At 39.9% G+C, this 83,580-nt stretch carries 70 protein-coding genes, 22 tRNA genes, 7 rRNA genes and 2 riboswitches (2 of these 101 only partly in view); of the genes, 12 read left to right on the top strand and 87 right to left on the bottom strand.

Annotated features, from left to right (window positions below; all coding sequences use genetic code 11):
- From MKX72_RS01360 to groES, 8 genes are all read right to left on the bottom strand, one after another.
- Window positions 1–896 (bottom strand): 16S ribosomal RNA (locus MKX72_RS01360) (it extends 656 nt beyond the left edge of the window).
- Window positions 897–1,268: 372 nt separating this feature from the next.
- Window positions 1,269–2,594 (bottom strand): NCS2 family permease, encoded by a 1,326-nt coding sequence (locus MKX72_RS01355; RefSeq protein ID WP_013055032.1) that lies wholly within the window; start codon window positions 2,592–2,594, stop codon window positions 1,269–1,271.
- A gap of 132 nt (window positions 2,595–2,726) precedes the next feature.
- Window positions 2,727–2,828: riboswitch (purine riboswitch) on the bottom strand.
- A gap of 97 nt (window positions 2,829–2,925) precedes the next feature.
- A complete protein-coding gene (gene guaA, locus MKX72_RS01350; protein WP_028412703.1) occupies window positions 2,926–4,455 on the bottom strand; it encodes a glutamine-hydrolyzing GMP synthase in 1,530 nt (509 codons plus the stop codon).
- Window positions 4,456–4,578: 123 nt separating this feature from the next.
- A riboswitch (purine riboswitch) is annotated at window positions 4,579–4,680 on the bottom strand.
- Window positions 4,681–4,719: 39 nt separating this feature from the next.
- Complete coding sequence (locus tag MKX72_RS01345) at window positions 4,720–6,912, bottom strand: transglutaminase TgpA family protein (protein WP_155008814.1); 2,193 nt, start codon at window positions 6,910–6,912, stop codon at window positions 4,720–4,722.
- Window positions 6,905–8,098 carry a DUF58 domain-containing protein gene (locus MKX72_RS01340; protein WP_235918800.1) on the bottom strand — a complete coding sequence of 398 codons (1,194 nt, stop codon included), beginning with the start codon at window positions 8,096–8,098 and terminating at the stop codon, window positions 6,905–6,907. The genes MKX72_RS01345 and MKX72_RS01340 overlap by 8 nt, the downstream gene beginning before the upstream one ends.
- Before the next feature lie 10 nt (window positions 8,099–8,108).
- A complete protein-coding gene (locus MKX72_RS01335) occupies window positions 8,109–9,059 on the bottom strand; it encodes an AAA family ATPase (RefSeq protein WP_098112442.1) in 951 nt (316 codons plus the stop codon).
- 158 nt (window positions 9,060–9,217) lie between these two features.
- Entirely contained in the window at window positions 9,218–10,849 is a 1,632-nt protein-coding gene (gene groL / locus MKX72_RS01330; protein ID WP_028412700.1) for a chaperonin GroEL, read from the bottom strand.
- Window positions 10,850–10,916: 67 nt separating this feature from the next.
- The gene (gene groES / locus MKX72_RS01325; RefSeq protein ID WP_013055026.1) at window positions 10,917–11,201 is read right to left on the bottom strand and encodes a co-chaperone GroES; all 285 of its coding nucleotides are present in this window, start codon (window positions 11,199–11,201) and stop codon (window positions 10,917–10,919) included.
- Window positions 11,202–11,500: 299 nt separating this feature from the next.
- Between groES and MKX72_RS01320 the strand changes: the two genes are divergently transcribed.
- Together MKX72_RS01320 and MKX72_RS01315 are read left to right on the top strand one after the other, a co-directional pair.
- Window positions 11,501–12,229, top strand: coding sequence for a CPBP family intramembrane glutamic endopeptidase (locus MKX72_RS01320; RefSeq protein ID WP_028412699.1), 729 nt, complete (start codon window positions 11,501–11,503; stop codon window positions 12,227–12,229).
- Complete coding sequence (locus MKX72_RS01315; RefSeq protein ID WP_013055024.1) at window positions 12,226–12,453, top strand: YdiK family protein; 228 nt, start codon at window positions 12,226–12,228, stop codon at window positions 12,451–12,453. Before MKX72_RS01320 ends, MKX72_RS01315 begins: the two co-directional genes overlap by 4 nt.
- A gap of 26 nt (window positions 12,454–12,479) precedes the next feature.
- On the opposite strand, the gene tatC is transcribed toward MKX72_RS01315, so the two are convergent.
- Genes tatC through MKX72_RS01300 form a run of 3 tightly spaced genes read right to left on the bottom strand, consistent with a single transcriptional unit; the run spans window position 12,480 to window position 14,128 of the window.
- The gene (tatC, locus tag MKX72_RS01310) at window positions 12,480–13,235 is read right to left on the bottom strand and encodes a twin-arginine translocase subunit TatC (protein ID WP_013055023.1); all 756 of its coding nucleotides are present in this window, start codon (window positions 13,233–13,235) and stop codon (window positions 12,480–12,482) included.
- A 15-nt stretch (window positions 13,236–13,250) separates the two neighbouring features.
- Window positions 13,251–13,436 carry a twin-arginine translocase TatA/TatE family subunit gene (gene tatA / locus MKX72_RS01305; protein WP_013055022.1) on the bottom strand — a complete coding sequence of 62 codons (186 nt, stop codon included), beginning with the start codon at window positions 13,434–13,436 and terminating at the stop codon, window positions 13,251–13,253.
- A 53-nt stretch (window positions 13,437–13,489) separates the two neighbouring features.
- Entirely contained in the window at window positions 13,490–14,128 is a 639-nt protein-coding gene (locus tag MKX72_RS01300; RefSeq protein ID WP_155008815.1) for a redox-sensing transcriptional repressor Rex, read from the bottom strand.
- Between the two features lie 459 nt (window positions 14,129–14,587).
- Between MKX72_RS01300 and MKX72_RS01295 the strand changes: the two genes are divergently transcribed.
- Window positions 14,588–16,522, top strand: coding sequence for an ABC-F family ATP-binding cassette domain-containing protein (locus MKX72_RS01295; RefSeq protein ID WP_155008816.1), 1,935 nt, complete (start codon window positions 14,588–14,590; stop codon window positions 16,520–16,522).
- Window positions 16,523–16,777: 255 nt separating this feature from the next.
- On the opposite strand, the gene tsaD is transcribed toward MKX72_RS01295, so the two are convergent.
- The 21 genes from tsaD to MKX72_RS01190 all read right to left on the bottom strand — a co-directional run bounded on the left by tsaD (window position 16,778) and on the right by MKX72_RS01190 (window position 26,450).
- On the bottom strand, window positions 16,778–17,794 hold the full coding sequence (tsaD, locus tag MKX72_RS01290) for a tRNA (adenosine(37)-N6)-threonylcarbamoyltransferase complex transferase subunit TsaD (RefSeq protein ID WP_154990999.1): 1,017 nt from the start codon (window positions 17,792–17,794) through the stop codon (window positions 16,778–16,780).
- Complete coding sequence (gene rimI / locus MKX72_RS01285; protein WP_028412696.1) at window positions 17,791–18,240, bottom strand: ribosomal protein S18-alanine N-acetyltransferase; 450 nt, start codon at window positions 18,238–18,240, stop codon at window positions 17,791–17,793. Before rimI ends, tsaD begins: the two co-directional genes overlap by 4 nt.
- A gap of 13 nt (window positions 18,241–18,253) precedes the next feature.
- A complete protein-coding gene (gene tsaB / locus MKX72_RS01280) occupies window positions 18,254–18,952 on the bottom strand; it encodes a tRNA (adenosine(37)-N6)-threonylcarbamoyltransferase complex dimerization subunit type 1 TsaB (protein WP_028412695.1) in 699 nt (232 codons plus the stop codon).
- Window positions 18,949–19,419 carry a tRNA (adenosine(37)-N6)-threonylcarbamoyltransferase complex ATPase subunit type 1 TsaE gene (tsaE, locus tag MKX72_RS01275; RefSeq protein WP_013081426.1) on the bottom strand — a complete coding sequence of 157 codons (471 nt, stop codon included), beginning with the start codon at window positions 19,417–19,419 and terminating at the stop codon, window positions 18,949–18,951. The genes tsaB and tsaE overlap by 4 nt, the downstream gene beginning before the upstream one ends.
- 220 nt (window positions 19,420–19,639) lie before the next feature.
- Window positions 19,640–19,715, bottom strand: a tRNA-Asp gene (locus tag MKX72_RS01270).
- Window positions 19,716–19,719: 4 nt separating this feature from the next.
- Window positions 19,720–19,796: transfer RNA gene (locus MKX72_RS01265), tRNA-Met, on the bottom strand.
- Window positions 19,797–19,820: 24 nt separating this feature from the next.
- A 5S ribosomal RNA gene (rrf, locus tag MKX72_RS01260) occupies window positions 19,821–19,936 on the bottom strand.
- Between the two features lie 68 nt (window positions 19,937–20,004).
- A 23S ribosomal RNA gene (locus MKX72_RS01255) occupies window positions 20,005–22,940 on the bottom strand.
- Between the two features lie 225 nt (window positions 22,941–23,165).
- Window positions 23,166–24,717 (bottom strand): 16S ribosomal RNA (locus tag MKX72_RS01250).
- Together the 16S, 23S and 5S rRNA genes with 13 tRNA genes alongside form the textbook arrangement of a ribosomal RNA operon.
- Before the next feature lie 81 nt (window positions 24,718–24,798).
- A tRNA-Gly gene (locus tag MKX72_RS01245) sits at window positions 24,799–24,872 on the bottom strand.
- Between the two features lie 4 nt (window positions 24,873–24,876).
- Window positions 24,877–24,953 (bottom strand) — tRNA-Arg (locus tag MKX72_RS01240).
- Between the two features lie 90 nt (window positions 24,954–25,043).
- Window positions 25,044–25,129, bottom strand: a tRNA-Leu gene (locus MKX72_RS01235).
- Between the two features lie 22 nt (window positions 25,130–25,151).
- Window positions 25,152–25,234, bottom strand: a tRNA-Leu gene (locus MKX72_RS01230).
- Between the two features lie 12 nt (window positions 25,235–25,246).
- Window positions 25,247–25,319: transfer RNA gene (locus tag MKX72_RS01225), tRNA-Lys, on the bottom strand.
- A gap of 4 nt (window positions 25,320–25,323) precedes the next feature.
- Window positions 25,324–25,398: transfer RNA gene (locus MKX72_RS01220), tRNA-Gln, on the bottom strand.
- Between the two features lie 11 nt (window positions 25,399–25,409).
- Window positions 25,410–25,485, bottom strand: a tRNA-Asp gene (locus MKX72_RS01215).
- A gap of 28 nt (window positions 25,486–25,513) precedes the next feature.
- Window positions 25,514–25,589: transfer RNA gene (locus MKX72_RS01210), tRNA-Val, on the bottom strand.
- A gap of 24 nt (window positions 25,590–25,613) precedes the next feature.
- Window positions 25,614–25,688: transfer RNA gene (locus MKX72_RS01205), tRNA-Glu, on the bottom strand.
- A 9-nt stretch (window positions 25,689–25,697) separates the two neighbouring features.
- Window positions 25,698–25,788 (bottom strand) — tRNA-Ser (locus tag MKX72_RS01200).
- A gap of 3 nt (window positions 25,789–25,791) precedes the next feature.
- Window positions 25,792–25,866: transfer RNA gene (locus tag MKX72_RS01195), tRNA-Asn, on the bottom strand.
- A gap of 134 nt (window positions 25,867–26,000) precedes the next feature.
- Window positions 26,001–26,450, bottom strand: coding sequence for a SprT family protein (locus MKX72_RS01190; RefSeq protein WP_028411875.1), 450 nt, complete (start codon window positions 26,448–26,450; stop codon window positions 26,001–26,003).
- Between the two features lie 109 nt (window positions 26,451–26,559).
- Here MKX72_RS01190 and cmpA point away from each other — a divergent pair, with 109 nt between their 5' ends.
- Window positions 26,560–26,676 carry a cortex morphogenetic protein CmpA gene (gene cmpA / locus MKX72_RS01185; protein WP_013055014.1) on the top strand — a complete coding sequence of 39 codons (117 nt, stop codon included), beginning with the start codon at window positions 26,560–26,562 and terminating at the stop codon, window positions 26,674–26,676.
- A 57-nt stretch (window positions 26,677–26,733) separates the two neighbouring features.
- On the opposite strand, the gene MKX72_RS01180 is transcribed toward cmpA, so the two are convergent.
- The 14 genes from MKX72_RS01180 to acpS all read right to left on the bottom strand — a co-directional run bounded on the left by MKX72_RS01180 (window position 26,734) and on the right by acpS (window position 37,637).
- Entirely contained in the window at window positions 26,734–28,908 is a 2,175-nt protein-coding gene (locus tag MKX72_RS01180) for a Tex family protein (RefSeq protein WP_155008784.1), read from the bottom strand.
- A gap of 84 nt (window positions 28,909–28,992) precedes the next feature.
- Window positions 28,993–29,598, bottom strand: coding sequence for a PP2C family serine/threonine-protein phosphatase (locus MKX72_RS01175; protein ID WP_033580804.1), 606 nt, complete (start codon window positions 29,596–29,598; stop codon window positions 28,993–28,995).
- Window positions 29,598–30,392 (bottom strand): RNA polymerase sigma factor SigB, encoded by a 795-nt coding sequence (gene sigB, locus MKX72_RS01170; RefSeq protein WP_013055011.1) that lies wholly within the window; start codon window positions 30,390–30,392, stop codon window positions 29,598–29,600. Before sigB ends, MKX72_RS01175 begins: the two co-directional genes overlap by 1 nt.
- A complete protein-coding gene (rsbW, locus tag MKX72_RS01165; RefSeq protein ID WP_025753516.1) occupies window positions 30,358–30,843 on the bottom strand; it encodes an anti-sigma B factor RsbW in 486 nt (161 codons plus the stop codon). The genes sigB and rsbW overlap by 35 nt, the downstream gene beginning before the upstream one ends.
- On the bottom strand, window positions 30,840–31,172 hold the full coding sequence (locus tag MKX72_RS01160) for an anti-sigma factor antagonist (RefSeq protein ID WP_013055009.1): 333 nt from the start codon (window positions 31,170–31,172) through the stop codon (window positions 30,840–30,842). Before MKX72_RS01160 ends, rsbW begins: the two co-directional genes overlap by 4 nt.
- 59 nt (window positions 31,173–31,231) lie before the next feature.
- Entirely contained in the window at window positions 31,232–32,242 is a 1,011-nt protein-coding gene (locus MKX72_RS01155) for a PP2C family protein-serine/threonine phosphatase (protein ID WP_013055008.1), read from the bottom strand.
- Window positions 32,243–32,255: 13 nt separating this feature from the next.
- Window positions 32,256–32,657, bottom strand: a complete 402-nt coding sequence (locus MKX72_RS01150) for an anti-sigma regulatory factor (RefSeq protein WP_013055007.1) — start codon at window positions 32,655–32,657, stop codon at window positions 32,256–32,258.
- Window positions 32,658–32,660: 3 nt separating this feature from the next.
- Entirely contained in the window at window positions 32,661–33,017 is a 357-nt protein-coding gene (locus MKX72_RS01145; protein ID WP_013055006.1) for an STAS domain-containing protein, read from the bottom strand.
- A 2-nt stretch (window positions 33,018–33,019) separates the two neighbouring features.
- A complete protein-coding gene (locus MKX72_RS01140) occupies window positions 33,020–33,856 on the bottom strand; it encodes an RsbT co-antagonist protein RsbRA (RefSeq protein WP_013055005.1) in 837 nt (278 codons plus the stop codon).
- Between the two features lie 157 nt (window positions 33,857–34,013).
- A complete protein-coding gene (ndoA, locus tag MKX72_RS01135; protein ID WP_013055004.1) occupies window positions 34,014–34,364 on the bottom strand; it encodes a type II toxin-antitoxin system endoribonuclease NdoA in 351 nt (116 codons plus the stop codon).
- Between the two features lie 4 nt (window positions 34,365–34,368).
- Entirely contained in the window at window positions 34,369–34,650 is a 282-nt protein-coding gene (locus MKX72_RS01130; RefSeq protein WP_013055003.1) for a CopG family ribbon-helix-helix protein, read from the bottom strand.
- A 200-nt stretch (window positions 34,651–34,850) separates the two neighbouring features.
- Window positions 34,851–36,041, bottom strand: coding sequence for an alanine racemase (gene alr, locus MKX72_RS01125; protein WP_155008783.1), 1,191 nt, complete (start codon window positions 36,039–36,041; stop codon window positions 34,851–34,853).
- Between the two features lie 113 nt (window positions 36,042–36,154).
- Window positions 36,155–37,213 (bottom strand): LolA family protein, encoded by a 1,059-nt coding sequence (locus tag MKX72_RS01120; RefSeq protein WP_033580802.1) that lies wholly within the window; start codon window positions 37,211–37,213, stop codon window positions 36,155–36,157.
- Between the two features lie 58 nt (window positions 37,214–37,271).
- On the bottom strand, window positions 37,272–37,637 hold the full coding sequence (gene acpS, locus MKX72_RS01115) for a holo-ACP synthase (RefSeq protein WP_028411881.1): 366 nt from the start codon (window positions 37,635–37,637) through the stop codon (window positions 37,272–37,274).
- Window positions 37,638–37,701: 64 nt separating this feature from the next.
- On the opposite strand from acpS, the gene MKX72_RS01110 reads away from it, so the two are divergent.
- Window positions 37,702–38,304: a rhomboid family intramembrane serine protease gene (locus MKX72_RS01110; RefSeq protein WP_028411882.1), complete on the top strand. Its 603-nt coding sequence runs from the start codon at window positions 37,702–37,704 to the stop codon at window positions 38,302–38,304.
- Window positions 38,305–38,312: 8 nt separating this feature from the next.
- Here MKX72_RS01110 and uvsE read toward each other — a convergent pair whose 3' ends face one another.
- The 4 genes from uvsE to MKX72_RS01090 all read right to left on the bottom strand — a co-directional run bounded on the left by uvsE (window position 38,313) and on the right by MKX72_RS01090 (window position 43,649).
- Window positions 38,313–39,284: a UV DNA damage repair endonuclease UvsE gene (gene uvsE, locus MKX72_RS01105; RefSeq protein WP_028411883.1), complete on the bottom strand. Its 972-nt coding sequence runs from the start codon at window positions 39,282–39,284 to the stop codon at window positions 38,313–38,315.
- A 94-nt stretch (window positions 39,285–39,378) separates the two neighbouring features.
- Window positions 39,379–40,890, bottom strand: coding sequence for a DEAD/DEAH box helicase (locus MKX72_RS01100; RefSeq protein WP_028411884.1), 1,512 nt, complete (start codon window positions 40,888–40,890; stop codon window positions 39,379–39,381).
- Between the two features lie 196 nt (window positions 40,891–41,086).
- A complete protein-coding gene (locus MKX72_RS01095) occupies window positions 41,087–42,469 on the bottom strand; it encodes a UDP-N-acetylmuramoyl-tripeptide--D-alanyl-D-alanine ligase (protein ID WP_033580800.1) in 1,383 nt (460 codons plus the stop codon).
- Between the two features lie 97 nt (window positions 42,470–42,566).
- Window positions 42,567–43,649: a D-alanine--D-alanine ligase gene (locus MKX72_RS01090; RefSeq protein WP_155008782.1), complete on the bottom strand. Its 1,083-nt coding sequence runs from the start codon at window positions 43,647–43,649 to the stop codon at window positions 42,567–42,569.
- 293 nt (window positions 43,650–43,942) lie between these two features.
- On the opposite strand from MKX72_RS01090, the gene MKX72_RS01085 reads away from it, so the two are divergent.
- From MKX72_RS01085 to MKX72_RS01075, 3 genes are read left to right on the top strand one after another with little or no spacing between them, the layout of a single operon-like run.
- Complete coding sequence (locus tag MKX72_RS01085) at window positions 43,943–44,455, top strand: FMN-binding protein (protein ID WP_033580799.1); 513 nt, start codon at window positions 43,943–43,945, stop codon at window positions 44,453–44,455.
- A gap of 14 nt (window positions 44,456–44,469) precedes the next feature.
- Window positions 44,470–45,399 (top strand): FAD:protein FMN transferase, encoded by a 930-nt coding sequence (locus MKX72_RS01080; RefSeq protein WP_251440924.1) that lies wholly within the window; start codon window positions 44,470–44,472, stop codon window positions 45,397–45,399.
- Window positions 45,380–46,270 (top strand): RnfABCDGE type electron transport complex subunit D, encoded by an 891-nt coding sequence (locus MKX72_RS01075; protein WP_228123023.1) that lies wholly within the window; start codon window positions 45,380–45,382, stop codon window positions 46,268–46,270. The genes MKX72_RS01080 and MKX72_RS01075 overlap by 20 nt, the downstream gene beginning before the upstream one ends.
- 16 nt (window positions 46,271–46,286) lie before the next feature.
- Here the strand turns inward: MKX72_RS01075 and MKX72_RS01070 are convergent, their stop codons facing one another.
- The 10 genes from MKX72_RS01070 to mscL form a co-directional block, all read right to left on the bottom strand.
- Complete coding sequence (locus tag MKX72_RS01070; RefSeq protein WP_033580797.1) at window positions 46,287–47,522, bottom strand: sensor histidine kinase; 1,236 nt, start codon at window positions 47,520–47,522, stop codon at window positions 46,287–46,289.
- The gene (locus MKX72_RS01065; protein WP_028411890.1) at window positions 47,515–48,192 is read right to left on the bottom strand and encodes a response regulator transcription factor; all 678 of its coding nucleotides are present in this window, start codon (window positions 48,190–48,192) and stop codon (window positions 47,515–47,517) included. Before MKX72_RS01065 ends, MKX72_RS01070 begins: the two co-directional genes overlap by 8 nt.
- A 145-nt stretch (window positions 48,193–48,337) precedes the next feature.
- A complete protein-coding gene (locus MKX72_RS01060; RefSeq protein WP_028411891.1) occupies window positions 48,338–49,450 on the bottom strand; it encodes an acyltransferase in 1,113 nt (370 codons plus the stop codon).
- A gap of 218 nt (window positions 49,451–49,668) precedes the next feature.
- Complete coding sequence (locus MKX72_RS01055; protein WP_028411892.1) at window positions 49,669–50,742, bottom strand: ABC transporter substrate-binding protein; 1,074 nt, start codon at window positions 50,740–50,742, stop codon at window positions 49,669–49,671.
- Entirely contained in the window at window positions 50,739–51,545 is an 807-nt protein-coding gene (locus tag MKX72_RS01050) for an ABC transporter permease (protein WP_028411893.1), read from the bottom strand. Before MKX72_RS01050 ends, MKX72_RS01055 begins: the two co-directional genes overlap by 4 nt.
- Window position 51,546: 1 nt before the next feature.
- The gene (locus MKX72_RS01045) at window positions 51,547–52,347 is read right to left on the bottom strand and encodes an ABC transporter permease (protein ID WP_028411894.1); all 801 of its coding nucleotides are present in this window, start codon (window positions 52,345–52,347) and stop codon (window positions 51,547–51,549) included.
- A complete protein-coding gene (locus tag MKX72_RS01040) occupies window positions 52,337–53,446 on the bottom strand; it encodes an ABC transporter ATP-binding protein (RefSeq protein ID WP_028411895.1) in 1,110 nt (369 codons plus the stop codon). Before MKX72_RS01040 ends, MKX72_RS01045 begins: the two co-directional genes overlap by 11 nt.
- A 20-nt stretch (window positions 53,447–53,466) precedes the next feature.
- Entirely contained in the window at window positions 53,467–54,009 is a 543-nt protein-coding gene (locus tag MKX72_RS01035; RefSeq protein WP_028411896.1) for a helix-turn-helix domain-containing protein, read from the bottom strand.
- Window positions 54,010–54,204: 195 nt separating this feature from the next.
- Window positions 54,205–56,274 (bottom strand): LTA synthase family protein, encoded by a 2,070-nt coding sequence (locus tag MKX72_RS01030; RefSeq protein WP_155008781.1) that lies wholly within the window; start codon window positions 56,272–56,274, stop codon window positions 54,205–54,207.
- Window positions 56,275–56,469: 195 nt separating this feature from the next.
- Window positions 56,470–56,865, bottom strand: a complete 396-nt coding sequence (mscL, locus tag MKX72_RS01025; protein WP_028411898.1) for a large conductance mechanosensitive channel protein MscL — start codon at window positions 56,863–56,865, stop codon at window positions 56,470–56,472.
- A 277-nt stretch (window positions 56,866–57,142) separates the two neighbouring features.
- On the opposite strand from mscL, the gene MKX72_RS01020 reads away from it, so the two are divergent.
- Window positions 57,143–57,679, top strand: coding sequence for a L,D-transpeptidase (locus MKX72_RS01020; RefSeq protein ID WP_033580795.1), 537 nt, complete (start codon window positions 57,143–57,145; stop codon window positions 57,677–57,679).
- Window positions 57,680–57,715: 36 nt separating this feature from the next.
- Here the strand turns inward: MKX72_RS01020 and MKX72_RS01015 are convergent, their stop codons facing one another.
- From MKX72_RS01015 to sigW, 12 genes are all read right to left on the bottom strand, one after another.
- Window positions 57,716–58,201 (bottom strand): VOC family protein, encoded by a 486-nt coding sequence (locus tag MKX72_RS01015; RefSeq protein ID WP_155008780.1) that lies wholly within the window; start codon window positions 58,199–58,201, stop codon window positions 57,716–57,718.
- A gap of 89 nt (window positions 58,202–58,290) precedes the next feature.
- Window positions 58,291–59,433: a mannitol-1-phosphate 5-dehydrogenase gene (locus MKX72_RS01010; RefSeq protein ID WP_155008779.1), complete on the bottom strand. Its 1,143-nt coding sequence runs from the start codon at window positions 59,431–59,433 to the stop codon at window positions 58,291–58,293.
- Window positions 59,434–59,438: 5 nt separating this feature from the next.
- Window positions 59,439–61,529 (bottom strand): BglG family transcription antiterminator, encoded by a 2,091-nt coding sequence (locus tag MKX72_RS01005; RefSeq protein WP_155008778.1) that lies wholly within the window; start codon window positions 61,527–61,529, stop codon window positions 59,439–59,441.
- A gap of 60 nt (window positions 61,530–61,589) precedes the next feature.
- A complete protein-coding gene (locus MKX72_RS01000) occupies window positions 61,590–63,482 on the bottom strand; it encodes a PTS mannitol transporter subunit IICBA (RefSeq protein ID WP_028411903.1) in 1,893 nt (630 codons plus the stop codon).
- Window positions 63,483–63,642: 160 nt separating this feature from the next.
- Window positions 63,643–64,989, bottom strand: coding sequence for an SH3 domain-containing protein (locus tag MKX72_RS00995; RefSeq protein ID WP_155008777.1), 1,347 nt, complete (start codon window positions 64,987–64,989; stop codon window positions 63,643–63,645).
- 143 nt (window positions 64,990–65,132) lie between these two features.
- Window positions 65,133–65,849, bottom strand: a complete 717-nt coding sequence (locus MKX72_RS00990; RefSeq protein ID WP_013054976.1) for a YebC/PmpR family DNA-binding transcriptional regulator — start codon at window positions 65,847–65,849, stop codon at window positions 65,133–65,135.
- Window positions 65,850–66,710: 861 nt separating this feature from the next.
- Window positions 66,711–68,513 (bottom strand): glutamine--fructose-6-phosphate transaminase (isomerizing), encoded by a 1,803-nt coding sequence (gene glmS, locus MKX72_RS00985; protein WP_014461996.1) that lies wholly within the window; start codon window positions 68,511–68,513, stop codon window positions 66,711–66,713.
- Between the two features lie 430 nt (window positions 68,514–68,943).
- Window positions 68,944–70,290 carry a phosphoglucosamine mutase gene (glmM, locus tag MKX72_RS00980; RefSeq protein WP_028411905.1) on the bottom strand — a complete coding sequence of 449 codons (1,347 nt, stop codon included), beginning with the start codon at window positions 70,288–70,290 and terminating at the stop codon, window positions 68,944–68,946.
- Window positions 70,291–70,318: 28 nt separating this feature from the next.
- Window positions 70,319–71,875 (bottom strand): CdaR family protein, encoded by a 1,557-nt coding sequence (locus MKX72_RS00975; RefSeq protein ID WP_028411906.1) that lies wholly within the window; start codon window positions 71,873–71,875, stop codon window positions 70,319–70,321.
- Window positions 71,868–72,689: a diadenylate cyclase CdaA gene (gene cdaA, locus MKX72_RS00970; protein ID WP_013054971.1), complete on the bottom strand. Its 822-nt coding sequence runs from the start codon at window positions 72,687–72,689 to the stop codon at window positions 71,868–71,870. Before cdaA ends, MKX72_RS00975 begins: the two co-directional genes overlap by 8 nt.
- 191 nt (window positions 72,690–72,880) lie before the next feature.
- Window positions 72,881–73,486: an anti-sigma factor family protein gene (locus tag MKX72_RS00965; RefSeq protein WP_013081391.1), complete on the bottom strand. Its 606-nt coding sequence runs from the start codon at window positions 73,484–73,486 to the stop codon at window positions 72,881–72,883.
- A gap of 14 nt (window positions 73,487–73,500) precedes the next feature.
- Entirely contained in the window at window positions 73,501–74,064 is a 564-nt protein-coding gene (gene sigW, locus MKX72_RS00960) for an RNA polymerase sigma factor SigW (protein ID WP_013054969.1), read from the bottom strand.
- Window positions 74,065–74,228: 164 nt separating this feature from the next.
- Between sigW and MKX72_RS00955 the strand changes: the two genes are divergently transcribed.
- On the top strand, window positions 74,229–74,390 hold the full coding sequence (locus tag MKX72_RS00955; RefSeq protein WP_013054968.1) for an aspartyl-phosphate phosphatase Spo0E family protein: 162 nt from the start codon (window positions 74,229–74,231) through the stop codon (window positions 74,388–74,390).
- A gap of 83 nt (window positions 74,391–74,473) precedes the next feature.
- Here the strand turns inward: MKX72_RS00955 and rocF are convergent, their stop codons facing one another.
- From rocF to MKX72_RS00885, 14 genes are all read right to left on the bottom strand, one after another.
- The gene (rocF, locus tag MKX72_RS00950) at window positions 74,474–75,373 is read right to left on the bottom strand and encodes an arginase (protein ID WP_028411907.1); all 900 of its coding nucleotides are present in this window, start codon (window positions 75,371–75,373) and stop codon (window positions 74,474–74,476) included.
- A 163-nt stretch (window positions 75,374–75,536) separates the two neighbouring features.
- Window positions 75,537–75,612 (bottom strand) — tRNA-Ala (locus tag MKX72_RS00945).
- 22 nt (window positions 75,613–75,634) lie between these two features.
- Window positions 75,635–75,709 (bottom strand) — tRNA-Gly (locus tag MKX72_RS00940).
- Between the two features lie 9 nt (window positions 75,710–75,718).
- Window positions 75,719–75,791: transfer RNA gene (locus MKX72_RS00935), tRNA-Lys, on the bottom strand.
- Window positions 75,792–75,795: 4 nt separating this feature from the next.
- Window positions 75,796–75,870 (bottom strand) — tRNA-Gln (locus MKX72_RS00930).
- Window positions 75,871–75,877: 7 nt separating this feature from the next.
- Window positions 75,878–75,961, bottom strand: a tRNA-Tyr gene (locus MKX72_RS00925).
- An 8-nt stretch (window positions 75,962–75,969) separates the two neighbouring features.
- Window positions 75,970–76,045: transfer RNA gene (locus MKX72_RS00920), tRNA-Thr, on the bottom strand.
- Window positions 76,046–76,049: 4 nt separating this feature from the next.
- Window positions 76,050–76,125, bottom strand: a tRNA-Val gene (locus tag MKX72_RS00915).
- 23 nt (window positions 76,126–76,148) lie between these two features.
- Window positions 76,149–76,223, bottom strand: a tRNA-Glu gene (locus MKX72_RS00910).
- Between the two features lie 3 nt (window positions 76,224–76,226).
- A tRNA-Asn gene (locus tag MKX72_RS00905) sits at window positions 76,227–76,301 on the bottom strand.
- A gap of 9 nt (window positions 76,302–76,310) precedes the next feature.
- Window positions 76,311–76,426: ribosomal RNA gene (rrf, locus tag MKX72_RS00900) — 5S ribosomal RNA — on the bottom strand.
- Window positions 76,427–76,536: 110 nt separating this feature from the next.
- Window positions 76,537–79,472: ribosomal RNA gene (locus MKX72_RS00895) — 23S ribosomal RNA — on the bottom strand.
- Between the two features lie 225 nt (window positions 79,473–79,697).
- Window positions 79,698–81,249: ribosomal RNA gene (locus tag MKX72_RS00890) — 16S ribosomal RNA — on the bottom strand.
- Between the two features lie 254 nt (window positions 81,250–81,503).
- Window positions 81,504–81,728, bottom strand: a complete 225-nt coding sequence (locus MKX72_RS00885) for a hypothetical protein (protein WP_230683562.1) — start codon at window positions 81,726–81,728, stop codon at window positions 81,504–81,506.
- Window positions 81,729–81,839: 111 nt separating this feature from the next.
- Between MKX72_RS00885 and pdaB the strand changes: the two genes are divergently transcribed.
- Window positions 81,840–82,604 (top strand): polysaccharide deacetylase family sporulation protein PdaB, encoded by a 765-nt coding sequence (gene pdaB / locus MKX72_RS00880; RefSeq protein ID WP_098627195.1) that lies wholly within the window; start codon window positions 81,840–81,842, stop codon window positions 82,602–82,604.
- Between the two features lie 44 nt (window positions 82,605–82,648).
- On the opposite strand, the gene MKX72_RS00875 is transcribed toward pdaB, so the two are convergent.
- On the bottom strand, window positions 82,649–83,269 hold the full coding sequence (locus MKX72_RS00875) for a KinB-signaling pathway activation protein (protein WP_028412721.1): 621 nt from the start codon (window positions 83,267–83,269) through the stop codon (window positions 82,649–82,651).
- A 145-nt stretch (window positions 83,270–83,414) separates the two neighbouring features.
- Between MKX72_RS00875 and gerD the strand changes: the two genes are divergently transcribed.
- Window positions 83,415–83,580, top strand: partial view of a spore germination lipoprotein GerD gene (gene gerD / locus MKX72_RS00870; RefSeq protein WP_033580786.1) — the 5' portion only. It continues 464 nt past the right edge of the window; only the first 166 of its 630 coding nucleotides appear in the window; it begins with the start codon at window positions 83,415–83,417; its stop codon lies beyond the right edge, outside the window.

Raw genomic sequence — 83,580 nt, 5'->3', positions numbered from 1 at the left:
CCCAGGCGGAGTGCTTAATGCGTTAGCTGCAGCACTAAAGGGCGGAAACCCTCTAACACTTAGCACTCATCGTTTACGGCGTGGACTACCAGGGTATCTAATCCTGTTTGCTCCCCACGCTTTCGCGCCTCAGCGTCAGTTACAGACCAAAAAGCCGCCTTCGCCACTGGTGTTCCTCCACATCTCTACGCATTTCACCGCTACACGTGGAATTCCGCTTTTCTCTTCTGCACTCAAGTTCCCCAGTTTCCAATGACCCTCCACGGTTGAGCCGTGGGCTTTCACATCAGACTTAAGAAACCGCCTGCGCGCGCTTTACGCCCAATAATTCCGGATAACGCTTGCCACCTACGTATTACCGCGGCTGCTGGCACGTAGTTAGCCGTGGCTTTCTGGTTAGGTACCGTCAAGGTACGAGCAGTTACTCTCGTACTTGTTCTTCCCTAACAACAGAGTTTTACGACCCGAAAGCCTTCATCACTCACGCGGCGTTGCTCCGTCAGACTTTCGTCCATTGCGGAAGATTCCCTACTGCTGCCTCCCGTAGGAGTCTGGGCCGTGTCTCAGTCCCAGTGTGGCCGATCACCCTCTCAGGTCGGCTATGCATCGTTGCCTTGGTGAGCCGTTACCTCACCAACTAGCTAATGCACCGCGGGCCCATCTGTAAGTGATAGCCGAAACCATCTTTCAATCATCTCCCATGAAGGAGAAGATCCTATCCGGTATTAGCTTCGGTTTCCCGAAGTTATCCCAGTCTTACAGGCAGGTTGCCCACGTGTTACTCACCCGTCCGCCGCTAACGTCATAGAAGCAAGCTTCTAATCAGTTCGCTCGACTTGCATGTATTAGGCACGCCGCCAGCGTTCATCCTGAGCCAGGATCAAACTCTCCGAAGAAATGTTTGACTTGCTCATTTAAAAAATAAAAATTAACGTTGACGTTTGTCGCTTTGTTCAGTTTTCAAAGTTCAACCGTTGCTCTGAAGCAACTTTATTAGTATAACATTCTATTATTTTGATGTCAACATCTTTTTTAAGATGTTTCTCTCAACTGCGCTGTTCATCAGCGACATTTAATAATTTACCATATATAATATATAGAGTCAATCGTTTTTCTAAAAAACTTTATAAATAAAAAAGTTAATGAAGTAAACCTTCAGTAAAGTAACCAATTAACCTCTATTACAATAGCAATCTAGCCGCTGTGCAGTTTTCTTATCTTACCATAAAAAAAAAGCCCAGTCATTAAACTGAGCTTTTTTATTTAAACTATTCTGCTAAGAACGCGAAATAGAGTATGAAGATGATACAGAGAGCATACATAATGGGATGCACTTCTTTTCCACGCTTGCTGCATAACATTGTAATAGGATAAAAGATAAAGCCAACCGCAATGCCTGTTGCAATACTGTACGTTAATGGCATCATGATCACCGTGAAAAATGCCGGAACTGCCACTTCGAACTCTTTCCAATTGATTTCTCCTAAGTTTGACACCATCAGAGCTCCTACCGTAATTAAAGCTGGCGCAGTAACAGCTGGTGTTACGACCGCTAACAACGGAGAAAAGAACAGTGCAACTAAGAAAAACGCCGCCGTTACAATTGCAGTAAATCCTGAACGTCCGCCCGCTGCTACTCCAGCCGTAGACTCTACGTAAGCTGTTGTTGATGAGGTACCAAGAACAGCACCAACTACAATCGCACTAGAATCTGCCAATAACGCTCTGCCCGCTCGCGGAAGCTTATTATCTTTCATAAGCCCAGCTTGACTCGCTACAGCAACCATCGTACCTGCTGTATCGAAGAAATCAACGAATAAGAAAGTTAAAATGACGACTAGCATCTTTACAGTAAAGATATCACCGATATTTTGGAAAGCTGCCCCAAACGTCGGGTCAAGACTAGGAACCGATGAAACCACTGCTTTAGGTGTATCAATTAACCCAAAAGCCATACCTGCTACAGCCGTTACAATCATACCGATAAATACAGCTGCATTTACTCGAAGCACCATTAATACAATAGTAATGACAATACCAAAAACCGCAAGTAATGTTGTTGGGTTCGTCAAATCACCCAGTCCAACGAATGTGGCATCATCTTTGACGATGATTCCCGCACCTTTCATACCAATAAAACTAATAAATAAACCAATACCTGCTCCAACAGCCATTTTTAATTCAATAGGAATAGAATTAATAATTTTTTCTCGCAGGCTTGTTAATGTTAAAAGAATAAAAATAACACCTGATATCATAACACCCGTTAAAGCCGTCTGCCATGGAATTCCCATCGTCAGAACAACTGTATAAGCAAAAAATGCGTTTAATCCCATACCTGGAGCTAATGAAATTGGATATCTACCAAGCACTCCCATAACAATTGATCCCAAAGCTGCCGCTAAAGCAGTAGCTGTAAATACAGCCCCTTGGTCCATTCTCATACTGTCAGGTAGATCCTTTACATCACTTAGTGATAGCACAGATGGATTAACAAATAAAATGTAAGCCATAGATAGAAAAGTTGTAAGGCCAGCTATAAACTCTTTTCGGTAGCTAGTACCCAGCTCTTCAAAACGAAAATACTTCTTCACGTTTTTTCCTCCCTTTATAGAAGCCGCATGCACTTAGGCAAGCCATAAAAAATGCCTCTACACTATGGCGCGTAAAGGCATAAAATCGACTAAAAGAGAAATGTATGAGCAAAAAACAAAAGATTTTTATACATACATGTATTACTTTCTCGTAGTCAAGCCATTTACGGTAGCTCGGTAGAAACTTTTGGGCCTTATCCCCAAGATTATACGACATTAAAGCTATATCTCGCTGTTTTATGTTACTATCCTACCATTAACTTTTTAAAAAAGTCAACAAAAAACGAACATTCTTATAAAAGAATGTTCGTTTGTTCGGTTTTCTTACATATTATTCCCATTCAATTGTTGCAGGTGGCTTACTTGTAATATCATACACTACGCGGTTAATATGCTTAACTTCGTTTACAATACGCGTTGAGATAACTTCAAGCACATCCCAAGGAATACGCGCCCAGTCAGAAGTCATACCATCAATCGATGTAACAGCACGAATACCAATTGTGTAATCATACGTACGAGCATCTCCCATTACACCTACACTGCGGATGTCAGGAAGAACCGTAAAGTATTGCCAGATATCGCGCTCTAAGTCTGCTTTTGCAATCTCTTCACGTAAAATAGCATCCGACTCACGTACAATTTCTAACTTCTCTTCCGTAATTGCACCAAGTACACGAATACCTAGACCTGGTCCTGGGAAAGGCTGACGCCAAACGATGTTATCAGGAATACCTAATTCAGAACCTAATGCACGTACTTCATCTTTGAATAGCGTGTTTAACGGTTCGATTAGTTTGAACTGCATATCTTCCGGTAATCCACCTACATTATGGTGAGATTTAATCGTTTGAGCTGTAGCTGTCCCACTCTCGATAATATCTGTGTATAGCGTACCTTGAGCTAGGAAATCAAACCCTTTTAATTTAGCAGCTTCGTCATCGAATACATAAATAAATTCATTACCGATGATTTTACGCTTTTGTTCAGGATCTGATACACCGCTTAATTTTTCTAAGAAGCGATCTTTTGCATCGATTTTAATTACGTTCATATTAAAGCCTTCGCTAAATGTTTCCATTACGCTTTCAGCTTCACCTTTACGTAATAAACCGTGATCTACGAACATACATGTTAACTGATCACCAATTGCTTTGTGAATTAATACAGCTACTACCGAAGAGTCTACTCCGCCGCTAAGTGCGCAAAGTACTTTTCTATCTCCAACTGTTTCACGGATTTTATCCATTTCAACTTCAATGAAGTTCTCAATTGACCAGTTTGCTTCAGCATGACATACTTCAAACACGAAGTTCTTTAAGATATGGTTACCGTGCACTGAATGGCGAACTTCTGGATGGAACTGCACTCCGTACATATTCTTTTCTTTGTTACTCATTGCGGCAATTGGACAAGATGGGCTAGTTGCGTCCACTTCAAAACCAGCTGGTGTTTCTACAACTAAATCACCGTGACTCATCCAAACAACTTGTTCTTTTGGCAACTCATGGTACATTAATGAATCGTTTTGTACGTTAATCGCTGCTTTACCATATTCACGATGGCTAGCACCTTCTACCTTCCCGCCAAAATGATGAGTCATTAATTGCATTCCATAACAAATACCTAAAACAGGAATACCTAATTCAAAAATGTTTTCATCGCAGTGAAATGCGTTTTCACCGTACACACTGTTTGGGCCTCCAGAGAAAATAATTCCCTTTGGATTTAATGCTTTAATCTCTTCTGCTGTAATTGTGTGCGGATGCAATTCACTATATACTCCGAACTCGCGAATGCGACGCGTAATCAGTTGGTTATATTGACTACCAAAATCTAATACAACAATCATGCCTTCCATCTTGTTCACCTCTCCGAATGTGTAAATAATCACTTGTTATTATGCCCTAAAATATAAAAAAAACTAGACTTCTCCCTCAAAAAACAAAGGCAGAAGTCTAGTTGAGCACGACGTTTATCGTCAAATAGACTGTTCTGCCTTCATAGTCAGATCGTTTAAGGTGACCCGGTAGAGACTCTCGAACCATATTATCGAGGATATATGAAGGTATACGAAACATTTATAGTAAGTTCGAGAATATTCTATCAATCCGCGAAACAATGGTCAAGAACTCGTTTTTTTGATTAAATTTTCCCACAATTCAATCGACTCTTTCCATTCTTTTATGGAATCTGCATTTCGATATAAAACCCGCTCGTATTTTTCCGTTAATTTTAGCATATTTACCGTATTTAATTTTTCGTCTACTTCTCCTGCAAAGTCGCGCAGCGTTTGATTTTCTTGCCGTTTTAGTCCATTTGCAGCGAGTCTTTTAAGTAAAAAAGCATACGCTGATTCAAAGGTTTCCACACTCTCTTTCTTTTTATAAAAAGAGATATAAAAAGGTAAAAACCATTTAAATCGATTGAGATATATTACTATTAACATAACTACAATCAGTCCGTAGAAAAGCACTTTCCATTTCATAGACAACTTAGCATTTTGAAGAGAAGCTGTTTTTTCTTTCTCTCTTTTCTCTTGTGCCGGAAGCTCTTTCTTCTTAGGCTGCTCCTTGACTTGCGTTTCTTGTTTCTCTTCTTCCCTTTGACTATTTTCACTAGAGTTGTTAGGTTGGTTATCTACAAAATCATAAGGATTAGAAAAACTTTTTGTTGGTTCAAAAGGTACCCAGCCCGCTCCTGGAAAATAGACTTCGACCCAAGAATGAGCATTATTTTGTGTAATTTCATAGGTTGTCCACTTACTACTTCCTGAAATAACGGTGGCATCACCTTCTGTATAGCCCTTTACCCACCGAGCAGGAATATCTAATGAACGAAGCAGCACGACCATAGAAGTAGAGAAGTTATCACAGTATCCTCTTTTTGTATCAAATAAAAATTGATCCACATAATCTTTATTCTTCGTAGGAATTGGAACATTTTCAGTATCGTATATATATGGATTGGATCGGAAGTATTCTTCAACGGCTTTCGCTTTTTCATAGCGATTGTTTTTATTTTTTGTTATCGTACGAGCTAAATCCTTTACTCGTTTTGGCAAATTAGCAGGAAGCTGTGTATACCTTGCTATAAATTCATTATTATTCTCTAGACTCTCTGACTTTTTCTCCTCTGCTTGCTGAAGAAGCCCGGTATCAAACACAGGATATTTATACGTTAGCTCATACGATTGAACAGTAACAAGTTTATTATTTTGATAAGGATATAATTTTTCATTGGTCGGTGTAACATCGGCTTGAATGCCATTTTTTAAGGTTAGAGACAGCAGTTGAGGAACATGCATAAGATGAACAGAAGGCTGCGAATAGGTAACTTCTGCTTTTCTTACTTCTCCTGCAACACTTGAATCATATTGAGGGAGTAAGTTTTCATTTCCTTTGAAAGGCACTTTTTCTTCCTCTTTAGACAGCTCCCAGCCCTTACCTGTATACACATCCTTCGTTTCAATACGCCAATAGTGCTCATCCTCTACTTTAGCTGTAAACACAACCGTATCATCATTGACAAAGGATCCCCCCAATTTAGAATCGTCCATATCATAGCCAATTCGTTGACCGCTTGCAGATTCTCCCTGTCCTTGATTTGTTGTGTGAGCTGCAATAAAAGGGACCGGATCTGGCCACTGCGGACCTGGTTTAGGGGCGAGATAAGCAAGCACAATGACAATGGCTAAAAAACTGCCTAGAAAAAGAAACGATCGTTTTCTATTTTCTAAACGCTCGGTGCTAGCACCTTTTATACGTTCAGGATTGATGCGAAGCATGGCTACTAATAAAAATCCGATAATCGTCACGCGAATAATAGCAGCTCCGGCATCGTAAGTAGAAAAGGTATCCAATACGGTAATATACAAAATGGTTAAGAAGAAAAAGAAGAAAATTCTTTTTTGATAAAAGATCCAGTATCGAATTAAATAAGCCATAATCCAAAGCAGGATAAAAAATAAAGTGCTCCTCATTTCAAAGGATAAATTCGCTATATTCCACTCCATGATACTTTGTACATCTGACTGAAGAATTTCCAAAAGTCTTGGAAGCCATTCTGAAGAAAAGAAGGCACCTTGGAAATAGAGACTGTGAAGTGAAAACAAAATAAACAACATGCTCCCTAACGTCATCACAATAAACGGCAATCGAAACGTTAAGCTCAAAAAACAGTAAGCGACAAACAGGATAAAGTATTGAATTTGATTCGTATCAGTGACTTCATTTAAAGGGAGAAGCCATTCCACTAATAAAAAGAAAGCTCCCGCGTATAATAAGACGTTTTTTACATACCAAGCTGATTTATTCACTTATTTCCGCCCTCACTTCCTTTAGTGATAGAGGAAGATCAATATGAACGACTTCAATTGTTAAAGCAGAAGATTGTATGCCATTTACAATAACTGTCTCTTCCTCACTAAGCCCCGCTCCTTCATTTTTAACGACAATGAGTGAAGCCTTAGCATGAGGGCTCAGCTTGGATTGAATCTGGCCAATAAGAGTCCCTGTAACCTGACTGACAATTACCATAAAAGAATGCTGCTTTTGAATAGCAATATTCTGAAATTCTGTTTCGAATGCTCGATTGCTAATAGGCTGTGCACGTGCTAAGTGATGCAACAGGTTATCAGCCTCCCTTTGTTCAAAGGTTTTCTGCGAAAAAAGGGCATCTCCAGCTAAAAGAAAATCGACTTTTTTACGCTTGGTTTCTTCATGAATGAGCATGGATGCCAGAAAGCTCATTCGCTCTTCAAAGTATAGAGGGCCCATAACATCTGCAATGATAATTATACTCCGTTCATGATAATGACCAAACTCTTTAGAAATCAACGTAGCTTTACGAGCGGTCGCCTTCCAATCGATAGATCCTAATCGGTCACCCGGCTGATATTCTCTAATGCCTGTCACTAACGTAGTAGATTGATTTCCCGTAGAAACTTCATTTTTCCCTTCTTCTATTCCCGCTAAAAGAAACGGGATATCTATCTCATAGATTTGAGGATACACGACAAACCGCTGGTGCAGCGGATAATATGCCTTCTTTTTTACAATTCCTAATAAATCACTCATTTCAATCGAAATCGTAAAAAATTCATATTCTCCTCTTTCTACAAACGATCTTTCATATGGAATAACAGCGTTTCGTTGAAAAAGCGGATAAATTGTTCTTTCTTCTTGATCTAAAAGGTTACTCTCCTCTTTCACCGCTGCCATATAAACAGGAAAAGCCGAGGAGCGTGTAATGTGAATGTCATAAGAAAGATGATCTCCAGCGAATCGAGGCTGTAGCTTCACATCACGAGCAACATTCCACTTCTTCAACGGATAGAGCAACACGGCTACCGCATATAATCCAAAAGGTAAGAAGCTATAAAATAAAAACCAGCTGACAAAGCCTCCTTGAAACATGGCGTAAGAAAACGTAGCGGTAAAGATGCAGAATAAAACGAACCAGTCTCTACATTTATTCCATATCACTTTTATATACTGTTTCATAAAGTACCTCTTACCTTTTAACAGGTACTTTCGTATCAGCCATAATTTGCTTCATCACATCACTCGCTGTTAAGCCGCTGTACTGGGTATCGGGTCTTAGCGTTAATCGATGTTCACACACATACGAAGCAAGCTCTTGAACATCATCAGGAAGACAGTAATCTCTTCCCTTCACTAAAGCATATGCTTGAACGGCCTTCATAAAGGAAACCGTTCCACGAGGACTGATACCTAACGAAACATGTGGATGAGAGCGCGTTTTACGAATGATTTCGATGATATAGTGCTTGATCACATCATCTACATAAATACTGCTTACAGTTTTTTGAGCCTGTACTAATTCCGGAATGCTCATGACGGGTTTGACATCCTCAAGATTAACTTGAGTCGATACGCCGTTTAAAATTTGAAGCTCCTCTTCTTGCGTAGGATAACCCATGCTTAATTTGAATAAAAAACGATCCAGCTGCGCTTCTGGCAAATGATAGGTCCCATCAAAATCAACAGGATTTTGAGTAGCCATCACAAAAAAAGGCGCCGGAATTTCCCGGGTGATACCATCGGTTGTTACATGATGCTCAGCCATTGCTTCTAAAAGCGCCGATTGTGTTTTAGGAGAAGTCCTGTTAATCTCATCAGCGAGTACAATGTGGCTCATGATAGGACCTGGACGAAAATGAAATTCCATGTCTTTTGGACTGTAGATAGAAACGCCTGTTACGTCGGATGGCAGCAAATCAGGCGTGAATTGAATTCGTTTAAATTCTGCATCAATTGATTTGGCCAGTGCCTTCACGAGCATCGTTTTCCCCACACCCGGCACATCTTCAAGTAAAATATGCCCCTCTGCAAGCAAAGCAACCAAACTCAACGTAGATACGTGACGTTTTCCAATCACAATTTGATCGATGTTTTCTAATACTTGGTTTAATTTACTATTAATATGATCCAGCTGAATCAATAAAGCTCCCCCTTAAAACTCAGTTAAGCCTTGAGTTTAATAAGTTTTCCAATAAACATAGTACTATCTTAACAAATTTTAAAAAAATCTGAAAATATTAACGCACGCAAAAAAGCGACCAAGTGAGTACTTGGTCGCTTTTTTAGGTAGGGCACTGATTACATCATGCCGCCCATTCCACCCATGCCGCCCATATCAGGCATTGCAGGTGCTCCGCCTTCTTCTGGCTTGTCAGCAACAACTGCTTCAGTTGTTAAGAACATAGCCGCTACAGAAGAAGCATTTTGAAGAGCTGAACGCGTTACTTTTGTTGGGTCAACGATACCAGTGTCTAGCATATTTACCCACTCGCCAGTCGCAGCGTTAAATCCAGTTCCAACTGCTTCGCCTTTTAGACGCTCAACGATTACTGATCCTTCTAAACCAGCGTTGTGAGCGATTTGACGTACAGGCTCTTCAATCGCACGTAATACGATGTTGATACCTGTAGCAGTGTCACCGTCAGCTTCGATGCTTGCTACTTTATTATAGATATTTACTAATGCAGTACCACCACCAGCTACGATACCTTCTTCAACCGCAGCACGCGTAGAGTTTAATGCATCTTCAATACGTAATTTACGTTCTTTTAACTCAGTTTCAGTTGCCGCACCAACTTTGATTACAGCTACGCCACCAGCAAGTTTTGCTAAGCGCTCTTGTAATTTTTCACGGTCAAACTCTGAAGTTGTTTCTTCAAGCTGAGCTTTGATTTGGTTTACGCGTGCTAGGATATCTTCTGCGTTTCCTGCACCGTTTACAACTGTTGTATTTTCTTTTGTTACAACAATTTTAGAAGCGCGACCTAATTGATCGATGCCTGCTGTTTTTAAGTCAAGACCAAGCTCTTCAGTGATTACTTCTCCGCCTGTTAGGATCGCAACGTCTTGTAGCATTGCTTTACGACGATCACCGAAACCAGGAGCTTTAACAGCTACAGCTGTAAATGTACCGCGAAGTTTGTTCACAACTAATGTTGCTAAAGCTTCACCTTCTACGTCTTCAGCAATGATTAATAGAGGCTTGCCTTGTTGAACAACTTGCTCTAATACCGGTAAGATTTCTTGAATGTTACCGATTTTTTTGTCTGTGATTAAGATGTATGGATCATCTAATACAGCTTCCATTTTATCTGAATCAGTTACCATGTAAGGAGATGCATATCCACGGTCAAACTGCATACCTTCTACCACTTCTAATTCAGTTGTGAAACCTTTTGATTCTTCAAGTGTGATAACGCCGTCGTTACCAACGCGCTCCATTGCTTCAGCAATTAATTGACCTACTTCTTCGTCAGCTGCTGAGATAGCCGCTACTTGAGCAATTGAATCTTTACCTTGAATTGGTTTAGAGATTGCTTTTAGTTCTTCAACCGCTACAGCTACTGCTTTTTCCATACCTTTACGGATACCCATTGGGTTAGCACCAGCCGTTACGTTTTTAAGACCTTCTCTGATCATTGCTTGCGCTAAAACTGTTGCAGTAGTTGTACCGTCACCAGCAACGTCGTTTGTTTTGCTAGCAACTTCGGCTACTAATTTAGCACCCATATTTTCAAATGCGTCTTCTAATTCGATTTCTTTTGCAATTGTTACACCGTCATTTGTAATAAGCGGTGAACCGAATTTCTTTTCCAATACAACGTTACGACCTTTTGGTCCAAGCGTTACTTTTACAGCATTTGCTAATGTATCTACACCACGTAGCATTGCGCGACGTGCTTCTTCGCTAAATTTAATGTCTTTTGCCATGTTCTTTGACCTCCTCAAGATGTTCTTAATAATCTATTTTTTACGTATGATCAGTTTGTGGTTAAAATTAGCCGATTACAGCTAAAATATCGCTTTCGCGTAAAATTAAGTATTCAGTACCTTCGTATTTTACTTCAGTACCCGCATATTTTGAGAAGATGATACGATCGCCCGCAGCTACTTCTAAAGCTACACGCTCACCGCTTTCTAATACTCGGCCTGTACCTACAGCAACAATTTTACCCTCTTGTGGCTTTTCTTTTGCACTGTCCGGTAACACGATACCGCTTGCTGTTTTTTCCTCAGATTTTACAAGTTCAATCACTACGCGATCACCTAATGGCTTTAACAAGTGAAACAACCTCCTCAAATAATATGTTTGCATTTTTATTAGCACTCAACCTCAACGAGTGCTAACACAATTATTATATTAAAACAAAGTGGGTTTTTTTTGCAAGTATTAAACAAAAAAAATTTAAAATTTACGACAACTACATATAATAGTCTTAGATTTCGACGATTTTGAGAAATAAAGCATTCTTTTCTCTGTTCAATAATATGTATGTTACAATACGAGCAAGAAGAAATTACTAACTTTACAGTACTTCTTCGACATATATACATAAAAACCTTTTAAAGGAGTATAGAAGATTGGAAAAACGTTATTGGTATGTTATCCTCACCTACATCCTTATGCAGTTTTCAGGAGTTGTTGGTATACCGCTGTTAAAATTAACAGGAATGTTTGATGACTATCCAGTTCGAACAGCGAATGTCATGCTTTTGACTTATTGGACTATCATTAGCTTTATCCTTGGTTTACTTATTGTCTTACTGCTGCTGCGCCGTGACATGTCCATGCGTATAGAACATGCTGGAAAAACGATTGCTGTTGTCTGGTCAGTCCTTGGGGTGTTTCTCGCTATGGCTGGTCAAGCTGTAGCAGGTATGATTGAGCACGCTCTTGGCATTACCCAAGTATCTGAAAACACACAAAATATTGTTAATCTTGTTAAAGCAACGCCTTTCCTTATTGTCGTTACGTCTGTTATTGGACCAATACTAGAAGAGATTATTTTCCGAAAGATTATTTTTGGTTCTCTTCACAAACGATACAATTTCTTTATCTCTGCATTTATTAGTTCCCTTATTTTCGCTGCGGTACACTGGGATTTTAAACATTTACTTGTGTATACAGCTATGGGATTTGTATTTGCATTCCTTTATGCAAGGACGAGACTAATTGTTGTACCTATTATTGCTCATGTTTTGATGAATACAATCGTTATTTTATCTCAAACTATTTTTGCAGATAAAATTATAGAAATGCAAAAACAAGCAGAACAAATGCAGTTCATTTTTGGAGGCATGTTTTTATGAAGAATATCCCTTTAACACGAGGGTTTATTTATATTATTATGGGGATTTTATTCACCTACTTGGCAATTCAAAATGCCCAGGAAACCGTCTGGAATTTCCCCACAATCTTATTTGCACTCGTAGCCGCATTCGATTTCAGGTTTGCGGTTCGCATCTTTATCTTGCACTACAAAATTAAAAAATTGCAGCAGCAATATAAAAATCAAGATGATTCATCCAAATAAAAAAACCACTGTTTCAGTGGTTTTTTTTACATACTAACATCTTCTCTTTCTTGCTCTGCCCTTGCCTTTAACACTTTGCGATACGAAATGCGGGAAATAATGATGCTGATTTCATACAAAATTAAGAGCGGCACTGTCACCATCATGTGCGAGAGCAATTCCGGTGGTGTAATAAGTGCGGCAATAACTAGCAGTACGAAATAGGCATATTTTCGAATTTGAGATAAAAACATAGGCGTTATAATTCCTAAACGCGTCAAAAACATAACGACGACGGGAAGCTGAAACAACAAGCCAAAAGGCAGTGTGAGCTGCATTAAAAAAGAAAAGTATTCATTAATGCCAATCACTTGGTTTACATTCAGCTCATCAGAAACGCGCGTCATAAAATCAACGACAAACGGAAACAACACAAAATAAGAAAAAGAGACACCGCCGATAAAGAGAAAAATGGAAACAGGAATATATCCAAGCGTTACCTTACGCTCTTTTTCATATAAACCAGGACTAATAAATGCCCAAAGTTGATACAGTGCAACAGGAGCTGCAAGTACACAGCCGATAATAACAGCAAATTGCATATAAATCTTAACTGGATCTGTTAACCGAAATGCATTCATCGTTAAATTCTTTGCCTCATCAGCATGCTGTAAATAGACAATAACCTTATCCGCTATAAAAAAGCCGCCAATTGTGGCAATCACAAAGAAAAATAAAACAATTAAAATGCGTTTTCGCAGCTCTCCTATATGATCATATATTGACATTTCTTGTTCGGTCATACTATGATCACCCTTTTACTCTTTGTCATCTACTTGACGCTGTTTATCTTTTTCACGATCTTCTGATGCACCGCTAGCGGCATGCTTAAACTCTCTAAGCGTTTGGCCCACTGATCTTCCTAGCTCCGGTAACCGTTTCGGTCCAAAAATAAGCAGTGCTACAATCGCAATAATAATCCAACTGCCTGCTCCAATCCCCATATTCCCACTCTCCTTATTAATTTAGACTTAAGGAAATCGTAACACAGTCCGTCTTATTCAACAGGATAATTTTTCAAAAAGTAGACGAGCGACTGTAATTCTACAGCAAGATCAATATGATGGAGTCGAATCTCATCCGGTACGTTTAAGCGTGCAGGAGTAAAGTTTAAAATTCCTTTAATTCCGCAACTCACTAAACGATCAGTAATTTGCTGAGCAACAGTGGCAGGAACGGTTAAAATCGCTACTGAGATGTCATCACTCATATAATCTTCCAATTGGTCAAGATGATAGACCGGCACGTCGCCTACTTTCGTACCCACTTTTTCTTCTATCACATCAAAAGCGCACTCAATTTTGGTGTTATTATTTTTAATAAAATTATAATTTAGAAAGGCCGTTCCTAGATTCCCTACGCCAATCAGTGCTACTTTCGTTACTTCATCTTGGTCTAACGTTTTACGGAAAAATGTAAGTAAATAATTCACATTGTAGCCGTATCCCTTTTTTCCTAATGCACCAAAGTAAGAAAAGTCCCGACGAATAGTAGCAGAATCCACTTTCACTGCCTCACTTAACTCCGCTGACGACACACGCTGTTTACCAGAAGCATGCAAATTTTTCAAAAAACGATAATAAAGCGGCAATCGCTTAGCCGTTGCTTGTGGTATTTTTAATTGTTCAGTGTTCACGTTGTACCCCCTCAGTTCATGTATGTCATTACTAACATTTTCAAGTCATATTGCATTACCTTTCACAAAGCATCAACCGCTTTGAGGTAGCGCTTCCAATTCTCTCTCTTTTCTCTTGTTTTATATATACTCCGCTTCACACCTCGACGGCTTTTGTCTATTCAGCACTCCTTAAAGTCGGTATGTAGAACGAAGCAATTAGCCCTTCAAAGGATCGGTTTGTTAGTCATGACGGATTTTTTTACATCCATCATAGATAAGTTCAGAGATGCACTTATCTCTTATTTTAACATAGTATCCTGTATAAAATGTGCAGGTAAAATCATTTTATTTCATGAATCAAAACATTCGCTTCATCATTTGTCCTTGTCCCTCTACAAATTACAAACGCTTGTAGGAAGAACTTGTAGTTAAAAATATGTTAAAATACACTATGGATATACTACTAGAGGTGAAAAAATGATTATTCTACAATTGAACGGTATTACAAAATACTATGGGGCAGAACCCATTTTATCGAATATAAAGTTAGAAGTACAATCAAAAGACCGCATTGCCCTAGTGGGACGAAACGGTGCTGGTAAATCAACTTTATTAAAAATTATTGCTGAGCAGCTTTCCTATGACAGCGGAGAAATTATTAAACCTAAGGGTGTTTCCATTGATTATATGGGACAAGATACAGTTCTTGAGTCAACACTCTCCATATGGGAAGAAATGATGACTGTCTTTGCTCCATTAAAGAAGATGGAAAAAGAATTACGTACGCTTGAAACGAAGATGGGTGATCCAGACATTTTTAATGATTCAGTTCAATACGAAAAACTAACCAAAGAGTATGATCAGCTTCAAGTAACGTTTAAAGATTTAGGCGGCTATCAATATGAAGCGGATACACGATCTATTCTTCACGGTTTCCGTTTTTCAAACTTTGACTACAGCACCCCTATTTCCTCCTTAAGCGGTGGACAAAAAACGCGCCTGGCTCTTGCAAAACTGCTTTTAACAAAGCCTGATTTGCTTATTCTGGATGAGCCTACCAACCACTTAGATATTGAAACTTTAGCATGGCTGGAACAGTTTCTGCAAGGGTATGAAGGAGCTATTTTAATCGTTTCACATGATCGTTACTTCCTTGATAAAGTCGTAAATCAAGTGTATGAAGTCGTACAAAAAACAACGGTGAAGTACACGGGCAACTACTCTAAATACCTTGTACAAAAAGCAGAGCGATATGAAAAAGAGTTGCGTCAGTACGAAAAGCAGCAAGATGAAGTCGCAAAGCTGAATGATTTTATTCAGCGAAACATCGCCCGCGCATCGACTACAAAACGTGCGCAAAGCAGACGTAAACAGCTCGATCGAATGGAGTTAATAAATCGACCTAACGAAGGCGAAAAATCAGCTAGTTTTTCGTTTGAAATTGAACGTCAAAGCGGAAATGAAGTCTTAAATCTGGAAGATGTGTCTATCGGATATGATGAACACAACTATGTCGTCCAAGAGGCAAACCTTCGCATTAAAAAAGGGGAAAGCCTTGCGTTGGTTGGTCCTAATGGCGTGGGGAAATCAACTTTATTAAAAGGCATTGTGGATAAACTCAGCTTCAAGACTGGAACCATTTCCTTTGGCTCAAATGTAATGGTTGGTTATTACGACCAAGAGCAAGCCAATTTAACGTCTAATAAAACCGTTTTAAATGAACTTTGGGATGACTACCCAGCCAAACCTGAAAAAGAAATCCGTACAGCACTTGGAAATTTTCTGTTTTCAGGTGATGATGTACTGAAAATCGTTTCCACGCTCAGCGGTGGTGAAAAAGCACGTTTGGCTCTTGCGAAGCTTATGCTTCAAAAAGCTAACTTCTTAATTTTGGATGAACCTACTAACCATCTTGATTTAGATAGCAAACAAGTACTCGAGAATGCGTTAATTGATTACCCAGGGACTCTATTATTTGTTTCACATGACCGTTATTTTATTAATCGTACTGCCAATAAAATAGCAGAGCTATCTCCTGAAGGAGTAGAAGAATTTCTTGGAGATTATGACTATTATGTAGAAAAGAAAGCAGAAATAGAGGAAATCAAAGAATTAGAAAATATAAAAGCAAACGAAGAACGTACGGTAAAAGTAGATAAACAGTCCTATAAACAAGATAAAGAACAAAAGAAATTGATGAGACAGCGAACGCGCCGCATTGAAGAAATTGAAACTGAAGTAAACAAATTAGAAGCCGCCCAAGCGGCGAATGAAGAACTTCTTTGTGACCCTGAAATTTATCAAAATCACGAAGAAGTATCAAGATTAAACGGTGAAAATGAAAAAATTTCTTCACAGTTATCCACATTAATGGAAGAGTGGGAAGAATTACAGCTGCTTCTAGAAGAGTAGCCTATATTTTTGCGTATCTATTCATCCTATTTACTTGTTCATGCGCTTAAGAGCAAGCTTTATCCACTCTGTGAATAAATAGTGGATATCTGTCTGATTTTCATAATTAAAACTTGTTGATAACAGGTCCGTGTACTGAGTGCACGGACTTTTCCACATAATTATCCACAGTCAATTCTAAATTTATTGAATATTGTTGATAAATCATTTTTATCCACAAAAAAAGACGAATGAGAAATAAATCTCATTCGTCACTTACTCTTCCAAGTCCAAACCGGGGTTTGCATTTAATGACATATCTGAACGTTTTCCTTGAGCAAATCGTACGCTTGCTGCTGCTCCAATCATTGCGGCATTATCCGTACATAGAGATAGCGGCGGGATAATAAGCTCAATATTTGATAGGGGTTCAAATGCCTCTTCTAGCGCTGCTCTAAGCCCTTTATTAGCAGCAACTCCTCCTGCTAATAAAACTTGCTTAACGTTATATTCCTTTGCAGCTTTAATCGTTTTAGTTACTAACACATCAATGACACTCGCTTGAAAGCTAGCAGCAAGTGTTTGTGGAAGAATCTCTTCACCTTTTTGCTTCGCATTGTGGACAGTGTTAATAACTGCTGATTTTAATCCACTGAAACTAAAATCATAGGATCCTTCTTCTAGCCAAGCACGCGGCAAATCAATTAATGGCTCTCCTTCATGTGCAAGGCGGTCAATATGAGGTCCGCCTGGATATGGAAGGTTTAACGTGCGGGCTACTTTATCGTAGGCTTCTCCTGCTGCATCATCTCTTGTTTCACCGATCACTTTAAAATGACCGTGACTTTCCATGTATACAAGCTCCGTATGCCCGCCAGATACAACTAGCGATAAGAGCGGGAATTCTAGTTTTTTGATTAGCTGATTTGCATAAATATGTCCTGCAATATGATGAACACCAATTAATGGCTTTTGATGTGCAAATGCTAGCGCTTTGGCTGCATTTACGCCAATAAGAAGTGCTCCCACAAGCCCTGGTCCTTCCGTTACAGCTATTGCATCTATATCTGCAAACTTCAAGTTCGCTTGATTTAAAGTTTCTTCAACTACTACTGTAATTTGTTCTACATGATGACGAGATGCAATTTCCGGTACGACACCGCCAAATCGTTTATGGCTTTCTATTTGAGAGGCCACCACATTGGCTACAATTTCATGACCGTTTCGAATCACAGCTGCTGCTGTCTCATCACAGCTTGTTTCTAATGCTAAAATTAATTGATTTTCATTCATAAATTCACCCACATAACTAATGCATCCTCATTGTTATCAGAATAATAATTCTTACGAATACCTCCAGGTTTAAAACCTAGCTTTTGATACAATGATTGTGCAATATGATTAGATACCCTAACTTCTAATGTCATTGACGTAGCACCTAGTTTTCGAAGAACGTCCATCACGTTGCGCAGCAGCAATTCACCCAGTCCCTTGCCTCGGTAGTCTGGCAATAGCGCAATGTTGGTTACATGTGCTTCGTCAATAACAATCCACGTTCCGCAATAACCAATAATATTTTCCCCTTCTTCCATCACAATGTAAGTTGAAAATTGATTATTGGTTAACTCATTTTGAAATGCTTCTGCACTCCAAGGTGTCGTAAAAGACTTCTCTTCGATTTTCACTACTTGATCAATATCTTTAACTTCCATTAAACGAAACTTAATTGTTAGTTTCATGTTATACCTTCTTTTATCCTTTTTGCTGTGAAGCAAGCCAGTTGGCTTCTGCTTCAGCTAAACGAATGTAGTTCGGAACAAAAGTATGCACAGACTGCGGCTCTTTCTTCATTCCTAAGAAAGCCAATTCACTTGGTCTTGGGTTAAACTGCTGAACATGGGCAAATACAGCTTGTTCACTCAACACTTCTTTTAACGCCTCTTCATGCATGGAAAGATCATTGCCTATGAATAAAATAGGTTTGTTGTATGACTTTAAATGTTCCGCCCAGTCCTTATTAATAACAAGTCGATCACTTTCAACTTCTACAAGACCTCGTTCGTTATTCCATTCATATAGTCCTGTATAAAGCTGCTGACGGCGCGCATCAAATAACGGAGCAATATATCCATCAAAATAACGACCGTTTGCTGCTAGTGCCTCAAGACTAGATACACCTATTAAAGGAATATTTAAAGTCCAAGCAAGTGTCTTGGCAATGGTAACACCAATGCGTACACCGGTATAGGACCCGGGACCGTGTGCCACTACAATACGGTCTAGCTCGCTTGGCGCAATATCACAATCTTTTAACAAAGATTCCACAGCGTTCATCACGCGAACAGAGTGATTCTTTTTTAGATTCGTAATAATTTCTCCAATTACTTTGTTTTCTTCAACGACAGCAACACCCATGACAAAATTGGATGTATCAATGGCTAACATTTTCATCTTTTAAAAAGCTCCTTACATATTTCAACGTACCGACTGCCTATCGCTTTTACAAGGATTTTACGAGTCGTTTCGTTTTCATGGTAAATATTGATTTGAATATATTCATTAGGAAGCTGCTCTTCAATCAGGTGAGCCCACTCCACGACCGTCACGCCATCTCCTTCAAAATACTCATCGAACCCTAGGTCTTCAAATTCATCCCCTAGACGGTACACATCCATATGGTAAAGAGGAAGGCGACCGCTTTTGTATTCTTTAATGATAGTAAATGTCGGGCTATTCACATTGCGTTCAATTCCTAAGCCTTTAGCTAAACTTTTTGTGAATGTTGTCTTTCCAGCTCCCAAATCGCCTTCAAGCAGCAGCACGTCACCAGCTTCTAATAAAGTTGCTAGACGAGCAGCCAGCTGATTAGTTTCATCAGGAGACGTAGACATAAACGTAAATTCATTAATCTCTGTCATTCATTCAGAACCTCATTTCAATCTGTATATATATATTGTAAACGTTGTGGACTATACATATCCAGTAAGAAATCCAACAATCTTTAACATCGCAATTCTACAAAGAAATTTCTTTGTATATAAAAAATTCCTTAGGATTGCTCCTAAGGACGGTAAAGTTTTATATAAAAATGGTTCAAACAATAAAAAAGACGAAACACATTGTTTCGTTTCTAAAACATGGCGGTCCCGACGGGAATCGAACCCGCGATCTCCTGCGTGACAGGCAGGCATGTTAACCGCTACACCACGGGACCATGTTGGTTGCGGGGACAGGATTTGAACCTGCGACCTTCGGGTTATGAGCCCGACGAGCTACCGAACTGCTCCACCCCGCGATGATAAAAAAGCAAAATAAAAATGCCTAGCGATGTCCTACTCTCACAGGGACAAAGTCCCAACTACCATCGGCGCTAAAGAGCTTAACTTCCGTGTTCGGTATGGGAACGGGTGTGACCTCTTTGCCATTATCACTAGACATTTATATGAGATTATTCTCTCAAAACTAGGTAACAGATTGCTGAGTAAAGCTTACGCTTTTAAAGTTTGGTTAAGTCCTCGATCGATTAGTATCAGTCAGCTACACATGTCGCCACGCTTCCACCTCTGACCTATCAACCTGATCATCTTTCAGGGATCTTACTAGCTTGCGCTATGGGAAATCTCATCTTGAGGGGGGCTTCATGCTTAGATGCTTTCAGCACTTATCCCGTCCACACATAGCTACCCAGCGATGCCTTTGGCAAGACAACTGGTACACCAGCGGTGTGTCCATCCCGGTCCTCTCGTACTAAGGACAGCTCCTCTCAAATTTCCTACGCCCACGACGGATAGGGACCGAACTGTCTCACGACGTTCTGAACCCAGCTCGCGTACCGCTTTAATGGGCGAACAGCCCAACCCTTGGGACCGACTACAGCCCCAGGATGCGATGAGCCGACATCGAGGTGCCAAACCTCCCCGTCGATGTGGACTCTTGGGGGAGATAAGCCTGTTATCCCCGGGGTAGCTTTTATCCGTTGAGCGATGGCCCTTCCATGCGGAACCACCGGATCACTAAGCCCGACTTTCGTCCCTGCTCGACTTGTAGGTCTCGCAGTCAAGCTCCCTTGTGCCTTTACACTCTACGAATGATTTCCAACCATTCTGAGGGAACCTTTGGGCGCCTCCGTTACATTTTAGGAGGCGACCGCCCCAGTCAAACTGCCCACCTGACACTGTCTCCCGGCCCGATCAGGGCCGCGGGTTAGAATTTCAATACAGCCAGGGTAGTATCCCACCGACGCCTCCACCGAAGCTAGCGCTCCGGCTTCTCAGGCTCCTACCTATCCTGTACAAGCTGTACCAAAATTCAATATCAGGCTACAGTAAAGCTCCACGGGGTCTTTCCGTCCTGTCGCGGGTAACCTGCATCTTCACAGGTACTATAATTTCACCGAGTCTCTCGTTGAGACAGTGCCCAGATCGTTACGCCTTTCGTGCGGGTCGGAACTTACCCGACAAGGAATTTCGCTACCTTAGGACCGTTATAGTTACGGCCGCCGTTTACTGGGGCTTCGATTCAGAGCTTCTCCCAAAGGATAACCCCTCCTCTTAACCTTCCAGCACCGGGCAGGCGTCAGCCCCTATACTTCGCCTTGCGGCTTCGCAGAGACCTGTGTTTTTGCTAAACAGTCGCCTGGGCCTATTCACTGCGGCTCTCTCGGGCTATACACCCTACCAGAGCACCCCTTCTCCCGAAGTTACGGGGTCATTTTGCCGAGTTCCTTAACGAGAGTTCTCTCGATCACCTTAGGATTCTCTCCTCGCCTACCTGTGTCGGTTTGCGGTACGGGCACCTCCCGCCTCGCTAGAGGCTTTTCTTGGCAGTGTGGAATCAGGAACTTCGGTACTATAGTTCCCTCGTCATCACAGCTCAGCTTTCATGATGAGCGGATTTGCCTACTCATCAGCCTAACTGCTTGAACGCGCATATCCAGCAGCGCGCTTACCCTATCCTACTGCGTCCCCCCATTACTCAAACGGCGGGGAGGTGGTACAGGAATATCAACCTGTTGGCCATCGCCTACGCTTTTCAGCCTCGGCTTAGGTCCCGACTAACCCTGAGCGGACGAGCCTTCCTCAGGAAACCTTAGGCATTCGGTGGACAAGATTCTCACTTGTCTTTCGCTACTCATACCGGCATTCTCACTTCTAAGCGCTCCACCAGTCCTTACGGTCTGACTTCGCTGCACTTAGAACGCTCTCCTACCACTGACATCAAAGATGTCAATCCACAGCTTCGGTGATACGTTTAGCCCCGGTACATTTTCGGCGCAGAGTCACTCGACCAGTGAGCTATTACGCACTCTTTAAATGGTGGCTGCTTCTAAGCCAACATCCTGGTTGTCTAAGCAACTCCACATCCTTTTCCACTTAACGTATACTTGGGGACCTTAGCTGGTGGTCTGGGCTGTTTCCCTTTTGACTACGGATCTTATCACTCGCAGTCTGACTCCCATGGATAAGTCTTTGGCATTCGGAGTTTGACTGAATTCGGTAACCCGTTGGGGGCCCCTAGTCCAATCAGTGCTCTACCTCCAAGACTCTCACAACATGAGGCTAGCCCTAAAGCTATTTCGGAGAGAACCAGCTATCTCCAGGTTCGATTGGAATTTCTCCGCTACCCACACCTCATCCCCGCACTTTTCAACGTGCGTGGGTTCGGGCCTCCATTCAGTGTTACCTGAACTTCACCCTGGACATGGGTAGATCACCTGGTTTCGGGTCTACAACCACATACTAAACGCCCTATTCAGACTCGCTTTCGCTACGGCTCCGCCTTATCAGCTTAACCTTGCATGGGATCGTAACTCGCCGGTTCATTCTACAAAAGGCACGCCATCACCCGTTAACGGGCTCTGACTACTTGTAGGCACACGGTTTCAGGATCTCTTTCACTCCCCTTCCGGGGTGCTTTTCACCTTTCCCTCACGGTACTGGTTCACTATCGGTCACTAGGTAGTATTTAGCCTTGGGAGATGGTCCTCCCAGCTTCCGACGGAATTTCACGTGTTCCGCCGTACTCAGGATCCACTCAAGAGGGAACGAAGTTTCAACTACAGGGTTGTTACCTTCTTCGACGGACCTTTCCAGGTCGCTTCATTTACTTCGTTCCTTTGTAACTCCGTATAGAGTGTCCTACAACCCCAAGAGGCAAGCCTCTTGGTTTGGGCTAATTCCGTTTCGCTCGCCGCTACTCAGGAAATCGCATTTGCTTTCTCTTCCTCCGGGTACTTAGATGTTTCAGTTCCCCGGGTCTGCCTTCAATATCCTATGTATTCAGATAAAGATACTGTTCCATTACGAACAGTGGGTTTCCCCATTCGGAAATCTCCGGATCAAAGCTCACTTACAGCTCCCCGAAGCATATCGGTGTTAGTCCCGTCCTTCATCGGCTCCTAGTGCCAAGGCATTCACCGTGCGCCCTTTCTAACTTAACCATTAGCGAATAAATGGTACAACATAAAGTTGTGTTATTTATTGGTTTGATTAAAGAAAAGTTTCACTTTTCCTCAGCAATTACTGTTATCTAGTTTTCAAAGAACAATCGCAACCAAAATTCTTCTTATCTAATAAGAAGAAAGTAGTGTGCTTTCTATAATTGAGAGATTGAACTCTCAAAACTGAACAAAGTGTCAAAACGTACGTCATGTAAAAATCCTTAGAAAGGAGGTGATCCAGCCGCACCTTCCGATACGGCTACCTTGTTACGACTTCACCCCAATCATCTGTCCCACCTTAGGCGGCTAGCTCCTTACGGTTACTCCACCGACTTCGGGTGTTACAAACTCTCGTGGTGTGACGGGCGGTGTGTACAAGGCCCGGGAACGTATTCACCGCGGCATGCTGATCCGCGATTACTAGCGATTCCAGCTTCATGTAGGCGAGTTGCAGCCTACAATCCGAACTGAGAATGGTTTTATGGGATTGGCTTGACCTCGCGGTCTTGCAGCCCTTTGTACCATCCATTGTAGCACGTGTGTAGCCCAGGTCATAAGGGGCATGATGATTTGACGTCATCCCCACCTTCCTCCGGTTTGTCACCGGCAGTCACCTTAGAGTGCCCAACTAAATGCTGGCAACTAAGATCAAGGGTTGCGCTCGTTGCGGGACTTAACCCAACATCTCACGACACGAGCTGACGACAACCATGCACCACCTGTCACTCTGTCCCCCGAAGGGGAACGCTCTATCTCTAGAGTTGTCAGAGGATGTCAAGACCTGGTAAGGTTCTTCGCGTTGCTTCGAATTAAACCACATGCTCCACCGCTTGTGCGGGCCCCCGTCAATTCCTTTGAGTTTCAGTCTTGCGACCGTACTCCCCAGGCGGAGTGCTTAATGCGTTAGCTGCAGCACTAAAGGGCGGAAACCCTCTAACACTTAGCACTCATCGTTTACGGCGTGGACTACCAGGGTATCTAATCCTGTTTGCTCCCCACGCTTTCGCGCCTCAGCGTCAGTTACAGACCAAAAAGCCGCCTTCGCCACTGGTGTTCCTCCACATCTCTACGCATTTCACCGCTACACGTGGAATTCCGCTTTTCTCTTCTGCACTCAAGTTCCCCAGTTTCCAATGACCCTCCACGGTTGAGCCGTGGGCTTTCACATCAGACTTAAGAAACCGCCTGCGCGCGCTTTACGCCCAATAATTCCGGATAACGCTTGCCACCTACGTATTACCGCGGCTGCTGGCACGTAGTTAGCCGTGGCTTTCTGGTTAGGTACCGTCAAGGTACGAGCAGTTACTCTCGTACTTGTTCTTCCCTAACAACAGAGTTTTACGACCCGAAAGCCTTCATCACTCACGCGGCGTTGCTCCGTCAGACTTTCGTCCATTGCGGAAGATTCCCTACTGCTGCCTCCCGTAGGAGTCTGGGCCGTGTCTCAGTCCCAGTGTGGCCGATCACCCTCTCAGGTCGGCTATGCATCGTTGCCTTGGTGAGCCGTTACCTCACCAACTAGCTAATGCACCGCGGGCCCATCTGTAAGTGATAGCCGAAACCATCTTTCAATCATCTCCCATGAAGGAGAAGATCCTATCCGGTATTAGCTTCGGTTTCCCGAAGTTATCCCAGTCTTACAGGCAGGTTGCCCACGTGTTACTCACCCGTCCGCCGCTAACGTCATAGAAGCAAGCTTCTAATCAGTTCGCTCGACTTGCATGTATTAGGCACGCCGCCAGCGTTCATCCTGAGCCAGGATCAAACTCTCCGAAGAAATGTTTGACTTGCTCATTTAAAAAATAAAAATTAACGTTGACGTTTGTCGCTTTGTTCAGTTTTCAAAGTTCAATATATTTGGAGCGGGTGATGAGAATCGAACTCACGACATCAGCTTGGAAGGCTGAGGTTTTACCACTAAACTACACCCGCAATATGGCGCGCCCGAGAGGAGTCGAACCCCTAACCTTTTGATCCGTAGTCAAACGCTCTATCCAATTGAGCTACGGGCGCTTCTTATGATGTTTACCGCCGTTGTTTTGGCGACTTTATTATAATATCATTTCTATTTTCTTATGTCAACACTTTTTTAAAAAGTTTTTTTGGTGCGGCCGAGAGGACTTGAACCTCCACGGGGTCGCCCCCACTAGGCCCTCAACCTAGCGCGTCTGCCATTCCGCCACGACCGCTAAATACACAAAATGAATAAGATGCGGGTGAAGGGACTTGAACCCCCACGTCGTAAAGACACTAGATCCTAAGTCTAGCGCGTCTGCCAATTCCGCCACACCCGCAAGAAATGAAAATGAGCCATGAAGGACTCGAACCTTCGACCCTCTGATTAAAAGTCAGATGCTCTACCAACTGAGCTAATGGCTCTTTATGGCTGGGCTAGCTGGATTCGAACCAACGCATGACGGAATCAAAATCCGTTGCCTTACCGCTTGGCGATAGCCCAATAATTTAAAATGGCGGTCCCGACGGGAATCGAACCCGCGATCTCCTGCGTGACAGGCAGGCATGTTAACCGCTACACCACGGGACCATCCAAAATTATGTATAAAACAGTCAAATGGTGGAGGATGACGGGATCGAACCGCCGACCCCCTGCTTGTAAGGCAGGTGCTCTCCCAGCTGAGCTAATCCTCCACAGAATATGTAAATAAAAATCAATGGTGACCCGTACGGGATTCGAACCCGTGTTACCGCCGTGAAAGGGCGGTGTCTTAACCGCTTGACCAACGGGCCATTATAAAATGGCGGAGAAGGAGGGATTTGAACCCTCGCGCCGCTTACACGACCTACACCCTTAGCAGGGGCGCCTCTTCAGCCACTTGAGTACTTCTCCATATGGCTCCACAGGTAGGACTCGAACCTACGACCGATCGGTTAACAGCCGATAGCTCTACCACTGAGCTACTGTGGAATAATATTTATCAGACTTCTTACATTGTAATCGACATTATATGTAATGTCAATAAGTTTTTGTAATTTCTTTGCCGTTTATTTGAGACGGCTTTATTAATTTACCATAATGAATCTATTTTAGTCAAGCATCTTCTACATTTTTTTTAATTTACCTTTACACTTCCCACAAACATATTTAACTGTGTTCACTTTTCTTTTTCGAACATATTTTTGATCACACTGCATACATACATATATGTGCTCTTTTTTCTTTCCATCACTTTCTTTTTTCAATGCCTGACAAAATCGAGGTGCGTCTACTTCTTTCATTAACCTTTTAAAGTCTTGATCTCCATGCTTATACCCTTTCCCCTCAATATGCAAATGATAGTGACAGAGCTCATGTTTAATAATTTCTACTATTTCTTGTGTGCCATATTGTTCAAAGTATTTGTAGTTTACTTCTATATTAGATGTACGTAACAAATACCTTCCGCCTGTCGTACGTAACCGAGAATTAAAAGTGGCTTCATGACGAAATGGTTTGTGAAACAGCTTCAATGAAATTTCTTCTACAAGTATTTGTAAATCCTTATCATTCATCTTATATACTCCTCTACTGTATGAAATCACCTGACTAGCTCTTTGGGCATACACTTCATTACATACTCACTATTCACCTTATCATAAATGAAAAGGAGTGATTGCCCTTATGCCAATGTGGCTACAAAAACAAATGAGGCGCGCTTATTCTGAAAAAGACCGTGCACAAATAAAATTGCTCAACCAATGTTGGTTTTTTTATCAAAAAAATAATTCCGCTTCTTAAATCACTTCTTTTTACAAATAAAATTGCCTTTTCAGAAAATCTGAAAAGGCAATTTTATTATTGATGGGGCGGAATCATCGTCAGTGCAACTCTTCCTTTTTTCATATCTACGTCTTCTACCCACACATTCACCAAATCTCCTACTGAAACGACATCGAGGGGATGCTTAACGTACCGATTCGTTAATTTAGAAATATGGACTAGACCGTCTTGCTTAACTCCTATATCGATGAACGCTCCGAAGTCTACGACGTTTCGCACCGTTCCTTCAAGCTGAATACCTTTTGCTAGATCCTCTAGCTTCAAAATATCCTGACGGAGCAAAGGTTTTGGCAGTTCATCACGAGGATCTCTTTCCGGTCTTACGAGCGCTTCTATAATGTCTTTTAAAGTAAGCTCCCCTATACTTAGTTCTTCTGATATTTCGGGTAAAGAAATATGTTTTAATGCTTCTTTTACTTTCTCCGTTCCAAGTCCAGTCTCTTTCACTTCCGCTTTCTTTAAAAGCTTTTTAACGTCTCCATATGTTTCAGGATGGATACCCGTTCTGTCTAAAGGTTCTTCACCTTCTATAATACGTAAAAACCCAATACACTGCTCATATGTTTTAGCCCCTAGACGCGGAATTTTCTTCAACTGTTTTCGGTTAGAGAATTTTCCGTTTTCATCCCGATATTTTACAATGTTTTGAGCAACTGTCTTATTTAGACCAGCAACGTATTGTAGAAGCGAAGCAGAAGCCGTGTTTGCATTCACTCCTACTTGGTTTACTACTGTCTCTACAATAAAAGTCAGTGAATCATTTAATTGCTTTTGAGACACATCATGCTGATATTGCCCTACTCCTACCGACTTAGGATCGATTTTCACAAGCTCAGCCAGCGGATCTTGCAGCCTTCTGGCAATCGATACAGCGCTTCGCTCTTCTACTTGAAAATCAGGGAATTCTTCTCTAGCAACATCAGAAGCCGAATATACGCTTGCTCCCGCTTCATTCACAATCAAATAATAAACTGGGTTTTCAATTTCTTTAAGAACATCCGCTACAAATTGCTCCGTTTCGCGAGATGCCGTTCCATTTCCAATTGCCACTACTTCAATAGGGTATTCAGCGAACATTTTCTTTAATTTATTTTGTGCTTCAGCTGCTTTTCTCACAGGAGGATGTGGATAAATAACATCAATTTTTAATACCTTGCCTGTTTCATCTACTACAGCTAATTTGCAGCCTGTTCGAAAAGCTGGATCTACTCCTAATACCACTTTCCCTTTCAATGGAGGTTGGAGAAGAAGTTTTCGTAAGTTTTCAGAAAAGATGTGAATGGCTCTTTCTTCCGCTTTTTCTGATAGGTCTTTACGAATTTCGCGTTCAATAGATGGTTCTATTAAGCGTTTATAAGCATCTTCTATAGCTGAGATGATATAACCTTCAGCTGAAGAATCCCTTTTCTTGATTACTTCTTTATGTAAATATGAAAGAATACGATCTGTAGGCGCGTCAATACTCACTTTTAAAATACCGTCTTTTTCTCCTCTATTCATAGCTAAAATACGGTGAGGAACGATTCGCTTTACCGCTTCTGTATATTCATAGTACATTTCATAGATATTTTTTTCATCTTTTTCCGGATCTTTGACTGAAGTAACAATTATGCCATCTTTTACAGTGGTCGTACGAATCCATTGACGGTAAGATGCTTCGTCAGAAATTTGTTCCGCTACAATGTCTAGGGCTCCCTGAATAGCTTCGTCAGAAGATTGAACTCCTGCTTCTTCATTTATGTATGTTTGCGCTTCAATGTTCACGTCAGAATTCGGGAAACTTAGTAGCCACTGTGCTAATCGTTCAAGACCTTTTTCTTTTGCTACAGTTGCTTTTGTACGTCGTTTTTGCTTAAAAGGGCGGTATAAATCTTCTACTTGCTGCAATTTCTTCGCTTGATGAATTTGAGCAGACAGTTCCTCAGTTAATTTCCCTTGCTCTTCAATTAATCGGTGAACTTCCTCTTTACGCTCCTCTAAATTCATTAAGTAGTTCCAGGAATCTAAAATATTCCGGATTTGGACTTCATCCAAAGCACCAGTTTGTTCTTTTCTATATCGAGCAATAAAGGGAACTGTATTACCATCTTCTACTAAAGCAATTACGTTTTGTACTTGCTTGTGTGAAATCTCTACCTCTTTACTTACACGTTGAACAATTTGATTATCTAATTTCGTTGCAACAGACACAGCTTATCCTCCTACCTAAATGAAACTTTGTCTCTATTGTAACAAAACTCACATGCAATAACACATGTGAGCTAAAAAGAAAGGCTATGCAGTTGGAAGATGACCAGCGATATACGTAATATCGTCATTATGAGATCGAATTGCTGCCTGTAGGCGTGTCGACAATTGATCGACATTCATCGAGTTAGCAAAAACAGATTTAATCTCTTTTAATTCTAAGCCATCTGTATGAATCAAAAATTTAGAACCGGAGTCATATGGGAAGGTTTGTGTGCGGAACTTTTGAATTTTCCCTGATAAAAAACCTTGAATTGGCAGAGGGTACGTTAATTTCCCCTCCGGAGAATACAGATAAAAGCGGATATTACCTACATTTGTGTAATGAAATTCGTTATGTTTTTTATCAATTTTCAAAATAGCTACTGCTGCGCCTCTTGTATGTCGAGTAGCCTTGTTGCACTTAGAAATGATCTCATCTACATCTAGATGATGATGAGCTTTCGCTACATCCGTAACAGCTACAGAAGCGGCTCTGGCTTGTTCACCGCTTCCTAATCCATCTGCCACTGCACATAGAAAATAATCATCCGTTTCTTTGACATAGTAACTATCTCCACAACACACGTTCCCTTGCTTTGGCTCTTGATATATATGAGTTTGAATCGACTTTGTATTCGGGTCTACTGTCATCACGACATATACTCCGAATCGTTAGAATCTGAGCGAGCTGCAGTCCTTAGCTTATCAAGAGCTCTTCTTTGCAGTCGAGATACATGCATTTGAGAAATCCCTAATTTCTCACCGGCATCTTTTTGACTCAGATTTTCAATAAATGTATAGCGAATTACTTCTTTTTCTCTATCGCTTAATACATGAAGAATCTTTTCTAACACTAAGCGCTGATCAGTTTTCTCATAACCCGACTCTTGTTCACCTACTAAATCAAGGATTGTAACAGTACTTCCATCAGAGTCTGCTTCAATAGAATGATCAACAGACAACGCTTGATAACTTTGCCCCATCTCCATCGTTTCTAAAATTTCTTCCTCTGTCACTCCGATATGATCAGCAATTTCTTTTACTTGAGGAGATCGCTGTAAACGGGTTGTTAGCTCTTCGACAGCTGCTTTAATTTTAGGACCTAATTCTTTGATGCGGCGCGGTACGTGAACACTCCACGTTTTATCGCGTAAAAATCGCTTAATCTCTCCAATGATTGTAGGAACAGCAAACGATTCAAAACTTCTTCCAAATGAAGCATCATACCTTCTAATAGCTCCTAACAGTCCTAGCATCCCTACCTGCACAATATCTTCATGTAAGCTTCTGCCTTTTGAATAACGACGTGCAATAGATTCAACAAGGTTCTTGTAATGTACTACTAGATCACTTTGTGCTTCTTCATCCTGCGTTTTTTGAAAGCGCTCAATTCGTTCCTGAACCTGTTCTTTAGTTAATTTCATAGGTTGAGACTGTGTTTTCATCACTCTCCACCTGCTCTCTTTGCACATACTTAGTCATCATTAGCGTTACACCTTTTGAATTGACCATTTTCACTTCGTCCATTAGTGTTTCAATTAAATATAAACCAAGTCCACCTTCAGGAAGAAATTCAACTTCTTTTGATGTTTCATAAGGTCCTATATGTTCCTTAAGCTCTTCAAAATTAAAGCTTTCGCCTTTATCGACCACCATGATTTCTAAACGGTCATCAAATAAACCAAAACCTACTCTCACTTCACCATTTTCTTCACTCTTGTAAGCATGCTGTACGGCATTTGTACATGCCTCACTCACAGCAATTTTCATATCTTCAATTTCATCATAAGAAAAACCCATCCGGTTCGCTACACCAGACAGCGTCAGTCGAATAATCGCTACATAGTCTGGCTTAGCAGGAATCTTCATCTCAACAAAGTCATAAGGCTGTTTCATTTTACGCCACCTTCTACTTGTGAATTCACGTTTAAAATGTCTGTGAGGCCCGTAATATCAAATAAGCGCTTGATGCGCTCTGATACACCAACAAATTTCAAAGAGCCGTTATTTTTCTTATTGGCTTTTAACAATGCAATAAATACACCTAGTCCTGTACTATCCATGTATGATACATCGGTTAAATCGACTATAATTTCCGGTTCAGTATGTTCAGTAATTTCCATGAACTTTTCTTTTAGCTTAGGTGCTGTATATGCGTCAATCTCTCCAGCCAGCTTAATACGATATGCTTGACCGTCCTTTTGTATATCTATTTTTAAATTCATCGTATTAGTAGACCCCCTCTAATTTTGTGCTATCTTTTCTGTACCCTTATTTAGAATACTTAAACTAAACTCTTCAAAATAATCAATGTAAAGTCATCTCTCAATTGAAAATGCTGTAATTTTTCCAGCTCTTTATATACAGATTCTACAATTTCTTGAGGAGACAAATGCATGTATTTTCGAATTAATTTTATGATGTCCAATCTTTCGATAAATCCTTCTTCAGTTCTGCATTCTGTTACACCATCTGTTAACAGAACAATCATATCGCCTTTTGAAAGCTGCTGCTCGTACTGAAGATATTTCACATGGCGATCGACTCCTAGCACGAGTCCTTTTGCTTCCAAATCTTCAAATGAATCAGCTTTGGCATCATAATAAAAGCCTGGCTCATGCCCTGCAGATGCATAATCAAATAAGTTTGTCTCGGGATTATAACTTCCGTAGAACATCGTAATAAACATACTTGGATCTACGTTTCTCTCTACAATATTATTCAAGTTCTCCAATACGTAACTTGGATTTTTTCTTGAGTCCGGTAAGCTGTCCATTGCATACTTGATCATAGACATACACATTGCAGCTGGAATTCCTTTTCCGATCACATCGGCAATGGCAATACTTAACCCACCGTGCTCTTCTTCTACAAAGTGAAAATAATCTCCGTTCATCTGTTTAGCAGGTACGCTAATCGCGCCAATTTCTAAAGTTGAACTAGCCGGAACCTTTGTCCCTAACAGCGTCTGCTGGACGTTAGCGGCAACTTCGATTTCAGAACGAAGTTCCCGCTGCTTATTTTTTAATGTTTGATGCTCACGAAGAGCAAGACCGTAGCTAATCATTACCTCAAGTAAAAAGTCCAGAGAATGCAGCACTTTTTCTGGAATATCAGAATAAATTTCTTCAATCACTTCTTTATGAATGCTCACAATATCTTCTGGCGATATTTCATTCTCTAAAGATTTTCTACTTAGTTTTTGTCCTTGATACAAAATTTGTTCATTTTGTGTTTGGATATAGTTCCCCAAAATATCTTTGTATAAATCTCTCATCTCTTTATCAAAAGACATTATCTATTTCCTCCTACCGGAGCCACTTAACTGCTTTAATCTCAGTACCTTCTCCGACATTTGTTTCGATGTCAAACTCATCCATCAATCGTTTTACCCCAGGAAGCCCAGCTCCTAGTCCACCCGATGTTGAGTATCCATCTTCCATTACTTTGCGAACGTCGGGGATACCTGGCCCTTCATCTGTTGCTACGACAAGAAGACCGTTTTTTCCTCCACGATTTAATTTCTCAATATAGATTTGACCCTTACCCGCATATAGGTAAATATTACGAGCTAATTCAGAAATGGCGGTTGTAATACGAGCTTGGTCAACTGTTCCAAACCCTAGCTCTTTCGACACATTTCTACCTAATTGGCGTGCCGCTACGATGTCCCATTCTGTTACGATTTTTACGCTGGATTGGAATTCCATATACTAATCCCCCAATTCCGATTGGAGTTTCTCAAGACCTTTTTCTAAATCGAGTGCAGTAAGAACATCGTTTAGGCCAATCCCTAACTCAACAAGTGTAATAGCTACTGCAGGCTGGATACCTGTTAATACTACTCTGGCCCCCATCAAATTAGACATGCTAACCACGTCACCTAACACTTTTGCGATGAATGAATCGATCATATCAATTGAAGTTAAATCGATTACCACTCCTTTTGCTCCAGTTTGATGAATTTTACTTAGCAAATCTTCTTGGAATTGAATAGCCGTTTGATCATCCAGCTCCCATTGAATGGATACCAATAAGTAGTCGTACAATTTCAAAATGGGTATTCTCACGTTTATTCCTCCGATTCTATATCAACTATTTTCCGCTCAGTCATTTCTAACGCAAACTCTACACCTTTTTTTAATGAGTTTTTCGTAATAATTTCATTTAAGTTAATACCTAAGTTCACAATAGTCTGAGCAATTTCCGGACGAATTCCTACTAACAAACACTTGGCTCCAACCAAACGTACGGCTTCAGCAGCTTGAATGATATGATGGGCAACCATCGTATCCACTACTGGTACTCCGGTAATATCTATTAATACGACCTCTGATCGGTGCTTTACGACACCTTGCAGTAAGTTTTCCATAATTTTCTTTGCACGATCGGTGTCAATTGTTCCCACAAGCGGCATTACCGTAATTTTATCAAATACCGGTATTAATGGAGCAGACAATTCTTGAAGTGCAACTTTTTGCAACATAACTGTATTTTCCCACGAGTTGGAGTATTGTTCTACTATTTTGTTATAAATAGGGCTTAACCACTTGTCAAACCGATAGAATAATTCAGAATGAGTTTGATCAGCCTTTACATGTTCACTGTTTACATACCCTTCAACCACTACATGACCCAAGTTACGTACACCCTGTGTCAAATAAGCAAGAGGCCATCCTAAACTCACAACTCGTCCTACTACTTCCTCTAGTTCCTCTGCAAAATTTTCCTGATCACGGAATGCTTTTGCCAAAAGTAAATTTACAAAATCAGAGCTTACATTTACGTACACTTGCTCGGATACAATGTTTTTAATCCGCTCTGTTTCCACATCATTCATTAACACTAGCCATCGATCAAAAATTTCTGATTTATGATTTTGTATATAATTGAATAAATCTTGATTCATGAGGTCCTCCTTGTGAGTCAATACACTCATTTATATCTATATATATATTATCATTTTTAAAACGTTTCTTATTACAATATACGTTTACTGATTATTCCTAGTCAAATTAAAAAAGTTGCTCATAAAGGAGCAACTTAGCATAAATGGAAGTATAATTCTAAAAGTCGATAAGTCCTACACTGATTTGCAAGGCTTCATCCACTCTGTCCATCATTTCATCATCTAAATGGGTAATCTTGTCTGTTAGCCTCTGTTTATCAATAGTACGAATTTGTTCTAGTAAAATAACTGAATCTCGCTCAAATCCATAGCGCTTTGCATCAATTTCAACATGCGTAGGTAACTTTGCCTTTTGAATTTGAGCAGTGATCGCAGCTACAATAACAGTTGGGCTAAAACGATTGCCTATATCATTTTGAATGACAAGTACAGGGCGAACGCCTCCTTGTTCTGAGCCAACAACAGGAGATAGGTCAGCAAAATAAACGTCGCCACGTTTGACTACCAAGTCATTACCCCCCGCTTACTAAACGATCCACAGTATGATCAGCTTCATACTCTGCTAGAAAAGCCTCGGAAGCAATATTTAAGTTTATCTTTGCCATCTCCATATATCCACGTCTCATTGATTCGCGAATATGGCGTTTTTTTCGCTCACGAAGGTACAATTTTGTTGCTTGGTGAATAAAATCACTTCGGTTGCCATTTTCTTGTTTAACCATAAGATCGAGCTCCGATACTAAATTTTTCGGTAATCTTACTAGGATTTCTGTAGTTGCGCTCGCTTCAGACACAAACATACACCTCCAACATCAATACACACACCAATAGTCTCATCTTTCCTTATCATAACATTGATTAGCTTTAATGGAAAGTTAATTCTGTCAATTTCTACACTATTATCGTCAATTGATACCCTCTTTTATGCATGGAAGTTATTATTTTATTGTCTTTTGTTCGCAGGCTTTTTATGTTGACTCAGGAAGATGTATATTCAGCGCAAGATATAATTATTAACATGAATGTGCTGAGAATCTCTTGTATAAACCCTCGGAACCCTTGCTGCAATCATGCAAGGGATTTCATAATTAATTGTTTCAAGATGCTTTGCTACTTCATCAATTGTAATTTCAGCACCTTGTTGTTTTCCAATAAATGTTACTTTTGTACCCATTTTATACATTTTAGGCAATTTAATCATCAATTGATCCATGCATATCCTACCAACAATTGGCACTTTAACTCCATCTACTAACACTTCAAAATTACTTAATTTACGAATCCAGCCGTCTGCGTATCCTACTGGAATAGTAGCAATCCATTCATCTTCTTTAGCTTCATAAGTAGCTCCGTAACTGATATGACTCCCTTTTTTGACTTTTTTAACATGCACAATACGGCTGTGCAGCGAAAAAGCTTGTTTTAACGGAATTGGCAAGACTTCTTTTAATTCCTCTGAAGGACTCAGGCCATACATAGAGATACCTAAGCGTACGCCATTAAAGATATCGCTCGGACGACGAAGCAAAGCTGCGCTATTTGCACAGTGAATCATCGGAGGTGTAAAATTATGTTCTTTCACAATTCGAACCATTTCTTCAAAGAATGTGTACTGTTCTTCAAAATAAGACGAATTTAGCTCGTCTGCTGTTGCAAAGTGTGTAAACACTCCATCCAGCGCGAATCCTGAATGAGAAGTGATGATATTCATCGTTTCGTGTAATTCTTCTTTTGTTCTAATTCCTAAGCGACCCATGCCTGTATCTATTTTTAAATGCATATGCAACTGACTGTTTGCACCTAGAATGGACGCCGCTTCTTCAATCCAAGCTTTGCTATAAGCAGTGACCGTTACATCCCACTCCAATGCAGTTTGAATGTGTAAGGGAGACACGGCTCCTAATACTAAAATGGATTCCTTTATTCCTTTTTTTCGAAGAGCAATAGCTTCATCCAAAAAAGCTACAGCTAGCATATCAGCGCCAGCTTGAAGCGCAATCTCTGCTACTTCTTTATCTCCATGCCCGTACGCATTCGCTTTTACTACGGCCATTAACGTTTTATGCCCCGGTATCAGTTCTCTTACATGATTCACATTTTGAAAAATGGCTTCTACATCAATTTCTGCCCATGTTTCTCTATAAAATGCATCCATTACTACGACACTTCCTTTTTTCAGAACCATTCTAAACGTACTTTCCTCTGTTAGTATAATACATCTATAGCCAAACTTCATCTCGATCTTTATTCAAATTAAGCAAGAACAAGCCTACATATATGCAGGCTTGTAAGCTTCTCTTATTTTCCCATCTGACTTTGCACAGATCTAGCAACTGTACTCAATTCATCTGGTGTCAGCTGATCAGAAGCCAGCATAAAGTCTACTCCATTATATGTCCAAGATAGACTTTTATCCGTTAAAGCTCCCACAGTAAAACCTAAATCAAATGGCTCTCCGGCAGTAACTGTAGATGTTGCTGTTTTAGCTACTTGCGCTTTTTCTTGTACAAGCGTAAACGGCTTTTCTCCTTTGTACATTAAAACGACTCTCTCACCATTTTCCGTCTCGATTTTCTTTTCCTTGGACAGCTTTGTACCTTTTGGAACGTCCTTAGGATAAAGAACGCTAAATGATTTGTGCTGAGCTAATGTCGGAATGTCAATCTTTGCACTTGTCATGTTTCTTTTTGTATCAAAAGCCCCTTTATCAAACTTAGAATCGAATTTCACCTTAGAGAAATCAACTTTTATTAACACTTTATTATCCGTATCCATAATTTTAACCGACACAGGCGCTAAGTCACTTTTGTTCAGCGTAATTTCTTGTTTAGGAAGCATTGTGCTATTTTGATAGTTCGTTTTTGTTTCAAAAATATAATGTTTATCCGTTGATTTAAAACTTGCCTTTTCATCCTTCACAATATCTTGGACAAGGGATTCATACAAATAAGCTTGACTGCTATTTTGCGGCCAGTCACTTTGAAAACGAAAGCTTTTATTTAAGGCAGGCGTTAAAACAAAAACCCCTTCATCATTACGCAAAATCATTTGGCTTTGATCTTTCTTTGTATTTTTCAAATTCACTCGATAGTACATAGGCTTACTATGCCAAATCTCTACATCGTATACTTGAGCATCTTTCCCTGTATTCAATGTCATCTTAGCATCTGATTTATACCCCGCCATTTCTTGTACCTTGGCATCCAATGCATCTGTTACATCCTGCTGACTTTTTTCACCGCATGCTGATAAGGCTAAGAGAAAAAAGGCGCAAACAAATAAGCCAATCCATTTTTTATGCATTTCCCCAACTCCTTTATTTCGTATATTCACAGCTAAACGGAGAAGCAAGAACATATCTTGTCTCCCCTATCCACACTATGAATATATGAACAAGAAATAGTGAATATGCAGACTAGCTTGACAAGCGTTCAATAATTACTTGAGCAATCGCATAGTGTGCACTGTGGGAAATAGATACGTGTACAGACGCTTCCAGTGGTTGTTTTGTAACAATGTGGGGTTTCCCTCTTTCATCATTCACGATTTCGATATCTTGGAAGCTGAAATCTTTTCCTATTCCTGTTCCAAGAGCTTTCGAATATGCTTCCTTCACAGCAAATCTTCCTGCTAAAAATTCGACCTTACGTCGGCTTGATAGCTTTTCATAGCGTTCTCTTTCATTTTTTGTTAAAATCCGAGTAATAAAAGCGCTTTGACGCTGCACCATTTTTTCAATCCGCTCTAACTCTGTAATATCAATTCCAGTTCCTATAATCATTTTCATTTAATCCTCTCTTACAGAATAGTATATAAAAATGCCTTTATAAAAAGGAGTGACAAATATGTTCGTACGCACAGAAAATGCAGCTGAATTTAAACGTTTTTATCCTGTTACCTTCACGCTTATCTGCATCCACATTGCGCTATGGTTACTTGCCGCTCTTCCCTCACACCTTGCAGAATCTTTTATACATCAGCTTATTGGTGTGAATAGTTTAATTTCCCAAGGAGACTACTGGCGACTTTTTACACCTATCTTTTTACATCTAAGCTTTTCACATCTTCTTTTTAACTCATTTTCATTGTTCTTGTTAGGACCAGGCGCTGAGCGTATTCTTTCTTCTTATAAGTTTCTTCTATTCTACCTTACGTGTGGATTGCTTGGAAATATCGTTACATTTCTAATCCAATCTTCTTTTTACAGCCATGTGGGTGCATCCGGTGCCATTTTCGGACTGCTCGGATTTTACCTCTATCTTGTCATAAAACAAAAGCATATGCTTTCTAAAAGCAACCAGCAAATCATTGTCGTCTTTTTAATTATTGGATTACTTTCAGGTCTGCTAACGCCAGGAACCAACAATACAGCTCATTTCGCTGGAGGTATTGCTGGATTTCTTCTCGCTTTTCTTACGTTCAAACAGAAAAACAAGCCACAGATATGAGGCCTGCTTTAGGATTTAATATAAAAAGTGGATGAGTTAATAAATTCCACATCTTCATAAGTCTTCAAATCTCTTACTAACTGAAAGAGCGCTTCATCTTTTTTCTTAGCTTCAATCATGCAATCAATTTGCGGTATCGTTCCATTTACTTCTTTTAAAAAGCTGTAAAACCCATTAACATCGATATAATCTGCATGGGCTCTAAATTCTTTATCACTTTTAGGACTAGATATATGCATTTTTAGAGGGAGTGTTTCATGTTCCCATGTTCTAATGATACGGTCCCAATGCTCTTGCCATGAAGTTTCATCGTTGTTCGCCTGATGATGATGAAGATCAAAAATGATTGGGACATTTAGTTTTTCACATAAATACAAGACGTCTTTTATATGAAAGGTTGTATCGTCGTTTTCCAACATAATCATTTGCTGAAGGGATTGAGGTACAAGCCCCCAATTATGAATAAACTGCTCCAGTGCTTTTTCTTTATCATTATAAGCTCCTCCAACATGTAGAACACAGCGATTTTGAAGCGGAATATCCATTCCTTTCAGCAACTTTTGATGCATGCGAAGAGTTTGGATAGAATGCTTAAAAACCTCTTTATCCGTTGAATTTAAAACAACAAAATGATCCGGGTGAAAATCTACTCGCATTGGATGTTCCTTCAAAAATACAGAAATACGCTGAAGAGCATCTTTTAAAGGAGCTATGTAGTTCCACTCTTTTAGTACCTCATGGTTAGCTAATGGAATTAACTTAGAACTGAATCGAAAAAACTCAATTTCACTCCACGCATTATGTTTTAATAACCGTAAGCAGTTTTCTAAGTTGGATATTGCAATACGTTCGAGCTTGCGAATGGCCGCTTCATGGTCTTTCACACGCTGAAATTGTGCAAAAGTCATTGTTTGAGAAGGAGAACTATTTTCCAAATGAACGCTCATCGCCACATAACCTAACCGAACAATGGTCGACATCAGTGAACACCCCATTTTATTTTACTCATAGTGTGCACCAATAAAATAGCAATTAACACATAAAAAAACGAGCCTATTAAGGCTCGTTTTTATTTTACGCTTTGCTGCGAGAATCTTTACGATTACTGCTGCTATTGCGATTTCTATTATCACTGCCGTTGCTTCCACCGCGACGCTTGTCACCAAAACGCTTTGAGTTTCCACGACGATTTTGCTGTGAGTAGTTTTTAGAGTTAGAACGTGAACGACCTCCGCCATTTCCACGTTTGTTTTTATCACCTTTTGCAATTACCGGTGGTTCAGCAGTTAATTGAATTGGTGATTCATTTGGTTCTTTTGTAAATAATTTGATTGCCGCTGCCACTAATGAAACTGAATCGTGCTCTTCAAGTAACTCTTCTGCCAACTGTTTGTAGTAAGATAAGTTGCCTTGTGTCACAGATTCCGTTAATTTGTCAGCTGCAATACGCTGTTGACCTTCCATTGCTTCATCAAGCGTTGGAGCAGTCATACGCTCCATTTTACGTTTTGTTGTACGCTCAATATTGTGTAACTGTCCAGTTTCTCTTGGCGTTACAAATGTCATAGCAGCACCCATTTTACCAGCACGTCCTGTACGTCCGATACGGTGTACATAGCTCTCCGGATCTTGAGGGATATCAAAGTTGTATACATGAGTAACACCCGAAATATCAAGTCCGCGTGCAGCTACGTCTGTCGCAACTAATACATCAATAGAACCTTCTTTAAATTGACGTAGTACAGATAGACGTTTCGATTGTGTCAAGTCACCATGGATACCTTGTGCAGAATAACCACGCATATTTAATGCTTCTGATAACTCATCAACACGGCGCTTTGTACGACCAAAGATGATAGCTAATTCAGGTGATTGCATATCTAAAAGACGAGTAAGGATATCAAATTTACGCTTTTCTTGTACTTCTAAATAATACTGCGTAATGTTTGGCATCGTTACTTCTTTTGCTTTTACTTTTACCACTTTTGGTTCGTTCATGAATTTTTCAGCAATGCGACGGATTGGAGTAGGCATTGTTGCTGAGAATAAAAGTGTTTGGTGGTTCTCAGGTACGTTTGATAAGATTTTTTCAATGTCTTCGATGAATCCCATGTTTAACATTTCATCTGCTTCATCTAAAATAACTGTATGAACGTCTTGTAGACGAAGTGTACGACGATTAATATGATCTAGCATACGTCCTGGTGTCCCTACGATGATATGAGGGTGCTTTTTCAATGCACGAATTTGACGACTGATATCTTGACCACCATAAATTGATAGCACGCGTACGCGCTTTGTTTGACCAATTTTGTAAAGTTCTTCAGATACCTGTACAGCAAGTTCACGAGTAGGAGCAATAATTAACCCTTGAATTGCATCTACGTTTACATCAACTTTTTCAATAAGAGGAATACCAAATGCCGCTGTTTTCCCTGTTCCTGTTTGTGCTTGTCCGATCAAATCGTGACCTTCTAGTGCTAATGGGATAGTTTCTGATTGAATTGGTGTTGCTTCTTCAAAACCCATTTTACTCACAGCTTTGTTAAGCTGTTGACTTAATCCTAAATCTTGAAATAATGCCAAGTTTTTCAAACTCCTTTTATATTTAGACTATCTATATTTTACAAAAAAAAGCATTCTCCGAGGAAACGGAAAATGCTCTAAACGACTACTTCAATAAATTCAACGTTTAGAGTATAAGCGCCTCAAGACACTCAGACTACATCATAACACTATGGCTTTCCGTTTGCAATAGAGCTTACTTATACTCTTTTTAATATCACGGTAATTTATGCATCATTTTTGAGATAACTTCCTCAAGCTTCATCCCTCGAGATGCTTTCACTAAAACCACATCTTCTCTTGTTGTAATCGCTGTTAATTTTTCAACAAGCTCATCTTTCTCCTCAAAGTGTATTACCTTATCTTCTGCAAAATTATTTTTTGCTCCTTGCTCAATTTCAACAGATAAAGGACCGTATGTTAGAACATAATCAATTTTTTCTGCTTGAATAAACTCTCCCACTTCTTTGTGGAACTCTTTTTCCTGATCGCCTAATTCAAGCATATCCCCAAGAACAAGAATTTTTTGCTTATAGCCTTCTAAATCATGCATCAACGTGATAGCAGCTTTAACGGACGTTGGACTTGCGTTATATGCGTCGTTAATGAAGGTCAGGCCATCTGTTCGTTTTACAAGCTCCATACGCATATTTGTTAGCTTTAATTCTTTTAATCCCTTAGCGATTGTTTCGTTGTCTAGTCCAAAATAATGACCTACCGCAATAGCAGAAAGCGCATTGTGAACATTATGTTTACCTAATACCGGGATAAAGAATGAATATGTTGTTTCACGTGAAACAGTGAATGTTGTTCCTAACTCTTCGGCTGAAATAGCACTTGGATACAAATCGTTTTGTTCTGAGCTGCCAAATGTCACCGTTTCAAATGCTGGATTAACTACGCGCGACGTTAAAAGTGGCTCATCACCATTATAGACAAGCTGACCTGTTGGTGCTAAGCCGCTTGTAATTTCTAATTTTGCCTCCGCAATTCCATCACGACTTCCTAAGTCTTGAAGGTGCGATTCTCCGATATTTGTAATAATGGCCACATCAGGCTCCGCTAAATTAGAAAGAAACTCAATCTCTCCTCGGCTGCTCATGCCCATTTCTAAAACGGCAATATCATGAGTTTCATCTAAACGCAAAATAGTAAGCGGCATGCCAATATGATTATTAAAGTTTCCATCTGTTTTCAGAACACGGTAAGTTGTATCAAGCACAGCTTTCACCATGTCTTTTGCCGTTGTTTTTCCGTTACTTCCTGTAATGCCCACTACTTTAATATCTAACTCGTGACGATAGGATTTCGCTAATTGCTGAAGAGCTTCTAGCGTATCATCGACTAAAATAACGCTAATGTCTGTCGGTGGGTTTTCTTCATCTTTGTTCCACAGAGTAGCGACCGCTCCGTTTTCAATTGCTTTATCGACAAATACATGCCCGTTAAAACGTTCCCCTTTAATTGGGATATATAAATTGCCTTGCTGAATAGTTCTCGTATCAATTGAGACTCCCTCAATTACAGTTGCTTCGTTCCCGCTATGAAATACACTTCCTGGAATCATTGCAGCTAGCTGTTTAAGCGTACGTTTAATCATTGTTGGTTTGCTCCTCTCGATATAAAGTAAACTATGGATACTATTTAATTGAAACTAAACACAGAAACACTATTCATGATGAATAGTGTTGTGTGAGTTACATTGTGTGTTTAATTTGCTGCTTTTCGGTATGACGTTCAATTGCTAGTGATACAAGTTTTTCAATTAAATCTGGATATTCAACACCTGCGTGTTTCCACAATAACGGGAACATACTGAAAGGTGTAAAACCAGGCATCGTATTCACTTCATTAATAATGAATTTACCTTCTGATGTTAAGAAGAAATCTGCACGTACAAGACCAGATCCATCAATTGCTTTAAATGCTTTGATTGCTAGTGCTGACATTTCTTGATGCTGTTCTTCTGTAATTTCAGCTGGAATAATAAGACCTGTATCGCCGTCTTCATATTTTGCTTTGTAATCGTAAAACGCTTTTTTAGGTAAGATTTCTCCAACTACTGAACAAGCTGCTTCATCATTCCCTAACACACCAATTTCAACTTCACGACCAACTGCTGCTGCTTCTACAATGATTTTTCGATCAAATAAGAAGGCTTCAACAAATGCCGCTTCTAACTCTTCGCGGTTATCACATTTGCTGATCCCAACACTTGAACCTAAGTTTGCTGGTTTAACAAAGCAAGGGTATCCAAGTGTTTCTACTTTTTCATAAGCAGCCGTTCGATCTGCTTCCCACTCGCGGCGGATAAATGATACGTACTCCACTTGAGGCAGACCTGCCTGTGCAAACAGCTGCTTCATTACAACTTTATCCATACCAGCTGCTGAAGCTAATACGCCGTTTCCAACATAAGGAATATTCAATAATTCTAATAATCCTTGTACCGTACCATCTTCTCCATTTGGACCATGAAGAAGTGGGAAAATAACATCTAGTTGATCATCTGTTTTTGAATCTGTTAATGCAAACATTTCTGTATTCAATGAAACTGGTGAAATAGCTGTTCCGTTATCTTGAATTTCTAATTGAGCAGCTGTTTCAAGCGGACCAGTCAGCTGTGTGCCGCGAATCCATTTTCCTGTTTCTGTAATGTAAATTGGATGCACTTCATATTTATCGTGATTAATTGCTTTTGAAACTGCTAGAGCTGTTTGTAAAGATACTTTATGTTCAGCGGATTTTCCTCCGTATAAAAGGCCAAGCTTAATTTTCACTGATGTTCCTCCTAACACATATTCATCTTTTCTATTTTATCATGCACGTTTAGATAGTAAACAGAAATATTAACTATTATTACGTATGTCAAAATAGCTAGGCTTGTGAAAGAAATTCCAGCTTCTCCTTTCATTATTTAAAATGACCTTTTCACTTGAATCATTTATTTTTGAAAAAACTTTTTTGATTTTAAATCTTTTTTAAAAGTTTATTTATAAAGTTTATTTATGCTAAAGATCACCATCAATAATCGAAACTATAGTTCTGGTATAAATCAGGAGGTTCAACAAATATGAGTAAAATGGGAAAAACGATGATTGCTGCATGCAGCGTAGCCATTGGAAGTATTTATGCAACTGGTTATATAAACACTCTATCTGACGCGCAAGCTGTTCAAGTCACACCGGCTCATCATCAGAAAAAAACGAGAGATCAGACAGACAATCAAACGATTGTTAATGATAACTGGGGAGAAGATATCGCTTCTTCTAATAAGCACCCTTCATCAGCGAGTACCGAAAGTTCTGCTCCTAAAACAAAATACAAAGATGGAACGTATTCTGGTCAAGGAAGCAACCGTATCGGAACTGTTTACGTATCTGTGACCATTAAAAACGACCGAATTGATACAGTTGAAATTACAGAAGCGGATACTCACTATTCTGAGAGTTACATTGAGGATCTTCCGTCTCAAGTCGTACAAAGACAAAGCTCAGATGTCGACGTCGTGAGCGGAGCAACGCTTAGCACAGAAGATTTTCAAAATGCCGTGGATGACGCCCTTCAGCAAGCAATGAATGCATAAAGGAGAAACGAATGATGTCCATAAAAACGTATAGCCGCTCTGTCTTATGTATGGGAACAACCGTGTCCATTCAAGTAATTGCTCCCCAATCGGAGGAAGCAAATGTCCTTCACCATATCTCAAAGGCATTTACTATTTTTAAGACCGTCGAAACGACATGCAGTCGATTTGATGCCAAAAGCGAAGTTATGAAGCTAATTAGACATATCAAAGAACCTGTTGCTGTTAGCCCCCTATTATTTGAAGCCCTTCATTTCGCTATCTTAGTAGCAGATGAAACGCATGGAATCTTTGACCCAACGGTAGGAAAACAATTAGAAAAACGTGGTTTTAACGAACATTATTTAGATGGAAAGTCCGTACAAGTGAACGAAGCAGTCGATTCTGGAAGTTATAAAGACATCGTATTGAATACACATAAAAAAACGGTTCTCTTACAAAAACCGATGATTATAGATCTTGGAGCGGTCGCCAAAGGATTAGCTATTGATTTGGCTGCCCACTCCCTTCCTTATCAGCATTTTATGATTAATGCCGGAGGAGACATCCTAGTTAAAGGACTCAATCAACACGGAGATTTGTGGAAAGTCGGGATTCAGCACCCTCAGATTCAAACGCAGTCATTACTGACCTTGCGTGTAACAGATACGGCTGTCTGCACATCAGGAAATTATGCTAGAAAAAATAAGACGCAACCATTCATGCATCATTTGGTTAATCCCTTATCTCCATCTACTAGAAGCAGTCTAATGAGTTGTACAGCTATTGCTCCTTCTGCCATGCTGGCCGATGCATTATCTACATCAGCTTTTATTTTAGGAGCGGAAAAAGGAGTAAATTTATTGAATGATGCCGACGTACGCGGCGTACTCTTCGATTCTAGTTTCACTCCTTTTTTCACATCAGATATGGAGGAATTAATGAATGATGACCACACGTTCTGAACGAAGAAGCGGTGTTAAATATATTAGTACACCCAAAGGTTATATTATTGTAGATGAAAACAAACCAAAAGAAATAAGTCGGTGGGGGCAGCTAGTTAAAACACCTAAAAGATACGTGATGGCTATGCTGCTGCTTTTAACCTTATTAGGTGAATTCAACTCTTCTGCCTTTCAAGGATTAGGACACCTACTACTCGCCGTATGCTCGGCGGCCGCCTTAGATTTAGGATTTTCTTTTGCTTATAAAAAGAAAATTCAGCTTCCTGACGGCGGAATTATTACTGGATTAATTATTGCCTTAGTGCTCAGCACCTCTACACCTGCTTGGGTCACATTTTGCACTGTAGCTGTTGCTATTTTATCGAAGCACTTAGTAAAAGTAAAAAAGAAGCCTATTTTTAACCCTGCCGCTTTTGGTCTTCTCTTTTCACTTATTGTCTTTTCAAGCGGCCAAAGCTGGTGGGGAAGCTTATCTTTACTACCCGTCTGGCTCATTGTATTCGTGTTTGTGACAGGGTACCTTGTGACGAGCAAAGTAAATAAATTCCCTCAAGTATTTGCGTTTTTAGGCGTGTATTTTGCTATTTTTACGATTATGTCATTAATAGGAGTAGGTGATGTAGCGGATGCTTTACGAGCTCCTTTTGTTAATTCCGCTTTATTTTTAGCCTTCTTTATGGTGACGGATCCGCCAACTTCTCCTGCGAAGTATAAAGACCAAATAAAATTTGGGATGCTTGCAGGGGCGATTAGCGCCGTAGATTACTTAGTTTTTGGCGGCCTTGCCTATTTATTAATCGGCCTGTTACTTGCTAATGCATGGAAAGCATGGAAGACTGCAAACAAAAAAGTGACAAAAAAAGCTGCCTAATGACAGGCAGCTTTTTTCATAGCGGAATTTTCACATAAAATTCCGTACCCACGTTTTTTTGACTAAAAACCTTAATTTCTCCGTCATGAGCTTGTACAATCCATTTGGCAATCGCGAGCCCTAAACCGGATCCTCCTTCGGCACGCGCCCGACTCTTATCACTTCGATAAAAGCGATCAAACACATACGGAAGATCTTTCGCTTCAATTCCAATGCCTGTGTCTTTGACAATTAGCGTCATAGAGTGATGATGTTTCTTTAGACTAATATGAATGCTTTCTCCAGGTGGGGTGTACTTAAAAGCGTTGTCTAACAAAATCATACATAGCTGATGAAGTCGTTCTTGATCTCCTCCGAACATTAACGATTCAATTTCCCTTGTGAAATGCAGCTCCTTTAGTTCAAATATAGGCTCAAACTGATTAGCTACTTTATCAACTAGCTCACCCATATTAAAGACCGTTTTGTTTAGCAGCTGTGCACTTGAATCAGATCTAGCGAGTGTTAGTAAGTTGCCCACCAGCTTCGTCATCCGCTTTACTTCGTTTAAGCTTTGATAAATGTTTTCGCTTTCTTGCTCAATCGTATGATTTGGTCGTCTAAACAATAGCTCGAGATGCGTTTGCATCACGGAAAGAGGCGTCCTTAACTCATGGGAAGCATCTGCAATAAATTCGACTTGTTTGTTCCAAGATTTTTGAATAGGTACAAGCGCTCGATTGGCTAAAAACAAGCCAGCTACAAGGGAAAGAAGCAGTCCAATAAAAGCTGAAATGACAAGAAGAAAAGCAAGGTGCTCTAAGGTTTGAGTTTCTGGATCTACGTTTAAGACAAGTTGAATTGTTGAAACGTCTTGATCTTTTATATATCCTTCATTTTTCACATTCATCACTCGATAAGCATGACCGTTTACCTCTTGCGACGTTTTGATTTTCCCTTCTGAGAGCGCAGGCTTAAAGTCGTCAATATCGTTTGTATATAACCCTTTTTTAGGTGTAATTTTGATTAATTTTTTATCACTGCTCCAAAGTAAAAACGCAACGCGACGTTCTGTTTCTCTCTCATTGTTTTCCTGAATTTCATGTAAATTTCTTTTTTTAACCTGCTCGCTCATCTCACTTAGCCGATTGTCCGGGTTTAAAAAAATAAGATGCTGCATGTAAAAATATAAAACCACACTAAAAATGCTCAAGATAACCATCAGCACCATTGTGTTAAATAACACAAGCCTGATTCTCGTCTTTTTAAACATGCTCTTCCCCTTTTAACATAAAGCCTACGCCTCTGACTGTACGTACATAATTGTCACAATTAAAAGGCTGAAGCTTCTTTCTTAAATGGTGAACATAAACATCAACTACGCCCACTCCTACATCGGATGTAAAACCCCATACCCGATTAAAAATTTGATCTCGAATAAGGATTTGTTCTTTATTTCGAATAAAATATTCCAAAAGCTGAAATTCTTTAATCGTTAACGTGAGGACACTTCCATTAATCACTACTTCATGATTGGCTTCTCGTATAGAAATGGGACCATATGAAATCATACCTTCTTCTGCCTGCAAGTCCCTAAGCATTACCCTTAACCTCGCAAAAAGTTCAGCCATGGCAAAAGGCTTAACCAAATAATCATCGGCTCCATAGTCGAGTCCTTTCACTCGATCTTCTACACTATCTTTTGCAGTAAGAAAAATAACTTTGGTCAACACCTTTTGTTTTCTTAGTTTTTTTAGTATGTCAAGCCCTGTCATACCCGGCAGCATAATATCTAAAATTAAGGCATCATAAATATTCTGCTCTGCTAAAAACAAACCTTCATCTCCATCAGACGCACAATCAACTTCATATCCTTCTTCTTTTAAGCCTTCTACGATACCGTGTAATAATGAAGCATCATCTTCTACCACAAGTACACGCATATCAAATTCCCCCTTTTGTGATTACCTAAATAATCATTATCTTAGCATGTCACTTTTAAAAATATTTTAAAACTAGCGCGTTATCATCTCTTATACTTTATAAAAAAAGTTATGCCTGCAAGCAGGCATAACTTTTAACTAAACGCTATTTATGATCAGGACGTCGGTAAATGAACACCGCTTCTTTTGGCAGTTTACCAAACAAAAAGCTAGCAAACGGTAAAAGACGATGACATCCCCAAATAATGAGGTAACAGCCCGCTAATGTCAAAATATAACGTGCCAAGATTTCCACGTGAAACATATAGTTGCCTTGTATTGGTACTGCTTTTGCCACAAAGTTTAAAACCATTGGATGAATCAAGTAAAATCCAAACGAGTACATGGCAATATTTTTAACGACCGTCACGGACTTCACAGAAAGCTTTTCAGCTAATATCTCTGCAATTCGGAAGAAGAAATAACTTCCCACGACCAAATAAAGCGTATTAACAGCCTCATACGTAAAGCCTGAAATGTGAATTGTCTTCATTGTGTATAAGTGATAATTTAACAGTGAAATAGCTATTCCCGATCCGAGCGTCACCAGAAATAATACAATATTTGAACGACTGTACTTTTTATCCACTTGTTCGCGATAATAAATACCAATCCAACCGCCGAGTAAAAACGTAGCCATTGTATTTAAAAATAAATTAAATGAAGTGATATGATACGTATTGTTAAGCATTAAATAACCAAGCTGAATGATAATACCAAACAGCCACATGTATTTTTTAAAAATGGTTACTTTTTGTGCTAGCCATACAAAAACCGGCAGCACGAGATACACTTGTACAATTAAGAAGATAAAATGAAGCTGATAGTAGGACTCTCCGCGTAAAATACGTTTCACAATATCAGCTGCATTTAATTCTGTTGCTCCCACATAGTACGAATAAAATTCATAAATAAGTGCCCAAATAACATAGGGAACTAAAATATATGTCACTCTTCGAGCATAATACGTTTTCCATAAAGTCTTTGTTAACGGCTTGTTAATGTAACTATAAAAGAAAACTAAACCTGTGATCACAATGAAGATCCCTGCTTCAATTCGAACAATTCGGTTAAGGAAATGATATTTCTGATAAGCTTCACTTGCAAATGGCAGTACCGTTGCATACGCTGCTGTTACATGTACGAGCACAACCATCATCATAGCGAATAATCGTAAAAAATAAATGGATTGAATATGCTGCTTTTGTTTTTGCTTCACTTTTTCTCTCCTATATAATGTGAAATATACATTCTAGATGAATAATAGAACATTCAATTTTTTCTTATCTTTCCCGTTTTACAAATAAAAAAGCTAATAACATAAAATAAATGTTATTAGCTTTACTCGTTTGTATTTTATCTTTCCTCTTGCTATCACGCAACTGAATTTACAAAAACAATAAAGAACTTGAGTATAAAGGCCTAACTAAGTACCTTTTATTTACGGTGCATTTTGAATTCTAAAAATAATTCATTGTAATAAGCAAGCATTCGTTTGCCTAAGTTATTATATACTTCAAGCTTATTGGTTAGTTCTTCATCCGGATAAAAACGTTCATCTTTCGCTACTTCTTTCGGCAAATAATCTAACGCTTTTTTATTAGGCGTAGAATACCCTACATATTCTGCATTTTGAGCAGCGTGTTTAGGATCTAGCATAAAATTCATGAATTTATGTGCACCTTCTACGTTTTTAGCCGTTTTTGGAATAACCATGTTATCGAACCATAAATTCGAACCTTCTTCTGGAACAACGTAATTCAGCTTATCGTTTTCACTCATAATTTCAGAAGCATCACCTGACCAAACAACGCCAACTGCCGCTTCTTCATTTGCTAGGAGCATCTTAATCTCGTCTCCTACAATGGCTTTTACGTTTGGTGTTAATGTATCAAGCTTTCTTTTTGCTTCTTGAAGATGAGCTTTATTCGTATCATTTAATGAATAATTTAAGCTGTTTAGCCCCATTCCCATCACTTCTCTAGCGCCATCTGCAAGTAAAATTTGATTTTTTAGCTTAGGATCCCATAAATCATTCCAACTCTTTATCTTCTTACCATGAATCATATCAGAGTTATAAACAATACCCACAGTTCCCCAAAAATAAGGAATAGAGTACTTATTGCCAGGATCAAAAGATAGGTCTAAAAAACGCGGATTAATGTATTTTAAATTAGGCAGCTTCGAATGATCAATTGGCAATAGTAAATTTTCTTCACGCATCTTGCTAATCGCGTATTCAGAAGGAACAGCAATATCAAATGTCGTACCGCCTTGTTCAATTTTTGTCATCATTGCTTCATTCGAATCAAAGGTCTGATAAATGACTTTAATTCCGGTTTCTTTTTCAAACTGATTCACTAAATCAGGATCAATATAATCTCCCCAATTATAGACGGTCAGCGTATCTCCTCCAGAGTATCCTTCGGCATTGTTCAAATGATGAACCACATACATAAGAACGAAAGAAAGGATGACGATGAAGATAAACGGCTTTGCTAATTGCTTCATTTTCCAGTCGCCACCCCTTTCGCTTTATTGCTATATCGCTGACTGATAAAGTAATAACCAATTACAATCAGCACGGTAAACATGAAAATAAGAGTAGAAAGAGCATTGATTTTCAGCGAGACCCCTCTTCTTGCTAACGAGTAAATTTCTACTGAAAGCGTGGAAAAACCATTCCCGGTCACAAAGAACGTAACCGCAAAGTCATCCAAAGAGTAAGTTAAAGCCATAAAAAAGCCTGCAAAGATACCCGGACGAATAAATGGCAATACCACTTTCGAAAGTACTTCAAAGCGACTTGCTCCCAAATCACGGGCTGCATCGAGCAGTGTCGGACTCATTTCCTGCAGCTTAGGCAGAACCATGATGACCACAATCGGTACACTGAATGCAATATGCGCTAATAATACCGATATAAACCCGAGCTTTACACCGATAATGGTAAATAGAATTAAAAAAGATGCGCCAATAATAACATCTGGACTCACAATTAACACATTATTAAATGTTAACAGTGTATTTTGAACACGTCTGCGCTTCACGTATACGATAGCAAGTGCTCCTATCACGCCAATAATCGTTGAAATAACCGAAGACAATAGAGCAATAATTAAGGTATTCAAGACAATAATGAGCAAACGTGTGTCTTGAAACACTTCTTTGTACCAATCTAACGTAAACCCTTCAAACTCTCGCATGTTTCCTCCGCTGTTAAAAGAGTAATACATTAAATAAAAAATGGGCGCGTATAAAATGAAAAAGACAAAAAATAAATAAAGGTGGCTGAACTTCCACTTTCTCTTCATTTTACACACCTCTCTTTCCAGTGCCTGTTATGAGCATCATAACGGCCATCGCAATAATTAAAAAGACAGCAATTGTGGCTCCCATGCCCCAATCCTGCGTCACTAAAAAATGTTGTTCAATCGCCGTTCCCAGTGTAATGACGCGGTTTCCAGCAATTAAACGCGTAATCATAAAGAGTGACAGTGCTGGAATAAAAACAGCCTGACAACCTGATTTAACCCCTTCTAGCGTTAGCGGAAATACCACGCGCTTAAATGTCACCCATGAAGATGCCCCCAAGTCTCGCGAAGCGTAGATAAGCGAGGGATTAAGTTCTTCTAAAGAGTTAAAGATCGGCAAAATCATAAAGGGGATAAAAATATACACTGATACAAATACAAAACTAAAGTCAGTAAATAAAATTTGATGAGTACCAAATCCCAGAAATTCAGTAAATTTATTAACCGTACCGTACGTGCCGAATATGCCTAAAAAAGCATAAGCTTTTAATAATAGGTTAATCCACGTCGGTAAAATAATCAGTAGAAGCCAAAGCTGCTTATGCTTAAGCTTCGTTAGTAAATAAGCTGTTGGATAAGAAAAAACCAAGGAAAATAACGTAATTAAAAAGGCATACCAAAATGAGCTCAGCGTCATCTGTAAATAAACAGGGGTAAAAAATTTCTTATAGTTTTCAAGCGTCAGCTCATTATCAATGCTGAAAAAAGAATAATAGACAACTAATACAATGGGAGCAACTACAAAAAGCAAAATCCATAACACATACGGGACTAAATAAATATTTCTTGATTTAGTTTGCATGGTAATCCTCTTCATAACCTTCGAGTCGCTTATCGAATTCTTCTTCCGTTTCATTAAATCGCATAACGTGAATAGCTTCAGGTTCAAAATATAAACCAATTTCTTCGCCAACCGTTGCCTTTTTTGTAGAGTGGACGAGCCACTCATTCCCTGCATGGTCATAGCCTAAAATTTCATAATGGACTCCTCTAAACAGCTGCGAATCTACACGAACCTGCAGCTTTCCTTGATCGGAGCTTGTAATGGCTAAATCTTCAGGGCGAATCACAATTTCAACCTGCTCATTTCGGTTTAACCCTTGATCGACACATTCAAATTGCTGGCCGCCAAACTCCACTAAAAAGTCAGCAATCATTTTACCTGGTACAATATTTGATTCACCAATAAAATCGGCAACAAAACGATTAATTGGCTCATCATAAATATCTGTAGGTTCCCCGCTCTGCTGAATTCTTCCTTTATTCAAAACAAAGATTTCATCGGACATCGCAAGCGCTTCTTCTTGATCGTGCGTAACAAAAATGAACGTAATACCTAGACGGCGCTGTAATTCTCTTAACTCGTATTGCATTTCCGTACGCAATTTTAGATCAAGAGCTGAAAGCGGCTCGTCCAGCAGAATGACTTCGGGCTGATTTACAATTGCTCGTGCAATGGCTACGCGCTGTCTTTGACCGCCCGACATTTCCTTTATTTCTCTCTTTTCATATCCTTCTAGGTTAACAAAGCGAAGGGCTTCTTTAACTTTTATCCCAATATCAGCATTTTTCATCTTCTTGATTCGAAGACCAAATGCTACATTTTCAAATACATTCAAATGCGGGAAAAGCGCGTAGTCTTGAAAAACCGTATTAACCTGACGTTTGTTAGCCGGGACATCATTAATTCTTTTTCCATTAAAATAAATCGTTCCGCTCGAGGCCTCCGTAAAGCCTGCAATTAATCGTAAAATCGTTGTCTTTCCACATCCCGATGGACCTAAAAGGGTATAAAACTTCCCTTTTTCAATTTCAAAGCTTACATGATCCAATACAACTGAATCATTATCATATTGCTTGGTCACATTTTCAAATTGAATAATTGTATTCGTAGATGTCATTTCACTTCACCTCTTTTGTTCTATAAATAAGACTCTGTCGCCACGATAATTAACTCTGTTATTCCGTCATGAGCATTTAAAATCTGATGTTCTTCAGAAGCTTGAAAATAGATGGTTTCCCCTTGTTTAGCCTCATATATTCTGCCTCCAAGCTTCACCTTCACACACCCGCGCAAAATGTAGCCAAACGTTTCTGAAAGAGAAGGTTCAAATCTCTTAAATGCACCTTTTTCATGAAGAATAAGACGAATTGGCTCCATTTCTTTTTCATTTGATTCATGTACAAGCCACTGAATATGGTAACCTTTTTCATCTTCGCAATAACTCGTGTAGTCTTCCTCTTTATATACAACCTTTTGAACATGCGTATCAATTTCGAAGAATTCTTTCGGTTCGCACCCCAGCACTTCCAAAATACTAAAAAATGTTTCTAAAGACGGCGAACTTAAATCGCGCTCTAGCTGCGAAATATAGCCTTTGCTTAAATCAGTACGTTCTCCTAGCTCTTCTTGTGTTAAGCCTTTTTTTAATCGTAAATTCTTAATTTTCTTTCCTATTTCCATACTCTCGATCCTCAACTGTATTTAAAATTAGCAAACAGCATGAATAATTGTTCATGCTGTTCCAAACTCAAGTTTTGTTTTACTTAACTTAAAGTTTACTTTTAACCTTAAAATATTATACATGAATTATTTTTTAGTACAACCTTAAACACTTAAAAAATAAAAACTCCTTTTATTTAAAAGGAGTTTTTATTTTTATTTATACAACTTATGCGTTTCGTACTGTTTCCCCGATAATGTATCAAACTCAACTTCATGGTAATCTTGAAGGTCTTTTGCAGCTTTATTAGAGAGCGCTGCCGGCTCATCCACTAGCTTTCCTTTTGAGTTTATATACATATTTGAACGAAAAGCCGGCACTTCTGTTTTCATTTGATTCAGCTGATCGTAGAACAGATTACTTTTGTAACCAAGAGATTGAACAAGTGTCGGAGCAATATAAATAGGACTCATCGTACCAAGATTTTTATCTATTTTTGTATCATAATTAGATAAAAATAAGAGCGGCGTCTCATAAAATTTTTGAGATGTTTGCTGCGTTTTCTCGTTTCCAAAACCCGTTTCTTTGTAAGCTTGAAGGTTTTGTCCAAGTGCTGGCAAATGATCTCCCCAAAATACTACAATGGTCGGCTCGTCCAACTTTTGAATTTCATCGTTCAATCGTTTTAAAGCAGCATCTGAACGTTTGATTCCTTCAGCATAAATTTCAATTTCCTTTTGCATTTCTGGTGATAACCCTTTACCGGTTACTTTAATTGTTTCCTGACCATTATACTTATCCGCAGAATAAGGAAGATGATTTGCAATCGTTACAGCATGCACAAATGCAGGCTTTTTCGACTGACGAAGCGTATCGAGTACTTCATCAACTACAGCTTCATCAGAAACAAATTCTTTGTTATCTTTTTGCGTATGCTTCATTTGATCAATAAACTTCACTTGATCAAATCCCAAATTTGGATACACATTTTGTCTCATATAAAGCATGCCGCTGTTTGGATGCATAGCTGTTGTAGCATAGCCTTGTTTTTCTAAATAAGAAACAAAAGACGGATATTCTTTTTTACTCAATACATGCTGATAAGGAAGACCTCCAGGGTTAAAGAAAGACAAAGAGTAGCTCGTCAATGCTTCAAACTCTACATTAGCTGTCTCCCCGCCAAATGAAGGACTTAAAGACCACCCAGAAGGATATTTCTTTTGAAGCTCCCTTGTATTTTTCATTGGATCTTCAGAGAACGTCACGTTAAGCTTTGTTGGGTCCCAAAACGTTTCATTCATTACAAACACAACGTTTGGCTTGACTTCAGTCCTGCTTTCTTGTGTTTTCTCTTCCTTTGACTGAATGCGTTTTGCCACTTTGGCCATTACTTCCTGTGAGTAGTCATCCGGCTCTTGCAGCACATCTGTTTTAACATTTGAAATCATGCCAATAACAGGTCCATTATAGTAATAATTATTTTGCTGATTCCAAGGCATCAGCGCAGCATATTGATCATAATATTTTTGAGCAAACGAGTGTTCAAAGAATAAAAATGATTTCATTAAAAAGATAAGCGGCAGAATCATAATAATTCGAAGAAACCATCGAATTTTAATTTTCGGCAAGAAAAACCAAAGAGCGATCAGTACGACAATAGATCCAATAACTCCTATGACAATAGGAATTGAAATCGAATCTTTAATCATCGGAATAACTTCTTTTAACTGACTTGCCTGAATAAAATCGTTCGGGAACAATGGTTCATTTCGAAAGATTTTTTTATAATAGTTTACAAGAGCTAAAATAAAATACAGAACAAAGGTAATTCCAGCCCCTAAATAAGCTTCCCCTACTAGCATAATGATCGCTAGTGTTAACAGCGAAAGTAAAAAGACCGTAAAAAGATAGCGTTCAGGGTATGCTTGCACCCACTCTATTGTTTTGCCTGGATTATGTATATCAATATGATAGATAACAAAAACCATAGCAGAAACGGCTGCTACCGCAATTGAAAACACAATTGCCGTAAAAATGGCGTACCACTGCGAACCTTGTATTCTCTCTATCTGATTAAATCGAATTAGCAAATAGAAAGTGAGCGCCCATAAGACAAGTGAGCATCCCCCTATTAATACGACGAACCCAGCTGTATGGATTTGGGCCCAGTCAAACAATATCTTTGTGTCATTTGATATATTAAGCATAACAACACTGTATAAAAAAACGCTAAGCAGCCCATACGCCACCAGCATTGGCAAAGAACGATACAAATGTTTAAACATAACCTTAAGCCTCCTATTTACAATATCTTAACACTTTTAATATGATTTTAACATTCCTATCTCTCTCGCTTTCACGCCTAATTTTCCCATGATCATACCACTAACATTTCCCGAGAAATTTCACGCAAAAAAAGCCCGCTTTTCTTATAAAAAGACGGGCCTCTTAGCCGTTTTATACATATGTAAAAATTGCTGTTATGAACGCTCTTTCACTGCTTCTGCTTTTAGCAGATCACGAATTTCTGTTAAGATCTCTTCTTCTTTTGACAGAACAGCCACTTCTTCCTCTACTTTCTCTTCTTCTTTTCTCTTAAAACGATTAAAGAAACGAATAAATAAGAAAATCGAGAATGCAACAATTAAGAAATCAACAATTGTTTGAATAAAAGATCCATATAATACCGTAGCATCTCCAACCGTAAAGGATAAATCTTTAAAGTCTATCCCTGCTAACAACAAACCAATCAGCGGCATAATAATATCATTTACAAGAGACGTGACAATTTTTCCAAATGCAGCTCCAATAATAACACCGACAGCTAAATCTAATACATTTCCTCGCAAAGCAAACTCTTTAAATTCTTTAAGCATCTGTTTATTCCACCTCCTGCCCTTCATTTCAAACTTTCATGATAATACATCCTAAATTAAACAGACAAGGTGCATTTTCATTTTTCTCTTTTTCATGAGATATGTACCAGACCTTTAGTTGTATTTCTGCCCAGATTTTCACTTTATATTCGCATGTAAAAACGCACTTTCAGTTTTCATTCAGGTAAGGTTCATGTTCAGTCCATTTTTCTTTTATACACTAATAGCATGTAATTCATCAAATATGTAATCGAACAATAGAGGAGATGGCTAGAACGTGAGAAAAATTCTACTGCGAGCAGCGGCTTTGTGTCTCGCAGCTATTATCAGTATTTCTTATACAGCAAGCACGGCGGACGCAAGTGAAAACACAGCAAGTGAAGATTTAATTATTATTAATAAAAAAACAAATCAGCTTGCTTACTTTCATAACGGAAAGTTAGAAAAGACGTATTCAGTAGCTACGGGAAAAACATGGAGCGATACGCCGGTAGGCTTTTTCAAGATTGTTAACAAAATTAAAAATCGCCCTTACTATACAGGGCACATTGCAGGAGGCGCTCCTAATAATCCTCTTGGCTCTCGCTGGCTAGGGCTTAATGCAAACGGAACAACCGGCGACACATACGGTATTCATGGGAATAACTCAGAAGCTAGCATTGGCAAATATGTAAGCCACGGCTGCGTACGGATGCACAATGCGGATGTGGAAGAACTATTCGATAAAGTAGCAGTAGGAACATCTGTAACTATTACGTATTCATCAAAAACCTTCGAAGAGCTGGCAAAGGTATATGGCTACGGACAGCTGTGAAAAATAAAAGCTTATCCAAAAGATGTGGATAAGCTTTTATTCTTCTTTATTCCCATACATGAGCTCCGTACTATGTGAATATAGCTCAATAATATTCCCAAACGGATCTTCGCAATAAATTAAGTAATAAGGTTTTCCAGGTCTTGTATTCCATACTTGGCTACGCTTTTTACCGCCTGATTGTTCGATTTTATCCGCTAATTTTTCCACGTCATCGGCTATTAAACACATGTGAAAATAACTTTGATACTGCTCATCGCTGTCTTTTAATACGAGAGGCATTTGCGGCTTATTAAATTCAAACAGTTCAATGCCTACCTGGTTATCAGCTGTCATGTGAGCATTTTTCATTTTTTTAATATGAGACCCTAGTAAATCTTGAGTCATATTTTCAGCTTTTTTTTCCTCCGCATTAAACGTATAAGGACCGGCAATCAGCTTAAAACCTAAAACTTTCCCATACCACTGGACGGCTTCTTCTACATCAGGTACAGCTAATCCAACGTGAGTAATAGCTACCATTTTATCATCCTCCTATACACAAACATTCCCTTTCTACAAAAAGAAAAACAGCCCATTTAAAATGGACTGTTTACACGTATTAGAGTCATTTACGATTTTAAAGCATGATATTGAGCAATGATTTCTTTTGTTAAATTATTACTTGCCTCTAACCCACTGACCTCTTTTAACACATACTCAATACCATACTCATGAATATTCGCTTGAAGCTTCATAGCCTCTTTATCTTCTTGCGGGTCAAATAGAAGCGCAGCAGCGATGGCCTTCGCTAAGTGGGTATAAGAAAGGCCCGCTTTTTTTGCTTCTAGCGCTGGACGAATCAAACGATCCTGAGGTCCAAGCTTGCGAATTGGCGCTCTTCCTACCCGTTTAACTGAATCATTTAAATGAGGATTCTTAAAGCGCTCAATAATTTTTACGATGTAGGCTTCGTGTTCCTCTCTATCTAAGTCATATCTTTTAATTAGATAGTCTCCTGTTTCTCGTAGCGTTTGCTGTACTTGTTGGTAAATATCTGAATCTCTTAACGTTTGATCAATCGTTTCTTTTCCTTTTAAATAACCAAAATATGCAATCACCGCATGTCCTGTATTTACTGTAAATAGCTTTCTTTCAATAAAAGGAGCAAGGTCAGGCACAATCGTCATTCCTTCTACAAAAGGAATATTTTCAGGTGCCTCTACTACCCATTCATAATAGGATTCTACTAAAACATCAAGCGAACCTTGGTTGTGTTGAAGAGGTACGATACGATCTACAGCTGAATTGAAGAAAAAGACCTTATTTACCATATGAGCTTTTGTCTCTTCATCCAGCGCATCAAAAATATAGCCTTTTAATAAATCTGTCGCAGAGATTTGATTTTCACATGCAATAATATATACCTTTTCGTCGCTTGTTTTCACACGCTCAGCCAAACCTTTAGCAATTAAAGGAGCAATGCGAGGCAGAACGTTCGGTCCGATGGCTGTCGTAATGTACGTTGCTTCTTTAATCGCTTTAATGACTGCTTGTTCTTGCGTCAGATTATTTAAACCAGATACGTTTTGAACAGCTAATGTCTCTGGGTGCTCTGCGGCTGTTATTACGTTATACCCTTCATCTGTGTTTAACTGATTAATAATCTTTTCAGCAATATCTACGAATGTAACGTGATAGTTGCTTTGAGAAAATAATGCCCCAATAAATCCTCGCCCAATATTACCTGCTCCAAAATGAACTGCTTGTTTCACAAAAATCATTCCTTTATCAAATTATTTCGAAGGTACTCATGAAACGTATCCTCTAGCCTTTTGCGAATTATCTCTTCGTTCGAAGACGAAAAAACCATCATTGCTTCATGATCTTCAATTAAACTTGTACTAATTAAACTTAAGATTTCTTGCTGTACTTCACTTAACTCCTCAGGTGCTAGCATTAATAGAAGGTTACGCGCCTGCATGTTTGTTCCGTCCATACCTTTAACTGTGCAAGGCTGTTCTAAATGTGAAACTTGAAAAATCAGCTCTTTCACGTGATGTTCACGGCAATGGAACAGTGCCATACTCGTTTGCGGAATACCTAAACCGCCTTTGTTTTCTCGTTCCTTAAGCTGATCAATAACGCAGCTGGCATTGGTTATTAAACGTTCTTTTTCAGCTGCTTTTACTACGTGCGAAATCACTTGATCATGACTCACTGCATCCGAAAATCGATACATTCTAAGGTTTTGAAGAATTGATTCGATACTTCCATGCACATCTTTAATTTGCTTCATCGTTTCCTCAAAAGACGGTTTTTGTGTAGAGACGGTCTTATTTTTATATTGGAACGAACGATAGCCCTTATCTTTGGTTAACTTTTGAATGTTTTTCTGTAAAAAATTCTGAACGGACTGAATATCCTCTTCGGTTAAGAGTGGATTGACTAAAATGTAATCGACATTTAAAAAAGGAAGTCTTACTGTTGAAATCACTACGTCATACCCTTCAAGCGCCACTTCTTTGATTTCTTTTACCGATTTAATGACAACTGAATTAATCTCCGGAATCTCTTTACGAATACGGCTAGCTAACATTTTCGAAGTGCCGATTCCAGTTGGACAGACAATCAGTGCCTGAATTTCCATGACTTCTTCTTTTAGCACTAGCGTTGAACCGAAATGCAAAACAAGATATGCCACTTCATCATCTGGAAAAACTAAATCCGGCAGCTCTTGATCGATACTGTTTCTCACAGCCATAAATAAAACAGGGTACTTTTTCTTAATCTCTTCCGTTAATGGATTAAAAAGCTCCATTTTTTGCTTAAGACGAAAAATTGCCGGTTCCATATGAGCAAGCAGCCCTTGGTAAAGGGAAAAATCACCGGTCAAGTCGGTGTTAAGCTGAACAGAAACATGAGAAATCATATTCTTAATAATCTGCCCAACCACTACGCTGTCGTAATATACGTCTCTAGTAGTTTGGAACTTAGCTGCACGCAGCCGTACTGCTAAGAAATGAATATCTTTTTCCGTGAAAGAAAGAGAAAATACCCGTTCAATTTCGCGGCAAATATCCTTCATTAAGAACAGTTCACTCGCCAGCTCTTCCGTTTGGCCGCCGTCGTCTTCTAGATACATTTGCTTTTTCGTTCGCTGTATCATAATGCAAATATGAACAATGAGCCCTATATAATCGCTGTCAGCCAGCTTAGAATGATGCTGATTAATCGCTTGATGTACAATTCGGTCTACTTCTGCTAAATAATTCGGATAAAAATAATGCAAAATCGTTTCATCCGTATGCTGATGATTTTCTACTAGAAACAAACATTCAATTAACTCTTCATTAAAGTGGACAAGAAAATAATTGGCTAATGCGTTCCGTTTATTGGCTTCAGTAGCTTGAACCTCTACTCCGACCCCTCTCTTTCGATGAAGGAAAACGTCAAATGTGGTTAACCACTCTGTTAATTCATCTAGATAAGCAGTTAGTGTAGTAATACTTACTTCTAAGTCTTTAGCCAGTGTTTGTAATTTAAATGAATCTCCTTCTTCTAGAAGAAGAATTAAAAGAATTAATTTTCTTTCCTGTGGAGACTGATCCGTCGTTTTAATCTTCATCAGCTCTTGGATAAGACGAAAAATTTGTTCATTTTTACCTTCAATCATTAGTCCTTCATCTTGTGTACGAATCAGCTTTAAATCAAATTTTTCAAGTATTGATTCAATTGCCTTCAAATCTCGGTGAACGGTTCTTACACTTACATTCAAAAAAGTAGCAAGTGTAAGTGCTGTATGCTTTCCTGCCGTTTTAATAATTAACTCAATGATTGATTTTTCTCTTGAAGTAATAAACAAGAACATCAACTCTTTTCTTATTTATAAACAAAGGATAAAAAGGCATCTTCATGCCTTTCTATCCCGTTAGTTACTTTGAATAATAGCCATTAATTCTTTAGCTGATTTGGCATGAACCATCTTTTCAATATTGTTCATATCAGAACATGTAATCGCGATACCAGATAAAATTTCTAAATGGGTGCCGTCTTTTCCGGCAATTCCGAAAATCAAACGAACTTTCTCACCATCAAAATCAACGCCTTCTGGAACTTGAATTACTGTAAAACCTGATCTTAAAACGTTCTTTTTCGCTTCTTCGGTACCGTGCGGAATCGCTACGTCATTTCCCATATAAGTAGAAGTCATATTGTCTCGCTCAATCATCGCTTCAACATAGTTTTCTTCTACATATCCGCCTTTTACTAACACACTTCCTGCAAATCGAATTGCTTCTTCCTTAGAAGAAAAGTGCTGATTCAAGAAAACGTTTTCTTCTTTTAATAAACCATCATTACTATCTGTATAGTTTTCTGCAGATACGTTCTTTTCTTCTTCCGCCTTAGAAGTAGTATGATCATTTTTTAGTTGATCAATTAGTTTGTCATATTCCGGGCTAGATAGAAAGTTATCCACCGAGATATGATACGCATCTGGAACTTTGTTTTGAGCTCTTGGCGTTAGCTCTTCCTGTGTAATAACGATTTGAGCATCACTTGGAATATTACTGATAGCTGTATTTGTTACCGAAATATTTAAATCTGCTTGTTTAACTTTCTTGCGAAGAAGAGAGGCGCCCATTGCACTCGATCCCATACCTGCGTCACAGGCAAAAACAATTTTTTGAACGCTTGCTGGTACGTCGCCTTGCTGTTTTGTAAAGCTTCCTGCTACAGAGCTCTTCTTGCCCTTCATCTCTTGCATTTTGCGAGCTGCTTCGTCCAAATCTTCTGTTTGCTTGCCCGTTTTTAAAATTAACGAACCTACAATAAACGATACGACGGCTGCAACAAGAACACCTGAGATATTTGCAACATAGCTGCCTGCATTACCTGGTGTAGCAGCTAAAATAGCCAAAATACTTCCTGGTGAAGCAACGGCTTGTAAGCCTCCTCCTAAAAGAACAAATGTAAATACTCCGCTCATTCCTCCTAAAATAGCCGCAATGATTAGAAGAGGACGCATTAAAACGTAAGGGAAGTAAATTTCGTGAATTCCGCCAATAAAATGAATGATGGCCGCTCCCGGTGCTGACTGTTTTGCTGTTCCTTTTCCAAAGAAGCAATACGCTAACAGAATTCCTAATCCCGGACCAGGATTTGTTTCTAATAACAATAGAATGGACTGTCCGTTTGTTCGAATTTGTTCTGCTCCAATCGGAGATAAAATGCCGTGATTAATGGCATTGTTTAAGAATAAAATTTTAGCTGGTTCAATTAAAATACTTGTAAGAGGAAGAAGGCCATGTGCAACCATCCAATCTACACCCACTACAAGTGCACCTGTAAATCCGTCCACAGCTGGGCTAACTCCTAAAAAGGCTAGAATCGCTAGAATTCCTCCAAGAATACCTGCTGAGAAATTATTAATTAACATCTCAAATCCTGTTTTGACTTTACCTTCAATAAACTGGTCAAACTTCTTGATGATATAACCGCCCAGCGGCCCCATAATCATAGCGCCTAGAAACATCGGAATATCAGATCCAACAATGACGCCCATGGTCGCGATAGCACCTACAACGCCTCCGCGCTGATCGTGTACAAGCTTTCCTCCTGTGTAGCCGATTAGCAGCGGAAGCAAATACTTGACCATTGGATCCACTAGTTTGGCAAGGCTTTCATTTGGAAAAAAGCCTGTTGGAATAAATAAAGCAGTAATAAGTCCCCATGCAATAAATGCTCCGATATTTGGCATAACCATTGAACTTAGAAAGTTCCCAAATTTTTGTACAGCTACTTTTATATTAGATTGAGCCATTTGCTCTCTTCCTTTCTCTACGTGATGATACTTTAATCGTAAGAGATTAAACGCTTTCATTCAATGAATAGGAAAACTAACTTTGTCGTACCACAGACGGACAAAGCTTTTAATTACATAAAAAAGCAGCTGAATTACACGAATTCAGCTGCTTTCTAACTTAATATTTATCTAATTCACTTACAGGAGATTGAATAATAACTGGATTTTTCTCTGGATTTAACCATTTTAAAATAGAGACAACTTGTTCTTTAGAAGTGGCCGTACATCCTGCTGTATAATTTATTCCTACATGAAAGAAGATTGCACTTCCCTTTCCTGGGGTTCTAGATTCATTATAATTAATGACAAACCCATAATCATAAGCCGGGATATCCATGTTCTCAGCGCTCGTCCAGCGGCCATTCGCTGGCTTTTGCTGCCACGTATTATACAGAGAGCTTTTTGAATCGTCTACCCACACATCATTTGATGTAATCTTTCGATATGGAAGCTTAGTTCCAGGATTTGCATAGCGTCCGAATGCTGTGCCAATTGTATATTTCCCTGTCGGAGACTCCATATCTCCTTCTTTTTTCGCTAAAGCGAATCCTTTTTGTCCAAGTACACCGTTCGCAGTTAAAACTTGCTTCCATTTTCCATCAACTTTTTCAAATGTTTGAATTTTAGCAGACTTCGTATCGTAGTTATCTGCTGTAACCAAGATGACTTGCTGAGCGTTGCCTAACGTTTTAAAAGAATCGACTACGAGCTTTGGAGACGCTGTAGCTGAAGCCTGTACATAGTCACTGCTTACATAGCCTGTGCGGCCGTTATAGTTAATTTTGTACCAGCTTCCGCTTTTGCTCACCACAGACAGCTTCTGGCCTTTTGTCACACTTCCTATAGATGCGTAGTTGGTGCCTGCTCCGCTTCTTACGTTCAGCGTGCTCGCCGTTACTGTGTACGTTGTGCTTTCTGCTGGTGGCGTTGTTGGGGCCATTGTTGTTCCCGATGCTTGTACATAATCGCTGCTTACGTAGCCCGTGCGGCCGTTGTAGTTAATTTTGTACCAGCTTCCGCTTTTGCTCATCACAGACAGCTTCTGGCCTTTTGTCACACTTCCTATAGATGCGTAGTTGGTGCCCGCTCCGCTTCTTACATTCAGCGTGCTTGCCGTTACTGTATACGTTGTGCTTTCTGCTGGTGGCGCTGTTGTTCCTGATGACTGTACATAATCGCTGCTTACATAGCCTGTGCGGCCGTTATAGTTAATTTTGTACCAGCTTCCGCTTTTGCTCACCACAGATAGTGTTTGATCTTTTACTACGCTGCCGATAATCCCGTAATTCGTTCCCGCTCCGCTTCTCACATTTAGCTTGCTTGCCGTTACTTTATATGTAACTGTTGCTGCATATGCCTTTTCTTGATTTCCCCCAATTGAGCCAAAGCCAGGCGTTACAGCCGTTGCAAGCGTAGCTGTTAACGCCATCCCCACCATTAATTTTTTCAACTGCTTTCCCTCCATTTATTCCTTATAAAATTCTACTATTTTCTATTCTTAATTCATTATCTTACCATATTCCAAACGAAGGGAAAGGGTCAATAGATGCTTTTCACACGGCCTATAAAAAAAGACAGACCTCTTTGATAGGTCTGCCTCTTTCACTATTATCCTAAATCAACGTTGTGATATACTTGCTGCACATCTTCTAAGTCCTCTAATGCATCAATCATTTTTTCAAACTGAGCTTGTGCATCTTCAGGAAGAGTTACATCATTTTGAGCAAGCATCGTTTGCTCAGCTACTGTAAATTCCGTAATACCAGCATCGTTGAACGCTTTTTGTACCGCATGGAATTGATCCGGATCAGCATAAACAATTACAGAATCTTCTTCTTCTAAAATGTCACGCACGTCTACATCTGCTTCCATTAACAGTTCTAGCGTCTCTTCTTCATCTTTACCTTCTACACCAATAACAGCTGTTGGATCAAACATATACGCTACTGATCCGCTTACTCCCATATTACCGCCGTTTTTACCAAAGGCAGCACGCACGTCTGAAGCTGTTCTGTTTACGTTATTCGTAAGAGCATCTACGATAACCATTGAGCCATTTGGTCCAAAACCTTCGTAACGAAGATTATCGTAATTTTCTTCTGAACCGCCCTTTGCTTTTTCAATGGCACGGTCAATAATTGCTTTTGGCACATTGTATGTTTTCGCGCGTTCTAATACAACTTTTAACGCTTGGTTTGATTCTGGATCTGGCTCACCTTGTTTTGCAGCCACATAAATCTCACGGCCAAACTTGGCATATATACGACTTGTATTAGCATCTTTTGACGCTTTCTTTTCTTTAATATTGTTCCACTTACGGCCCATATTGTTTCACTCTCTTTCAAAATTGAATCTAATAAAATAAATAGGCAATGATATATCCGTTTTTATTATACATCAATTCCCTCTTATCTTTCGAGTTTAATACCTAAAAAAGACAAGCAATCTTTTGGTATATTTCGTTAACTAAATAAATGAGAAAACCATTTGATAACAGGCTGAATGATTTTTGTATATACCTTTTTCAGCGGTTTGTATATACATCTCACCCAAATCCACCGTAGGGGATAGTAGATCATATGAATTATGATCCACTTAACTCCTTTCCAAAAACAGAAGAATATACGCTGACAAAATGAAACCACGGGAATAACAATTTCATTGTAAAATGGCAGCACAACATATTTCCATAGAAGATAACAAGGGTAACAAACCATGTATAAAACAGGGTATAAAACATACTTCCATATAAATCTAGTTATAGGCAAAAAACATCGTTTCCAAACGAAGAGAATAAAAGGATAGATGAGGACACTCCATAGCCAAGAAATAGGATAAACGAATAAAAAACGTATAATGTATCTCCAAATGAAATCAATGACAGGTTGAATAATTCTTGTTCCTATCCATATGAGGGGCTTAGCGATAAAATATATCCATATCTTACACAAAATTTGAAATACAAAATAAAAGGGAAAATACAAGACAAAAAAGATGCCTCGCAACACGTACTTTATACTTTGAGCTACTCCACTAATACTTTTCACTTCCTTTTCTATAAATGAGTTTCATTCATTTACCTACTCTATTATATAAAATAAATGAAGCAAGCAAATATATTTTTTAGCTCAATGAGAATTATATACAAAAACACCCTTCTATAATAGAAGGGTGTCTAGAACCTTATTATTCTACAGTAACTGATTTTGCTAAGTTACGTGGTTTATCTACATCGCAATCGCGGTGCAATGCAGCGTAGTAAGAGATTAATTGTAAAGGAATAACCGCTGCTAGTGGTGAAAGTGTTTCGTGAACTTTCGGAATCACGTAGCGATCTTCTTCTGTTTCTAATCCTTTCATTGAAATGATACAAGGATTAGCTCCACGTGCTACTACTTCTTTTACGTTACCACGGATGCTTAAGTTTACATGTTCTTGTGTTGCTAATGCAATAATTGGCGTATTGTTTTCAATTAAAGCGATTGTTCCGTGCTTAAGCTCTCCTCCAGCAAATCCTTCTGCTTGAATGTAAGAGATTTCTTTTAGTTTTAACGCGCCTTCTAAACCTACATAATAATCAACAGAACGTCCAATAAAGAATGCGTTGCGAGTTGTTGCTAAGAATTGAAGAGCAATGCTTTCCATTTCTTCTTTGTCGTCGCAAAGTACTTCCATTGTGTTTGCTACGATTGCTAACTCTTGAACTAAATCAAATTCTAATTCAATGCCGCGTGTTTTTGCTGTTACAGCCGCTAGAATTGATAGGACTGCTAATTGAGCTGTATAAGCCTTTGTTGATGCTACAGCAATTTCCGGACCTGCATGAAGTAATAACGTATAATCAGATTCACGAGATAATGTTGATCCCGGAACGTTTGTGATTGTTAACGCTTTGTAACCTAGTTCTTTAATTTGAACTAATACTGCACGGCTGTCAGCTGTTTCTCCACTTTGAGAAATAAAGATAAACAGTGGCTTTTCAGATAAAAGCGGCATGTTGTAAGAGAATTCACTTGCTACGTGCACTTCTACCGGAACCTTCGCCCACGTTTCAATGAATTGTTTACCTACTAGGCCTGCATGATAGCTTGTTCCACATGCTACGATATAGATGCGGTCTGCTTCATCCATTGCTCCTAAAATGTCTGCATCAATGTGCAGTTCATTGTTTTCATTTTGATACTCTTGAATGATTTTACGAACAACTAAAGGCTGCTCATCAATTTCTTTTAACATATAGTGAGGGTACGTACCTTTTTCAATATCACTTGCATCAAGCTCTGCTGTGTAAGGTGCTCTTTCTACCACTTCACCATCAAGCGTTTTAATTGTTACGCCTTCTTTTGTAACAATTACTGTTTCTTTATCCATTAATTCTACGTACTGATCTGTTACTTGAAGCATTGCCATAGCATCGCTTGCTACAACGTTAAATCCTTCGCCAACACCTACAAGAAGCGGGCTTTTGTTTTTAGCTACGTAGATTGTATTTTTATCTTCGTTATCAACAAGAGCTAGTGCATAAGAACCGTGAAGCAAGCTTACTGTCTTGCGGAACGCTTCTTCTACATCTAAGCCTTCTGCTGCGATTTTTTCAATTAACTGAACGATTACTTCTGTATCCGTTTCGCTTTTGAACGTTACATCTTGTAAATATTCACGTTTTAAAATAGCGTAGTTTTCAATTACACCATTATGCACAAGCGTGAAGCGTCCAGATGTACTTTGATGCGGGTGAGCATTTTCTTGGCTTGGTACACCATGAGTTGCCCAACGCGTATGACCGATACCTGCTGGTGCTACAACACTGTTATCTACTGCCTGACGCAATTCTGCAATACGGCCTTTTTCTTTGAATACGTGTACGCCTTCATTGTTAACAACTGCAATACCTGCTGAGTCATAGCCACGATATTCTAACTTTTCAAGACCACGTAATAAAATTTCTTTCGAATCTTCTGTTCCAATATATCCTACAATTCCGCACATAGATAAAATCCTCCTTCATGTATGAAAAGAGAGTCTCTTTTCATCATCAATGATTATCATCTCAATGCTTTTGTCCAATAAGTCACCTCATTGTTTTTCACATCAAGTTTTCGGCCGTGATAATCAACAACCGGGAGGCATCCGCCGATACTTCGATAAACCTCCTCCTCGTCAACTAAGTCGTTTCCGTCCCTTTACTTAGTTCAGGCGCTTTGTATTCACTTTTAAAATAGATTGTTCACTCCTTTACATAAATTAAGAGACGAACAGATTTAATATTACAATAAGAAGTGAGAAAACGTCAATTATCTTCTTTACTATCTGTAAAAACAGCCTTTAGCATCAGATAATTTCCAAGAATTTTTCTCAACAATATAAAAATATGCATAAGCAGCTTGAAACGTCACCGCTTATGCATATAATTAATGAATTACTCTAAGCCCATTTCTTCTTTTACTACTTCTACGATACGCGTTACATAAGTTTCACATTCTTCTTGTGTTTGTGCTTCAACCATAACACGTACTAACGGCTCTGTTCCTGAAGGGCGTACAAGTACTCGGCCATTACCGTTCATTTCTTTTTCCACTTCTTCAATAACCACTTTTACCTTCTCGTTATCTGTAACATGATGCTTATCCGTTACTTTTACATTTACAAGAAGCTGAGGATACTTCTTCATTTCAGCTGCTAATTCTGATAAAGGCTTTTTCGTTGCTTGCATAATGTTTACAAGCTGAATAGCTGAAAGCATACCGTCACCTGTTGTGTTGTAATCTAAGAAAATAATATGACCTGACTGTTCTCCACCTAGGTTATATTGATTAGCTTTCATTTCTTCTACTACATAACGGTCGCCTACACCAGTTTGTGCACTTTCAATTCCGCTAGCTTCTAGTGCTTTATAGAAGCCTAAGTTACTCATAACAGTAGAAACAAGCGTATTTTTCTTTAAACGTCCTTGTTCATATAAGTACTTTGCACAAATGAACATGATTTGATCACCGTCTACAATCTCGCCTTTTTCATCGATTGCGATTAAACGATCTCCGTCTCCATCAAATGCTAACCCAACATCCGCTCCTTTTTCTTTTAAGAAGGCACTTAATGCTTCCGGATGTGTAGATCCTACACCGTCATTGATGTTTAATCCGTTTGGTGATGCCCCCATTGTAGAGATATCCGCATCTAAATCTGCAAATAAATGTGCTGCTAACGATGACGTTGCTCCGTGCGCACAGTCTAATGCAACATGAATACCTGAGAAGTCTTCATCAACCGTTTGTTTTAAGTATTGAAGATATTTTTGTCCACCTTCGAAGTAGTCATTTACCTGACCTAAATCTCCCCCAACAGGTCTTGGTAATTGATCTGTTTCACTATCCATTAACGCTTCAATTTCATTCTCTTGTGCATCTGACAGTTTAAATCCATCTGGACCAAAGAATTTAATTCCGTTATCTTGAACTGGGTTATGTGAAGCAGAGATCATGACTCCTGCTTGTGCGCCAAGTGCTTTTGTTAAATACGCTACCCCTGGAGTTGAAATAACGCCTAATCGCATAACTTCTGCACCAATTGAAAGCAAGCCTGCAACAAGCGCTCCTTCTAACATATGACCAGAAACGCGTGTATCGCGTCCGATTAATACCTTTGGTCGCTCTGCATCTTTTGTTAGAACGTAACCACCTAAGCGTCCAATTTTAAAAGCAAGCTCAGGAGTTAATTCACTATTGGCAACTCCTCGTACTCCGTCTGTTCCAAAATACTTACCCATTAATTTTCTCTCCTTCATGTCAAAACATTTAGTTTCCTGATGTATTATCTGTCTGTCCATCTACGGGTGTAGAATTTTCATCACTTTGATTACTACTATCGTCACCAGTTTCTGTATTATCTGTTGGTGTATCTGTATTGTCTTCAGGTGTATCAGTCTCTTCGCTTGGTTTATCAGTTGAATCACCTGAATTTCCCGTCCCAGGATTTGTTCCTGATCCTGATCCAGTTCCCGTGTCTGGCTTTGTTTCTTTATCGCTCGTGCTTCCACTTGTTTCTTTATCCGTTTGCTCATCATTTGTCCCTGATTGTTTTTTCGCTGTTACACGAACTTTTGCCTGTTTAGTCGATAGTGTTGATGTAACAGAGTCAGGACTATTTATTATAATAGGAACCGTGTGCTCCCCAGCAGATAAATTCCCTACATTCGCTGACAAGCTAATGCCGCTTTTCGTTAACTTATCTAAATCAGATTTTGGTCCTTTTACATCCGCATCTACTGAAGTAGGAGAAAGCAGTTCATACGTGTACTTTGAGGATTGACCAGTTAAAGAAACCGGCAAATTCTTAAATGACTTAGTCTCAGCTGCACTTGCGTCCGTTTCTTCTGCGTCTTTCTCATCACCTTGTTTGTCTACTTCCACATGAACGGTAATTTGTTTAGGACTTACACTATCTATTCCGTCTGGAACAGGGACATTCACCTTAATATCTTTAGATTTCGTAATACCGGTAACATCGACTGGAATATTATCAATTTTATCGATTTTTTCTAAAGAATCAGATGGACCGATAATTTTCACGGTATCTGTTTTAGGCTCTAGCTTCGTAATGTTGACACCGTCGCCTGGCGTGCCTTCTTGAATCACATCGATCGGCACTTTTTTACTAATATTTTTCACCGGGATTGTTACATTGACCGTTTCTGGTTGAACTGTTACATTCAATTTATTTAAATTCTTGTCTAATGCGACAACAGTTGCTTGTTTCGTCACTGTTTTTGAAGCATTATCTAAATCAATAATAGCTTTTACATAAGCAACTTGGTCTAATTGACTTGATGCGCCCGTTACCGTGACGGCTCTTGGGCTAACGGTTGCTTCCCCTGCTTCATACCCATTTTTGACCTTATTTTTATCATAGCTTGCCTCTACTGAAAACTGTTTTGAATCGCGTTCTTCAATTGTTACATTTACAATATCAGGCTTAACCACTACGTTTAAATTATCAGAGATATTTCGATACTGAACCTTGACTCTATGCTGCCCTAAGCTTAAATTATCAAGGTCAATATAAGCTTGATAATCTTTTTGTAGCTTTGTTTGAGCCAAAATATTTTTAGGACCTTCCAGTGTCATAATGACCGTATCCGGAACACCTCTTACAATTCTGTTCTTCTCATTGTAGGATACTTGAACCGGAACATCTGTTAATGTTTCTACTCCAGTGTTGGCAGAACTGCTTCGGTTCAGAATTTTATTTGATGAACTGGCACCATCATCTAAATTAACAGATAAATATAACATGAAGGCTAACAGCAACGCGATAATTTTCATAACCCACGATCGATTCATCAATTTATCCATTCTTCTTCAACCTCCATTGCCAACGAGTGGAAGAAGTTGCTTTAGAAGTTGTGACTAATTCTTTTTCTAGCATTTCTCTTAATGTATCAATGGTCAATTCACGATACAATTCACCGTTTTTGGTAACGGAAATGCCTCCAGTTTCTTCAGATACAATGACAGTCACACTATCTGTTACTTCACTTATTCCTACAGCAGCACGATGGCGAGTACCTAATTCTTTTGAAATAAAAGGACTTTCAGATAAAGGTAAGTAACATGCTGCAGCGGCTACTTGATCCCGCTGTAAAATAACCGCTCCATCATGAAGTGGTGTATTCGGTATAAATAAGTTGATTAATAATTCAGAAGAAATATTAGAGTTGAGCGGTATACCTGTTTCAATATAATCACCCATACCCGTCTCTCTTTCAATTGAGATCAATGCACCTATGCGTCTTTTAGCCATATAATGCGTTGCTTTTATAATCGCCTCAATCGTAACGGTACGTTCATCTTCTTCAGGCAAATTACTGCGTGAAAACAAACGTCCTCTCCCAAGCTGTTCAAGCGCTCGGCGCAGCTCTGGCTGGAAGATAATAATAATAGCTAAAAATCCATACGTTAACGCTTGGTCCATTAACCATTGCAACGTATTTAGTCCAAGGAAGTTACTTATAAAGCGGACAACTAAAATTACCGTGATTCCTTTTAAAAGCTGTACTGCTTTTGTACCTCTTATGACCATAATTAATTTATATATGACGAACCATACCAGGAGAACATCAACAATTTTTCCTAAATATGAGAGGATTGGCAGGTCTCCAATAGGCATCTTCTCACTTCCTCTATATATGTAATAAAGATAACATAACCGTTTTATTATACCATAAAACAAAATTACACTGTAAATTACATCTTATTTTTAAATCCTTGTTCCTATATAATGTAGCCTTCTTTTTATATAAATAAAACCGTCCACTGTTCCTCTCTAACAAGATAAGCGGACGGTTTTATGTTTAACTATTAAAAGTCAACAGCTTGCTTGGCATGAGTTTTGACGTTATACCATACCCAGTCAAAAATCTTGTCTAACTCTTCAATATTGCCTGTCACTTCTCCTGCAGAAGCTAGATACTTATCACCATGTATAACAGTAACGTTTCCATCTACTTTTCCTTCAATTTTAATATCGCCATTTCTCACAGTAATATCACCTTTGACGGTCTCACCTTTTGGTACAACGACTGTTTTATCGTGAATGACCAGGTTCGGCTGCTTTGAAACAGAAAAGTCTTCATCCGTTTCCCAAGCTGAAAACACCGTGCCGGACATTAACAACACAAATACAGCAGCTGCACTAAGAATCGGATGGTTTGTAAACCATCTATTCATTCGAATTCGATTCTTCTCACGTGGTAACCCGGCCATAACACCTGCTGTAAAGTTCATAGGTAATTCTATATGAGAAGTGCTTTGCACAAATGCAATCGTTCTTTTTAACTGATGCATATGCTGCTGACAACCTTTGCATTGGTGCAAATGCTCTTTTAATAACAGTTCATTTTCTTTTGTAATATCTCCATCTAAATGCTCATGAATGAGGTTTACATACATTTTTGGACATTTCATTCTTAGTTCACTCCTTACAAGTGGCGAAGTCGATTTCTTAAAGCTTCACGTCCTCTGTGAATTCTAGTCTTTACCGTACCAAGAGGCAGGTCTAAAATATCGCTGATTTCTTTTAACGACAGCTCATCTATATATTTTAGGACAATGACAGTTCGATATTTCTCAGGTAGCTTTAATATTTCCGACTGAATGAATTCTTGCAATTCTACTTGCTCTAGCTCTTCCTCTGGTAAGGCCTGATCGGCAGCTATTTGAGAGTACATATTTAACCCGTCGGTCCCGGCTACTTCTGCATCTAAATAATAGTCTGGCTTTTTTTTACGAATTCGATCAATACAAAGATTTGTAGCAATTCGATATAGCCAGGTGGAAAACTTTTTACTCGTGTCATAGCTATGAATATTTACATAGGCTCGAATAAACGCTTCTTGTGCAGCGTCTTGCGCTTCTTCCCGGTTTCCTAGCATTCGATAACATAGATGAAAAAGTTTATCCTTGTGATATTCTACTATGTCAGCAAACGCATCCTGGTCACCTTTTTTTACTTTTTTTATTTTTCTTTTTAATAATAAATCCATGTAACGGTTACCTCCGCCCATTGCGGGATAGTATATATACGTGTACTTTATCATAAAGTTTCACTTATGCTTAATTATTTTAACAAAAATTTGTCAAATACGTTTAAAAAGATCGTACGTAGGTTATGTAATTAGTATAGATGAAAAGAAGAGGAGTGGAAAGCTTGACTCATACAAAAGAAAACCTTTTGAATCAAATTGAAGAATGTAGAAATAACATGGTCACTCTTGCAGCAGAAAATCCTTTATCATCACTAACAGTGGTGAGAGTAAGCTCAGAGCTAGATGGTCTATTAAATGAATATGAAAAGTTTTTCTCTATATAAAGAAGCTCTAGAATCTGAACTAAGAGCTTCTTTTTTTTTACCTTCACATATGTTTCATGTACCTTTTGGTAGGCAATAATGTTTTATACTAATTTTTCTCCTAAAAGTGAGCCCATTAATGCAACAGCTACGGTAGCTGTTTTATTCCGCTCATCTAAAATAGGATTCACTTCCACAAACTCGGCAGAAGTGATTAGCTGAGATTCTGCCAACATCTCCATAGCTAAATGACTTTCTCTGTAGCTTATTCCACCGATAACTGGCGTTCCTACTCCAGGTGCATCATGTGGATCCAGTCCATCTAAATCGAGTGATAGATGAACGCCATCTGTTTTATCACGCAAATATAAAATTGTTTCTTCCATTACTTTTGTCATACCCATTCGATCTATCTCATGCATCGTATACACTTTAATTCCTTTTTCCTTTATTAGCTCTTTTTCTCCTTCATCTAAAGAACGGGCTCCGATAATCACAATATTCTCGGGCTTGACTTTAGGGGCATAGCCACCAATTCGAGTCAATGCTTCGTCTCCTATACCTATACTTGCCGCCAATGGCATACCGTGAATATTTCCGGAAGGAGACGTATCTGCTGTATTTAAATCTCCGTGTGCATCATACCAAATTACGCCCAAATTTTTATAATGACGACTTACTCCTGCTAGTGTTCCGATAGCGATGCTGTGATCTCCCCCTAGCACTAAAGGAAACCTTTTATTTGTAATAACATCACTTACGGTCTGAGCAAGTCTTTCGCTAGCATCCGCTACAGCTTTTAAATTCTTTAAGTTTGTATTTTCATCACTATGTACTCGTTCAGCTAAGGCAATTTCAATATTCCCTTTATCTTCTACACTATATCCAATATTCTCGATGCGTTCCATAACACCTGCATATCGTATCGCACTTGGCCCCATATCGACCCCTCGGCGAGTTTGACCTAAATCCATTGGTACTCCAATAATTGAAAGCTTATTCATAATATGTCCCCCCATCACAAATGTTGCTACTCTCTTATTGTAACGGCTAAATGAGCGATGGCTCAACTCGACACTTTTTTGAATATATATACAATTCTAATTTGTAGAAACTACACAAAAAAACCTTTAAGCAAATTGCTTAAAGGTTGTACGTTTATATGTATGGTGGAGCCTAGCGGGATCGAACCGCTGACCTCCTGCGTGCAAGGCAGGCGCTCTCCCAGCTGAGCTAAGGCCCCAATATGTTTTTTTATATAGAAATGGAGCGGAAGACGAGGTTCGAACTCGCGACCCCCACCTTGGCAAGGTGGTGTTCTACCACTGAACTACTTCCGCTTATTAAAATGAGCCATGAAGGACTCGAACCTTCGACCCTCTGATTAAAAGTCAGATGCTCTACCAACTGAGCTAATGGCTCTCTATGGCTGGGCTAGCTGGATTCGAACCAACGCATGACGGAATCAAAATCCGTTGCCTTACCGCTTGGCGATAGCCCAATAAAAATGGTGGAGGGGGGCAGATTCGAACTGCCGAACCCGAAGGAGCGGATTTACAGTCCGCCGCGTTTAGCCACTTCGCTACCCCTCCGATATAAATGGTGCCGGCAAGAGGACTTGAACCCCCAACCTACTGATTACAAGTCAGTTGCTCTACCAGTTGAGCTACACCGGCACGGTGGTGGAGGATGACGGGATCGAACCGCCGACCCCCTGCTTGTAAGGCAGGTGCTCTCCCAGCTGAGCTAATCCTCCACTATTATGTAGATAAAAATAAATGGTGACCCGTACGGGATTCGAACCCGTGTTACCGCCGTGAAAGGGCGGTGTCTTAACCGCTTGACCAACGGGCCAGTTGGCTCCACAGGTAGGACTCGAACCTACGACCGATCGGTTAACAGCCGATAGCTCTACCACTGAGCTACTGTGGAATAATAATAGCCTGGCAACGTCCTACTCTCACAGGGACAAAGTCCCAACTACCATCGGCGCTAAAGAGCTTAACTTCCGTGTTCGGTATGGGAACGGGTGTGACCTCTTCGCTATCGCCACCAGACAAATTATATTATACATGATTTGATAAAGAAAGCAAGACTTTTTTTGAAAAAGTTTTGTTCTCTCAAAACTAGGTAACAGGTTGCTGAGTAAAGCTTACGCTTTTAAAGTTTGGTTAAGTCCTCGATCGATTAGTATCAGTCAGCTACACATGTCGCCACGCTTCCACCTCTGACCTATCAACCTGATCATCTTTCAGGGATCTTACTAGCTTGCGCTATGGGAAATCTCATCTTGAGGGGGGCTTCATGCTTAGATGCTTTCAGCACTTATCCCGTCCACACATAGCTACCCAGCGATGCCTTTGGCAAGACAACTGGTACACCAGCGGTGTGTCCATCCCGGTCCTCTCGTACTAAGGACAGCTCCTCTCAAATTTCCTACGCCCACGACGGATAGGGACCGAACTGTCTCACGACGTTCTGAACCCAGCTCGCGTACCGCTTTAATGGGCGAACAGCCCAACCCTTGGGACCGACTACAGCCCCAGGATGCGATGAGCCGACATCGAGGTGCCAAACCTCCCCGTCGATGTGGACTCTTGGGGGAGATAAGCCTGTTATCCCCGGGGTAGCTTTTATCCGTTGAGCGATGGCCCTTCCATGCGGAACCACCGGATCACTAAGCCCGACTTTCGTCCCTGCTCGACTTGTAGGTCTCGCAGTCAAGCTCCCTTGTGCCTTTACACTCTACGAATGATTTCCAACCATTCTGAGGGAACCTTTGGGCGCCTCCGTTACATTTTAGGAGGCGACCGCCCCAGTCAAACTGCCCACCTGACACTGTCTCCCGGCCCGATCAGGGCCGCGGGTTAGAATTTCAATACAGCCAGGGTAGTATCCCACCGACGCCTCCACCGAAGCTAGCGCTCCGGCTTCTCAGGCTCCTACCTATCCTGTACAAGCTGTACCAAAATTCAATATCAGGCTACAGTAAAGCTCCACGGGGTCTTTCCGTCCTGTCGCGGGTAACCTGCATCTTCACAGGTACTATAATTTCACCGAGTCTCTCGTTGAGACAGTGCCCAGATCGTTACGCCTTTCGTGCGGGTCGGAACTTACCCGACAAGGAATTTCGCTACCTTAGGACCGTTATAGTTACGGCCGCCGTTTACTGGGGCTTCGATTCAGAGCTTCTCCCAAAGGATAACCCCTCCTCTTAACCTTCCAGCACCGGGCAGGCGTCAGCCCCTATACTTCGCCTTGCGGCTTCGCAGAGACCTGTGTTTTTGCTAAACAGTCGCCTGGGCCTATTCACTGCGGCTCTCTCGGGCTATACACCCTACCAGAGCACCCCTTCTCCCGAAGTTACGGGGTCATTTTGCCGAGTTCCTTAACGAGAGTTCTCTCGATCACCTTAGGATTCTCTCCTCGCCTACCTGTGTCGGTTTGCGGTACGGGCACCTCCCGCCTCGCTAGAGGCTTTTCTTGGCAGTGTGGAATCAGGAACTTCGGTACTATAATTCCCTCGTCATCACAGCTCAGCCTTTATGATGAGCGGATTTGCCTACTCATCAGCCTAACTGCTTGAACGCGCATATCCAGCAGCGCGCTTACCCTATCCTACTGCGTCCCCCCATTACTCAAACGGCGGGGAGGTGGTACAGGAATATCAACCTGTTGGCCATCGCCTACGCTTTTCAGCCTCGGCTTAGGTCCCGACTAACCCTGAGCGGACGAGCCTTCCTCAGGAAACCTTAGGCATTCGGTGGACAAGATTCTCACTTGTCTTTCGCTACTCATACCGGCATTCTCACTTCTAAGCGCTCCACCAGTCCTTACGGTCTGACTTCGCTGCACTTAGAACGCTCTCCTACCACTGACATCAAAGATGTCAATCCACAGCTTCGGTGATACGTTTAGCCCCGGTACATTTTCGGCGCAGAGTCACTCGACCAGTGAGCTATTACGCACTCTTTAAATGGTGGCTGCTTCTAAGCCAACATCCTGGTTGTCTAAGCAACTCCACATCCTTTTCCACTTAACGTATACTTGGGGACCTTAGCTGGTGGTCTGGGCTGTTTCCCTTTTGACTACGGATCTTATCACTCGCAGTCTGACTCCCATGGATAAGTCTTTGGCATTCGGAGTTTGACTGAATTCGGTAACCCGTTGGGGGCCCCTAGTCCAATCAGTGCTCTACCTCCAAGACTCTCACAACATGAGGCTAGCCCTAAAGCTATTTCGGAGAGAACCAGCTATCTCCAGGTTCGATTGGAATTTCTCCGCTACCCACACCTCATCCCCGCACTTTTCAACGTGCGTGGGTTCGGGCCTCCATTCAGTGTTACCTGAACTTCACCCTGGACATGGGTAGATCACCTGGTTTCGGGTCTACAACCACATACTAAACGCCCTATTCAGACTCGCTTTCGCTACGGCTCCGCCTTATCAGCTTAACCTTGCATGGGATCGTAACTCGCCGGTTCATTCTACAAAAGGCACGCCATCACCCATTAACGGGCTCTGACTACTTGTAGGCACACGGTTTCAGGATCTCTTTCACTCCCCTTCCGGGGTGCTTTTCACCTTTCCCTCACGGTACTGGTTCACTATCGGTCACTAGGTAGTATTTAGCCTTGGGAGATGGTCCTCCCAGCTTCCGACGGAATTTCACGTGTTCCGCCGTACTCAGGATCCACTCAAGAGGGAACGAAGTTTCAACTACAGGGTTGTTACCTTCTTCGACGGACCTTTCCAGGTCGCTTCATTTACTTCGTTCCTTTGTAACTCCGTATAGAGTGTCCTACAACCCCAAGAGGCAAGCCTCTTGGTTTGGGCTAATTCCGTTTCGCTCGCCGCTACTCAGGAAATCGCATTTGCTTTCTCTTCCTCCGGGTACTTAGATGTTTCAGTTCCCCGGGTCTGCCTTCAATATCCTATGTATTCAGATAAAGATACTGTTCCATTACGAACAGTGGGTTTCCCCATTCGGAAATCTCCGGATCAAAGCTCACTTACAGCTCCCCGAAGCATATCGGTGTTAGTCCCGTCCTTCATCGGCTCCTAGTGCCAAGGCATTCACCGTGCGCCCTTTCTAACTTAACCATTAGCGAATAAATGGTACAACATAAAGTTGTGTTATTTATTGGTTTGATTAAAGAAAAGTTTCACTTTTCCTCAGCAATTACTGTTATCTAGTTTTCAAAGAACAATCGCAACCAAAATTCTTCTTATCTAATAAGAAGAAAGTAGTATGCTTTCTATAATTGAGAGATTGAACTCTCAAAACTGAACAAAGTGTCAAAACGTACGTCATGTAAAAATCCTTAGAAAGGAGGTGATCCAGCCGCACCTTCCGATACGGCTACCTTGTTACGACTTCACCCCAATCATCTGTCCCACCTTAGGCGGCTAGCTCCTTACGGTTACTCCACCGACTTCGGGTGTTACAAACTCTCGTGGTGTGACGGGCGGTGTGTACAAGGCCCGGGAACGTATTCACCGCGGCATGCTGATCCGCGATTACTAGCGATTCCAGCTTCATGTAGGCGAGTTGCAGCCTACAATCCGAACTGAGAATGGTTTTATGGGATTGGCTTGACCTCGCGGTCTTGCAGCCCTTTGTACCATCCATTGTAGCACGTGTGTAGCCCAGGTCATAAGGGGCATGATGATTTGACGTCATCCCCACCTTCCTCCGGTTTGTCACCGGCAGTCACCTTAGAGTGCCCAACTAAATGCTGGCAACTAAGATCAAGGGTTGCGCTCGTTGCGGGACTTAACCCAACATCTCACGACACGAGCTGACGACAACCATGCACCACCTGTCACTCTGTCCCCCGAAGGGGAACGCTCTATCTCTAGAGTTGTCAGAGGATGTCAAGACCTGGTAAGGTTCTTCGCGTTGCTTCGAATTAAACCACATGCTCCACCGCTTGTGCGGGCCCCCGTCAATTCCTTTGAGTTTCAGTCTTGCGACCGTACTCCCCAGGCGGAGTGCTTAATGCGTTAGCTGCAGCACTAAAGGGCGGAAACCCTCTAACACTTAGCACTCATCGTTTACGGCGTGGACTACCAGGGTATCTAATCCTGTTTGCTCCCCACGCTTTCGCGCCTCAGCGTCAGTTACAGACCAAAAAGCCGCCTTCGCCACTGGTGTTCCTCCACATCTCTACGCATTTCACCGCTACACGTGGAATTCCGCTTTTCTCTTCTGCACTCAAGTTCCCCAGTTTCCAATGACCCTCCACGGTTGAGCCGTGGGCTTTCACATCAGACTTAAGAAACCGCCTGCGCGCGCTTTACGCCCAATAATTCCGGATAACGCTTGCCACCTACGTATTACCGCGGCTGCTGGCACGTAGTTAGCCGTGGCTTTCTGGTTAGGTACCGTCAAGGTACAAGCAGTTACTCTTGTACTTGTTCTTCCCTAACAACAGAGTTTTACGACCCGAAAGCCTTCATCACTCACGCGGCGTTGCTCCGTCAGACTTTCGTCCATTGCGGAAGATTCCCTACTGCTGCCTCCCGTAGGAGTCTGGGCCGTGTCTCAGTCCCAGTGTGGCCGATCACCCTCTCAGGTCGGCTATGCATCGTTGCCTTGGTGAGCCGTTACCTCACCAACTAGCTAATGCACCGCGGGCCCATCTGTAAGTGATAGCCGAAACCATCTTTCAATCATCTCCCATGAAGGAGAAGATCCTATCCGGTATTAGCTTCGGTTTCCCGAAGTTATCCCAGTCTTACAGGCAGGTTGCCCACGTGTTACTCACCCGTCCGCCGCTAACGTCATAGAAGCAAGCTTCTAATCAGTTCGCTCGACTTGCATGTATTAGGCACGCCGCCAGCGTTCATCCTGAGCCAGGATCAAACTCTCCGAAGAAATGTTTGACTTGCTCATTTAAAAAATAAAAATTAACGTTGACGTTTGTCGCTTTGTTCAGTTTTCAAAGTTCAACCGCCGCTCTTGAGCGACTTTCTTATATTAACAAGTTGTCTTTCATTTGTCAACAACTTTTTAATATTTTATTTCTGATGAATTGCGATTGTTTTCCAATCACTCATCAGCGACATTTAATAATTTAACATCTGTGCTATATAAAAGTCAACACTTTTTGAAAAGTTTTTTTCGTTTTATCAAAAAATCTTATTTACTTCCCTGCTTTCGCCAAATCTTAGCAAGATCTTTGAAAGGATTTGATACTTTTCTTGAATGTTTCGTTCAAGAACTACATGATTCAAACTTTGTTGAAAAGCAACGTTTGATCTCTTTATTTCTTCTCTAAGTAGTGCTTCTAACTCTAAACACTCCACCTGATTAAATAAACAAATTTTCATTGATTCACCTGCTTTTTGCGACATTGATTCTCACACATCAAAATAAAATCAGTTGTTCTTTTCCTTACCTGTTATTAATTGTAGACAAAACGCATACAAATTAGACAAGTACTACTTATTAAATGAGGTGACAAAATGAATATGTTTTATACTATTCGAGCCAAAAGAATCAAACAGACCATGCTTATCGTAGTTGCTGCGTTTTTTACAAGTTTTTTTCTCTATGCTCAGCAGACGTTTCACTTTCCCGTGTTTTCAACGGATAACGGTCCAAGAGCTGTTTATAAGGCGGATGATAAAAATCCGGAAGTTGCTCTGACCTTTAACATCAGCTGGGGAGATGAAAGAGCTATTCCCATTCTGAATGAACTAAAAAGACAGCATATTGAACATGCTACTTTCTTTTTATCTGCTTCATGGGCTGAACGTCACCCAGATATTGTAGAGCGCATTAAGAAAGAAGGTCACGAAATTGGCACAATGGGCTATGACTATACTTCTTATACAAGCCTAAAACCTAATGAGATTAGACAGGATCTTGCAAAATCAAAGAAAGTCTTTGATTCTCTAGGCCTTAAAGATGTTCACCTTCTTCGTCCTCCTAACGGGCAATTTAATAAAGACATCTTAAAATTAACAGCAGATATAGGATATACTACTGTTCACTGGAGCATTGATTCTAAAGACTGGACAAATCCAGGGGTTGAAAAAATTGTCTCGAATGTTACAAAGCCTTTAGACGGGGGAGATATTATATTGCTGCACGCGTCTGACTCCGCTCAACAAACAGCAAAGGCTATTCCATATATCAAGGATTCATTACAAAATAAAAAAGTCTCAAACGTAAGTATTTCAACATTAATTTCAAATTCAAAAACCCAAGTAAAAGATATCCGCTAAGATTTATTCCCACTGTATATGGAAAGCAAAAGCAGACAAATATACTATTTGTCTGCTTTTGCTATTCTTGCGTGCGTAAGAAGTTTCGGCAAAATAAGAAGTTGATACATATTACAAATTAGAAGTGGAAACAACATAAGGTAAAGCCAGCTTTCTTCATTCGTTCGCAGCGCTGGGAACCATTCAATTGTCGTTACAACAATCATAAAAAACAGCGCTGGTACAAAAGCCTCTTTATTCGTCTGCTTTTTCTTTGCATACGCCACTAACAACCCCACCGCTAACAAGAAAACGCTTAACAAAATATACTTACCTATGCCTTCTCCCGCTTGTTGAAAGAACTTATATCGAAAATAAGCAACGTCAAATAATACAAATAAAACAAATACAATTTGAACCGATTTCCAAAGAGATGCAGATTTAAAAATTCCCAGCCCAAATCGGTGAATAGTTAAATATGCAAAGAACCCCATTTGGCTAATTAAACTAAAAATAAACCCTACGCCTACGAGCCATGTTAAAACAGCAACAATTTCTCCTATCTTTCCTTGTTGAAATAAGTGACCGTATTCCCCCCAGCGCACCGCAAACCCAACAACAGCTGTACTTATACCCCCAACAGCTAACGTGGTTAGAAATAGACGAACCCAATTTCGACTATTCACTTCCATCTCCCCCATAAGTTGCAAAATTGTACCTTTTCATAAATTGTACCAATCACGTTTTGAAAAATCTAGAGCTCTTTTATGAATAAAAAACCTTGATTATCTCATATTAAGCGTAAGCATATTAGGAAAGGAGCTCATTACTATGAAAAAGCGACTCATGCTCCTCATTTATATAGGAATGTGTATGCTTTTAGCTACAGCCTGTGCACCGCAAGATGAAGAGAACAATGGTATGGATTATGATCAAACAAAGAAAATGGTTGTTGATATTTTAAAAACAGATGAAGGAAAAAAAGCAGTCGAGGCAA

Source organism: Priestia sp. FSL R5-0597, assembly GCF_038006305.1.
GTDB lineage: Bacteria > Bacillota > Bacilli > Bacillales > Bacillaceae_H > Priestia > Priestia zanthoxyli.
Note: the sequence above shows the minus strand (reverse complement) of the source record. Positions and strands in the feature narration are given on the sequence as shown.

Excerpts from the sequence above, each read along its gene's own strand:
- guaA (WP_028412703.1), bottom strand. The coding sequence starts at position 4,455 with ATGGAAGGCATGATTGTTGTATTAGATTTTGGTAGTCAATATAACCAA.
- MKX72_RS01340 (WP_235918800.1), bottom strand. The coding sequence starts at position 8,098 with ATGAAACAGTATATAAAAGTGATATGGAATAAATGTAGAGACTGGTTC.
- groL (WP_028412700.1), bottom strand. The coding sequence starts at position 10,849 with ATGGCAAAAGACATTAAATTTAGCGAAGAAGCACGTCGCGCAATGCTA.
- MKX72_RS01315 (WP_013055024.1), top strand. The coding sequence starts at position 12,226 with ATGAAGAATATCCCTTTAACACGAGGGTTTATTTATATTATTATGGGG.
- tatC (WP_013055023.1), bottom strand. The coding sequence starts at position 13,235 with ATGACCGAACAAGAAATGTCAATATATGATCATATAGGAGAGCTGCGA.
- tatA (WP_013055022.1), bottom strand. The coding sequence starts at position 13,436 with ATGGGGATTGGAGCAGGCAGTTGGATTATTATTGCGATTGTAGCACTG.
- MKX72_RS01295 (WP_155008816.1), top strand. The coding sequence starts at position 14,588 with ATGATTATTCTACAATTGAACGGTATTACAAAATACTATGGGGCAGAA.
- tsaD (WP_154990999.1), bottom strand. The coding sequence starts at position 17,794 with ATGAATGAAAATCAATTAATTTTAGCATTAGAAACAAGCTGTGATGAG.
- rimI (WP_028412696.1), bottom strand. The coding sequence starts at position 18,240 with ATGAAACTAACAATTAAGTTTCGTTTAATGGAAGTTAAAGATATTGAT.
- tsaB (WP_028412695.1), bottom strand. The coding sequence starts at position 18,952 with ATGAAAATGTTAGCCATTGATACATCCAATTTTGTCATGGGTGTTGCT.
- tsaE (WP_013081426.1), bottom strand. The coding sequence starts at position 19,419 with ATGACAGAGATTAATGAATTTACGTTTATGTCTACGTCTCCTGATGAA.
- MKX72_RS01190 (WP_028411875.1), bottom strand. The coding sequence starts at position 26,450 with ATGAATGATAAGGATTTACAAATACTTGTAGAAGAAATTTCATTGAAG.
- cmpA (WP_013055014.1), top strand. The coding sequence starts at position 26,560 with ATGCCAATGTGGCTACAAAAACAAATGAGGCGCGCTTATTCTGAAAAA.
- MKX72_RS01175 (WP_033580804.1), bottom strand. The coding sequence starts at position 29,598 with ATGACAGTAGACCCGAATACAAAGTCGATTCAAACTCATATATATCAA.
- sigB (WP_013055011.1), bottom strand. The coding sequence starts at position 30,392 with ATGAAAACACAGTCTCAACCTATGAAATTAACTAAAGAACAGGTTCAG.
- rsbW (WP_025753516.1), bottom strand. The coding sequence starts at position 30,843 with ATGAAACAGCCTTATGACTTTGTTGAGATGAAGATTCCTGCTAAGCCA.
- MKX72_RS01160 (WP_013055009.1), bottom strand. The coding sequence starts at position 31,172 with ATGAATTTAAAAATAGATATACAAAAGGACGGTCAAGCATATCGTATT.
- MKX72_RS01155 (WP_013055008.1), bottom strand. The coding sequence starts at position 32,242 with ATGTCTTTTGATAAAGAGATGAGAGATTTATACAAAGATATTTTGGGG.
- MKX72_RS01150 (WP_013055007.1), bottom strand. The coding sequence starts at position 32,657 with ATGGAATTCCAATCCAGCGTAAAAATCGTAACAGAATGGGACATCGTA.
- MKX72_RS01140 (WP_013055005.1), bottom strand. The coding sequence starts at position 33,856 with ATGAATCAAGATTTATTCAATTATATACAAAATCATAAATCAGAAATT.
- alr (WP_155008783.1), bottom strand. The coding sequence starts at position 36,041 with ATGGTTCTGAAAAAAGGAAGTGTCGTAGTAATGGATGCATTTTATAGA.
- MKX72_RS01120 (WP_033580802.1), bottom strand. The coding sequence starts at position 37,213 with ATGTTCTTGCTTCTCCGTTTAGCTGTGAATATACGAAATAAAGGAGTT.
- acpS (WP_028411881.1), bottom strand. The coding sequence starts at position 37,637 with ATGATTATAGGAACTGGAATTGATATTACAGAGTTAGAGCGGATTGAA.
- MKX72_RS01110 (WP_028411882.1), top strand. The coding sequence starts at position 37,702 with ATGTTCGTACGCACAGAAAATGCAGCTGAATTTAAACGTTTTTATCCT.
- uvsE (WP_028411883.1), bottom strand. The coding sequence starts at position 39,284 with ATGTCGACCATTGTTCGGTTAGGTTATGTGGCGATGAGCGTTCATTTG.
- MKX72_RS01095 (WP_033580800.1), bottom strand. The coding sequence starts at position 42,469 with ATGATTAAACGTACGCTTAAACAGCTAGCTGCAATGATTCCAGGAAGT.
- MKX72_RS01085 (WP_033580799.1), top strand. The coding sequence starts at position 43,943 with ATGAGTAAAATGGGAAAAACGATGATTGCTGCATGCAGCGTAGCCATT.
- MKX72_RS01080 (WP_251440924.1), top strand. The coding sequence starts at position 44,470 with ATGTCCATAAAAACGTATAGCCGCTCTGTCTTATGTATGGGAACAACC.
- MKX72_RS01075 (WP_228123023.1), top strand. The coding sequence starts at position 45,380 with ATGATGACCACACGTTCTGAACGAAGAAGCGGTGTTAAATATATTAGT.
- MKX72_RS01070 (WP_033580797.1), bottom strand. The coding sequence starts at position 47,522 with ATGTTTAAAAAGACGAGAATCAGGCTTGTGTTATTTAACACAATGGTG.
- MKX72_RS01065 (WP_028411890.1), bottom strand. The coding sequence starts at position 48,192 with ATGCGTGTACTTGTGGTAGAAGATGATGCTTCATTATTACACGGTATC.
- MKX72_RS01055 (WP_028411892.1), bottom strand. The coding sequence starts at position 50,742 with ATGAAGCAATTAGCAAAGCCGTTTATCTTCATCGTCATCCTTTCTTTC.
- MKX72_RS01050 (WP_028411893.1), bottom strand. The coding sequence starts at position 51,545 with ATGAAGAGAAAGTGGAAGTTCAGCCACCTTTATTTATTTTTTGTCTTT.
- MKX72_RS01045 (WP_028411894.1), bottom strand. The coding sequence starts at position 52,347 with ATGCAAACTAAATCAAGAAATATTTATTTAGTCCCGTATGTGTTATGG.
- MKX72_RS01040 (WP_028411895.1), bottom strand. The coding sequence starts at position 53,446 with ATGACATCTACGAATACAATTATTCAATTTGAAAATGTGACCAAGCAA.
- MKX72_RS01035 (WP_028411896.1), bottom strand. The coding sequence starts at position 54,009 with ATGGAAATAGGAAAGAAAATTAAGAATTTACGATTAAAAAAAGGCTTA.
- MKX72_RS01030 (WP_155008781.1), bottom strand. The coding sequence starts at position 56,274 with ATGTTTAAACATTTGTATCGTTCTTTGCCAATGCTGGTGGCGTATGGG.
- mscL (WP_028411898.1), bottom strand. The coding sequence starts at position 56,865 with ATGCTTAAAGAATTTAAAGAGTTTGCTTTGCGAGGAAATGTATTAGAT.
- MKX72_RS01015 (WP_155008780.1), bottom strand. The coding sequence starts at position 58,201 with ATGGTAGCTATTACTCACGTTGGATTAGCTGTACCTGATGTAGAAGAA.
- MKX72_RS01005 (WP_155008778.1), bottom strand. The coding sequence starts at position 61,529 with ATGTTCTTGTTTATTACTTCAAGAGAAAAATCAATCATTGAGTTAATT.
- MKX72_RS01000 (WP_028411903.1), bottom strand. The coding sequence starts at position 63,482 with ATGGCTCAATCTAATATAAAAGTAGCTGTACAAAAATTTGGGAACTTT.
- MKX72_RS00995 (WP_155008777.1), bottom strand. The coding sequence starts at position 64,989 with ATGGAGGGAAAGCAGTTGAAAAAATTAATGGTGGGGATGGCGTTAACA.
- MKX72_RS00990 (WP_013054976.1), bottom strand. The coding sequence starts at position 65,849 with ATGGGCCGTAAGTGGAACAATATTAAAGAAAAGAAAGCGTCAAAAGAT.
- glmS (WP_014461996.1), bottom strand. The coding sequence starts at position 68,513 with ATGTGCGGAATTGTAGGATATATTGGAACAGAAGATTCGAAAGAAATT.
- glmM (WP_028411905.1), bottom strand. The coding sequence starts at position 70,290 with ATGGGTAAGTATTTTGGAACAGACGGAGTACGAGGAGTTGCCAATAGT.
- MKX72_RS00975 (WP_028411906.1), bottom strand. The coding sequence starts at position 71,875 with ATGGATAAATTGATGAATCGATCGTGGGTTATGAAAATTATCGCGTTG.
- cdaA (WP_013054971.1), bottom strand. The coding sequence starts at position 72,689 with ATGCCTATTGGAGACCTGCCAATCCTCTCATATTTAGGAAAAATTGTT.
- MKX72_RS00965 (WP_013081391.1), bottom strand. The coding sequence starts at position 73,486 with ATGAAATGTCCAAAAATGTATGTAAACCTCATTCATGAGCATTTAGAT.
- sigW (WP_013054969.1), bottom strand. The coding sequence starts at position 74,064 with ATGGATTTATTATTAAAAAGAAAAATAAAAAAAGTAAAAAAAGGTGAC.
- rocF (WP_028411907.1), bottom strand. The coding sequence starts at position 75,373 with ATGAATAAGCTTTCAATTATTGGAGTACCAATGGATTTAGGTCAAACT.
- MKX72_RS00885 (WP_230683562.1), bottom strand. The coding sequence starts at position 81,728 with ATGTCGCAAAAAGCAGGTGAATCAATGAAAATTTGTTTATTTAATCAG.
- pdaB (WP_098627195.1), top strand. The coding sequence starts at position 81,840 with ATGAATATGTTTTATACTATTCGAGCCAAAAGAATCAAACAGACCATG.